The 115,343-nt window shown below is 58.2% G+C and carries 103 protein-coding genes (1 of these 103 running past the window's edge); 54 read left to right on the top strand and 49 right to left on the bottom strand.

Going from position 1 to position 115,343, the window contains the following annotated elements:
- The 11 genes from secD to OHL21_RS09310 form a co-directional block, all read left to right on the top strand.
- Positions 1–584, top strand: partial view of a protein translocase subunit SecD gene (gene secD, locus OHL21_RS09360; RefSeq protein ID WP_263416997.1) — the end only. It extends 1,030 nt beyond the left edge of the window; only the last 584 of its 1,614 coding nucleotides appear in the window; its start codon lies beyond the left edge, outside the window; its stop codon occupies positions 582–584.
- A gap of 24 nt (positions 585–608) precedes the next feature.
- Complete coding sequence (gene secF, locus OHL21_RS09355) at positions 609–1,553, top strand: protein translocase subunit SecF (RefSeq protein WP_263416996.1); 945 nt, start codon at positions 609–611, stop codon at positions 1,551–1,553.
- Between the two features lie 138 nt (positions 1,554–1,691).
- Positions 1,692–2,429 (top strand): energy transducer TonB, encoded by a 738-nt coding sequence (locus OHL21_RS09350; protein ID WP_263416995.1) that lies wholly within the window; start codon positions 1,692–1,694, stop codon positions 2,427–2,429.
- A gap of 123 nt (positions 2,430–2,552) precedes the next feature.
- The gene (locus OHL21_RS09345; RefSeq protein WP_263416994.1) at positions 2,553–3,287 is read left to right on the top strand and encodes a MotA/TolQ/ExbB proton channel family protein; all 735 of its coding nucleotides are present in this window, start codon (positions 2,553–2,555) and stop codon (positions 3,285–3,287) included.
- A gap of 116 nt (positions 3,288–3,403) precedes the next feature.
- Positions 3,404–3,829 (top strand): ExbD/TolR family protein, encoded by a 426-nt coding sequence (locus OHL21_RS09340; RefSeq protein WP_263416993.1) that lies wholly within the window; start codon positions 3,404–3,406, stop codon positions 3,827–3,829.
- A 53-nt stretch (positions 3,830–3,882) separates the two neighbouring features.
- On the top strand, positions 3,883–4,320 hold the full coding sequence (locus OHL21_RS09335) for an ExbD/TolR family protein (RefSeq protein ID WP_263416992.1): 438 nt from the start codon (positions 3,883–3,885) through the stop codon (positions 4,318–4,320).
- 175 nt (positions 4,321–4,495) lie between these two features.
- Positions 4,496–4,930 carry a biopolymer transporter ExbD gene (locus OHL21_RS09330; RefSeq protein WP_263416991.1) on the top strand — a complete coding sequence of 145 codons (435 nt, stop codon included), beginning with the start codon at positions 4,496–4,498 and terminating at the stop codon, positions 4,928–4,930.
- A 186-nt stretch (positions 4,931–5,116) separates the two neighbouring features.
- Complete coding sequence (locus OHL21_RS09325; protein WP_263416990.1) at positions 5,117–5,935, top strand: tetratricopeptide repeat protein; 819 nt, start codon at positions 5,117–5,119, stop codon at positions 5,933–5,935.
- Between the two features lie 524 nt (positions 5,936–6,459).
- Positions 6,460–7,287, top strand: a complete 828-nt coding sequence (locus OHL21_RS09320; RefSeq protein ID WP_263416989.1) for a PGN_0703 family putative restriction endonuclease — start codon at positions 6,460–6,462, stop codon at positions 7,285–7,287.
- A 168-nt stretch (positions 7,288–7,455) separates the two neighbouring features.
- Positions 7,456–8,022, top strand: coding sequence for an HIT family protein (locus OHL21_RS09315; protein WP_263416988.1), 567 nt, complete (start codon positions 7,456–7,458; stop codon positions 8,020–8,022).
- A gap of 262 nt (positions 8,023–8,284) precedes the next feature.
- On the top strand, positions 8,285–8,485 hold the full coding sequence (locus OHL21_RS09310) for a hypothetical protein (RefSeq protein WP_263416987.1): 201 nt from the start codon (positions 8,285–8,287) through the stop codon (positions 8,483–8,485).
- A gap of 113 nt (positions 8,486–8,598) precedes the next feature.
- On the opposite strand, the gene OHL21_RS09305 is transcribed toward OHL21_RS09310, so the two are convergent.
- From OHL21_RS09305 to OHL21_RS09285, 5 genes are all read right to left on the bottom strand, one after another.
- Positions 8,599–9,144: a nuclear transport factor 2 family protein gene (locus OHL21_RS09305; RefSeq protein ID WP_263416986.1), complete on the bottom strand. Its 546-nt coding sequence runs from the start codon at positions 9,142–9,144 to the stop codon at positions 8,599–8,601.
- Positions 9,145–9,748: 604 nt separating this feature from the next.
- A complete protein-coding gene (locus OHL21_RS09300) occupies positions 9,749–11,062 on the bottom strand; it encodes an adenylosuccinate synthase (RefSeq protein WP_263416985.1) in 1,314 nt (437 codons plus the stop codon).
- A gap of 118 nt (positions 11,063–11,180) precedes the next feature.
- Positions 11,181–12,029 (bottom strand): PEGA domain-containing protein, encoded by an 849-nt coding sequence (locus tag OHL21_RS09295; RefSeq protein ID WP_263416984.1) that lies wholly within the window; start codon positions 12,027–12,029, stop codon positions 11,181–11,183.
- Positions 12,030–12,117: 88 nt separating this feature from the next.
- Positions 12,118–12,432: a hypothetical protein gene (locus tag OHL21_RS09290; RefSeq protein WP_263416983.1), complete on the bottom strand. Its 315-nt coding sequence runs from the start codon at positions 12,430–12,432 to the stop codon at positions 12,118–12,120.
- Positions 12,417–12,764 carry a hypothetical protein gene (locus OHL21_RS09285; protein ID WP_263416982.1) on the bottom strand — a complete coding sequence of 116 codons (348 nt, stop codon included), beginning with the start codon at positions 12,762–12,764 and terminating at the stop codon, positions 12,417–12,419. Before OHL21_RS09285 ends, OHL21_RS09290 begins: the two co-directional genes overlap by 16 nt.
- A gap of 525 nt (positions 12,765–13,289) precedes the next feature.
- On the opposite strand from OHL21_RS09285, the gene OHL21_RS09280 reads away from it, so the two are divergent.
- Positions 13,290–13,838, top strand: a complete 549-nt coding sequence (locus OHL21_RS09280; RefSeq protein WP_263416981.1) for a glutathione peroxidase — start codon at positions 13,290–13,292, stop codon at positions 13,836–13,838.
- A 329-nt stretch (positions 13,839–14,167) separates the two neighbouring features.
- Entirely contained in the window at positions 14,168–15,346 is a 1,179-nt protein-coding gene (gene dnaN / locus OHL21_RS09275) for a DNA polymerase III subunit beta (RefSeq protein WP_263416980.1), read from the top strand.
- Between the two features lie 173 nt (positions 15,347–15,519).
- Here dnaN and OHL21_RS09270 read toward each other — a convergent pair whose 3' ends face one another.
- A complete protein-coding gene (locus tag OHL21_RS09270) occupies positions 15,520–16,011 on the bottom strand; it encodes a hypothetical protein (RefSeq protein WP_263416979.1) in 492 nt (163 codons plus the stop codon).
- Between the two features lie 93 nt (positions 16,012–16,104).
- Here OHL21_RS09270 and OHL21_RS09265 point away from each other — a divergent pair, with 93 nt between their 5' ends.
- Positions 16,105–16,239 (top strand): hypothetical protein, encoded by a 135-nt coding sequence (locus OHL21_RS09265; protein ID WP_263416978.1) that lies wholly within the window; start codon positions 16,105–16,107, stop codon positions 16,237–16,239.
- A 249-nt stretch (positions 16,240–16,488) separates the two neighbouring features.
- Here OHL21_RS09265 and OHL21_RS09260 read toward each other — a convergent pair whose 3' ends face one another.
- The 10 genes from OHL21_RS09260 to mnmG all read right to left on the bottom strand — a co-directional run bounded on the left by OHL21_RS09260 (position 16,489) and on the right by mnmG (position 28,026).
- Positions 16,489–17,475: an SPFH domain-containing protein gene (locus tag OHL21_RS09260; protein ID WP_263416977.1), complete on the bottom strand. Its 987-nt coding sequence runs from the start codon at positions 17,473–17,475 to the stop codon at positions 16,489–16,491.
- The gene (locus OHL21_RS09255) at positions 17,472–17,639 is read right to left on the bottom strand and encodes a hypothetical protein (RefSeq protein WP_263416976.1); all 168 of its coding nucleotides are present in this window, start codon (positions 17,637–17,639) and stop codon (positions 17,472–17,474) included. Before OHL21_RS09255 ends, OHL21_RS09260 begins: the two co-directional genes overlap by 4 nt.
- 422 nt (positions 17,640–18,061) lie before the next feature.
- Positions 18,062–19,336: a serine hydroxymethyltransferase gene (locus tag OHL21_RS09250; protein WP_263416975.1), complete on the bottom strand. Its 1,275-nt coding sequence runs from the start codon at positions 19,334–19,336 to the stop codon at positions 18,062–18,064.
- 739 nt (positions 19,337–20,075) lie between these two features.
- A complete protein-coding gene (locus OHL21_RS09245) occupies positions 20,076–21,242 on the bottom strand; it encodes an alpha/beta hydrolase family protein (protein WP_263416974.1) in 1,167 nt (388 codons plus the stop codon).
- Between the two features lie 137 nt (positions 21,243–21,379).
- Positions 21,380–22,549, bottom strand: a complete 1,170-nt coding sequence (gene alr, locus OHL21_RS09240; RefSeq protein ID WP_263416973.1) for an alanine racemase — start codon at positions 22,547–22,549, stop codon at positions 21,380–21,382.
- Positions 22,550–22,616: 67 nt separating this feature from the next.
- Positions 22,617–23,315, bottom strand: a complete 699-nt coding sequence (locus tag OHL21_RS09235; protein ID WP_147646209.1) for a helix-turn-helix transcriptional regulator — start codon at positions 23,313–23,315, stop codon at positions 22,617–22,619.
- 32 nt (positions 23,316–23,347) lie between these two features.
- Positions 23,348–23,725 carry a VOC family protein gene (locus tag OHL21_RS09230; protein ID WP_263416972.1) on the bottom strand — a complete coding sequence of 126 codons (378 nt, stop codon included), beginning with the start codon at positions 23,723–23,725 and terminating at the stop codon, positions 23,348–23,350.
- A gap of 281 nt (positions 23,726–24,006) precedes the next feature.
- Positions 24,007–24,330 (bottom strand): DpnI domain-containing protein, encoded by a 324-nt coding sequence (locus OHL21_RS24470; protein WP_399257876.1) that lies wholly within the window; start codon positions 24,328–24,330, stop codon positions 24,007–24,009.
- 314 nt (positions 24,331–24,644) lie between these two features.
- Complete coding sequence (dnaB, locus tag OHL21_RS09220) at positions 24,645–26,030, bottom strand: replicative DNA helicase (protein WP_263416970.1); 1,386 nt, start codon at positions 26,028–26,030, stop codon at positions 24,645–24,647.
- Between the two features lie 82 nt (positions 26,031–26,112).
- Positions 26,113–28,026, bottom strand: coding sequence for a tRNA uridine-5-carboxymethylaminomethyl(34) synthesis enzyme MnmG (gene mnmG / locus OHL21_RS09215; RefSeq protein ID WP_263416969.1), 1,914 nt, complete (start codon positions 28,024–28,026; stop codon positions 26,113–26,115).
- A 386-nt stretch (positions 28,027–28,412) separates the two neighbouring features.
- On the opposite strand from mnmG, the gene OHL21_RS09210 reads away from it, so the two are divergent.
- The 3 genes from OHL21_RS09210 to OHL21_RS09200 all read left to right on the top strand — a co-directional run bounded on the left by OHL21_RS09210 (position 28,413) and on the right by OHL21_RS09200 (position 33,244).
- Positions 28,413–29,546, top strand: coding sequence for a mechanosensitive ion channel family protein (locus OHL21_RS09210; protein WP_263416968.1), 1,134 nt, complete (start codon positions 28,413–28,415; stop codon positions 29,544–29,546).
- A gap of 13 nt (positions 29,547–29,559) precedes the next feature.
- Positions 29,560–30,750 carry an acetate/propionate family kinase gene (locus tag OHL21_RS09205; RefSeq protein WP_263416967.1) on the top strand — a complete coding sequence of 397 codons (1,191 nt, stop codon included), beginning with the start codon at positions 29,560–29,562 and terminating at the stop codon, positions 30,748–30,750.
- A gap of 139 nt (positions 30,751–30,889) precedes the next feature.
- Positions 30,890–33,244 carry a phosphoketolase family protein gene (locus OHL21_RS09200; RefSeq protein WP_263416966.1) on the top strand — a complete coding sequence of 785 codons (2,355 nt, stop codon included), beginning with the start codon at positions 30,890–30,892 and terminating at the stop codon, positions 33,242–33,244.
- An 84-nt stretch (positions 33,245–33,328) separates the two neighbouring features.
- Here the strand turns inward: OHL21_RS09200 and OHL21_RS09195 are convergent, their stop codons facing one another.
- Positions 33,329–34,168, bottom strand: coding sequence for an alpha/beta fold hydrolase (locus OHL21_RS09195; protein WP_263416965.1), 840 nt, complete (start codon positions 34,166–34,168; stop codon positions 33,329–33,331).
- 166 nt (positions 34,169–34,334) lie between these two features.
- Between OHL21_RS09195 and OHL21_RS09190 the strand changes: the two genes are divergently transcribed.
- Positions 34,335–34,616 carry a DUF2164 domain-containing protein gene (locus tag OHL21_RS09190; RefSeq protein ID WP_263416964.1) on the top strand — a complete coding sequence of 94 codons (282 nt, stop codon included), beginning with the start codon at positions 34,335–34,337 and terminating at the stop codon, positions 34,614–34,616.
- Between the two features lie 184 nt (positions 34,617–34,800).
- On the opposite strand, the gene OHL21_RS09185 is transcribed toward OHL21_RS09190, so the two are convergent.
- A complete protein-coding gene (locus tag OHL21_RS09185) occupies positions 34,801–35,631 on the bottom strand; it encodes a hypothetical protein (protein ID WP_263416963.1) in 831 nt (276 codons plus the stop codon).
- An 87-nt stretch (positions 35,632–35,718) separates the two neighbouring features.
- Complete coding sequence (locus tag OHL21_RS09180) at positions 35,719–36,156, bottom strand: winged helix-turn-helix transcriptional regulator (RefSeq protein ID WP_263416962.1); 438 nt, start codon at positions 36,154–36,156, stop codon at positions 35,719–35,721.
- Between the two features lie 96 nt (positions 36,157–36,252).
- On the opposite strand from OHL21_RS09180, the gene OHL21_RS09175 reads away from it, so the two are divergent.
- From OHL21_RS09175 to OHL21_RS09160, 4 genes are all read left to right on the top strand, one after another.
- Positions 36,253–37,011: an SDR family oxidoreductase gene (locus OHL21_RS09175; protein WP_263416961.1), complete on the top strand. Its 759-nt coding sequence runs from the start codon at positions 36,253–36,255 to the stop codon at positions 37,009–37,011.
- 248 nt (positions 37,012–37,259) lie between these two features.
- On the top strand, positions 37,260–38,165 hold the full coding sequence (locus tag OHL21_RS09170; RefSeq protein ID WP_263416960.1) for a PLP-dependent cysteine synthase family protein: 906 nt from the start codon (positions 37,260–37,262) through the stop codon (positions 38,163–38,165).
- Positions 38,166–38,664: 499 nt separating this feature from the next.
- On the top strand, positions 38,665–39,036 hold the full coding sequence (locus OHL21_RS09165) for an ArsR/SmtB family transcription factor (RefSeq protein ID WP_263416959.1): 372 nt from the start codon (positions 38,665–38,667) through the stop codon (positions 39,034–39,036).
- Between the two features lie 42 nt (positions 39,037–39,078).
- The gene (locus tag OHL21_RS09160; RefSeq protein WP_263416958.1) at positions 39,079–40,017 is read left to right on the top strand and encodes an SRPBCC family protein; all 939 of its coding nucleotides are present in this window, start codon (positions 39,079–39,081) and stop codon (positions 40,015–40,017) included.
- A 77-nt stretch (positions 40,018–40,094) separates the two neighbouring features.
- Here the strand turns inward: OHL21_RS09160 and OHL21_RS09155 are convergent, their stop codons facing one another.
- The gene (locus OHL21_RS09155; protein ID WP_263416957.1) at positions 40,095–43,361 is read right to left on the bottom strand and encodes a TonB-dependent receptor; all 3,267 of its coding nucleotides are present in this window, start codon (positions 43,359–43,361) and stop codon (positions 40,095–40,097) included.
- A 202-nt stretch (positions 43,362–43,563) separates the two neighbouring features.
- Between OHL21_RS09155 and obgE the strand changes: the two genes are divergently transcribed.
- Complete coding sequence (gene obgE, locus OHL21_RS09150) at positions 43,564–44,658, top strand: GTPase ObgE (protein ID WP_263416956.1); 1,095 nt, start codon at positions 43,564–43,566, stop codon at positions 44,656–44,658.
- 95 nt (positions 44,659–44,753) lie between these two features.
- Here the strand turns inward: obgE and OHL21_RS09145 are convergent, their stop codons facing one another.
- The 3 genes from OHL21_RS09145 to OHL21_RS09135 form a co-directional block, all read right to left on the bottom strand.
- A complete protein-coding gene (locus OHL21_RS09145; protein WP_263416955.1) occupies positions 44,754–45,227 on the bottom strand; it encodes a cytochrome P460 family protein in 474 nt (157 codons plus the stop codon).
- Positions 45,224–46,159 carry a heme-binding domain-containing protein gene (locus tag OHL21_RS09140; RefSeq protein WP_263416954.1) on the bottom strand — a complete coding sequence of 312 codons (936 nt, stop codon included), beginning with the start codon at positions 46,157–46,159 and terminating at the stop codon, positions 45,224–45,226. Before OHL21_RS09140 ends, OHL21_RS09145 begins: the two co-directional genes overlap by 4 nt.
- 405 nt (positions 46,160–46,564) lie before the next feature.
- Positions 46,565–47,008 (bottom strand): 23S rRNA (pseudouridine(1915)-N(3))-methyltransferase RlmH, encoded by a 444-nt coding sequence (locus tag OHL21_RS09135; protein ID WP_263416953.1) that lies wholly within the window; start codon positions 47,006–47,008, stop codon positions 46,565–46,567.
- Positions 47,009–47,325: 317 nt separating this feature from the next.
- Here OHL21_RS09135 and OHL21_RS09130 point away from each other — a divergent pair, with 317 nt between their 5' ends.
- On the top strand, positions 47,326–50,859 hold the full coding sequence (locus OHL21_RS09130) for a TonB-dependent receptor (RefSeq protein WP_263416952.1): 3,534 nt from the start codon (positions 47,326–47,328) through the stop codon (positions 50,857–50,859).
- Between the two features lie 206 nt (positions 50,860–51,065).
- Here the strand turns inward: OHL21_RS09130 and rsfS are convergent, their stop codons facing one another.
- From rsfS to OHL21_RS09105, 5 genes are all read right to left on the bottom strand, one after another.
- Positions 51,066–51,614, bottom strand: a complete 549-nt coding sequence (gene rsfS, locus OHL21_RS09125; protein WP_263416951.1) for a ribosome silencing factor — start codon at positions 51,612–51,614, stop codon at positions 51,066–51,068.
- A 74-nt stretch (positions 51,615–51,688) separates the two neighbouring features.
- Complete coding sequence (locus tag OHL21_RS09120; protein WP_263416950.1) at positions 51,689–52,153, bottom strand: carboxymuconolactone decarboxylase family protein; 465 nt, start codon at positions 52,151–52,153, stop codon at positions 51,689–51,691.
- Positions 52,154–52,165: 12 nt separating this feature from the next.
- Entirely contained in the window at positions 52,166–53,209 is a 1,044-nt protein-coding gene (locus tag OHL21_RS09115; RefSeq protein ID WP_263416949.1) for a metallophosphoesterase family protein, read from the bottom strand.
- A gap of 127 nt (positions 53,210–53,336) precedes the next feature.
- Entirely contained in the window at positions 53,337–53,936 is a 600-nt protein-coding gene (nadD, locus tag OHL21_RS09110; RefSeq protein WP_263416948.1) for a nicotinate (nicotinamide) nucleotide adenylyltransferase, read from the bottom strand.
- Positions 53,937–54,010: 74 nt separating this feature from the next.
- On the bottom strand, positions 54,011–56,017 hold the full coding sequence (locus OHL21_RS09105) for a M13 family metallopeptidase (protein ID WP_263416947.1): 2,007 nt from the start codon (positions 56,015–56,017) through the stop codon (positions 54,011–54,013).
- Between the two features lie 185 nt (positions 56,018–56,202).
- On the opposite strand from OHL21_RS09105, the gene OHL21_RS09100 reads away from it, so the two are divergent.
- The 5 genes from OHL21_RS09100 to accD all read left to right on the top strand — a co-directional run bounded on the left by OHL21_RS09100 (position 56,203) and on the right by accD (position 60,129).
- Positions 56,203–57,180: a cytochrome D1 domain-containing protein gene (locus tag OHL21_RS09100; RefSeq protein WP_399257860.1), complete on the top strand. Its 978-nt coding sequence runs from the start codon at positions 56,203–56,205 to the stop codon at positions 57,178–57,180.
- Between the two features lie 26 nt (positions 57,181–57,206).
- Positions 57,207–57,887: a zinc ribbon domain-containing protein gene (locus OHL21_RS09095; protein ID WP_263416945.1), complete on the top strand. Its 681-nt coding sequence runs from the start codon at positions 57,207–57,209 to the stop codon at positions 57,885–57,887.
- 280 nt (positions 57,888–58,167) lie between these two features.
- Positions 58,168–58,509, top strand: coding sequence for a PadR family transcriptional regulator (locus OHL21_RS09090; protein ID WP_263416944.1), 342 nt, complete (start codon positions 58,168–58,170; stop codon positions 58,507–58,509).
- On the top strand, positions 58,506–59,258 hold the full coding sequence (locus OHL21_RS09085; RefSeq protein WP_263416943.1) for a hypothetical protein: 753 nt from the start codon (positions 58,506–58,508) through the stop codon (positions 59,256–59,258). The genes OHL21_RS09090 and OHL21_RS09085 overlap by 4 nt, the downstream gene beginning before the upstream one ends.
- A gap of 25 nt (positions 59,259–59,283) precedes the next feature.
- Positions 59,284–60,129 carry an acetyl-CoA carboxylase, carboxyltransferase subunit beta gene (gene accD, locus OHL21_RS09080; RefSeq protein ID WP_263416942.1) on the top strand — a complete coding sequence of 282 codons (846 nt, stop codon included), beginning with the start codon at positions 59,284–59,286 and terminating at the stop codon, positions 60,127–60,129.
- A 93-nt stretch (positions 60,130–60,222) separates the two neighbouring features.
- On the opposite strand, the gene OHL21_RS09075 is transcribed toward accD, so the two are convergent.
- The 3 genes from OHL21_RS09075 to OHL21_RS09065 are packed head-to-tail and all read right to left on the bottom strand — an operon-like array spanning position 60,223 to position 61,591.
- Positions 60,223–60,699: a DUF3147 family protein gene (locus OHL21_RS09075; protein ID WP_263416941.1), complete on the bottom strand. Its 477-nt coding sequence runs from the start codon at positions 60,697–60,699 to the stop codon at positions 60,223–60,225.
- A 2-nt stretch (positions 60,700–60,701) separates the two neighbouring features.
- Entirely contained in the window at positions 60,702–61,046 is a 345-nt protein-coding gene (locus OHL21_RS09070; RefSeq protein WP_263416940.1) for a DUF3147 family protein, read from the bottom strand.
- Between the two features lie 14 nt (positions 61,047–61,060).
- A complete protein-coding gene (locus OHL21_RS09065; RefSeq protein WP_263417069.1) occupies positions 61,061–61,591 on the bottom strand; it encodes an inorganic diphosphatase in 531 nt (176 codons plus the stop codon).
- A 511-nt stretch (positions 61,592–62,102) separates the two neighbouring features.
- Between OHL21_RS09065 and OHL21_RS09060 the strand changes: the two genes are divergently transcribed.
- Complete coding sequence (locus OHL21_RS09060) at positions 62,103–62,630, top strand: DUF2975 domain-containing protein (protein WP_263416939.1); 528 nt, start codon at positions 62,103–62,105, stop codon at positions 62,628–62,630.
- Positions 62,631–62,652: 22 nt separating this feature from the next.
- Positions 62,653–62,916: a helix-turn-helix domain-containing protein gene (locus tag OHL21_RS09055; protein ID WP_263416938.1), complete on the top strand. Its 264-nt coding sequence runs from the start codon at positions 62,653–62,655 to the stop codon at positions 62,914–62,916.
- A gap of 409 nt (positions 62,917–63,325) precedes the next feature.
- Here OHL21_RS09055 and OHL21_RS09050 read toward each other — a convergent pair whose 3' ends face one another.
- Positions 63,326–64,810: a serine hydrolase gene (locus OHL21_RS09050; protein WP_263416937.1), complete on the bottom strand. Its 1,485-nt coding sequence runs from the start codon at positions 64,808–64,810 to the stop codon at positions 63,326–63,328.
- A gap of 165 nt (positions 64,811–64,975) precedes the next feature.
- Between OHL21_RS09050 and OHL21_RS09045 the strand changes: the two genes are divergently transcribed.
- The 4 genes from OHL21_RS09045 to OHL21_RS09030 all read left to right on the top strand — a co-directional run bounded on the left by OHL21_RS09045 (position 64,976) and on the right by OHL21_RS09030 (position 69,694).
- A complete protein-coding gene (locus OHL21_RS09045) occupies positions 64,976–66,418 on the top strand; it encodes a serine hydrolase (RefSeq protein ID WP_263416936.1) in 1,443 nt (480 codons plus the stop codon).
- 256 nt (positions 66,419–66,674) lie between these two features.
- Complete coding sequence (locus OHL21_RS09040; RefSeq protein WP_263416935.1) at positions 66,675–67,655, top strand: hypothetical protein; 981 nt, start codon at positions 66,675–66,677, stop codon at positions 67,653–67,655.
- 292 nt (positions 67,656–67,947) lie between these two features.
- A complete protein-coding gene (trhO, locus tag OHL21_RS09035) occupies positions 67,948–68,670 on the top strand; it encodes an oxygen-dependent tRNA uridine(34) hydroxylase TrhO (RefSeq protein ID WP_263416934.1) in 723 nt (240 codons plus the stop codon).
- A gap of 61 nt (positions 68,671–68,731) precedes the next feature.
- On the top strand, positions 68,732–69,694 hold the full coding sequence (locus OHL21_RS09030) for a M20/M25/M40 family metallo-hydrolase (RefSeq protein WP_263416933.1): 963 nt from the start codon (positions 68,732–68,734) through the stop codon (positions 69,692–69,694).
- Positions 69,695–69,771: 77 nt separating this feature from the next.
- Here OHL21_RS09030 and OHL21_RS09025 read toward each other — a convergent pair whose 3' ends face one another.
- On the bottom strand, positions 69,772–70,899 hold the full coding sequence (locus OHL21_RS09025) for an alpha/beta hydrolase (protein ID WP_263416932.1): 1,128 nt from the start codon (positions 70,897–70,899) through the stop codon (positions 69,772–69,774).
- A gap of 307 nt (positions 70,900–71,206) precedes the next feature.
- Positions 71,207–72,523: a hypothetical protein gene (locus OHL21_RS09020; protein ID WP_263416931.1), complete on the bottom strand. Its 1,317-nt coding sequence runs from the start codon at positions 72,521–72,523 to the stop codon at positions 71,207–71,209.
- Between the two features lie 141 nt (positions 72,524–72,664).
- Between OHL21_RS09020 and OHL21_RS09015 the strand changes: the two genes are divergently transcribed.
- The 7 genes from OHL21_RS09015 (at position 72,665) to mctP (ending at position 87,141) form a co-directional block, all read left to right on the top strand.
- Positions 72,665–76,135, top strand: a complete 3,471-nt coding sequence (locus tag OHL21_RS09015) for a TonB-dependent receptor (RefSeq protein ID WP_263416930.1) — start codon at positions 72,665–72,667, stop codon at positions 76,133–76,135.
- A gap of 56 nt (positions 76,136–76,191) precedes the next feature.
- Positions 76,192–78,387 carry an FAD-dependent oxidoreductase gene (locus OHL21_RS09010; RefSeq protein WP_263416929.1) on the top strand — a complete coding sequence of 732 codons (2,196 nt, stop codon included), beginning with the start codon at positions 76,192–76,194 and terminating at the stop codon, positions 78,385–78,387.
- Positions 78,388–78,428: 41 nt separating this feature from the next.
- Positions 78,429–80,039, top strand: a complete 1,611-nt coding sequence (locus OHL21_RS09005; RefSeq protein WP_263416928.1) for an FAD-dependent oxidoreductase — start codon at positions 78,429–78,431, stop codon at positions 80,037–80,039.
- A 112-nt stretch (positions 80,040–80,151) separates the two neighbouring features.
- Positions 80,152–83,121 carry a hypothetical protein gene (locus tag OHL21_RS09000; protein WP_263416927.1) on the top strand — a complete coding sequence of 990 codons (2,970 nt, stop codon included), beginning with the start codon at positions 80,152–80,154 and terminating at the stop codon, positions 83,119–83,121.
- 24 nt (positions 83,122–83,145) lie between these two features.
- Positions 83,146–85,332 carry a hypothetical protein gene (locus OHL21_RS08995; RefSeq protein ID WP_263416926.1) on the top strand — a complete coding sequence of 729 codons (2,187 nt, stop codon included), beginning with the start codon at positions 83,146–83,148 and terminating at the stop codon, positions 85,330–85,332.
- A 48-nt stretch (positions 85,333–85,380) separates the two neighbouring features.
- Complete coding sequence (locus OHL21_RS08990) at positions 85,381–85,575, top strand: DUF3311 domain-containing protein (protein WP_263416925.1); 195 nt, start codon at positions 85,381–85,383, stop codon at positions 85,573–85,575.
- A complete protein-coding gene (gene mctP, locus OHL21_RS08985) occupies positions 85,576–87,141 on the top strand; it encodes a monocarboxylate uptake permease MctP (protein WP_263416924.1) in 1,566 nt (521 codons plus the stop codon). It abuts the gene before it with no gap.
- 26 nt (positions 87,142–87,167) lie between these two features.
- On the opposite strand, the gene OHL21_RS08980 is transcribed toward mctP, so the two are convergent.
- The 6 genes from OHL21_RS08980 to OHL21_RS08955 all read right to left on the bottom strand — a co-directional run bounded on the left by OHL21_RS08980 (position 87,168) and on the right by OHL21_RS08955 (position 92,030).
- Positions 87,168–88,406: an aspartyl protease family protein gene (locus OHL21_RS08980; RefSeq protein ID WP_263416923.1), complete on the bottom strand. Its 1,239-nt coding sequence runs from the start codon at positions 88,404–88,406 to the stop codon at positions 87,168–87,170.
- Positions 88,407–88,439: 33 nt separating this feature from the next.
- Entirely contained in the window at positions 88,440–89,090 is a 651-nt protein-coding gene (locus OHL21_RS08975) for a hypothetical protein (protein WP_263416922.1), read from the bottom strand.
- A gap of 379 nt (positions 89,091–89,469) precedes the next feature.
- Positions 89,470–89,946, bottom strand: a complete 477-nt coding sequence (locus tag OHL21_RS08970) for an SRPBCC family protein (RefSeq protein ID WP_263416921.1) — start codon at positions 89,944–89,946, stop codon at positions 89,470–89,472.
- A 42-nt stretch (positions 89,947–89,988) separates the two neighbouring features.
- Positions 89,989–90,399 carry a VOC family protein gene (locus OHL21_RS08965; protein WP_263416920.1) on the bottom strand — a complete coding sequence of 137 codons (411 nt, stop codon included), beginning with the start codon at positions 90,397–90,399 and terminating at the stop codon, positions 89,989–89,991.
- Positions 90,400–90,433: 34 nt separating this feature from the next.
- Positions 90,434–90,865: a DoxX family protein gene (locus OHL21_RS08960; RefSeq protein ID WP_263416919.1), complete on the bottom strand. Its 432-nt coding sequence runs from the start codon at positions 90,863–90,865 to the stop codon at positions 90,434–90,436.
- Between the two features lie 112 nt (positions 90,866–90,977).
- The gene (locus OHL21_RS08955; protein WP_263416918.1) at positions 90,978–92,030 is read right to left on the bottom strand and encodes a sigma-70 family RNA polymerase sigma factor; all 1,053 of its coding nucleotides are present in this window, start codon (positions 92,028–92,030) and stop codon (positions 90,978–90,980) included.
- Positions 92,031–92,177: 147 nt separating this feature from the next.
- Here OHL21_RS08955 and OHL21_RS08950 point away from each other — a divergent pair, with 147 nt between their 5' ends.
- The 4 genes from OHL21_RS08950 (at position 92,178) to OHL21_RS08935 (ending at position 95,271) form a co-directional block, all read left to right on the top strand.
- Complete coding sequence (locus OHL21_RS08950) at positions 92,178–92,726, top strand: cupin domain-containing protein (RefSeq protein WP_263416917.1); 549 nt, start codon at positions 92,178–92,180, stop codon at positions 92,724–92,726.
- A 51-nt stretch (positions 92,727–92,777) separates the two neighbouring features.
- On the top strand, positions 92,778–93,758 hold the full coding sequence (locus OHL21_RS08945) for a hypothetical protein (RefSeq protein ID WP_263416916.1): 981 nt from the start codon (positions 92,778–92,780) through the stop codon (positions 93,756–93,758).
- 121 nt (positions 93,759–93,879) lie between these two features.
- Positions 93,880–94,539, top strand: coding sequence for a carbonic anhydrase (locus tag OHL21_RS08940; RefSeq protein WP_263416915.1), 660 nt, complete (start codon positions 93,880–93,882; stop codon positions 94,537–94,539).
- Between the two features lie 90 nt (positions 94,540–94,629).
- On the top strand, positions 94,630–95,271 hold the full coding sequence (locus OHL21_RS08935; protein ID WP_263416914.1) for a hypothetical protein: 642 nt from the start codon (positions 94,630–94,632) through the stop codon (positions 95,269–95,271).
- A 288-nt stretch (positions 95,272–95,559) separates the two neighbouring features.
- Here the strand turns inward: OHL21_RS08935 and OHL21_RS08930 are convergent, their stop codons facing one another.
- The 5 genes from OHL21_RS08930 to OHL21_RS08910 form a co-directional block, all read right to left on the bottom strand.
- Positions 95,560–96,714 (bottom strand): lysozyme inhibitor LprI family protein, encoded by a 1,155-nt coding sequence (locus tag OHL21_RS08930; RefSeq protein WP_263416913.1) that lies wholly within the window; start codon positions 96,712–96,714, stop codon positions 95,560–95,562.
- A gap of 33 nt (positions 96,715–96,747) precedes the next feature.
- Positions 96,748–97,092: a nuclear transport factor 2 family protein gene (locus OHL21_RS08925; RefSeq protein WP_263416912.1), complete on the bottom strand. Its 345-nt coding sequence runs from the start codon at positions 97,090–97,092 to the stop codon at positions 96,748–96,750.
- Between the two features lie 222 nt (positions 97,093–97,314).
- On the bottom strand, positions 97,315–97,545 hold the full coding sequence (locus tag OHL21_RS08920; RefSeq protein WP_263416911.1) for a DUF4256 domain-containing protein: 231 nt from the start codon (positions 97,543–97,545) through the stop codon (positions 97,315–97,317).
- Between the two features lie 107 nt (positions 97,546–97,652).
- A complete protein-coding gene (locus OHL21_RS08915) occupies positions 97,653–100,076 on the bottom strand; it encodes an alkaline phosphatase family protein (RefSeq protein ID WP_263416910.1) in 2,424 nt (807 codons plus the stop codon).
- Positions 100,077–100,487: 411 nt separating this feature from the next.
- The gene (locus OHL21_RS08910; RefSeq protein ID WP_263416909.1) at positions 100,488–101,837 is read right to left on the bottom strand and encodes a PQQ-dependent sugar dehydrogenase; all 1,350 of its coding nucleotides are present in this window, start codon (positions 101,835–101,837) and stop codon (positions 100,488–100,490) included.
- Between the two features lie 348 nt (positions 101,838–102,185).
- Here OHL21_RS08910 and OHL21_RS08905 point away from each other — a divergent pair, with 348 nt between their 5' ends.
- From OHL21_RS08905 to OHL21_RS08885, 5 genes are all read left to right on the top strand, one after another.
- Positions 102,186–102,533 carry a PadR family transcriptional regulator gene (locus tag OHL21_RS08905; RefSeq protein WP_263416908.1) on the top strand — a complete coding sequence of 116 codons (348 nt, stop codon included), beginning with the start codon at positions 102,186–102,188 and terminating at the stop codon, positions 102,531–102,533.
- An 8-nt stretch (positions 102,534–102,541) separates the two neighbouring features.
- A complete protein-coding gene (locus OHL21_RS08900; protein WP_263416907.1) occupies positions 102,542–105,283 on the top strand; it encodes an ABC transporter permease in 2,742 nt (913 codons plus the stop codon).
- A 171-nt stretch (positions 105,284–105,454) separates the two neighbouring features.
- Complete coding sequence (locus tag OHL21_RS08895; RefSeq protein WP_263416906.1) at positions 105,455–105,604, top strand: hypothetical protein; 150 nt, start codon at positions 105,455–105,457, stop codon at positions 105,602–105,604.
- 405 nt (positions 105,605–106,009) lie between these two features.
- Complete coding sequence (locus tag OHL21_RS08890; protein WP_263416905.1) at positions 106,010–106,438, top strand: winged helix-turn-helix domain-containing protein; 429 nt, start codon at positions 106,010–106,012, stop codon at positions 106,436–106,438.
- Positions 106,439–106,633: 195 nt separating this feature from the next.
- Positions 106,634–107,941: a cytochrome P450 gene (locus OHL21_RS08885; protein ID WP_263416904.1), complete on the top strand. Its 1,308-nt coding sequence runs from the start codon at positions 106,634–106,636 to the stop codon at positions 107,939–107,941.
- Between the two features lie 39 nt (positions 107,942–107,980).
- On the opposite strand, the gene OHL21_RS08880 is transcribed toward OHL21_RS08885, so the two are convergent.
- From OHL21_RS08880 to OHL21_RS08870, 3 genes are all read right to left on the bottom strand, one after another.
- Positions 107,981–108,823: a hypothetical protein gene (locus OHL21_RS08880; protein WP_263416903.1), complete on the bottom strand. Its 843-nt coding sequence runs from the start codon at positions 108,821–108,823 to the stop codon at positions 107,981–107,983.
- A 284-nt stretch (positions 108,824–109,107) separates the two neighbouring features.
- Positions 109,108–109,770 (bottom strand): response regulator transcription factor, encoded by a 663-nt coding sequence (locus OHL21_RS08875; RefSeq protein WP_263416902.1) that lies wholly within the window; start codon positions 109,768–109,770, stop codon positions 109,108–109,110.
- Positions 109,770–111,242: an ATP-binding protein gene (locus OHL21_RS08870; protein WP_263416901.1), complete on the bottom strand. Its 1,473-nt coding sequence runs from the start codon at positions 111,240–111,242 to the stop codon at positions 109,770–109,772. Before OHL21_RS08870 ends, OHL21_RS08875 begins: the two co-directional genes overlap by 1 nt.
- Before the next feature lie 163 nt (positions 111,243–111,405).
- Here OHL21_RS08870 and OHL21_RS08865 point away from each other — a divergent pair, with 163 nt between their 5' ends.
- Positions 111,406–112,335 (top strand): bestrophin family protein, encoded by a 930-nt coding sequence (locus OHL21_RS08865; RefSeq protein WP_263416900.1) that lies wholly within the window; start codon positions 111,406–111,408, stop codon positions 112,333–112,335.
- 14 nt (positions 112,336–112,349) lie between these two features.
- On the top strand, positions 112,350–113,237 hold the full coding sequence (locus OHL21_RS08860; protein WP_263416899.1) for a universal stress protein: 888 nt from the start codon (positions 112,350–112,352) through the stop codon (positions 113,235–113,237).
- 233 nt (positions 113,238–113,470) lie between these two features.
- Here OHL21_RS08860 and OHL21_RS08855 read toward each other — a convergent pair whose 3' ends face one another.
- Positions 113,471–114,667, bottom strand: a complete 1,197-nt coding sequence (locus OHL21_RS08855) for a hypothetical protein (protein ID WP_263416898.1) — start codon at positions 114,665–114,667, stop codon at positions 113,471–113,473.
- 66 nt (positions 114,668–114,733) lie between these two features.
- Between OHL21_RS08855 and OHL21_RS08850 the strand changes: the two genes are divergently transcribed.
- Entirely contained in the window at positions 114,734–115,150 is a 417-nt protein-coding gene (locus OHL21_RS08850) for a DUF2251 domain-containing protein (protein WP_263416897.1), read from the top strand.
- Positions 115,151–115,343 lie beyond the last annotated feature (193 nt).

The raw sequence follows: 115,343 nt of genomic DNA, 5'->3' as shown, positions 1-115,343 counted from the left end.
TCATGCTCCGCACCGGTTCCCTGCCCGCCTCGATCTCGTATCTGGATACGCTGACCGTTGGCCCGTCGCTCGGAGCGGCTTCGATCCAGCACGGTGTCTATGCCGCCATCGCCGGCATGCTGGCGGTGATGTTCTTCATGCTCCTCTACTATCGCGGAGCCGGCATCAACGCCGACCTGGCGCTGGTTCTGAACCTGGTCATCCTGCTCGGCTTCATGGGGCTGACCGGATCGACGCTGACCCTGCCGGGTATCGCCGGTGTGATTCTGACCATCGGTATGGGCGTCGACTCCAACGTCCTGATCTTCGAGCGTATCCGTGAAGAGCTGCACCTGGGCCGTGCGCCCAGCGCCGCAGTACAGAACGGATTCGCGCACGCCTGGATCACGATCATCGATACCCACGTGACGACGATCGTCTCGGCGGCCATCCTCTTCCTCTTTGGCACCGGTCCGGTCCGTGGATTTGCCGTGACCCTGACCTTCGGTCTGTTGGCCAATATCTTTACCGCGGTCTTCGTCTCGCGCACCATCTTTGACGCGATCCTGAACCGCAAGCAGCGCGGCGAAGCGCTCTCGATCTAATACGGAATTCTCGGAGCAACAACAGTGGAACTGTTTCGCGATATCAATATCGACTGGCTGGGCAAAAAGTGGTACCTGCTCGCCTTCTCTCTTGTCTTTTCAGTGTCGGGCATCTTCAGCATGCTCTTCTGGCACAAGATTCCGTATGGCGTGGATTTCAAGGGCGGCACGCAGGTGCACGTCAGCTTCGACCGCACGCCGAGTGAAGATCACATCCGCGCCGCCTTCGATGCCGCTGGTATTAAGGATGCGAAGATTCAAGCCGTAAGGGGAGACCAGGCTGCCCGTCCCGAGGTCCTGATCTCGCTGCCGGAGAAGAGCGATGCTGTCGGTTTCGATGCCCGCGCCGCCGTGCTCAGCGCCCTGCAGGCGAACTATCACGATGGCGGCTTCAAGGTAGAGAGCTCCCAGACCATCGGACCGACGGCCGGCGAACAGCTCCGTCATCAGGCGCTGTTCGCGACGCTGTACTCGCTGATCGGCATGCTGGTCTATCTCTGGTTCCGTTTCGAGCTCATCTATGGTGTGGCGGCCGTGGTGGCTGTCTTCCATGACACCCTGATCACGATCGGCGCCTTCAGCCTCACCAACCAGGAGATTACGCTCACGGTTGTGGCGGCCATCCTGACGCTGGTCGGTTACTCCATGAACGATACGATCGTGGTCTTCGACCGTATCCGTGAGAACCTGGCGACGGCGCGCCGTGAGACGCTGGCAACCGTGGTGAACCGCAGCATTAATCAGACGTTGAGCCGGACGATCCTGACCTCGGGCCTGACCTTCCTCACGGTCCTCTCGCTGTATCTCTTCGGCGGAGAGGTGTTGCACGGCTTCAGCTTCGCGCTGGTGGTGGGCATTCTGATCGGCACCTATTCCTCGATCGCCGTTGCGGCTCCGATGCTGGTGGCCTATCAGGACTGGCGTATCGCGAAGGGTAAGACGGCATCGCTTCCCGGTAAGCGGGCGTAATTGGACTGGGTTGCACCGGATAAGGTGCAACCCAGAATTTTTTCAATATTTTCGGGAACATCTCCTCCATTCCGGGAACAAAAAAAGAATCCCCGGTGTCTGTAGCACGTAGCTCACCTCCAACTCGAGGGTTGCACTATGTTTGAAGATTCGTTGATGGAATCCGGCGGTAAGATCAAGTCCAAGTCCAAGTACTGGATGATCGCTACCTTCAGTTTCAACGGGGTCATTATTGGATTGATGATCCTGATTCCGCTGCTGTATCCCGAAGCGCTGCCTAAGACGGCGATGACGGCGATGCTCAGCGCGCCTCCGCCGCCTCCACCTCCGCCCCCTCCGCCGCCTCCGGCGCAGGTGGTGAAGCCGATCAAGGTCATCAGCGAGCTGGACCAGGGCCTGCACGCTCCGACGAAGATCCCCAAGGACATCAAGATGGTTAAGGAAGAGGCTGCGCCTCCGCCGCAGGTCGCCGGTGTTGCCGGTATGGCGGGCATGGGTGGCGGCTCCGGTTCCGGTATCGCTGGTGGCGTCCTTGGTGGTATCGGTACGGCTCCGGCTCCGGTGGTCAAGGTGGCTCCGCCCAAGGGACCGACCCGCGTTTCCGCCGGTGTGATGGCTGGACAGATTCTGGTGAAGACCAACCCGGTCTATCCTCCGATCGCCCGCGCCGCTCACGTCCAGGGTTCAGTTGTGCTGCATGCCGTGATCTCGAAGACCGGCACCATCCAGAACCTGACGGTGATCAGCGGACCTGAGATGCTGCGTAACTCGGCCGTCGAGGCTGTGCAGCAGTGGAAGTACAAGCCCTACCTGCTCAATGGTGAACCCACCGAAGTGGATACCACCATCACCGTAAACTTTACGATGGGAGGCTAAGTCTCAAGACTTAGCAGCAGGTTTCGATATTGCGGGGGCTGTGGCCCGGCTGGCACAGCTCAAACAATCAACGCTTTGCATCACACGTAGTACCGGAAGTCCTAATCAGGAGGAAAGAATCAAGTGATTCTCGCTCATCTCGCAACTTTCGCCCCCCACAGCATCGGCATGTTTCTGCAGGAGGGCCAGGTAAGCTTCTCGCTCATGGGTCTGTGGCAGAACATGGGCTGGCTGGCCCGTATCGTCGCCATCATCCTGTTCGTCATGTCGATCTGGTCGCTGGCTGTGATCATCGATCGCGCTCTGTATTTCTCGGCTGCCCGTAAGCAGTCCCGTGAGTTTGCTCCCAAGGTTGCCGGTGCTCTGAAGGACGGCCGTCTGGACGAGGCGATCAAGATCGCCGACCGTTCCAAGAAGTCGCACCTGGCCGAGGTTGTTACCGCCGGCCTGCAGGAGTTCCGTTCGTTCGGTTCCGGCGGTTCCATCACCGAGGACCAGATCGAGTCTGCCAAGCGCGCTCTGGAGCGCTCCGAAGCTATCGTTCACGCCAAGCTGAAGCGCGGCCTGGGCGGTCTGGCCACCATCGGTTCCACCGCTCCCTTTATCGGTCTGTTCGGTACGGTAGTCGGTATTCTTAACGCCTTCCAACAGATCGCAACCCAGAAGACCTCCGGTATCGGCGCTGTCGCCGGCGGTATCTCGGAAGCTCTGGTAACGACCGCGTTCGGTCTGCTCGTAGCTATCCCGGCCGTTATGTGCTTCAACTTCTTCACCGGTAAGGTTGAGGCCTTCGACGTGGAGATGGACAACAGCTCCTCGGAGCTGGTGGACTACTTCATCAAGCAGTCGCACCGCTAAACAGCCCAAGCGAGAATCTCCGCCTCGCACCCCGGTCAGCCGCCGCGAAACGGCATGACCGGGGTCCGGGCGGCCTGAAGCTCTCGCAGCACCAACAGATTCACTAAGGAGCAACGATGGCAATTGCATCTCGGAGCCTCGAGGGTGCGGTCAACTCCAACATCAACGTAACGCCGATGGTGGACGTGATGCTGGTGCTGCTGATCATCTTCATGGTGATCACGCCCATGCTGAACAACAAGGTGAACGTCGATCTTCCCAAGGCTAACGCCGCGGTGATCATGGAAGACGCCAATAAAGAAGACTCCGTGGTCGTAGCCGTGACCCGTGACGGAAAAGTCTTCCTGGGCGGTGACCAGGTAACCGTCGACGATATGGGCGCCAAGATCTCCGCCAAGCTGGAGAGCAAGACCGACAAGCACGTTTACCTCCGTGGCGACGCCCGCGCGAACTACGGTAAGGTGATGGACGCTGTCGACGGTATCCGTTCGGCCGGCGTCAGCCAGCTCGGTCTGCTGACCGAGAAGACTGAAGATCAGTAAGAAAGCAAGTTCAAGATTCGCCGCCTGAGCGCGGCAACCAAGGAGATTCAGTTATGGGAATGAGTGCCGGTGGTAGCGGTGGCGGCGTCTCTTCTGACATCAATGTGACGCCCATGATCGACATTCTGCTGGTGCTGCTGATCATCTTCATGGTCATCCAGCCCACGGCAGTTCATGGACTGGACACCCTGGTGCCTCAGCCGCCTAAGGACAAGAACCAGCAGGAGAATCCCAACGACCGCACGATTGTGGTCCAGGTGTTGTCCAACAATGGCCGTCCTGCGTACAAGATCAATGACACGGACTTCGCGAAGGATGGCCTGCTGCCCAAGCTGCAGGAGATCTATGCCACCCGCGCCGAGAAGGTCATGTTCGTCAAGGGTGACAAGGACCTCGACTTCCAGTACGTCGCTGAGGTGATCGACTTCGGCCATGCCGCAGGCGTGGACAACATCGGTCTGATTACACCTCGCGTCGAGGCTGGACAGTAAGCATACGGTGAGCTTCCGCCGCGCCTGGGCTCTCTGCTCATGCGCGCCCGGATGCGCACAAGGATACGCGTGCGGATGCACGCCGATCTATACCTTACGCGGGCGGTGGCACAGAGCTGCCGCCCGCGGTGTCTTTAATGCTGTGTTCGCTCACGACTTTCTTAACGAGGTCTTTATGGCATTCACAGCAACAACCCGCGGCATCGCCTCCGAGATCAACGTCACGCCGCTCATTGACGTTCTTCTGGTTCTGCTCATTATCTTTATGGTCATTGCTCCCGTATCCAGCCAGGGGATCGGCGCCGCCCTTCCGCAACCGGGGGCCCATACGGCTTCGGAACCGGTTTCTGCCCCGCTGGTAGTGCAGTTGTCCTATGGCGAGAGTGGGGTTCCGGCCTATGCTTTGAACCGTCAGGAGATGAATCTGGATGAGATGGGTAACCGCCTGGCAATGGCGATGAATCTCAGGCAGGACCGTACGGTTTTTCTTCAGGCGGATGGACGTTTTGACTTGCAGGAGGTCGTCGGCGCGGTCAATACTATCCGCCGCGCAGGAGCCTCGGAAATTGCTTTGTTAACCAGAAAAGACTGCAACCAGATGAACTGCTGAATCGTCTTCGGAGGAGGGTAACCACCTGAACGGTACCGTTCAGGTGGCCCGCTCTCCTTTTCACCTTCAACTACTGGCCATGCGTCATGCTATGCCTTTACAATCATCGTGCAAGACTGTCGCGCTTCTCGCACGCAATCCGGCAAAATCACTACATCGCGAATTCTCAAGGAGACCCTTCGTCCAATGAAATTCCAGCTACGTGTTCCGGCAATGGCCGCACTTCTCCTGGTTACGCTTCTCTCGGCCACCGGATGCAACCGTCTGAAGGCCCGCGACCAGCTCACGAAGGGCATCGCATCCTTCAAGGCCGCGAAGTACGAAGACGCTATCAATCATTTCCAGCAGGCTCTTGATTACGATCCGAGCTACGATGTGGCCCGTCTCTATCTCGCCACCACGCTGGCATCGCAGGTAGTGCCTAACCTTGAGACGCCTGAGAACATCAAAACGGCACAACGCGCGATGGATGGTTTTCAGCAGATTCTTTCGAAGGACCCGAAGGACAAGACTGCACTGCAGCAGATGGCTTCCATCAGCTTCAACCTGAAGAAGTTTGACGATGCGAAGAACTGGCAGAAGAAGGTGATCGAAGTCGATCCCGCTGCCGCTGAGGCTTATTACACCATCGGCGTTATCGACTGGATGCAGTCGTATAAGAATGCCACCACGATCCTCGCCGCTGACGGCTTGACCGACGCGGGCGACGGCAATCCCAAGAAGAGCAAAGACGCATGCGCCAAGCTGCAGGCCCAGAACACTAACCTGGTGAACGAAGGTCTGGAGTATCTGCAGAAAGCCGTCGATAACAACGCGACCTATGAGGAAGCCATGACCTACCTCAACCTCACCTATCGCCGTAAGGCGGACCTCGAGTGCGGCAACGACGCCGCCCGCAAGGCCGACCTGGACAAGGCGCAGGAGTGGAGCGACAAGGCCATGGGCGCACGTAAGGAAAACGAGCGCAAGAAGGAAGAGAAGAACAAGGGCGGCGTCACAATGTAGTCTTCGCCCATGCGACGAGAAGCGCAAAGGCCTCCGAAAGGAGGCCTTTTCTTTTGTGGTAAGTCGGATGTTGTGGTTTTTATGAGCGCCTGCGGCGGTCGTTGAAAGTTAAAAGTTGAAGACGTACGATCGTGGTGAGTCGAGATGTATGAGTAGCCCAAATACTGGGTATTCGCGCTCCGCGCGAAGCGTCTTTAAGAGCGCCCGCGGCGGTCGTTGAAAGTTAAAAGTTGAAAGTTGAAGACGTACTGCACCGGTACTCGGGGATGCATGAGTAGCCCAAACAGTGGGTGCCCCGGGGTCCTACGGGACCTGGGTATTCGCGCTCCGCGCGAACGTCTCTCGTCATTCGCAGAACGGATCGAGCTGCGCTCGATAGTCACCCAGCTTCGCGTTATGTGGGGTGCTCCACTTTCCCTACCGATGCAGTACGTCTTCAACTTTCAACTACCCTCCCTCTCGACACAGTAGCTCTTTAACTTTTAACTTTTAACTTGCAACGAGCGCCGCAGGCGCTCTCCCCGATGTCTCTCTCCTCCTCCCAGCTCCGCCGCGAACTCTCAGCCCGCGGACTCGCGCTTGAGCGCGAGCACGAAACGACCTACGGCCGCGACGACCTGCACACGCCATCGGTTTTATTCCGGGAAGACGAGCCAGGCCAACATGGCAACTTTCATCCATCGAGTTATCGCCGCATCCTCGCCAACCCCGCCTGGGCCGCGCGGCTCACCAAGGCATATACCGCGAGCAGCCGGGTGGCGTACGCCACAGCACGCCGCCGTAAGGAGCTCGACTGCGCCAACTCCTCCGATGCCCTGCTGATGAATATCATCTGTTATCCGGGCCTGCTCTCTCGCCCGCAGGTCTGTGCCCTGCTCGGCGTCCCCCCGGGTCTTACCCCCGAATTTGGTGTGCGCATGGAGGCTCCTCGGCACGGCACCCGCTCTGATCGTTCGGAGGTCGATCTCGTCCTCGGGCATCTACTGATCGAAGCCAAGCTCACCGAGACCGGCTTCCAGACCGCCCGCCCCGCACTGGTAGAGCGCTACCGCGATCTGGAAGAGGTCTTCTTCCGCGAAGACCTGCCCCGTAACACTCGCGGCGACTATCTCCACTACCAGCTCCTTCGTGGCGCCCTGGCAGCCCACCACACTGGTAAGACCTACCTGGTGTTATGTGATGCCCGCCGCTCCGACCTGCGGGAGGCCTGGTTCCAGATCATCCGCTGCGTCCGTACAGCCGAGCTCCGCAGCCGCCTGGCGCTGCTCACCTGGCAGGAGCTGGCCGCCACCGTGCCCAAGGGGCTGGCGGCGTTCCTGGAGAAGAAGTATGGAATTGTGGCCGCCCGGTAGCCGGCCAGTTGAATTGTTGAATAGTTGAATAGTTGAATGGTCTGGCGGGTTATGAATCGCCGGTTCCCCGCATCAGTAGTGTCAGTTGAAGTGAACCCATAATGTGTTTCCCGCAGGGACAAACCATTCAACTATTCAACCAATCCACCATTCAACTAGCATTTACCCATGGATCGCCTCTGGACTCCCTGGCGTTACGCGTATATCACCAAGTCAGGCCCCTCACAGCGTAAAGGCATCCCTGAGCCTTTGAATGCCTACCCTGACGACCAGGGATGCGTCTTCTGCAATCTCATCGCTTCGGTCGATTACGCCATCGAGCATGGCATGCCGGTCGACGAAGCCGAGCGCTACGGCCACATCGTCACACGCGGGAAATTTCATTACATCGCACTGAATGCATTTCCCTATACCAGTGGTCATGTAATGGTGGTACCGTATGTGCACACGGACTCGCTCGCAAAGCTTGATGTGGAATCAGCGCATGAGTTGATCGTCATGGCCCAGCAGACCGAGCGGGCTATTCGTGCAACCTACCAGCCGGACGGGTTGAACTTTGGCCTGAACCTTGGAGAAGCTGCCGGGGCCGGCGTTGCGGCACACCTGCATCTTCATGGGCTGCCGCGATGGGTGGGCGATAACAACTTCATGCCTGTGCTGGCAGAGACGCGCATTCTGCCGGAAGATCTGAATGTCACCTGGCAGCGCCTGCGGCAAGCTTTCCAGTCGCTATAGAGCCGAACGCACCACCCTCGAATCGGAACGTAGCACCAAATCGGGAATTGCAGTCGAAAATGTGACAGGAATCATAGTCACCGTCGCAAAACTGGTTCATATTAGGTGCAATATGTCGCAGTCGCTGTGAGCAACAGGGCCTGTATCAGTTGCATCTATCCCATCAGTAACGAACAGCTAGTACTTGTACGAATCCAAACTCCATTTGGACGTTCCGCGCCTTTTCTCGCTCGGAATGTCTCCCGGCCCCCGGAGGTGTACGATGCAAAGCTCGCTCAAGGTACTACCCATCACCCCGACCGTCGCAGCTGCCTCATTGATTGAACCTGAGGATGCGCGCATTACCGGCCAGACGCGGTCACTGCCGCGCCGGCTGCTTGCCTTGAACATGCCCCTGAACAATGTCCGTAAACCGGCCCTGAGTAGTACTCCCGCGTTGACGCCGCAGGCGCGCATTGCCTAGGGGAACATCCCCAAATTAGCAAGGCCCAGAGAATCTCTCCGGGCCTTTCGTGTTTAACGTTATCGATTACCTGATCAGCAATGACAAGCTGGACGACTTGCGCCTGGCGCTGACTACTTGTTATCGGCAATCTTGTCAGGTTCGGGCCGCATACGGGTCGCCTCAAAGTTCACGACCTTCCACCCTCCGCCCTGCTGGCGGGCATAAACCCGCGTGTAGAGATACTTCCCGTGCAGCGGGCGCCCATCCATCACGCCATCAACGTCCACCTGCGAGGTCACGATGGCAGTGCTTCCGTTGATGATCTTTACCTTCAGCTCATCGACATCCATACGGGTGATGTTGATCTTGCGGTTCATCACACGCTCGACCATCTGCTGCTTGGTCTGCACCATGCCATTAGCGGAGATGCCGATGTAGTCATCGGCCATCATCTTCGACATCGTGTCGGCATCGGACTTCAACTGCGCCTGCCGCCACTGCTGCTCCAACGCCTCAATCTGCCGGTGTGAAGCGGTTTTGTTGCCTGCCGCACCTGCCGCAATCTTTCGCACGCCATTCACCGGGGCCATGCCCACCTGGCGAAAAACCTGCGCGTGAATGGCGATTGGAGCCACCAAAGCCAGGGCCAGCACAGCGAATTTGAATGCGTACTTCATCGGTAAGGTGTACGGAGTGTAGCCCTGTTTTCTCCGCAAAGTCAAAATAACTTTTAGTAACCAACTACCACTTTTGCTGCACACTCTGATGCCGCAAATCAGTAACGGGAAGCCCGCGCAGAAGTGTGCTTTCGGACGGATTTGCCCATCACAAACAGCCATCCTCCGGGCCGTTAAACGTAGGAAGTTGAAAGTTGAAAGTTGAAGACGTGCGGCATGGGTGGGGCATGTTTTGCTGCATCCCATGGAGCACCGTGGATCGAGGGGCCCGAAGTCAGACATGGCGCTACCGCCTATTGTTTAGAACGCTGGGCAGAGGGGGAAGGTTATCCAGCGCAAGCCGCCAATCATCTCCGGTCTGTCATTTCACAGCGGCCGGGGTCCCCGGCCAGCTTGCTGGTTGGGGTGGATCGACCGAAGAGAGCGGAGAAATCTGCTTCTGTGCCGCGAGCTTTGCAGCCGCCTTCGAACGTTAGATAGCTCACCAACTTCCACTCGCCCACGCGGTACGTCTTCAACCTTCAACTTGCAACTTTCAACCTGCCGGCCCCGAAAGCAAAAGGCCCACACCAATCGGCGCGGGCCTTTACCCATCCCAAACTTCCTACCCAATAATGCTGGCAGCAAACTCCGGCAGAACAATGGTCTGTTCGCGATCGGGCCCGGTCGAGACCATACCGATCTTCGCGCCGGTCTCCTTCTCCAGGAACCTCAGATACTCCTGCGCCTTCTTCGGCAGCTTGTCGAACTCCGTGATGCCCTCGGTCGACTCCGCCCAGCCCGGCAGCGTGGTATAGACCGGCTCCAGAGCCTCGAGGCCGCGAACATCGGCGGGGATGTGCTCCGTCACCTTGCCGTCCAGCTTGTACGCGGTGCAGACCGGAATCTCCCTCAGCGAGTCCAGGACGTCCATCTTGGTCACAACCAGCCACTCTGTGCCGTTGATCATGTTGCTGTAGCGCAGGATCGGCAGGTCCATCCAGCCGCAGCGGCGCGGGCGTCCGGTGGAGGCGCCGTACTCATTGCCGCGCTTGCGCAGCTCCTCGCCCATCTCGCCGTGAATCTCGGTCGGGAACGGGCCCTCGCCCACGCGGGTGACATAAGCCTTGGTCACGCCGATGACAGTGCCGATGGCGGTCGGGCCGACGCCGGTGCCGATCACGGCTCCGCCGGCCGTAGCCGAGGAGCTGGTGACGAAGGGATAGGTGCCGTGGTCGATGTCCAGCAGCGCACCCTGTGCGCCCTCGAACATGATGCGCTTGCCTGCCTTCAGGCTGTCGTTCATCAGGGTGGCGGTGTCGGTCACGTACGGAGCTACCTGCTCGGCGTAGCGAGCGTACTCCTCATAGATCTTGGCCGGGTTCAGCGGCTCGGTGCCCCACAACGCGTGCGCGATGGAGTTCTTCTCATGGCAGGCGTTGGTGATGTGGGTGCGCAGCAGCGCCGAATTCAGCAGATCGATCACCCGCAGGCCGTTACGGTGCATCTTGTCTTCGTATGCAGGCCCGATGCCGCGGCTGGTGGTGCCGATCTTTGTGCGTCCGGGGGCGTTCTCGGCGGCCAGCTCGATCATGCGGTGGTATGGCAGAATCACCTGGGCGCGGTCGCTGACAAAGAGCTGCCCGTCGACCGGCAGACCGGCCTCCTTCAGCATCTTCACCTCGGTCAGGAAGGCGGCAGGATCCATGACGACGCCATTGCCGATCACGCTGAGGCAGTCCGGCCGCAGCACGCCGCAGGGAATCAGATGAAGGACGTACTTCTGCCCCTTGATGATGACGGTGTGCCCGGCATTGTGCCCGCCGGCATACCGCGCCACCACCTGAAACTTCTCTGAGAGGACATCGACAATCTTGCCCTTGCCCTCATCGCCCCACTGTGCGCCCAGTACTACCGCCGATTGCTTGAGAGATGCCACGGGTACTCCAAAAAAGGAATCGGGCGATTGGGTCGCCCGATTCCTAATTTTATATCTCCGCAACGAAGTTCTGCCGGATATTGCGATACACCGCTATAGCGGAAGGCTGGGAGAAAGGTTATTTCTGCTGCTCAAGCTCCGCGCTCACGCGGGCGCCAGACCCGCTGACATTCATCTTTCTCGTCCAGTCGGCATACCCTTTTTTCTTGATAACGATGGTGTGACTACCCGATTTTACCGAGATGGCGGAAGGAGTATTCCCCACGAATTCACCGTCGATCTCGATGTCTGCGCCCGAAACAGATGCGTCCACGTTTAAACTCGCTACGGTGGGTGCTATTGGACTTGCAGATGGCGCACTCGCTGGATTGAGCTTTGCCATATCCAGCTTCATATCTCCCTGGACGAATGCACTGATTTCGGTACCTTTTGGGATAGTGATGTCTTTACCGTGCATGAAAAGGAACAATGGCGCAGCCGGGAAGAACACAATGCCTGTCGCGACCATTGCACCTGTCATCGCGCCAACGTGACCGCCTCCCTTTGTGTTTTTGACGGCGCGAAGCTGTACCTTTTCTCCCGTCACTAGTCTCGTGCTATCTATGTTGACATCGAGTTTGCCGCCTCTGCCCATCCTCTTCTTCGGTTCTGCGGTGGTGACCGTTGCCAGTGCGGCAGAACCTTTCGGTATCACTGTCACACCCTGTACAGAAACATCTTCTGTCACCTCGAATGGCACGGTTTGTCCGACGTGAGCATCTGCAGATGAAATGGTTTCGGCTAGACGAAGCTTGATCTCTGCTCCATCCATGAGGGTATTTGGGATGGCGGGACGTGGCGTTTCTTCCTGCGTGGCCGGTGCAGCAGCGGTTTGTGGAGTTTGTGGAGTGGGTGTTTGTTGAGCGTAAAGCGAGTCACCAAGCGAAAGAGCGCATACAAGGGCTCCAGCAGAAAGAGAACGAATCATCTCTACAGTCCTACGTCTTATCAATGTGGGGAGTACGAGAAGAGTACCTGCGTTTGTTTAGCAGAAGCAAGCGATCATGTGGAGGGGCTCACTCCTTCGCGAATCGCACGTTCTCTTTTGCTCGCTCCATCAATTCTTTTTCAATCTCCGGCCATCGCGCACTCCCACGTCCACCGGGCATCAAATCTTCCGCGATAAATCCGGTCTCCTTCAGATCCTCGGCGTAGATCACCATCAGCTCTCGCCGTTTCGTCTCGTCGGTCAGATGCACCAGGCGGACGTTCATCATGCCTGCGGGTTCGCTGTATCCGTGGGCGTGCAGCATGGACTGTACCTTGGCAGCATCGCTGCCCTCTTTTGCCGGTTGTGATCGACCGAAGCGCGATCTTACGTCGAAGCGCATACCCCCAGCTCCAGCGTGCGCTCGAACTTGTAGCCGTAGACCGCGCCGGGAGTGCTCGGCAGATAGCCCTCGAACTGGATCCAGTACAGCCGCTTGACCACCCGCTGCGCATCGGCCTCGACGAAGATGTGAATCTCGCAGTCGGCAATGCTGTGGAGTACGAAGCGTTCTGCGCCGAGATAGACCGCCTCTTTCGGCAGTGCGATCCGCACCGCCGGGTCGTGCTGTGAGACGACTACGTTACCGATGACAGTTCGCTCAGGTGGCGGGGTTTGGGCCGCTGCGATTCCGCAGAGTGTCGTCAGCGCTGCAAGGATGAGGAGCCGTTTCAAGATGTCCTCCATGCGGTGGATTACGAAGAGCGGCGCGCGAGGGTTCCTTGCTGGTAAGGAGTATGCGAAATCAGCCGCGAAGCCTGTTGCGCCAAAAGCGTTGCCCTCAGCGGCTGAAGCCGCTCTGAGCCTCACCTCGTACGGCACGGCTGGAAGCCGTGCCCTTAAGCAAAACCGCCTAAGAAACTACTTGGCCGCCGTCGAAAAATGAGCGTCAAAACCGACTTCTTTATTGCGCGCCCGCGCGCAACAGTTCGCACCGTCGGTGCGAATGCCCTGCTTAAGGGGACGGCTTTCAGCCGTCCCACACCGCACCCGAGAAGAAAGCGGCTTCAGCCGCTGAGGGTAGCTTTTTGCCTGTGCCCCGGCTCTAGCAATCCCCCTCAGCGCTCAGCTTTTCGCAGAACCTCGCCCATCTGTCCCTATTTTGGCAAGCAGCGCTCCCGGAGTAGGATCCCCCTCAACTGGCGAGGCTTCAACTTTTAACTTGCAACTTCTAACTCCTCCCCAGAGCATCCAAATCACATGGCAAATCTGCAGACCATTCCGCTGGAGACCATCACGAACCAGCCCACCACCCTGGCCGAGTACGTCGGCAAGGTATTGCTGATCGTCAACGTCGCCTCTAAATGCGGTTTGACGCCGCAATACTCCGGGCTGGAATCGCTGTATGAGCGCTTTCACGATCGCGGGCTGGTGGTTCTCGGCTTCCCCGCCAACGACTTCGGCGGGCAGGAGCCCGGCACCAACCAGGAGATTGCCAAGTTCTGCTCGCTGACTTACGACGTCAGCTTCCCCATGTTTGCCAAGATCGGCGTCACCGGTCCAGGGAAACACCCGCTCTATCAGGAACTTACAAAGGCGTTGCCGCAGGCAATCTCGACCACCGGGTTCGATTTTGCCGCCGACCTGCGGAATTACGGCACCGAGCCGAACGAGCCGCCGGAGCTGCTCTGGAACTTCGAAAAGTTCCTCATCAGCCGTACCGGGGAGCCGGTAGCCCGGTTCGCTCCGGATACAACGCCCGACGATCCGGCCCTGATCGCCGCGATTGAGGCAGAGCTGGAGAAATAGAGCGCGAGAAGCCATCGTTTTGTTGGGAATTTGTGTCCCCGAACACCCTAGCGTTGCGAGGGTGCGGCACCCGGCGGTCTAAGCATCGAAGGCCCGGAACCTAGAGGGTGCACCCGGGTGGGAGACGAAACGGGTCAGAGGAGCCTCCCGGCGCAAAGGCCACGATTCAACCATTCAACTATCCAACCATTCAACATTTACTCCCTTTTTGCACAACTCCTCTCCGCGCACAATCCTCGCTACAATCAAGCTGTTCCACGTGTGTTGACGAACTGGTACATTGTTGCCAAACGCACGTGAAGGTTTCACCATCGGGAGACTCTTCTGCCATGACGACCACCGCAACTCCGCTTCAGGCTGCAGCATCCGCGGCTCCCTCCGGCAATCTCGAAATTTCTATCTCTCGCGGCGATCTGCTGCGTGAGCTGACGGCCGCACAGTCGGTGGTGGAACGTAAGACGACGATCCCCATTCTGTCGAATTTCCTCTTCGAGGCTGACGACGACCGCCTTACCATTACCGCCACCGATCTCGATCAGTCGCTGCGCACCTCCACCACCGCCAAGGTGAAGAAGCCCGGCGCCTGCACCGTGCCCGCGCGCAAGCTGTACGACTACATCAAGCTGCTGCCCGAGGGCGAGATCAGCATCAAGCTGATGGATAACCACTGGGTGCAGATCCGCGCCGGCCGCTCCAATACCAAGATGGTTGGCATGGCCCGCGCCAACTTCCCCGCAGTTCCTGAGTTTCCCGAGACCGGCGCCCTGAAGATCAATGTCGCTGCCCTGCGCAGCATGATCTCCAAGACCATCTTCGCCATCTCCAACGAGGAGTCACGCTACACCCTCAACGGCGCGCTGCTGGTCCTGAAGGCCGAGTCCATGGCGATGGTCGCCACCGACGGTCACCGCCTGGCGCACATCGAGCGCTTCGGCGAGACCATCTCCGGCGTCTCCGGCGAGAAGAAGACCCTCATTCCGCGCAAGTGCCTGGGCGAACTCTCCTCGCTGCTGGCAAATACCGAAGACGATACCCTCGAGTTCGCCGACGACGACCAGACCCTCTACTTCCGGATCGGCGGCCGCGTGCTGACCAGCCGCAAGCTGACCGGCCAGTTCCCCAACTACGAGGCCGTTCTGCCGCGCGACAACAACAAGTTCGTTATCGTCCGCAGCGAAGACCTGATGGGAGCCATCCAGCGTGTCGCCCAGTTCGCCGACGAGCGCTCCGGCGCCATCAAGATTCGCATGGAGCAGAACGAGCTGAAGATCTCCTCCTCCTCCACCGACTCCGGCGAATCGGAAGACACGATCGAGACTCCCTACAGCTACGATCCGCTGGTCGTCGGCTTTAACTCCGCCTACCTGCTGGACTTCCTCAAGGCCATCGGCAACACCGGCGAGGTTCGCCTCGAGTTCAAGGACGCCCAGTCCGCCGGCCAAATGCGCCCCGAAGACTCCAGCGAAGACTCCAAGTACCGCTACATCCTCATGCCCATGCGCATCTGAGGACTCGCCGTCCAGGCAAAGGCGCTTCGCGCGAAGGCCCGGCATCAGCCGGGCCTTTGTCGTTCCCTTTGCAGCCACAGAACCGGGTGCCCCGGGTCCCTTGGGGACCTGGGCATTCGCGCTACGCGCGAACCGCTTTTTTGTTATCCCGAAAGGGATCTGCTTTAGTCCTGTCAGAGACGGGATTGAGCTTCGCTCGATAAATCGCTAGTCAGGAACAAGTTCCTCAACTCTTCAATCTGAGCAGTGCTCAGCAGTGCCGACAGACTCAGATAGCGCCTGCGCTTCATCAGGACTACCCATCCATCCTCGGCACGCATCTCGATCTCCCGCGGCATCGACCAGATGACTCCGGTGGCGGCATCGTGCCGCGCCGCCATCAACGTGAGATCCCGCCGTTGCTTCCCAAAGCCAATTTCGACATCCATAACGATGACGTAGCTATGGCCCTGTCGCCAGAAGATGCAGTGGCGGCCATGTCCCCAGTTCAGGTCATCGGTCATGGAGAAGGGGAAGTCCTGCGGAATCTCTTCGTCGGGAAAGTCGCCGCCGGTCTGTTGTGCGTACTGCTGCATCTGGCTGCGCCTGCGGCTGTGGGCATAGGCCTGTGGCTGCATCAGCGTCACCAGCAACAGCACTGAAACCAGGACAAAAAAAGCAAGCATTCCGCTGTGATTGTCGCACCAAGAGAGTCAATGGGGGCATCCGGAACGATACTTCCAGCCGCGAGCAGGCTTGGCTAAGCTGCCAGCATGGTAATGAATCCACAATCCGTAGTTGCTGCCGTAGTGGAAGCGCACGACGCCTGGTTTGACGCCAACGTCCTCGCCGCCCTCGAAGACAGCAGCCCCGCGGAACCCGTCCGCGAAGAAGAACTGGTCGAGACGTACTAGGTCTTTTGGACCGCACGAGCGAGTCGTAGTGTGCAAGAGGACTCGTGTGCAGGGGCCTTGGTTGAATCCTTGAATCGTTGAATCGTTGAATGGTGAGCTACGGCTTACATTCCATCCTTGCCCCTCATAGGACTCCGCCCGCTGCTTCGAGCGAAAAAGACAAAAGGGGCGCGCATCGCATAAGCGAAACCCACCCCCTTCTAATCAAGTAAGAAAACTATTCAACCATTCAACAATTCAACCAATCAACTATCTCGCCCAGGGCAGCTCCATCAGCATCTGGCCATTGCCGGTCTGCACGCTGGGCAGTTGGCCGTTCCAGCGTTCAATCAGGGCGCGCTGGTTTTCCAGCTTGCGAAGTTCCAGCAGCTGCGGCGTGATTGAGGTCTGGCGGATGCGGTTGGCCTCCGCTTCGCCCTGGGCACGCGTCACGCTTGACTTTGCTTCACCTTCGGCTGCGGCGATCTGCTTGGCGGCCTCGGCCTGCGTCTCCGCAAGCTCGTTACGCGCACGCTCGGCGCTCTGGATGGCCTGCGCCTTCGCGGTGATGGCCGAAGCAATCACGCTGGGGACAGGCGGAGCACCGATGAAGCCGAACTGCTGAATGCCGACGCCGACAGGGTCCATCTTCTGCTGAATGAGTTCCTGCACCTTGTGTAGAAACTCGGCTTTGCGTTCGCCATAGATCTCCTCCACCGTGTAGGTGCTGGCAACTTCGTTCAACGAGTTACGCACCACATCGCGCAGAATGCCGTGTGTGAAGCGCGTCAGGTCGTTGACCCGGTACTTCACATAGAAGTCAGGCACGCGCGGCGGATCGATGGCGTAGCTCAGCGAGACGTCCGCATAGATCTCCATTCCCTCTTTCGAGTTGAAGCTCATCTGTTCGTTGGTCGCCGAGCCCTCATGGGCATCCTGCGTCCACTTCACCGTCTGCACAAAAGTCGGGAACTCCACGATCTGCGATTTCAGCGGGCTGTAGAAGACCCATCCAGTACGGATTGGAATCTCCTGCGCTCCTCGCTGCGAACCGGAAAGCGAGATCTCCACGCCCTCATAGCCGGCGCCGATACGCGTAACGCTGACGATGTAGCTGAAGAACAGGTTCAGCACGATGATCGCGATGACGATAACAACACCCCACTTCATGGCAAAACGCAGCATGCGTTTGCCTGGGTCGTCGTCGCTACTGTTACTGCGACCGGTGGTTTGAAGCAAATTGCCAAACATAGTCATAAACGCCTCCAGAGAAACCAGGTTGCACAGAACACCACCACCGCATCGCAGACGAGCAGCACCATGCCGCCGTAAACGGCCTTATCGCTCGGTAGGTTGAGGAGGTGGAACGCGGTGGTCATCAACTCAAAGCCGAGGACGGCCACCAGAAAGAAAAGCAGCAAACGGATTGTTATTCGTCGCACATGTCGCCCGGCCCCTTATCCTTACGGGCCATCCAGCGATTAAGAATCGTAGAGCGGAAATGCGTCGGCGAACATTGGACGGAAGTGCTATTGCTGTTTAGTTCGTACTTGATACAATATCCGTAGAGCCTCTACTTTTGGGGAAGCTGTGGTCGGTTGTTGGCTCTGGGTTTCCGGTGGCTTTCTTGGTAGCACTCTGTTGAATGGTGGAATCGTTGAATAGTTGAATGGTGTGGCTGGGCAGCTGCTTTGCCTCAACTATTTGTCGTTGACCATGGCGAAGTATCTTGTGAGCGCAGCTCTAAATGCGAAAAGGGTGAGCCTCGCCTAAGCGAAACGCACCCTCTCTGAACAAGCAAGAAACTATTCAACCATTCAACAATTCCACCATTCAACGGTTCTTACGCGAGCGCCTGCTCGCGTAAGAACCCATACAGCGGATACTTCTCTGCCAGCTCCCCGACCTGGCCTTTGATCTTTGCCAGCTTATCTGCATCGTTGCGGTATTCGAGAGCTTCGCCGATCCACTTGGCGATGATGCGCATGTCGTCTTCCTTCATGCCGCGGGTCGTCAGTGCCGGTGTGCCAACGCGGATGCCCGAGGGTTTCAGCGGAGGATTGGTGTCGTACGGAATCGCGTTCTTGTTCACCGTGATGCCGGCCGCGCCCAAGGCGTTCTCGGCTTCGCTGCCCAGGATGCCCTTAGCGAAGACGTCGACCAGCATCAAGTGCGTGTCGGTGCCGCCGGAGATGATGCGGAAACCTTCACCCTGCAGCGCCTCGGCCAACGCTTTAGCGTTGGCCACGATCTGCGCAGCGTAGAGCTTGAACTCAGGCTGCAGTGCTTCCTTGAATGCTACTGCCTTGGCCGCGACGATATGCACCAGCGGCCCGCCCTGCTGGCCGGGGAAGACGGAGCGGTCAAGGCCTTGTGCGAACTCTTGCGTGCACAGCACCATGCCGCCGCGCGGTCCACGCAGCGTCTTGTGGGTGGTGGTCGTGACGAAGTGCGCGTGCGGTACCGGCGAAGGATGCACGCCGCCGGCAACCAGGCCGGCGAAGTGGGCCATGTCGACCATGAAGTAGGCGCCGACCTTATCGGCGATCGCGCGCATGCGGGCGAAGTCGAAGATGCGCGGATATGCCGATCCGCCGCCGACGATGACCTTCGGCTTCTCACGCAGCGCGGTGGCCTCGAGCTCGTCGTAGTCCAGGGTTTCGGTGTCTTTACGTACCTGGTAGCCGACCACGCGATACAGCTTGCCGGAGAAGTTCAGCTTGTGACCGTGGGTGAGGTGGCCGCCGTGTGCCAGGTCCAAGCCCAGGATAGTGTCGCCCGGCTGCAGGATGGTCATGTAAGCCGAGGCATTGGCCTGCGAGCCGGAATGCGGCTGCACATTGGCGTGATCGGCGCCGAAGATCTGCCTGGCGCGGTCGCGCGCAAGATTCTCGACAACGTCAGCGAACTCACAGCCACCGTAGTAACGCTTCGCCGGATACCCCTCGGCATACTTATTGGTGAAGACCGTTCCGGCGGCCTCCAGCACAGCGCGCGAGACGAAGTTCTCACTGGCGATCATCTCCAGCCCTTCGTGCTGGCGGATGACCTCCTTTTCGACCATCGTTGCGATTTCGGGGTCAGAGGCGGCGAGTGATGCGTTGAAGTCGATCGGCATAGGAATATTCTATGCCGCGCCGCTAGATACCCGGCTCAGACCCCAGACCTAGGCCGATCTAGCCTATGCACCCGGTGCCCCAAGTCCGGGTCCCCGCGCGAACTTGTTCGATGGGGTGATAGGTCCCTCTAGGACCTGGACCCGGCCTTTATTCAACCAAGCGTCAAACTTGGATTCCAGGCAAACCTCTCTTGGCTACTGAACGAAAACGGTCGCGCGAAGCGCGATACCCAGGTCCCCGAGGGACCCGGGGCACCCGCTGTATGGGCGAGCCCGCAGTTGATTAGTAGCTTGATTCAATTTTTCAATCAGCACCGTTCGCGCCGGCAAAGGCGAGCTGCCACCAAAGTCACACCGCGCTCCCCCACACAGGCGATACCGTCCGATTCTGAAGCGCGCGCTCCTCCCAAAAGAGGAAGCGAATCCAACTTCGGAGGGGTCATCAAAATTCATGATTTCCTTCTAGCCCTGTGTTGCGTCACTATGGTGTTGGCGCCGTACTATGTATCGTTTTCGGACACCGAGATAGACGTGGTCGAAGAAGAATGCATCACAAAATTTACCCATTGCGCTAAAGCAATGGGGGATGGACGCCGATGGATACGTTGACCGATATGATGGACCTTATCTTAGGTTGCAGTTTGGTTGCTGTTGTTGTGCTCCCTTGCCTGTTTGCTTCGCACTTCGGCAGGGCGCACCGCCACACCAACAAGACTGCCTGAACAATTCGCTTCCCGGGTTAACCCGCTGCACGTAGACGCTTGAAAGCTCGATGGACGAACGTGCCGAGATACCAGCCATCCAGCCATGCGTATGGTTTCTCACCCACTACGTAGTGTCCGCAAGGCAACACCTTAGGCGTGTGCGGAATCCCGAGCTGCTCAAAACTGCGCAGCACCTCCAGTGAAAACTCCAGGGGAAAAGTCAGATCGTAGGTCGCATAGACGACCAGCGTCTGCCGGTCTTTCACGCGTGCAAACTGCTCCATGTAGTTCTTCGGACTAATCGCCTCAAAGCAGGCTCGGACATCCTCGCGCGACATGCCGGCTTCTTCAAAGGCAGCGCGAATATGACGCGTACTCTGGCCCTGCCACACGACATCTCCGAAGCTGGTCGACGCGTGGTTGAAGGCGCAGACCTTCAACCGCTCATCGAAGGCGGCGGAGAGAAATGCATACTCCGACCCCAGGCTCGTTCCCAATACGCCAAAGTGCGTGTATCCCTGCGACTGCAGCCAGTCGATGCAGCTCCGCACATCCACGACAGCCTGCCGCACCGCCTCGATCGTGCGGCCGATGTTCGAGCTTACGGCGTAGTCTGAGCGTTCCAGCTCTGCCGGCCTGCGAATGTCGTGATACGGCTTTGAGAGCCGCAGCGCGGACACGCCGAACTTATTGAACAGATCGCAGAGAACGTTGTGACTGAAGGCGTCGGCGTTCCACTGTGGCATGACGATGATCGCCTGCTTCGGCCGTTTCGGATCCTGATGCTCCGGCGCCGGATACCACCGCGCGTTCACCTGGTCGTTCTCCGGATACTTGGTGCGCACGGCAGAGGTAAAGCGCAGGAACTCGGCCTCTTCGATCAGGCCCTCTTCGGCATTGGCCTTCCACAATGCATCCTTCGCCAGCGTCTCCGGACGCACGTTGGTGGGAAAGAGCTGAGGATAGCGCTTCTCCAGACGAAAGTCGGTTGGCGTCTGATAGCTGAAGAACTCTTCGGCGTTGGCGACGATGTGACCGTTGATGGCCTTCATCGATCCAAGCGGATCTTCCTCCACGTGGGTTCCCCATTCGGCCAGCCAGTCAAAGCCCCATTCGAGTGGCCGCACAATGCGGTTGGTGTCTGCCGTGGTGAGCCGCGTCTCCCACGCGTACATCCAGTCTGCGTACAGCTTTCTAAACATTCCCCTCTAGTTTACTGGGTAGAAATTGAATGATTGAAGAATGGAATGATTGAATGATGGGTTTTCGCGGACAGCAGCGAAACAGCCTATGAAGTGGGATTATTCAATCATTCGATCATTCAATTATTCATTTCGGGTCACACCAGGATCCTCATGACCCGTTCACTAATGCCGCACAGGATCTCGTACGGAATCGTGCCTGCGATCGCGGCTTGTTCTTCGACTGGAACTCCATCGCCGATCAGTGTGACTTCATCGCCAATGGCAGCATCGGGGATGTGGGTAACGTCGATCACGGTCAGGTCCATAGAGACGCGCCCGACGATCGGCGCATGTGCCTCGCGCAGCAGCACGCGGCCGCAATTGGAGAGCTCGCGTCGCAGTCCATCCGCATATCCAACGGGGATCAATGCCAACCGCATTGGCGCCGGCGCGGTGAAGGTGGCGTTGTAGCCCACGGTTGCTCCCGCGGGAACATCGCGCAGGCTCAGAATGCGTGTCTTCCAGGCCATCACCGGTTGCAGTATCTGCCGTACATGCGGTGCGGCCCCGGTCAGTTCCAGAGCGTAGCCATAGAGGGCGAGGCCGGAGCGTGCCATCGGCTGTGCGCCGCAGGCGGCAGCGATCTCTTTGATCTGAGCGAGAATCTGTCCGGCGTCGACACCCGAGGTATTGCCGGCATGAATCCACTCCAGCCGGAGGCTGCTCGCTTTTACCTGCGCGGCAAAACGATCCATCTGCTCCCGGTTCAACGGAGAGCCGGCCTCTTCGGTCGAGCCCAGATGTGTCATTGCACTCTCAATCCGCAGGGGAGAATCTTCGGCGATCAGTGCAGCGAAGGCTGCCAGATTGGTGACACCCTGGCGCGCCATGCCGGTATCGACTTCGACATGAACGGGAAAGCTTTTTGGCGCCAGGCCGCGCGCGCGGGCAGCATCTTCCAGCAGGCGGAGCTGGTATTCCTCCCAGATCACCGGCGTAAGCCGATGTTCGACAGCGACGGCGGCTTCGCCATTCCACACGCCGCACATGATGAGGATACGCGGTTGCAGGAAGCTCGGCAGCATGCCCAGCGATGCCTTGACGCGCACTCCCTCTTCCACCGAGGTCACACCCAGCCACGCCGCGCCTGCTCCGGCCAGGACAGGGGCGCACAGCTCCGCTCCGTGGCCGTAGCCATCTGCTTTGATGACGGCGAGCAGCTCCATCCCCGCAGCTCCGCGGGTGTGACGGTAATTGGTGGCCAGCCGCGAGGCTGAGATCTCGGCCCACACGGGCCGTACGTGATTGGGTTCAACAGCGCGCATCTACTTCTTCCACCTTCTATGCTAGAGGCGGCTGCGGTGGAATCTTCGAGATGAGGAACCTTAGCGGCTACCCATTCGCATTTTTCGGCTTCTCGAACTGGCGCAGATAGTCTTCGAGGCGCTGGCCCTTCTTCAGGGTGAAGGGCTCGTCCAGAAGCTCGAACTTTTCCATGCGGTCCAGGCGGAAGAGGCGGAAGTCGTTGCGTAGCTCACACCAGGTGGCGGCCGTCCAGGCGCCACCCCAGAAGTAAAGCGCCAGCGGCCGAGCGCGACGGTTATGACTCCACTGCCCGTCTTCGCGGCAGTAATCGAAGCGGATGATGCGCTGCTCCACGCAAGCCGTGTGGATGCGATCGATCAGTGTGCGCACGGTCTTCTGCAGCCGGTACCCGGGCGCATACATCATCACGGAATCGATCTGCTGCCGCATCTCCGGCGGCAGGACCGCTTCGATCTTACGCAGAGCATCGGCTGCTCCGGCGACAGCCTCATCGCCGCCCCAGGCTTTCACCAGCCGGGCCCCGAGGACAAGCGCGCTCAATTCGTTGGCATTGAACATCAGCGGGGGAAGATCCATGTCGCGGCGTAGCGTGTAACCTACGCCTGCCTCGCCGAGAATCGGCATACCTGAGAGCTGAAGGTCGCGTACGTCACGATAGACAGTGCGTTCGCTCACCTCCAGCTTGCGGGCGAGATCGCGCGCCGTCAGCAAACGGCCGGCGCGCAGGACTTGAACGATACGGAAGAGCCGGTCGGCACGGCGCATGGCAGCAATAGTATCCCGTCGTGAGGGCGTGGTTACTCAGTGGAGTGCAGGCCGACGGTGTTGCCCTCGGTATCGCGGATACAGGCGAAGAAGCCAAAGCCGCCGGTAATCTCGGTCTTCGGAATCAGAATGGAGCCGCCCTTGGCCTTCACCCGCTCCAGAACCGGAGCAAGATCGCCCTTGCAGCTCAGATAGACGACCGTGCCGGAATCGCACGGCTTCTGGAACTCGCGCTGCACCAGCGCACCGCCGGTACCGGCAGGATCCTTGGGAAAGACCACCATCGGGTTCTCATCGGGGAACGATTGCATGTTCATCTCCAGCACCTGCTCATAAAAGGCCTGTGCACGTTCAATGGAAAGGGTGGGAATCTCAAACCACGTGGCAGCGGACTGCGGTCGTTCACTCATACGCTCGGTCTCCTTGTCGATTACAAGAGACAGCGTACTGACGTGCTACTGACAGCATCCTGTCAGTAGGTTTTCAGGATTTTGTTGATGATCTGGTTTTATGGCGGCCTGACAGACTTTCCCGACGATCGTCTTATGGAGAAATCAACTCAATTACGTGCGGCGGCCATAAAGGAGAGGGAAGACGCCGCGCGGCATACGAGAAATCCTGATCGTCCAATTGACGAGATAGCCCAATTGAGGCTTGACCCTGATTCATCATTCCTTAATTACGAAGGATGTCATCCAACAACGCTTCTGACGCTCCATGGTAGCGAGTATTCCATGAGGAGAAAACTCGCAATGCTTCCGCTCTGGATGCGCCGCATCATAGATGCGTATGCACCATCGACTACCCGTTTACCGAAGGGTTTAGATGAACTCTTTAACTCATATGCATGCCCACAAAAAGAACATTCGAAATCCCGAGCTTGAGTGTTGGCCTTGGTGGCAATGAGATGGTCGTTGTCGCAAGCGAGACAAAACTGATTCGTGGCGATCCATGATTCAGTCGTAACGCGCGCAATCTGTGATTTGTTAATGTAGATTTTTTGCGTCGGATTCACGGAATCCAAAGTCTACTGAAAGGCTTGTGCGAGATAAAGCTCGTTTTCTCGTGCCCTACGGATAATCTAATACCGCAAAGCAGCCACGGCACTCGTTGCCCACCCCTTTGCGTAGCGAAGGGGTGGTGTATCACACTTCGCGCGACCGTCTTTATGAAGATGTATCTGTAGAGAAGCAGATTTCTCCGCTCTCGTAGGTCGCTACGAAATGACAAATAAGAAAGACGATTTCGCTTCGCTCGATACCCACCCTTCGTTTTCAACGAAGAATGGGGCAACGGTGTAGCGCCTCATCTCGACTGAGACTGGAGTCTCTAGTACTCCGCTCCACCCGAGTGTGCGGTCTCCAGATTCTCGAAGCGTGTGTAGTCGCTGAGATACGCCATATGCACGCTGCCCGTCGGGCCGTTACGCTGCTTGGCGATGATGATCTCGGCCTTGCCCTTCAGGTCTTCGTTCTCGCGGTCGTAGTACTCTTCGCGGTGAATGAAGCAGACGACATCGGCGTCCTGCTCGATCGATCCCGACTCACGCAGATCGCTCAGCATCGGCTTCTTCTCGCCGCCGCGCTGTTCACTGGCACGTGAGAGCTGCGAGAGTGCGATCACCGGCACCTTCATCTCTTTCGCGAGGGCTTTGAGACCACGCGAGATCGACGAGACCTCCTGCGTACGGCTCTCGAAGCCCTTCTTGCCCGGTCCGGCAGAGCCTGTCATGAGCTGCAGGTAGTCAATCACAATCAAATCCAGCGCGCCTTCCTGCTGCTTCAGACGGCGAGCCTTCGCGCGCATCTCGGCGAGCGTGATGCCGGGAGTGTCATCCACATAGAGCTTCGATGACATCAAACGATCCAGCGCGCTCACGAGCTTCTGCTTGTCTTCACGAGGAAGAAAGCCGGTCTGAATCTTCTTCGAGTTGACCAGCGCTTCGCTGGCCAACATACGGCGAAGCAGTGACTCCTTGCTCATTTCGAGCGAGAAGACCGCGACCACCTTGCCGTCGCGCACCGCCGAGTTCTGTGCGATGTTGATGGCCCAGGCTGTCTTACCCATCGAGGGACGGGCGGCGATAATCGTAAGCTCCGAATGCTGCAGGCCGCTGGTCATGCGGTCGAACTCGGCATAGTGCGTGCGCAGGCCGGTAATCTCACGGCCCTGTTCGTACAGAGCATCGATGGTGCCGAAGCTCTCGGCCACGATCTCGCCGATCGAAGAGAAGCTCTTCTGGATGGCTCCTTCGGCGATCTCCAGAATGCGGCCTTCCACACGTGACAGCACATCGATGGCAAGCTCGGACTGATCCGCCGAGGCCAGCAGGCCGTCGTTGCACACGCTCATCAGCTGGCGCAGCAGGCTCTTGTCCTTGACGATCCGAACGTAATCCTCAATGTTCGGGTTCCGCGGAATGCCCTCGGTCAGGAACGAGAGATACGGAATGCCGCCGATCCCCTCCAGCTCCTTCTTGCGAGCCAGGTTGTCGGAGACGGTAACGATGTCGATGGCATGACCGGCTTCGATCATCTCCAGCATCGCGCCATAGATACGGCGATGCGAGTCCAGCGAGAAGTCATCGATCTTCAGCCTCGCCGTGGCATCGGTAATTGCCAGCGAGTCCGTGAGCATGGCGCCAAGGATCGTATTTTCCGCATGCAGCGCTGCGGGTGCGCCTTGCTGCTCAAGAATCTGAAGATAGGAGGCCATCTAAGTTCCTTAACTCTACCCCCGCTTTTGGGCGTGGATGTGCGTGGAAATTCGGGAGTAATCGCGGATATTCCCGAATTTTCTAGACCGCCTGCTGGCGGCCCTGTATCTCGATGTAAATATTGATCAGGCTCACCGCGGCCGGGGTTACTCCCGGAATCCGGCTGGCCTGGCCGATGGTCGCCGGGCGTACACGGCTCAGCTTCTCCTTCATCTCGCGCGAGAGGCCGCTGATCTGGGTGTAGTCGAACCATTCGGGGATCGACCGCTCCTCCGCCTTCTTCAGCTTCTCGATATTGCGGCGCTGCTGGTCGAGATAGCCCGAGAACTTGATCTCCGTCTCCACTGACTTCAGCTCGTTGCGCACCCACGACGGTAGGGTCTCGCCCTGCAGGCCGGCGGTCATCTCCGCGAAGCGGGCATCCTCCCGTAGCTTGTCCTGAAAGAGCGCTAGAAGCTGATCGATGGTGACCTCAGGCCGCTTCAGAAGCTGCGCCAGTGTCTGTCTCTTGTTCTCGCCTTCGCGGAGACGTTCGGTTGCCAGCAGCTTTTCCAGGGCGACCATGCGTGCCTGCTTGGCCTCGTAGTCGGTCCAGGCCGCGTCGCTGATCAGGCCCAGGGTGCGTCCCTTGGGGGTGAGGCGGCGGTCAGCGTTGTCGATGCGCAGGTGCAGCCGGAACTCCGCCCGCGAGGTGAACATACGGTAGGGCTCATTGGTGCCCTTCGAGATCAAGTCGTCGATCAGGATACCGGTATATCCGTCGGCGCGATCCAGCCAGAACGGTGCTTCGCCTTTCACGCTGAGCGCAGCGTTGATGCCGGCCATCAGGCCCTGGCAGGCAGCCTCCTCGTACCCCGAGGTGCCGTTGATCTGGCCGGCAAGATACAGACCGTCAATCGACTTCACCTTCAGCGAACGGTCCAGCTCGGTCGGGTCGATGGCGTCGTACTCGATGGCATAGCCCGGCCGCAGCATCTCGGCCCTCTCCAGCCCCGGTATGGAGTGGACCATCGCGGCCTGCACTTCCATGGGCAGGCTGGTGCTCATGCCGTTGATGTAGACCTCGTGCGTATTCAGGCCCTCGGGCTCCAGGAAGAACTGGTGCTGTGTCTTGTCTGGGAACTTGACGATCTTGTCCTCGATCGACGGGCAGTAGCGTGGCCCAATGCCTTCGATCTGGCCGGAGTACATCGCCGACCGATGCACGTTCCGGCGGATGATCTCCAGCGTCTCCGGCGTGGTGTAGGCGATATGGCAGCTTACCTGGCGGAGCTGCGGCACGGTTTTGGTGCGGAAGCTGAACGGTGTCGGGTCCGCATCGCCGGGCTGCTCTTCAAAGCGTGACCAGTCGATGGTGCGTCCGTCCAGGCGCGGAGGTGTACCCGTCTTCAGGCGGCACTCACGCAGGCCCAGGCGCTTCAGCGACTCGCCCAGCAAAACGGAGGCAGGTTCGCCGGAGCGGCCGGCGGTGTAACGCTCTTCGCCACAGTGGATCAGCCCGTTCAGGAAGGTTCCAGTGGTGATCACGACCGCGCCGGCATGCACAACGCGGCTGTCGCGCAGCCGGATGCCGGTGATGCGGCGGGAGCCGTCGGCGGTATCTTCCAGCACAACGTCGACCACCTCAGCCTGCTTAATGAACAGGTTCGGCTGGCCTTCCAGCACCTCGCGCATCTTCACGCGATATAGCGCCTTGTCGCACTGAGCCCGCGGCGACCACACGGCCGGGCCACGCGAGGTATTCAGCAGGCGGAACTGGATGCCGACGGCATCGGCAACCTCCCCCATGACGCCGCCCAGGGCGTCAACCTCGCGGACGAGATGTCCTTTGGCGATGCCGCCGATGGCTGGGTTGCAGCTCATCTGTGCAACCAGGTCGAGGTTCAGCGTGAACAGGGCGGTGCGCAGGCCCATACGTGCGGCAGCCATCGCGGCTTCGCAGCCGGCGTGCCCTGCCCCCACCACCAGTACATCGAACTGTTCTGTGAACGCCATTGATCTGCCGGAATCTCTCTCTCTTCTATTTTAAGGGGATTCGCGAGAATAATGTGGCCCAAGACCCGGGTGCGCGCGAACTGCCTTTTCTGTTTGTCATTTCGTAGCGACCAACGGGAGCGGAGAATCTGCTTTTCCACCCACTTTTCGGTCCCCAATCCCGGGTGCCCCATATCTACGCCGCGGGGTCCCCGACGAACTACGTTCGTTTGGGGTGCAAGCAGATGTGGGCATTCGCGCCGTGCGCGAACCGGTTGACAATACAAACTCATTAAAAAACGTCTCGTAGAAACGCTCTCCCACACCCTTGCAACCTCCCTCTCGCGCTCCGTCATCTCACCAAGACGGCCACCGGCCACCGCCAACCTGGGAGACCACTTTTCGGCATGTTCACCAAAATCCTCCATGTCTGGCATGGCTGGTTCTTTGCCCTCTTTCTCTTCTGCGCAGCTCTGGTCTTCTCCAACATCTTTCACTGGATCATCTTCCGCGTTCTCCGTCGCAAGCAGGACAAGGACGGAACCCCTGAGAGCAGGGGGCTGGGATTTGGCCTGCAGCGCTACCTTGCACGTCCCGCGCGGGCCATCTTCGTTCTTACCTGCTTCTTTCTGGTTGAGCCGGGTCTGCCGATTCCTGCCCGTTACCACAACGATGTGCGCCAGGCACTGGCCATCCTCTTCGTCCTTTCTCTCGGATGGTTCGCCACCGGTGTCGTTTATGTGGTGCAGAACATCTTTCTTCGCCGCTACGACCTCTCCTCGACAGACAACATCCAGGCGCGGCGCGTTCATACCCAATTCAGCCTCTTTCGCCGCTTCGTCATCTCGATGATCGTCATCGTCACGGTTGCAGGTTGCCTGTGGACCTTCCACGATGATCGCCTCTGGAAGGCGGGTACCGGCCTTCTCGCCTCTGCCGGTGTCGCGTCTCTCATCCTTGCCACGGCGGCTAAATCCACTGCCTCCAACTTCCTCGCCGGCCTGCAGATCGCACTGACTGAACCCATCCGCATCGACGATGTTGTTATTGTTCAGGGCGAGTGGGGAAAAATCGAAGAGATCACCTCGTCCTACGTCGTCGTCAGAATCTGGGATCTCCGCCGCCTGATCGTGCCGCTGAGTTACTTCATTGAGAACAGTTTCCAGAATTGGACGCGCCAGTCTTCCGACATCCTCGGTACAGCGTTCCTCTACGTCGACTACGCCATTCCTGTAGAGCCGCTCCGCAAAAAACTACTGGAGATCTGCCAGGCCTCACCGCTGTGGGATGGCAAGGTCTGCGGCTTACAGGTCACCGACATCAAGGAACACACCATGGAGATTCGCTGCCTGGTCAGCAACCGCAATGCAGGTGACAACTTCGATCTCCGCTGCATCATCCGCGAAAAGATGATGGAATTCATCCGCGAAAGCTACCCGCAATATTTCCCCCGCACACGCTTCGCCTCCCTGCCCGATCCAGACCGCTCACAGAGCGAAACCGTCGAGAAATTTACAACACCGATCCAGAAAGCCTCGTAAGCTTGAAGTCGCCATGCCCCTCGTCCTGTGTTTCAACCCGGGCAGCAACTCGCTGAAGTTCGATCTCATCGAGACCACCGCGAATCAGCCGCGCGCCTCCGCAGGCAAGCGTCTGCTCACTGGCGACATCGACAACGTCGGTAAAGACACCACGCTCGAGATCACGCAGGGCGATCAGGCACTGCACTCTGAGCCTTTGCCTGCGGGCGACTTTGACGCCATGACCACAGCGTCGCTCAATGCCCTGGACAAGCTCGATCTCCCGAAACCTGATCTCGCGGGTGTCCGCGTCGTACACGGTGGCAACGACTTCAACGCCGCTGTGGGCGTCGACGATGAGGTGATCCGCAAGATCGAGGCACGCTCCGAGCTCGCTCCGCTGCACAATCCCAAGTCGGTCAAAGTGATTCGTGCGCTGCAGCAGCATGGCAGCGCGTTGCCCATTGCCTGCACCTTCGATACAGCTTTTCATCACACTCTGCCCGAGATCGCATGGCGTTACGCGATCGATTACGATGTCGCCAATCGCCACGGCATCCGCAAGTATGGCTTTCACGGCCTCTCCCATCGCTATCAGTTGGAGCAGTTCTGCTTGTTGAGTAATACGCCGGTCAAGCAGGCAAACATCGTGACCAGTCATCTTGAGAGCGGTTCGTCGATCTGCGCTATCCGCGAGGGGAAGTCGGTCGAGACTTCGATGGGCTTTACGCCGTTAGAAGGCCTGATGATGGGTACACGGTCCGGCTCCATCGATCCTGCAATCCTGCCCTATCTCATGCAGCACGAAAACCTTTCTGCACAGGATGCGTTGCAAATGCTGGAGAAGAAGTCGGGTCTGCTCGCCATCTCCGGCCAGTCGCTCGACACCCGCATCCTGCGCAAGAAGACAGACGACCGTTCGCTGCTGGCCATGGCAATGTACGGGTACCGCGTCCGCGCCACCATGGGCGCCTATCTTGCCGTGCTGGGCGATGCCCGCGCCATCGTATTCGGCGGAGGCATCGGGGAGAATACTCCTGAAATACGAGGCCCCATTCTTGAAGGTCTCCGAGGCTGGGGCGTCGACGTCGACCATGCCCGCAATACAAATGTCATGGCGGGCGACACTTTGCTCTCCTCGCCGGCATCAAAACTCGCCGTATGGGTGATTCACGCAGACGAAGGCCTGCAGCTTGCACACGAGTGCACACAGGCCCTCCAGTAGGAGCATTTTCCCTGTTGCTGGGTTCCCGGAGGAGGAGTGCAGCGGCGTTTTCATTGCGGAAACGCCCATAGATGCCGAAACCCGACGCTACACCTCCAGGAAAAACGCTGTAGCCAACCCTTAACCACGGAGACACGCGATGCCGCTCACCGTTGAGGAAATCGCCGGTATTCATGCATACTGGCGCGCTGCGAACTATCTTTCCGTCGGACAGATCTATCTACGCGACAATCCTCTGTTGCGCCGTCCGCTCACGGTCGACGACATCAAGCCGCGTCTGCTTGGCCACTTCGGCACGACACCCGGCCTCAACTTCATCTACGTGCACCTCAATCGCATCATCAAGGCGCGCCGGCTCAGCACGCTGCTGATTACGGGTCCAGGTCATGGAGCTCCCGGCATTCTTGCCAACACTTTCCTTGAAGGCAGCTACTCGGAGACCTATCCCAACATCCAGCAGGATGCCGACGGACTCAAACTCTTCTTCAAGCAGTTCTCATGGCCCTACGGGATTCCCAGCCACTGCGCCGCCAATGTTCCAGGCTCCATCAATGAGGGCGGCGAACTTGGCTACTCGCTGGTGCATGCCTATGGCGCCGCCTTCGACAATCCCAAGCTCATCGTTTCCTGCATCGTCGGTGACGGCGAGGCAGAGACGGGTACGCTCGCGACCTCGTGGCACTCGAATAAGTTCCTGAATCCTGTCACGGACGGCACCGTGCTGCCGATCCTGCACCTCAACGGCTACAAGATCGCCAATCCCACGCTGCTGGCGCGCATTCCGCAGGAGGAGCTGGAACAGCTCTTCCGTGGCTACGGCTACACGCCCTATACGGTCGAAGGCGATGATCCTGAAGTGATGCACCAGCAGATGGCCGAGACACTCGATCGCATCTTCGATGACATCGCCACAATCCGCGCCGAGGCCGCAGGACAGAATCCGCCGCACCGGCCCGCGTGGCCGATGCTCATTCTCCGCTCGCCCAAGGGCTGGACGTCGCCGCATATGGTGGATGGCAAACAGGTGGAAGGCACGTGGCGTTCACATCAGGTACCACTCGACGAGGTACGCTCCAATCCCGAGCATCTCAAGCTGCTGGAGGAATGGCTGCGCAGCTATAAGCCGGAAGAGCTCTTCGACGATCACGGCTGCCCGGTAGCATCGCTGCTCGATCTTGCTCCCAAGGGTGACCTGCGTATGTCGGTGAATCCCAGCGCCAACGGCGGCGAGCTATTGAAACCGCTGGTGTTGCCGGACTTCCGCGATTACGCCGTCAAGTGCAGTGTGCCTTGCGATGCGGAAGAGGTCTCGGCCACCAAGATCTTCGGCGACTACCTCCGCGACGTTATCCGCTACAACGCCGGCAATCGTAACTTCCGCATCTTCGGCCCCGACGAGACGGCCTCCAATCGCCTGCAGGACATCTACCAGGCCACACCCAAGCAGTGGGAGGGCGAGGTGCTTCCCGTCGATGAGAACCTCGCAGCCGATGGCCGCGTGCTCGAAGTGCTGTCAGAGAACCTCTGCCAGGGCTGGCTCGAAGGCTATCTGCTGACCGGCCGCCACGGCTTCTTCTCCTGCTACGAGGCCTTCATTCACATCATCGACTCGATGTTCAACCAGCATGCCAAGTGGCTGAAGGCCTGCAAAGAACTGCCCTGGCGTAAGCCCATCGCTTCGCTGACCTATCTGCTTAGTTCGCATGTCTGGCGGCAGGACCACAACGGCTTCTCACACCAGGATCCCGGCTTTATCGACCACGTGGCCAACAAGCAGAGCGAGGTGACGCGCATCTACTTCCCACCCGATGCCAACTGCCTGCTCTCTGTCGGAGACCATTGCCTGCGCTCGCGCAACTACATCAACCTCATCATCGCGGGCAAGCAGCCGGCACACACCTATCTCAGTATGGACGATGCAGTGCGCCACTGCACCGAAGGCCTGGGTATCTGGGCGTGGGCGTCTACCTGCGCGCCGCAGGACAAGCCCGACGTTACTCTCGCCTGCGCCGGCGATGTTCCTACCATGGAGGCCCTGGCCGCGGTGACGGTGCTGCGGCAGTGGGCGCCGGGGCTAAAGATCCGGTTTGTCAACATCGTCGATCTCTTCACGCTGGAGACCCCAGGAGAGCATCCGCACGGCATCGACGACGAGAACTTCGAACGGATCTTCGATCAGGAAAGCCCGGTCGTCATGGCCTTCCACGGCTATCCAACCGTGGTGCACAAGCTCACTTACAAGCGCCGTAACCACGCCAGCTTCCACGTGCACGGCTTCCGCGGCGAAGGCACGACGACAACACCGTTCGACATGACAGTGCTCAACCAGATCGACCGCTTCTCACTTGCGCTCGACTGCGTACGGTACGCGTTACCGGCTGAGTACGATCGCGTCCGCCAGCTCCACAGCGAAAAGATGCAGGAGCATAAACTCTACGTCGCGGAACACGGCGAGGACATGCCGGAGGTGAGGGACTGGAAGTGGAGCAATTAGTTGAATGGTTGAAAGGTTGAATAGTTGAATCGTGGCGGAGATGGCACCGGCAGTATTTGCCGCACCATTCAACTATTCAACAAATCAACTATTCAACCACCGCGCGATAGCGCGGTTGCAGACCTCGGGCTGTTCCTCGAAGGGAAGATGACCTACGCCGGGAAGTACCAGCAGTTCGGCGTGGTGCATCTCTTTTGCCAGGAGCCGTGCCGAAGGCAGGCTCACGGCGCGGTCGCGATCGCCCCAGATCAACAGTGCCGGAACGTCGGCCAGGCGGTTCAGGACTTTCTTCAGACGGCGCATGTCGCTGCCCCAGGAACGCACAATCGCCAGCAGGTGATCCATCGTGCCGGGAATGCTCAGGTGCTCGGTGTAGCAGGCCAGCGTTCCATCGATGATTCGCGAGGGCTCGCCGTACATCCGGCGTAGCGCCGCACGGTGCAGCAGTCCGGGCCACTGTGGAACACGGCGTCCCAGCCAGGCTCCCAGCGGCGTGGCAAAGAACCGTGCGTTGCGCGCGCCATGTCCGCAGAATGGATTCGCCGGGGCGAAGAGCACCAGCTTGCCGACACGATGTGTGTGCCGCGCCGCCAGCATCATGGCCAGCGCTCCGCCGTGCGAGTGCCCGGCGACATCGGCTTCGTCCAGTCCAAGGGCATCCATCAGGCGCGCAATCCGGTCGGCGGTAGCTTCCAGACTTGCATCCAGGCCGGCGACACGCTGGCTCTTTCCCATGTTGAAGAGATCCACGGCGTAGACCGTAGAGTGGCGCGCCAAATCCTTCAGGTTCCGGCGCCAGGTCTGTCCGTCGGCCAGCAACCCGTGCAGCAGCAACAGCGGACGCCCCGTTCCGGCAACGCGGTAGTGCACCGCGATGCCGTCGACGACGACCTCTTCTTCACGGATGTGGAGTGCTGCGGACAAGGCCTTCTGCGCGTCCCTTCGTTCAAAACTGCGGGTCTTTCCCTGGCACAGACGGCACGGAAGTCCCAACTCTCTATGTTACAGGATTGTTACTGAGAGATGAAGGTTGTATTGCGGGGATTTAATCTCAAGAGTGTTCCCTCAGGCGGGAACGGAGGGAACAGGAGTGCCAACCGAGAAGCTCACTGAACTTTCAGCCCAGGACCGCCAGCAGGCCATCGCCTCCCTGCAGACCTACGCCGAGCAAAATCTGGCCGAACCGCTTAACGCGCTGGCGGCGGGTCTACTGCTGGACTTTTTCCTAGAGGAGATTGGTCCTCTGGTCTACAACCGCGGCGTTGCCGACGCCCAGCAGCGCATGCAGCACAAATTGATGGACCTTGAAGGCGAGTTGCAGGCCGATGCCTTTCAGTACTGGCCTTCGCGCGCAGCCCGCAAACGCCGATAGTGGCGATTAAAAGCGAATACCCCATCACCCGCGGAGGTGGTATGGGGTATTCGAGTGCAGCTTTGACGGTTTTTGCTCTCCGTTACGTTTCGGGAAAAGCGGGGCATCGGAAAAATCTCCAATTGCCCCCAAGCAGATAATGCAACAACCTCACATACAACAATGCAGCGATTCAACCGTTCTACTACTGCAACAACAGGTCCACCGCCTGGGTGATCGTCGTTCCTTCCGGCAGGGCCTTGAACTCAACATGCTCCGACTGCTGCTGGCGATTGATGGTTTTGAAGAAGATCGCTCGTCCATCAAAGCGGGTCTGCATCTTCGCGACCTTCCAGATGGTGGGAGCTACCTCCTCGCGTATGGTGCTGAAGCTACTGCCGCTATGAAGGGTGGCCAGCAGACCCATGCCGAAGCTCACGTCTTTCTCCAGGCGGCCTTCGAGCTGGTGCAGGCGGAACTCGCGTTCGTCCACCAATACCGTGCCATGCATCGCGTGCATGACACGCTCTTCGAAGCTCTTTGGGATGTACTCGGGATTCGGACGGTAGGCGATGCGGGTATACCGTCCCTCCTGTCCTACGCGCTCAAACAGAAACGCCCTGGGCAGCAGGTCCAACATGCGCTGCGCACGCTGGGAGTCCTCCTGCTGCGCCTGGAAATCTTTTTGCAACGCCCCGGGATCGCCGGCAACCTGCTTTATCCGCTCGCGCTCGGCACGCTGTCGGCACGCATCGAGAGGTCTGCCATCCTCTTCCATTAGCAGACGAATGCGTCCTTTCGGCAGGTCGGCGACCCGCTCCTTCCACAATCTTCCGTTCGTGCGGTTTGAGCGTTCGTAGGAGGTGTACAGATAAGCCGGCCGTGCTTTGGAGGCGGCGCTCTCCTTCGCGATGAGCCCGACGATAATCTCCACCGGCGTTGTCTGTACCCGCACCATCTGGTCCGCGGCATGAGCGGTGCAGAGCGAGATCGACAACGCGAGACAACCCGAGAATTTTACGAACCAAGACTTCATGGCAGCACCTTTGCTTCGACTGTCATTGTTATCCCGGTTAACTTCCGTGCGTCCGTTTTCCAGATGACAAAGTGAAGTTCGTGTTCCTTATCGGGAAATCCGGGGGCGTTCGCGATATGCCACTCGTGCCTTCTCAATCGCTTTGTAGTTCTTTTCCGCCCATGTCCACACGCTGCAGAAGGCCTCTCCCAGGCTGCGGCCCAGCGCCGTCAGCGTGTACTCCACCTTTGGTGGGATCACGGGATGCACTGTTCGTGTGACAAATCCGTCCGCCTCCATCTGCCGCAGCGTCTGCGTCAGCATCTTCTGGCTCACGCCGTCGACCAGCTCTGCCAGTTGCGTGAAGCGAAGCGTACCATGCTGGTCCAGGGCTTCGAGCGTCAGCAGTGTCCACTTGTCGGCGACACGGGCGATGGTCTGCTGCACCAATGTATCCAGGTCAGGGTGTGGAGAAGACTTCCCGTCGGGCGATTGGAAGACCAGCGGGGCTTTCGATTTCTTCTTTGCGGATTTAGCAGGAGCCATGCTACTTACCTCGTAGTAACTGACATACCAAAAAGTGCCTACTTCCCAAAAGAGAGTGACACTCTTACAGTAACTCAAGAAGGGAGCAAGACATCCATGAAGGTCACAGGAAACACGATTCTGATTACAGGCGGCGGCTCTGGTCTTGGCCGCGGTCTAGCCGAAGCCTTTCACAAGCGTGGCAATACAGTCATCATCGCCGGCCGCCGTAAAGAGGTGCTGGACCAGGTTGCTGCTGCGAACCCCGGCATCATTGCTGTGCAGCTCGACGTCCAGAGCGAGGCTTCCATCAACGCCTTCGCTGAAGAGTTGACGGCAAAGTATCCCGCGCTGAATGTGCTGATCAACATGGCCGGCATCATGAAGACCGAGCAGATCATCGATCCCAAGGCGGCGGAGGAGACCATCAACACCAACCTCCTCGCGCCCATCCGGCTGACGGCCGCGCTTCTGCCAACGCTCCAGAAGCAGCCCGGTTCTACGATCATGAATGTCAGCTCCGGGCTGGCATTCACCCCGCTTGCGCTGACGCCAACCTATTCGGCCACCAAGGCCGCGATCCACTCCTGGTCGCAGTCCCTGCGTTATCAGTTGAAGGGCACGAGCGTCGAGGTCCTGGAACTGGCTCCGCCGTATGTCCAGACCGAGCTGCTCGGGCCGCACCAGAAGAGCGATCCTCGCGCCATGCCGCTGGACGCCTTCATCGACGAGACCATGCAGATTCTTGAAACGCAGCCGCACGCGAAGGAGATCCTGGTGAAGAACGTCCATCCACTGCGCTTCGCCGGTGAGTTCAACGCTGAAAAGTTCGATGCATGGTTTGAGCAGTTCAACACCATGCTTGCTGGCCACTAGGGAGTAGCACGCCGATTAGTTCGGAGCCGATGCTCCGGGTGCCCCATCCATCGCATCGCGATGGGTGGGACATTCGAGCGAAGCTCAACTCGTTTTTCTATGAGTGGGGAGAAGATATCGATCGAGAAGCAGATTTCTCCGCTTACGCTACGAAATGACAAACAAAACGGCATCGAGCAGGATCCGCCATTATTCAATGATTCATTTATCCAATCATTCAATTCTCTTCTCTCAGTAGACTGATACTCATGTACCCCGGCAGATCGCTCATCACTCCGCTCGTTCCTATCACCCTGGATGATCATCCGCCTATCTGGTGCAAGCTTGAGTTTTTGAATCCGTCGGGATCGACCAAAGATCGTATCGCCCGCTTCATCCTGGAGAAGGCATATCGCGAAGGCCGCATCAAAGAGGGCGATCTCATCGCCGAGGCCAGCTCCGGCTCTACTTCGATCGCCATGGCGCTGGTCTCCGCACAGATGGGTTTTCGTTTCATCGCCGTTATGCCAGAGGGAATCTCAGCTGAGCGCGCGATGATGATCCGCGGCTACGGCGGACAGATCATCCTCACTCCGAAGGAAGAGGGCATCTTCGGCGCCTTGCGCGAGGTGCAGCGCCTCGGCCGCGAGGAAGGCGCCTTCCTTCCCTTGCAGTTCGAAAACGAAGATAACGCCCGTGCTCACCGTGTAGGCACCGCCCATGAGGTCATCAACCAGATTCCCGGTGGATCGGTGGCTGCGGTGGTCAGCGGTGTCGGGACCGGCGGAACGCTTGTCGGTCTCTATGAAGGGCTTTGCGACTCCGGATGTAACGTCGTTCCTGTGGTTGCACGGCCTGTCAATCGCACCAGCTTCGGTGACGTGGAATGCTGCAGCTTCTCGGCCCGTATTCCTGGTGTCGTCGATCGCCTTAGCAAGATCTTCCGTGAAGACCGGCTTCCCGGCCTTCTCACCATCGAGATCGAGGACGACGAAGCCATCGCCGCCACCCGCAAGATTATCGCTAAGGGATTCCCCGTAGGCCCCAGCTCAGGCTTGAACTTCTGCGCCGCCATTGAAGCCGCGAAGCGGATCAACGGCCCCATCGTCACTGTCTTTCCAGACCGCATGGAGCGCTACTTCACGACCGAGCTCTTCTCCACCTACCGTTCGTAGATCTGCTTTCGGCCACCGGCTCTCTTAAGTGCTGTCATCCTGAGCCGCAGGCGAAGGACCAGTTTTTGTCGCAGCACTCCGTGCAGCCAATTCGCACCTATGGTGCGAATGCCTCGCTTACCGGACACGGCTTAGACGTGTTCGTAAAACGCATCCCAGGACGGCGGCTTTTAAAGCCCTATTTTTATAGGGCATGAAAGGTGTGTTGAGCGCCTTCGGCGCTTGATTCTTCCCTACTAATACCCACGGATCGCTTATAGGGCATTCTGACGCGATCGGTTTTGCGCTTTTTGAAAATCGCCTTTTTCCCCGGCCTCTTTAGTTGCTGAGGTCGACCTTTGTACGCCCGATACGAGCTGGCCAGCAGGGGTAAAAGCCCCAATTTCAGAGGCTCCTCGGGTCACACGGCTAAGCCGTCTCCCTAGTGACGATGCTCTCTTGACAAGCTCTTCTCACCTATTGTAATTAACCAATCAGCTAAATAACCAAGTGGTGAAATATGAATGACCATCTCAGCACCACCTTCGCCGCGCTGGCTGACCCCACTCGGCGAGCCATTCTGGCAAAGCTGGCAAGCGGCGAGGCTTCGGTCTCCGAGCTCGCCGAACCCTTCTCCATCTCCATGCCTGCAATCACCAAACACCTGAAGGTGCTGGAGAACGCCGGGCTGATCTCCCGTACGCGCTCGGCGCAGTTCCGCCCCTGCAAGCTGGAGGCTGCTCCACTCAAAGAGGTTGCCGGCTGGGTGGAGGAGTATCGCCGTTTCTGGTCCGAGAGCTTCGACCGCCTTGAAGCCTACCTGGCCCAGGTTCAGGCCGAAGAACACACCGGCAAGAAGAAAAAGAAGCATAAGAAGAAGCACAAGCACTAGTTCTGCGAACCAACTAGTCCCAAACAAAGGAGAGTTGCAGCTATGCCCCCTGTCGCCCAAGAAAACCAGATTATCGAGAGCCGTGTTCTGCGTGCCCCACGCGAGCTTGTCTTCCGCATGTTCACCGAAGCTGAGCACGTGAGTCATTGGTGGGGTCCGCGCGGCTTCCGTACTCACACCACGCTGATGGACGTCCGTCCCGGAGGTCTTTGGACGCACACCATGATCGGGCCCGACGGAACTGAGTATCCGAACGAGGTCCGCTACGAGATCGTCGATGCCCCGGAAAGGCTTGTCTATGAACACATCAATGACCCGCTCTTTCGCGCCACCATCACCTTTAGCGAAAAGAGCGCGCAGGAGACAGAGGTCCTCTTCGTCATGGACTTCCTCGATGTCCGCCTGCGGAACGCCGTCGCCGAGCGCGGCGCTGTGGAAGGATTGCAGGACACACTGGCCCGCTTCGAAGAAGTGCTCTCCACCTATACCGGCGAAGAGTTTGTTCTCACCCGCGAACTCAAGGCTCCGCGGGAGCTGGTCTATCGCTCCTGGACCGAGCCCGATCGTCTGCAGAAGTGGTTCGGCCCCGTCGGCACAAAGCTCATCATCAAACGCGCCGACATCCGCGAGGGCGGCCACTTCGTCTACGGCATGCAGCTTCCCGACGGCAATACCATGTGGGGCCGCTGGACCTTCCGCGACCTCACACCCTTTTCACGCATTGTCCTGGTAACATCGTTCGTCGATGAGAATGAGCAGCCCATCGCTCCTCCGATGGCGAAAGACTTCCCTGTCGAGATGCTCTCCACGACAACCTTTGAGGAGCGCGACGGAAAAACTCTCGTGACCCTCCGTTCGCGCGCCATGTATGCCAGCCCGGTACAGCAGCAGACCTTCGCCGGCTTCTTCCAGAGCATGGAGCAGGGCTGGGGTGGAACCTTTGGGCAGCTTATCGCTTATCTCGCGCGGGAGCAGGCATAGCATCCCGATTTGCCTTTTGTCCAAAAGCAAAAGGGCGGTGGCCGAAGCCACCGCCCTTCTGCTTTGGTTAGGTTCGCTTAGAACATGATGCGTCCAGAGAACTGGAACTGGCGTACCTGGTAAGCGTAGTTGCCGTTGACACCTGAGGTGGACGGTGTACCGAAGTTGTTCGTTGCAGTCAGCGTGCTGCCCGAGAGTGAGAACGCGCCGCTGTTGACGCCCGTGATGTTGCGGTGGTTTGCCAGGTTGAAGGCCTCCGCCATCAGTTGGAAGCTCATACCCTCGCGGATACGGAAGTCCTTCTGCAGACGGGTGTCGATGACGATGTTCCGCGGCCCGAAGAGTTGATTACGGCCGAAGAACGGGATGTACGAGCTGACGCCGGTGCCGGCAACGCCGGAGGAGTAGGGCTGCAAGCAGTCCGTGCAACCGGTCTGGTTTGGCGGCGAACCGGAGCTGGTGCCCACCGAGTACGGCAGACCCTTTTGAATTTGGACCAACGGCTTGATGGACCAGCCGTTGGTTAGATAACCGAGGCCAGTATCCCCTCCCTTACGGCCGGGGATGTTGAAGTTGGCCCAGCCGACGAGGCGGTGGGGAACGTTAATGTTGGAGTTTCCGTAGTTCGCGCGAGCGTTGTACGGATCGATCCAGTTGTTGCCCGGGCTGAAGCTCGTCGACGAGCTCGGACCGTAGTCCAGAGCATGCGCCCAGGTGTAGTTCACGTCGTACGAGATCAACCTCGACTGGCGGTTGGTGATATCGACCGTCATGGCGTGGTAGCTCGCGTTGACGTTGCTGATGAGCGGGGTGATCTGGTTGAACGCCTTATTCAGCGTGTTCGATCCGCTTACCGTGGAGCGCGACGAGTAAACCTTCTGGGTGAAGGTCGTTCCGCAGGCCGCCACCAGGCAGTTTCCACCCGCCCCCGCCAGCGTGTAGGTCACGTTGTAGGTCTTGGTCGGGTCGAGGTTGAGGTTCAGATAGTTCGGCAGCTCGCGGCTGAGCGATCCGATATAGGAGACCGACAGCACATTGCGCCATCCGAGATCCTGCTGAATCGTCAGGTCAAACTGGTGGGTGTACGGGTTCTGCAAGTTCTTGTCCAGGTAAAGGACACCGAAGTTGCCGCCCGTAGGACGGGCGCTGAGGGTTTGCGGGAATTTGATGTACTGCGGCGCCGCGGTTGTACCGAGATTGGTCCCGTTGTACGCCGTTAGCTGTAGCTGGCCACCCGCGCCACCGGTGGTGGTATAGGCGCTCATCAGAGAAGCGTTGATGATGCGGCCATAGTAGATACCGTATCCACCGCGGATCACCGATTTGCCCTTGCCGAATGGATCCCACGCGAAACCGATACGTGGGGAGATATTGTTCTTGTCTGAAGGATAGTTCGCTTCCTGCGGAACAGCCGAGTTCACCGCGGAAGCAAACGGGCCAGGATAAGACTGATAGTCATAACGTGCGCCGATGTTCACTGTCAGGCTCGGCGTGAGCTTCCAGTCGTCCTGCACGAAGTAGGCCGAGTCCAGCGTGGCGAGATCGAAGACCTGAGGACCGAAGCCCTGGGTCAGGCCGCTGTGGCAGCCGTATCCACCCGCCGTGGTCAAGCTGGGAGTACCGGATGCGGTGAGCGCGCCGCAGGCGCCCGACGGCTTCAGGATGTCCGCCAGGTACAGGCCGACGCTCGCGTAGCTATAGGAGCCATTGCTCTGGAAGAGGTTGTTCTGGATGTCGTAGTTGTGGACGAAGTCCACACCGAAACGCAGACTATGTTTGCCGAACTGATAGGAAGCCGTATCACCGATCTGCCACTTGCGCTCGTCAGGATAAGCTACGCGGTAGCTATAGTAGGGCGAACCCAGGTTGAAGCCGCCGGTCGCGGTAGCGATGGAGGCATACGTGGTGACGCCATTCGTTCCCACCAGATGAGCCTTGGAGTAGTCGGTGTACGGCTGCTGGCCTTCCCAATTCAGCTCGCGGGCGTACTGGTAACGCAGCTCGTTAGTCATGCGGCTGTTGATCAGCGAGCTCAGACGGGCGATTCCGTAATCCAGCTTCACGAAGTCCGTACCGAACGAATCGCGAGCATAGGAGAGAGCGGCCTGCGTCTGCACGCCGCCGGGCGAGTCCCAGCGCAGACGGTGGTAGTAGACATCCAGGGTGTGTTTGGGCGAGATCACCCACGACAGCTTCGGCGTGTTGATCATCTGGTGGCCATAGCGTGCCACCTGACCCAGATCGGTGTTGAGATCATTCAGGGCGGCGTAGCACTGTGCCAGGCTGGCGCCAGTTGCCGTCAGCAGGCCCGACGTCTGGCAAGGACCTGCCGTCTGCGAATAGAAGGTTCCGGGATTACCCGAGACTGCGATGCCGGGGAAGTTCCGGTGGAAGATGTCGAAGGCATAGAACCAGAAGAGCTTGTCCTTGATCAGCGGTCCGCCGACTCCGAAGCCATACTGGTTGCGCTTGTCCTTCGGACGAATGACCTGCGGCGTGTAGGTGTTGGTAGCAGGGTTCAACGTCGTGAGCAGCGTCTTCTCGTTCTTCGAGCTGGTCATGTCGTTGCGGTGATAGAAGTAGACCTCACCATGCAGGTTGTTTGTGCCGGACTTGGTAACCGAGTTCACCACGCCACCGACGGCGCGGCCGTACTCAGCCGAGTACACGCCGGTGTTCACCTGGAACTCACGAACGGAGATCTGTGAGATCGAGTAACCGGCGCGCGTACGTCCACGCTCTTCGGAGAAGAAGGCCTGGTTGTCATCGGTACCGTCGATCTGAACATTGTTCAGAACCGAGGGAATGCCGCGGAAGCTCAACAAACCGAAGCCGGATGCATCGTTGGTAACGCCGGGTGTCGTCAGCGCAAGGGACGACCAGCGGCGGTTATTGATCGGAATGTTTTCGATTTCGGTATTGCTGAGGTGGCCGCCGTAGGTGGCCGAAGCAAAATCGATGGCCGGAATATCTGCTGTTACTTCGACGGTCTGCTCGGTCTTGCCGGCGCTCAGGTGAGGATTCAGTGTGGTGACCTGGCCGACCTGGACAACGACCTGCGTTGTCTTGGAGCTTGCAAAACCGGCCACATCAACGGTTACGGTATAGGTTCCAGGGGGCAGGAGCGGAGCTTTGTACTCGCCGCTCGATGCACTGGTCAGGACAACGTCCTGGTTGGTTCCGTCGTTATGGATCGTAATCTTCGCGTTGCTGACGACCGCGTCCGTCGTATCGAACACGGTGCCGGCGATCGCACCTTGTGTGGTGGACTGCGCCACTGCATTCAGACTCACACCAAGGATGGCCATACCGGCCAAGTTAAGAAAGCCTCTTAATCTACTCATGCTTGCCTCCGAAAAACATCAAAACGCCAACCATTGATCCGGTTGGAGGGCCACTTACACGACTTTCAGGAAAAGGGCACTACTTTAACCATGGCACACCACCATGAATGGGTTGTAAACAGTAATTTCTAAGCGTTTTTCATTGACGTGAACCTTCGATACACTAAGTAGGTTGAGGAAGCTGAGGAAAAGCACGTCCTAAATGTTCATTGATGAGGCAAAAATCCGGGTAAAAGCAGGCGATGGAGGCAATGGCTGCATGGCCTTCCGCCGCGAGAAGTTCGTCCCCCGGGGAGGCCCGTCAGGCGGCGACGGCGGTCATGGCGGCGATGTCTATATGACCAGCTCTGCCAGCCACAATACGCTGGTGCACTTCCGCTTCAATCCGGAGTACAAAGCCGGCCGCGGCACCCACGGTGAAGGCTCCAACTGCTCCGGCGCCGCCGGTAAGCCAATCACCCTCGAGGTTCCCATTGGAACGCAGGTCTACGACCAGGAGACGGGCGAGCTAATCCACGACTTCACCCATGTGAATGAGACCATCTGCATCGCCCGCGGCGGTCGCGGTGGACGCGGTAATCAGCATTTCGCTACCTCGACTCACCAGGCTCCGCGTGAGCATGAACTTGGCCGTCCCGGAGAAGAACGCCATTACCGCCTGGAGCTGAAGCTGCTCGCGGATGCCGGCCTTGTCGGTTATCCCAATGTTGGCAAATCCACGCTGATCTCACGTCTCAGCGCCGCCAGGCCCAAGATCGCGAACTATCCCTTTACGACGCTCGAACCCAACCTGGGTGTGGTAAAGATCGGTGAGTATCCTCATACGTCGTCGTTCACCATTGCCGATGTTCCCGGCCTGATTGAAGGCGCATCGCAGGGCGCGGGGCTCGGCATTCAGTTCCTGCGTCACATTGAACGCACCTCGGTACTGGTCCACCTGGTGGATGTCTCTGACGGCAGCGGCCGCGAGAACCCGGTTGAGGACTTCAAAACCATCACCAAAGAGTTGGCAGAGTTCGGCCACGGCCTCGACTCTAAGCCGACGATCATCGTCGCCACCAAGATGGATGCCGCCAATCCGGAGAAGCTCAAGAAGCTGCAGGCTTACGCTAAGCGCCGCAAGCTTCCCTTCTATGCCATCTCGGCAGTCACCGGCGAAGGCCTGGATCCGCTGAAGTACGCCATCGCCAAGCTGGTGGACGAGCACCGTCCCGACCCGGCCAGCGAAGCCGATTACGTCCCTCCGGCACTGCCCAAACCCTTCCCGCCGCCACCGCCTAGCGCCCGCAGCCGCTAGGCGATGGAATGATTGAAAAATTGAATGATTGAATAAGGTCCTGGCCTGCAAGTAGAACCTTATTCAATCGTCACGTTATTCCATTATTCAATTCTTCATGGCATCACTGCCGCTCTTTGGTGTAGTAGGAACTGCGCCCGCTGCGTATCGTCTCCGGGTACTGCCGTCAGTGGTGAACCTTCATATCTCGCGTACGATCCACCGGCGGTAACGATCTCGACGCTCGCCACCTGAGCAGGAATCCTTCCACCGAACCAGCGCGCATCTTCCTGCTGCTTCCAGGTCACAGCGCCCAGCTTTGCTCCTGCGGGATAGGCCCCATCGGCGTGGGAACGTGCATAGTTGACGGCCGCGTCGTCGCCGTAGAGCGTTGTCATGGTTCCTCCGGGATTGACCCACGAGGTAATCACACGCCCCGATCTTGGGTTCCAGGACGATCTTTGGTTCCAGGACAGCAACCCGCTGGTCTCCGCCTCGCGGTTGAGCCGCGGATATACCGTTTTGGGCGGCTTCGGTGAGCAGCCGGAGAGAAGCAAAACAACCGACATTGCCGCGAGTAGCTGTTTCATTGCGCGCCTCCAATCGGCATTGTGTAGACATGGTCGCTATGGGCCACCGGTTCATGGCAGCTGATGCACTCGTTCTGAAATGCCGCGTCTTTTCCGTAAGGCTTCAGATCATCACCGCGCCAGCGGCCCCATCCCCAGCCTTCGGTCGAAGCATACTTTTTGCTGTCTTTGATCATGAGTTCTACCTGCTGGAAGGCTCCGGTAGTGATGCCGCCTTTGCCATCCGGCTGCTGCAGCCAGGCCACCTTGGCGAAGACCGTCCCATCGGGCCAGTTGTCGATCTTTCCGTCTGCGATCGCCTCGAGTGCGATGTCGTTGCCGAAGATCTGGCGCATGGTGTGGTTGTCCCACCGTTCCGTGCTGCTGACCGGCTTCCAGTTCTTGTACTCCGGCAGGAATGGTACGCCGTTCCACTCAGGCTGCACTTGTATGGGCGTGCCATTGCTCGCAATCCAGTGCTGGAACTGCGTCTCCGCAGCGGCGGCAGGTGCGGGTGCGGCAGGCTGTACCGGCGGTGTTTCAAGATAGTGCCGCAGAGTTACGAGCTCGTCCGGCGTGACTCCGGCATCGCGATGAACCGCCAGATATCGTGGCAGCGGCATAGAGCCAAGCTGAATCAGATTCACGCTTTCAAACAGCGTCCCGCGCTGGACGGCCGCGGGTTTCGCTCCAATGGTGGAGAAGTTCACATGTTCGCGCCCTTCCCGCACATCGCTTCGTACGATCCAATATGCCGGAGCAAGGTTGTCATACCACGGCAGTTTGGTTTCGTTCGAGTGGCAGCTATAGCACCGTTGCCGCAGGATCTGTTTCACCTCATCCGGAACCTGGATCTCGGCCGTCACGGGCGGAGATTCCAATTTCGGATGATAGGCCTGCATCGCACCGCCAATCAGTAGAAGAGCGATGCCAGTCCCTGTCAGAAGGCGCATTCGAGTCATCTCGTACCTCAATCCCTCGGATGTCCGTCAATGCCAACAGGTGTCAGGTTTCTCACACCTTTCATCTGCCCGAGCCTAACCCCACTCTGGGTGCCCCATCCATCGCAGCGCGATGGGTGGGAAATTCGAGCGCAGCTCGAATCGTCTCTTTTGTTTCTCATTTCGTAGCGACAAGGGAGCGGAGAAATCTGCTTTTCTACCCATATTGTTTCTTGCTATGCCCAACAAGAGGAGCAAAGCGGTCTCGCTTCGCGAGATATCCTTCTCACCCCACGAACCAGTTCGTGGGCGACCCGATTGCGGTGGATGGGGAACCAGTTCCAAGGCACGTTTCAATTCCCCGCCGGGCCAGGATGCCCTTCTATAGGCATGCCTCCAGGGACTTCCATCATGCAGTTAGTGCCCGCTGTGGTAAGGGTGCCCGGCAAGGATGGTGAAGGCGCGATAGATCTGTTCGGCCAGCACCAGTCGGGCCAGTTGATGCGGCAGGGTCATCCGGCCCAGAGACAAGGTCATATCTGCAAGCTTCAACGTCTCCGGTGACCAGCCATCCGGAGGTCCGATCGCCAGAAGAGCGCGGCGTTTGCCGCCGTCCCGCGCTCCGCCCAGGGCGGCGGCGAACTCTTCTGAGGTCAGCAGCTTTCCCCGGCTGTCGAGCAGTACCAGAAGTACGGCGCCTTCTTTCCGTTCACGCTCCACCCGCTCCAGAAACTCCCGTTCCGTCTTCAGAGGAAGCTCATCCAGCGGAGCATAACGGCAGATCCGCTTCAGGTACTCGCCAGCCAGATTGTCGATCGCACGATCAGAACCGGCCGCGACCGTTATCAGGGTAAGTTTCACAGAAAAGCTCCTTGCAACTTGAGTGTGGCGGGGCCGGTATTATGGGCGCCCTCTCCAGCATCCGCTTGAATTTCATCCAAAATTCAATAGATTGTCACCGCAAAATTCCAAAAGCCATAGACTTCTCATCGATCAAACGCTCTATCTATCACAAAAGTACTGTTAAATCAGTTACTTTGTACGTTACGGAGATTGGCACCGATCTTGCTACACCGACGCTCAACCAAAATCTGGCGGGTGGATTCAAGCAGAGTTTTCCTGAACTCCATACACGAATAAAGGTTTCCCAAAACCCCAAGGGAGATGCACAAACAAACATGAAGAAGATATTTGCTGTTGTTGTATTCCTGTTTGGCCTTGTCTGCACAGTATCTCTGACAGCTCAAACATCGGCCGGTCTCGGCACGATTACAGGCACAGTTACTGATCAGTCCAAGGCGGCCGTTCCGGGCGCAACCGTTACACTGAGCAACGCCCTCACGGGCGAGACCCATACCGTCACCACGAACTCGCAGGGTGGCTATCAGTTCCTTAATCTCCGCGTTATCGGCGGTTACTCCATCAAGGTCGAAGCCAAGGGATTCTCGACCCGTGAAGTCAAAGACATCAAGACCTCTGTAGGTACCGCCACCAACGCTGACGTGACTCTGGCCGTCGGTTCCGAGGCGGTTGTCATCTCGGTTGAAGGCGGCAGCTCCGAGCAGGTCCAGACCGAAACCTCCTCTCTTTCGGAGCTGGTGGACTCCTCTATCTGGAAGAGCTCCCCACTTGAGTCACGTACCCAGAATCAATTTGTTCAGCTTGTTGCCGGTGCGGCCCCCGACAGCGGCAGTACTCTTCGTGGTTTCGCTATCAATGGCGCTCGAACTGGTACCGGAAACTTCCTGGTCGAAGGTTTTGACAACAATGATCAGGGCCAGGGTGGTGCAGGCTTCACCTTTGGTGTGGGCGGTGCAGTCACCTCCATCTCGCCCGATGCCATCCAGGAGTACCGTGTTCTGACCCATGTGCCTCCCGCCGAATATGGCCGCGCCGGTGGCTTCTCGACCGATACCGTTCTGAAGTCCGGCGCAAACCAGTGGCACGGTTCGCTGTTCGAGTACAACCGTATCCAGACGCTTGCCGCGAATAGCTGGTTCTCGAACAATAGCGGCCTACGCGATCACCGTGTTCGTAACCAGTTCGGTGGATCGATCGGTGGTCCGATACGTCGCGATAAGACCTTCTTCTTCGCAACCCTGGAAATCCACCGCTATCGCGAGGGCACTCCCTCGACCGTTACGGCTACAACTCAGCAGTTCCTGGACTTCGTGAGCAGCGGCGCATATCGCAACTTCATGGAAGGTACGACCCAGCAGAACACTGCAGTGACCACGGATTCTTCCGGTAACCACTATGCGCAGGTGGGCGCCTGCCCGCTCAATCAGGGATCCCTGGTTGGTGGTAATTGGGTAGGTGGCCAGTGCCCTGGTGCACTCTCCCGCTCCGGTTCTTTGGGTAGCGTATTCAAGACTCTCTATGCAAAGTACCCGAGCTCGTTCCCTCTGGCGACCTCGGGCTTCAGCAATATCGCTCAGGGATCGCTCTCATCTGGCGGTTGCTACAACGCGGCATGCGACCAAACCATCACAACCCTCTTCCCGGTTCCCGTATACGGCCTTGCGAGCATCATCTCAACGACCGCGACGAATCAGAACCGCGGCAGCATGAAGATCGACCACAAGCTTACGGACAAGGACCAGCTAGCCTTCACGTACATCGTTGATCTTTATACAAGTTCTTTTAATAATGGCGGTGGTGACTCCACACCTGGACCGGCTTACAACAACGTTGGTGGATCGCAGATCTTCGGTACATCGTGGACTCGTACCTGGACTCCGACCTTGATCACCCAGGCAAAGGCCAGTTACCTGCGCCACGTCTCTAACTTTGAGGTTCCCGGAACAGCCGGTATTGCCTCTATCTTTTCTGCAGATTCGCTGTCGACTGGTTTTGGCGCTAGCGCTGGCCTGCCGCAGTACTTCACAGACAACCAATTTGCTTATGAGGGTTCGGTCACCAAGACTATCGGCACTCATACCGCGAAGGGTGGTTTCCGCTACGTTCGTACCCGGAACGGCTCCTCCTTCTACAACGATGTCAACGGGACTCTGGTTCCTTGGTCGGTAGAAGGTCTGGTCACGGATGGCATTGCTGACGAGGATCAAGAAATCGCGATCTGTGGCGGCACCTGTGGCCTTGGCAGCCTTTACGAGGCCACTGCGTCACTGGACCCGACGACCAACACCGCCCCTGATCCATATCGCGGGTATCGTGCAAATGAGTTCGCGGCCTACCTCCAGGATGACTGGAAGGCTACGCAGCGCCTGACCCTGAATTACGGCGTGCGCTGGGAGTACTTCGGTCCTCCGCATAACTTCAAGGCTGGCTACGACTCCAATGTCTATTTCGGCACTTTCGGCACTCCCACAGCGACCGGAAACCCGAATCTTCCCAACATTCCACTCCTGGCTGCTGTTCAGGGAGCCAAGTTTATCCAGAAGAATAGCGATATCTGGAACAAGGACATGAACAACTTTGCCCCACGCCTTGGCTTTGCCTATGACACGATGGGCAATGGAAAGCTTGTCCTGCGTGGTGGCTTTGGTATTGGTTACGACCGTCTCTACAACAACGTCTACGAGAACATTCGCTTCAACTACCCGCATTTCGTCGACAACAGCTACGGTTACGGTGCCGGATCCGGCGTCGTAGGTGCCAGCCTGCGCAGCCAGGTCTACCAGGCTCCATTTACCGGGAATGCAGCCCTTGCTGTGGCCGGCGCCAAGCCTGTGCCTCGTCACATCGACGAACGCCTGACCACTGCGTATTATGAGCAGGCGCACTTTGGTATCCAGAGCGGCTTCAAGGGTTACGTTCTGGAAGCAACCTACGTCGGCACCTTCGGCCGCAAGCTCGTCGGTCTGATGAACATCAACACCTTCGAGGGCCGTACTGCCTGCTTGTCCTCGTCGAGTCCGGCACAGAAGGCGCTCTGCGCTGCGCAGGGATATACCACCTACAGCTCGGCTCGCCCGACCAGCCTCTTCAATAACGATAACTTCCGCACCAACGCTTTTGGCTCCAACTACAACGGCGGCCAAGTCAGCGTGCGGAAGAGCTTTGCGAAGGGTGTTCAGATGCTGGCCAACTACACCTACTCGAAGGCGATGGACAACACCTCAGACGTCTTCAAGGTAAAGAGCGGTGGCACCGGTATCGCCTCTCCCTACAACCCTCGCTACGAGTACGGCGCGGCCGACTTCGATCTTCGTCATAACTTGGTTGTGACCTCGAATATCGAATCACAGTGGAAGAAGAACAACCTGTTCCTCGGTGGATGGGCGCTTGCGCCAATCTTCTCGTGGCACAGCGGTACACCGATCTACATCCATGACGGCGCCAGCACTTATGATCCCAATAAGGACGGAACCCCTGGAATCGATCGTGCTGTTTATCTGGGAACCGGGAATCCGCGCAACTCGATTAATCATGATGTAAGCCCGACCAAGGGCTTCATTAGAGCCAAGACGTGGGGTGCCTACTCTTGCCCGACCGTGTGGTGCGATCCTCCAGTCCAGCGTAATAGCATCTATGGTCCGCGTTTCATCAACCTCGATCTGGGAGCGATCAAGCGTTTCGCCATCACGGAGCGGCAGACGGTCACCTTCCAGACCAGCTTCTTCAACATGTTCAACCACCCCAACTTTGCCAATCCGATCGGCGACACCAACAATGCCAACTTCGGTAAGTCGATCGACGTGAACGGCAATGCTCGTATTACGCAGATGAGCCTGCGGTACGACTTCTAACTTGAAGTAGGACTCAACAAAGAAGGCCACCCTATGGGTGGCCTTCTTCTATTTGGGAACTAGTATGTGCGATCGTTCCTTCGACTTCCATGGCAGTAACGACTAAATGTCACCAAGGTGAATCAATTAATTGAACCCCCAAACTGAGTGCCCCACCCATCGCATCGCGATCGGTGGGATATTGAAAGTTCGATGCTCCGGAAGAACTATCGTTTCTTACTTACAGCCTTCTTGACAGCTTTCGTCGCAGGCGATTTCTTTGCAGCTGTCTTTTTTACAGTCGCTTTTACAGCCGTCTTCTTTTCGGCCGTTCTTGCAGTTTTCTTCGCGGCCTTCTTCGCGGGAACCTTCTTCTCGCGTACAGCCTTCGATTTAGCCGCGATCTCCTGATGCATCTCTGCCACTGAGATAGTCGTTGCGGACTTGCGCAGGCGCTCCAGACCGTAGAACTCACGCTTCTCCGGAGAGAAGATATGGACGATGAAGTCCACATAGTCCATCAGGATCCACTCGGCCTGCTTGCGGCCCTCGACGGAGTTCGCATAGACACCAAACTGCTTCTTCAACTGCAGTTCAATCTCATCGGAGATCGCGTCGTTCTGGCGTTCGTTGGTGCCATTGCAGATCAGGAAGTAGTCGCACAACCCGCTCTCGGACGGGTCCAGCTGCAGGATACGGATGTCCTCGGCCTTCTTACTGTCGGCCGCTTCTGCGGCGGCCAGAACCAACTGCTTGCTCTCGTTCGTTGCCATCATCCTCCTTCAATACATTCCCAAGGATAGGACATCCTACCCAATCGCGCCGGTTGGCTGCCAGCGTAAATAGCAGCCTAGCCCCGTTTTGCAGGCTGATAATCACCTACCGCCGGACGAAACGCAATCGCGATCCTGTTCCAGCTATTGATCTGTGTGATCGCAAAGGTGAGTCGCACGATCTCCTCCTCGCTGAACTGCGCCTTCACCTGCGCGAACACGGCATCCGGAGCATGTCCCTGCTGAATGTTGGTAATCGCCTCAGTCCATGCCAATGCTGCCTGCTCGCGCGGGGTAAAGAACGTCGTCTCGCGCCAGGCACCCAGCGCGAACAGGCGCTGTGCGGTCTCTCCGGCGGCCATGGCATCTTTGCTATGCATGTCCAGGCAGTAGGCACATCCATTCAACTGCGAAGACCGCATCTTCACCAGTTCCAGCAGGCTGTGTTCCAGGCCGCTGTTATCCACGATGCGTCCAAGCTGCTGCAATGCCTTCACGCCTTCCGGAAAGGCTGTTCCATATCGAATCCGCTCTTCGTGCATTCTGTATCTCCTTCACTGTGCCGGCGGGACAACCGCATGCATGTCGTACCACGTGGGTTCTACACTCTGGATGCCTGCCGTGCTCACCACGACACGCAAAAATCCCCGTGCCTGTTCCGCTTCACCCACCTGGTTCTTCTCGCTCAACGGGGGCGCCACCCGCGTCTTTGCCGCAACACAGGGATTCACTGCAAGCGAGCTGTCCGCAGCCGCATAGCTGCTCTTCGCCTCGTCATGGAAATGGCCGGCAAAGATGCCCAGGACCTTCGGCCCGCATGCGGTCTTCTCCCAGTCCTTCCGTAAAGCCTCATCAATCTCCCACACGGGATGTTTGCGGAATGGATCCATCAGGTCCGGTTCATGTGTGAAGATCACGAGCGGCTGCGGGGAATCGTCCGCCAGATCGCCGATGAGCGCGATCTGTTCCTTCGGGCAGTTCACCGGCTCCGGTTCAATCGCACAGGGCGCCGCATAATTTTCCTTCGACTTAAAGCTGACCGTATCCATGCCGGCGAAGCGAAGTCCGCGGATCACAAATGCATTCTTCGTCAGCAGTGGATACACGTCGGGCCCATGCTTCGCCTTCATGCGCTCCTGCAGCAGGGCCATAAAGCATGGAAACCGTCCTGAGTCGGCGATGCGCTCATGAATCACGTCGTTGTTGCCCGCTACGAAGTAAATTCGCTGCACCTTCAGCGGAGCCAGCAGGTCAGCTACCTCTTCCACGGCCGCGTCCAGACGGAAGGGCGGCAGACCCGTAGAGGAGAGAGGTACCGGCGTCGCTGCACACCGTGACTGCGAGAAGTCCACGTTCAGCAGTCCCAGATCGCCGGTAAAGACCGCAAAGTCCGCCTGAAAGCCGCTGGCATTCATCGCTCCAATCGCCCAGCGGAAGCTGCGGCGATCCTCCGCGGCAACCTTGAACGCCTCTTCCCGCGAAAGCTTATCCCCGTCATCGAACAGATGCGCGTCGGTGAACTGGAAGAAACGCACAGGCTCCTGGGCATAGAGGGCGGCAGAGCAGAGTGCTATCAGCAACGTGGTTAGGAGACGCATCACATTCGACAGTCTAGAGAATTTCTCCTGTTGCTGGGTAGTCGAGAGCAGGGGCGCAGCGGCGTTTTCATTGAGGAAAACGCCCATAGATGCACAAGCCCCGCACTACACCTACAGGAAAAATGCTCTACCGGTACAGCCCATGTTCTTCGATGTAGCGAAGTACCGGCGGAGGCACCGCTGCCGGATGCTCACCGCGTTTCAGTGCGTCCCGCAGGTCTGTTGCCGAGATCGGTTCCTCGATATCCGTCAACAGGTGCACACGCGATTGCTGAGCCGAGGTCAGACCCATGGCGTCAATCCGCGAAAGGTCGAAACCCGGGCGCGAGACGACAATCCATTGGGCAAAGTTCAAAAGCTGGTCGGGGTATTTCCAGCGGGGGAGATCAAGAAAGCTGTCCGCGCCGACGATATTCCACCAACTGCAACCGGGATTTTCCCCGTGCAGCGTCTGCAGCAGGTCAATGGTGAAGTTCGGTTGTCCGTCGCCGCGCGGAGCGTCAGCGCCGCTGGCGACGAAGCGGTAGTCCGCCTCGCATACCATGCGCACCATTGCCAGCCGCTGGGAATAAAACGCCTGAGGAGGCGTTGTCTTCAATGGCTGGCGTCCAACCGGAGTCCACCAAACCTCAGAAAGAGCAAAGCTGTCCGCTGCTGCTTTTGCTACATCAATATGGCCCGAATGTGGAGGATCGAAGGTGCCTCCGAAGATACCGATACGTCGCATGAATATTCCTGATTAGGGGGTGGCATCAAACTCCCGATGTTGACTGGGAGGAGTTTGATGTCATGCCCTTAGGTCTACCAGACCTTGCACGTCTCTGCGCGCACCATCGGGTCACCTTTCTTGCACCCCCACGCCTTCTCGAACTCCGGCATGTTTGATAACGGGCCCAGCACGCGCCATTTTCCCAGCGGATGCGGGTCCACCTGCACCTGGCTGCGTGCTGCCTCGGGTCTTACCAGGGCCCCGCGCCATTGCGCCTCCGCCAGGAAGAACTGCTGTTCCGGAGTCATCCCATCGACGGTCGGCTCCGGCCCCTTGCCCTCGCGTGACTTCTCATACGCCCGGAAGGCCAGGTTTACGCCTCCCAGGTCACCTAATGCTTCGCCTGTTACCAGCTTTCCGTTGTGATGGATGCCGGGCTCGATGAAGTAGTTGTCGTACTGCTGCGTCGTGCACGCCGTCTTGGCCTTGAACTTGTCAAAGTCTTCCGGTGTCCACCACATTGTCAGAGATCCATCGGCGGCGAACTGCGCACCTTCATCGTCGACGCCGTGGCTGATCTCGTGACCAATCGTTACTCCAATTGCACCGTAGTTGATGGCGTCCAGACCCTTCGGATTGAAGCCGGGCGGTTGCAGGTATCCCGCCGGTACAACCACCTCATTCATCTGCGGGTTGTAATAGGCGTTCATCGTGGGCGGAGTCATATCCCAGCGGCCCCGGTCCAATGGCTTGCCGATCCGGCCCAGGTCATCCCGTACCGCGAAGGCCTGCGTCGACATCACATTCGATAGAAACTCGCTACGCGTAACCTTCACGCTCGAGTAATCCTTCCACTTGTCCGGATATCCGACCTTGATATTCAGCGCGGCCACCTTCTCCAGAGCTTTGGCCTTGGTTGCCTGCGTCATCCAGTCATTGCCGATAATGCTCAGCTTCAATTGCTCGGCGATATTGACGGCCATCTCGCGCGCGCGAGCCTTCGCTTCGGGTGAGAAGTACACCTCGACGTACTTCTTTCCCAGGGCTTCGCCGAGTTGAGAATCCACCAGACGCGAACAACGTTGCCACCGCGGCCGCTGCTCCTTCACGCCCGTCATCACCGTCCCGAAGAAGCGAAAGTTCTCATCCACGAAAGTTGTGGGCAGGTAGGCAGCATCGGCGTGCAGCACCATCCAGCGCAGATAGGCCTTCCACTCGCCAACAGGTGCCTGTTGCAACTCGGTGAGGAAAGCTGTGGTCAGCTTCGGTTGGCTGAGGTTCAGCTTGCCAGGAGGGATATTCAGCGACTTGTAGGTGGCTGCCCAGTTGAAGCCAGGGTACTGCTTCGTTAGCTCGCTGAACTGCATTGGATGGTCGGTGTTCTTCGGCTCACGCAGCTCCACGCGCGACAGCCGCGCCTCGGCCAGCTTTGTCTCGATCTTCAGCACGGCATCGGTCGCTTCCTTTGCCTGGACCTCGCTGTAGCCCGCGAGCTTGAACATCGCCTCTACATGTGCGGTGTACTTCTCGCGAATCTCCTTGTAGCGAGGTTCGTTGCGCAGATAATAGTCCCGGTCAGGCAGGCCCAGGCCGCGGATCGAGATCTCGGCGATGGTATCCAGAGGAGCATGTGCATCCTGCGACGAGCTGATATCGAGCGGAGCCCGGATGCCGATCTTCATCAGGTCGACGATCATCGCCTGGACACTGCGAGCATCCTTAATAGCGTCAATGCGGGCCAGTGTTGCCTGCAGCGGCTTCAGGCCCGCGGCATTGACAGCGGCCTCGTCCATGCACGCACCATAGAAGTCGCCGATCAGTTGCTCGGTGCTGCCCGCCGCCTGCTTCTTCGAGGAGGCCTCATCCAGCAGGCCGCGCAGCTTCGCTGTCGTCTCCTCCTGGGTTACGGTCCGCAGTGCCCAGGACGTCTGGATTGCGGGCATCGAGTTCTGCTTCCGCCACTGCCCGTTGGCATAGTCATCGAAGTCACTGCACGGTGAGAGCGACTTGTCGATGTCCTGAACCCGTGCGCCCTGCTGGGCGGCGGTGGAAAATGGCAGCAGAGTACAACCCAGCGCGGCCGCGGCAAACCATTTCATGGCAAATTCCTCAATGGCCTCACTATACCGGTTCATAGCATTTTCCCTGTTGCTGGATATCCCGGAAGAGGAGTGCTGCGGCCGCTCCATTGCGGAAAGCGCCCATGGATGCGGAAGCCACACAACCCCTACAGGGAAAATGCTCTACGGCAAATGCTCCGGTTTTCCTGCTATCCTTGCCTGCCATGAAAATCGCACTTGCCGCTACTCTCTTCGCTACCTCTGCCCTGGCCCAGTCCACCCTCCTGGTCACCAATCAGACGGACCGGAGCCTCACCTACATCGATACGGTGGCCGGCAAGGTTGTCGACACGATTCCCGAGAACGGTGTCACCGGACACGAGATCACCACGACGCCCGACGGCAAAATCGCCTTCGTTCCCATGTATGGCAATGCCGGTGTCGGCAGGCCGGGAACGGACGGCGCAGAGATCCAGGTCGTCGATGTGGCCAGCCACAAGATCATCCACACCATCAATCTTGGTCACGGCGTCCGTCCGCACAAGCCTGTCTATGACACGCATCGCAATGTTCTGTGGGTGACGACTGAGCTCGATCAAAGCATCACCGCCATCGATCCCAAGACCTACAAGGTGCTCTACTCCATCCCGACCGGCCAGGCTGAGTCGCACATGCTGGTGCTCTCTCCGGATGGCCACCGCGCCTACACGGCGAATGTTGGCCCCGGTACTGTCTCGGTGCTCGATCTGGATGCGAAGAAGCTCGTCACCATTATCCCGATCTCGAAGAACACGCAGCGCATCACCATCACCAATGACGGCAAGTATGTCTTCACCTCAGATCAGGTGGAGCCGCGTCTCGCGGTCATCGATACCGCCACCAATAAAGTAAAGAACTACGTCCCGCTGCCGGCCGCCGGCTACGGCGGCGCCATTACGCCCGACGGCAAGACCCTGATCCTTTGCCTGGTCCATGCCAACCAGGTCGCTTTCCTCGACCTGGCGACGATGAAGGTCACGAAGGTCATTCCGGCAGGCGAATACCCGCAGGCAGTCGTGATCACGAAAGACGGCAAGCGCGCCTTTGTCTCCAGCCTGCACTCCGGAACGATCGATGAGCTGGATGTGGCCAAGCAGGAGAAGGTCAGGAGCATCTTCTCGGGCAAAGGCGCCGACGGCATGGTGCTGGTCTCCGCGAAATAACGTTCGTCTGCTAGCCTTTTAGCAGCATGGAAGCAACCTGCCATCGGTGTCATCAGTTTTTCCCAGCGGACTCCGCCTTCTGCCCTCATTGCGGAGCGGCGCAGCTCTATGTCACCGCAGAGCAGATGGAGGATGAAGCTGCCGCCGGCAGCCTGCCTCCGTTACAGCGTGTCTCGCGCATCGACTGGCACCGGGCTCTGATCTCGTCGCTGGTCGTTGCCGCTGCTGCCGCCGTGCTCTCTGCCCTGGCCGTTTTGGTGCCGGTACTCTCCATCGCCCGTTTTCTCTGGATTCTCACGGCATCCACCACGACGCTCTGGTTCTATCTCAAACCGGCGCCCAACCGTCCTATGGACGGCGGCATCGGCGCGCGTCTTGGGACCGTAACCGGCCTCGCCATCTCATTCCTCACGACCTTCTCTACCGCGCTGCTGATGGTTATCCAGCGCTATGTCCTGCATCGCGGAGCAGAGATAGACGCAGTCTTCACTGCCGGTATGACAACCGTGACGGATCTGTATCAAAAGATGGGCCTCGATGCGAAACAGCAGCAGATCTACTTAGCGCTGATGAATACGCCTGAGATGCGCGCCGGACAGATGCTCTCGGGGTTCGCCATGCGCGCCGTCCTCATCACGGCCTTTCTCGCCCTCGTCGGCGCCATCTCGGGTATGGTCCGTAAGAGCAGTCGCCGGATCGCCAGCTAGCTATATAGCATTTTCCCTGTAGCTGTAGAGTAGGGCTTCTGCATCTATGGGCGTTTTCCGCAATGAAAACGCCGCTGCACGCCCCTTCCGGAATACCCAGCAACAGGGAAAATGCGATTAGAGCATTTTCCCTGTAGGTGTAGAGTAGGGTTTCGGCATCTGTGGGCGTTTTCCGCAATGAAAACGCCGCTGCACGCCCCTTCCGGAATACCCAGCAACAGGGAAAATATTCCAATATATCCGTTGCAGATATATCCGTTTCTGATGTAAAGTGCCTTCCATGAGCACCGCCAGGACCTCGCCCGAAGACCATCTTCCGCTGACGCCGGCAGTCTTTGCCATCCTTCTTGCCCTCGCCGATGGCGAAAAGCACGGCTATGCCATCATGCAGGAGGCTCGAGAGCACGTCTCCATGGGACCGGGCACTCTGTATGGAACGCTCGACCGCCTGCTGGCCGCCGGCCTGGTCGTGGAGACGAGGCTTTCTGAAGATGAGCGCCGCCGCTACTATCGCGTGACCCCGCTCGGAAAGCGGGTGCTTACAGCAGAGACGGCGCGGCTGCAGCGTTCGGTCTCCATGGCTCATGAAAAAGGCATACGCCCCATCGAGGTGAAGGCATGAAGCTCGATCGTTTTCTCCGCATCTACGCTCTTTCCCTGCATCTCTATCCAAAGACATTTCGCGAGCGGTATCGCGAGCAGCTTCTCGATGCCGCGCGTCAGGCCTATGGCGAACGGGAATTTGGACACGGCCGGCTCCTCCTCGCCTATCTGCGCGATAGCCTGGGTTCCGGGCTGTGGGAGCGGGTATCGACACCGTTACGGCCGTTGCACGCCATCCTGCTCACTGGAGCTGCCACGTTCGTATTGCTGGCGATGGCGGTTGGCGCACAGCAGATTGTGCGACGTCAGGCCGATATCAAGCCGCGTCAGGCTGTAGCGAGCATTGCCGTCACGTTGGAAGCGGGAGGGGACGAACATATTCTCGAGCCGCGCGAAGAGATCAGCGATCTCGACTGGCTGCGCTCGGACCATACTTTTGCAGCCATCTACAACCCTGCCGGCGAACCGATTGCTGCCAGCGCCACGCTGCATGGAGCCTTTCCGCATCCGCCCAGCGTGATCTTTCCCCGTATCCGGCGGACTGGCCGCACAGTCATCACCTGGCAGCCGGAGAATCGTGTCCGTCTCGCGCTCACCGTTCGTCCACTTCCCAACGGCAATTACATCGTTGCCGGCCAAAGCCTGCTTCCCTTTGAGCGCCGGGAAAGTGCGTTGCGCCTCTCCTTTGCCATCGCCTGGGGCCTTGTTCTTTGCGCCGCGGGCGGCCTCTTCTTCCGCCGTTCTGCACCGTACGCTCCGCTCCGGTAAAATAACCAGGGCGGTTACGAACAGGATGTCCTGGTTTAAGCGCGAAGACAACGAGATCATCAACGACGACACCGAGAAGACAGTCCGCACGGAAGGTCTGTGGATCAAGTGCGAAGGTTGCCGGCAGATCATCTGGAAGGCCGATCTCGAAGCGAACCTGCAGGTCTGCCCCAAGTGCGGCAAGCACTTCCGCCTCGATGCCCGCTCGCGCATCAATCTGCTGCTTGAGCCCGGCTATCAGCTGGTCGACCTCGATCTGCGCTCCACCGACCCGCTGAACTTCACCGATCTTAAGAGCTACAGCAGCCGCTTGCAGGCAGCTCGGCGTAAGACCAACCTGAACGATGCCATTATCAATGCCATCGGTCAGATGGGGCCGCACCGTGTCGTCCTTTCCGTAATGGAATATGGCTTCATCGGCGGCTCCATGGGCTCGGTCGTGGGTGAGACCATCGCTCGCGCTGTGGACCGCGCTTACGAGATGAAGACGCCGCTCATCATCATCTCGGCCTCCGGCGGAGCGCGCATGATGGAAGGCATCGCCTCCCTGATGCAGCTTGCCAAGGTCTCAACGGCTCTTACGCGTCTCGACGCCGAGAAGATCCCGTTCATCTCCCTGATGACCGATCCCACCACCGGCGGCGTTACTGCCAGCTTCGCCATGCTCGGCGATCTCAATATCTCCGAGCCCGGAGCCCTGATCGGCTTCGCCGGCCCCCGCGTCATTGAGCAGACCATTCGCCAGAAACTCCCCGAAGGCTTCCAGCGCGCGGAGTTCCTGCTGGAGCACGGCTTCCTCGATGCCGTTGTTCCTCGCCGCGAGCTGAAGGACTACCTCATCCGCGCTCTAAGCTTCATGCAGCCGGCCTGAATCGTTAGAAAAGCAGGTTGAAAGTTAAACGTTGAAAGTTGAAGACGTCCTGTATGGGCAGGTGAGAACCTTGCTCACACGACACGTCTTCAATCATTCCGACCTTTGATAATTCGTATTCCGCTCTTTCATACTTCGTCTAGACCTTCCGAAGAACCGGCGCTTACGCACCTCCCATAGCAGCAGGGTAGTTGCCAGCCAGACACAGCAGGCAAGCGCAATGACAAGCACGGCATTGAGATGCGGCAGCAGCTTCCAGACAACCACGGCAAACAGCACGAGACCGGCGCATCCCAGGGCTGCTCCGGCGGCATCGATGGCCGCGGCCATCCGTCCTCGCTGTGTGCCATCGAATCCAATCTCGCGTTTGCGGGCACGTTCGTGCGACTCCACCAGGCTCACACTTGCCGGAAAGATCGCCGGAAAGGCTAGAAACAGTCCGCCGATCACGGGTCCGTAACGATGGGCGATGAATCCGGCGAGTGCTGTACAGGCTCCCCCGAAGCCGAATCGGAGGAGGAACTCACGAAGCTTCGCATCTTTGAGGGCTCGTAGTCTTACCTCGACCATGATCACGAACCTCCGAAGAGAGCAACCAGAGAGAACGCAGCAAGGAACCACAAAGGCATCAGACACACCGTCGACATCAAGGCGCTTATACGGAAGCGGCGCATGATCCAACTGACCGCGGCTGCATAGACAAGAAAAGCGATCGCTCCCAGAATCATCGATCGCCCTTCAATGGAAGCCACCTGCGGTCCCTTATGTCTGATCGTCAGACCCAGAGTGGCGAGCGCGATCGAGGGAGCCGCTCCGAACAGGCCGGCAAAACTCTTTGGCCGCAGAACGTCCCCAATCATTGCAAATGCGGTGACAACGGCTCCTCCAATCACAAATCGGATCAGGTACTCGCTCATACGACGTACCTCAACTATTTGGCCTGGGAAGAGGTGACCAGGCGCTTCGCTGTCTTCGGCCCCTTGCATCCGAGCAGCCGGTACTCCTTGCCCTCAAGCTTGTGGTAATTCACGAAGAACATCCCGACCTCCCGCAGCCACTTTTTTGGCAGGTCGTCGACGCTCTGAATGCTCGCATAGGACTGCGACGCTATCGCGACAGCCACCAGCCGATCATTGCGGATCTTCTTCTTGCCATCGAGCTGTTCGCCCTCAATGACACCCAGTATGCGAGCCTTTACCGCAACTCCTGGATGTGCCGGTTCATCCATCAGCAGAAGAACGTCCACCGGGTCGCCATCGTCACCCTTTGTCTTCGGTACAAAGCCGAAGTCATAGGGAAACACCATGCCCGCCGGCAAAGTCTTCTTCAGCGAGAAGATTCCCTGCTCGGGATCGAAAGCAAACTTATTGCGGCTTTTTGCTGGCGTCTCGATAATCACCTGCAGTACATCGTCGTCTCCATTCGTCGGAGATAGCGCACTGGGATCAGCCAATACCTTCATCACGCAGCTCCTCCTGGTGAGTCAAAAAAATGACGCGAATGAGTCCCCTCATCCGCGTCCCAGGACACACCTTAGAACTTCTTCAAGGACCCTTCCTTCCTCTTTCGAGGCAGGAAAATTCGATTCATGAGATTGCGGAACTATCTCGCAAGGTTGTACTTACGCAGGGGCATGGATCATTCGAGAAAGCGCGGGAGAAGAGATCGGCGCATTCTATGAACAAATCCTCCGCTCTGCTCTCAACGTGTGAAAGTCTTGTGTCCCTGACAGCTTAGATAAAACCCCGTCTCACTGCCGAAGCGTACAGATTCGGGATTTGCGATACGAGATCGTCCCACAACTCGCTCTCCACAAGTGACCGTTCCTCTCTCCTAAGTCCCGTCGAGTGTCCTGCTCATCCTCTCGTAGTGAACAATTATCGAAAAACGATAAAAATATATTGACAAAGCATACACCTGCTCCTATCGTTGCTTCTGTAGCGATGATTTGGTCGGCCAGGGAGGGATTGGGTATGCGTCCGGAACTCGAGAAAAAGCTGCATAGAATTCAGTCGTTCAGCCAAGTCCTCAGGCGAATCTGCCAGGCAGCGTTGCTGGTCATGTTCCTGTTGACGCTGGTCTGTATCGCCGGCATCTGCATTGGAAAGGGCAACATCGTCCGGGCATTCGATATCTCGATTCCCTTAGGCACACTTGGGGCGTATCAACGCATCCTTATGGCTCTGGTCGCGGTGCTCGCAATTGCTGTCCCTATCAAGGGGCTGTACCACCTGGAGCGGTTGTTCCGAAACTATGCAGAAGGCAAGATCTTTACCGTCGCATCCGCAAGCGAGATCCGGCAATTGGGTGTCACTGCTCTCCTGTGGGCAGCGGCCAATCTCGTATGGATCGCCGCCGCATTTACCTTGACCGAGCGGCATCTTCCCCATTCGTTCTACTTCCGCATGGACTCCATCGCCATTGGCGCGACGGTCATTGTCATCTCGTGGCTGATGGAGATGGCTGCGGCGATGCGAGAAGAAAACGAACTGACCATCTGACCTGACTGAAGGAGCGTTCGCGGTGCCTATTGTTGTGAATGTCGATGTCATGCTCGCCCGCCGCAAGATGAAGCTGAACACCCTGGCCGAACGGGTCGGCATCACGCCACAAAATCTGTCAGTTTTGAAAACCGGCCGCGCGAAAGCGATCCGGTTCAGCACGCTGGAACTGCTCTGCGAAGCTCTCGATTGCCAGCCGGGCGACCTGCTCGCGTTTGAAAAGCCATCTCCGGGAAGTCAGTTAGACCGCTCGTCTGAAGAAGAAGAGGAACTTGCAGAGCCATAGGGCGTATCGACAAATTCCAGATAGCCATACTATGGGTGCCCTATCCAACGCAACTCAGCCCACCGAACGAAGTTCGTCGGGGACCCGATACGCGATGGGTGGGATGTTCGAGCGAAGCTCGAATGGGTGGGAGCCGTGGGCTTTCAGCCCACGGTCTATCGGCTCAATATAGAAATGGGCTTTAGCCCTGGGCTTTTCACTTATAAACAGAGGAGGCCCAGGGCTAAAGCCCGTCTACTTTTACGCCTTTATCAGCGGGGCTGAAGCCCGCTGCTCCCACCAGTCCCTCATGCTTTATCAGATCAATTGAATTTGTCGATACACCCTGGTTCAGGAGTTCCCATTCATCTTGCGGCAAGCTGTTCAATAACCACCGTCTTAACGCTTCAACTTTCAAACCCTGCCAGAACTATCTACCTCCTCCCCGAGTAAACACAAACGGCTTCACCGTCCGCTCCAAAGGAATCGCAAGCTCTGTCACCTTACCCTGAGCGTCAAGACGAAAGCTCGCAACCAGTCGCCCCGTTAGCGGATCCGTCGCGGCGAAGGTGTCGTAGTTGTAATGATGGAAGTGCAGTGTGAGCGCGTCGAAGTGAAGATCGAGTACCTCTCCCTCCACCGTCATAGACACCTTGCCGAACGCAGGATGGAACCACTCTCCCGCATATGCGGAAAGCGGCAGCGTCGCGGGTGCGTGAGGCAGGCGTCCTGCTTCGAACGCCGCATCGGCAGCGGCGCTCTTTTGCCGTGCCGCATCGTTGCGCTGCTTGACGGCATCGATCTGATCGTGAAATGGGAGGTTGAGATAGCGACTGAGAAAGTTCTCCGTCACTGCTTTGGGCAGCGCTGTTTCGGCGTTATTCAACACCACGATGGCGGTGTGCTTTTCTGGAATCAGAGCCACCATCGTCGTAAATCCATTAATAGAGCCGTCGTGTAGCAGCAGACGATATCCGGCGCGGTGTTCGATGATCCAGCCCATCGCATAGCTGAGGTCGCCGTCGGCAGAGATGGCCCGGTGAATCTGCGCAAACTGCTTTGGCGAAAGCACCACCTTGCCGTCCACCGTACCGTCGCCCATGTGGAAGGCAAGGTACTTCAACATATCGCTGATCGACGAGTTCACGGCTCCGTTTGGACCGATGCCGAAGGCTTGATAGTCGTAGAACGGAATCGGTGCGGCTACATCTTTCGTGATCTCATGCGGCGCGGCGAAGTCCGGACTCTGCTGTATCTCGCGTGCTGAAGTATTGGAGTGCATCATGCCCAGAGGCACAAAGATGCGGTCGTGAAAGAGCTGTTCCCAACTCGTACCGTTCGCATAGCCGGCAAGGTCGCCCGCCACGACATACATCAGGTTGTTGTACTGGAAGGTCTCGCGAAAAGTATGGTTCGGTTCCAGGTAGCGCAAACGCTGGATAAGCTCATCGGGCGTGAGATGAGTGCTGTAGCGGATGAAGTCGTAGCGTGAAAGTCCGGACCGATGTCCCAGAAGATCCCGCGGCGTAATCAACTGCGTCGCAATCGGATCGTAGAGGCGAAAGCCGGGTAGATATTGAACTACGGGCGTATCAAAATCCAGCTTCCCGTCATCGACCATCGCCGCTACGGCCATTCCGGTAAACGACTTCGTGACCGAACCGATATCGAACAGCGTGTCGGCACCAACCGCCTCCGGCGAGCCCACGCGGCGGACTCCATAGCCTTTTGCCAGCACAACCTTGCCGTCGACAAGAATGCCAACAGCCACACCGGGAGCATGAAACACCCGCATCGCGTGCGCAACATCTGCATCAACGGTAGAAACATCGAATGCGGGTGCGGAAACCTGGCCAGTCAGAAAGGCAGAGCAAACGGCAAGCAGCCAAAGAGCGAATATGCGAGGAAGTTTCATAAGTGCATCTACGCATTAATTCGTAGGTTGGTTCCGTTCAGCAGCCCTATGAGCAGCGCAGGGTGGAAAAGCTCTGCTCACTTCTCGGCGAACTTAGAGATGTACGAATCTATTCGTTGATTTCTACGTAAATCTTCGTATATCCTCCTTCCATCGGAGGCTTCGATGAAGAAGCTAGCGGTCCTCTTACTGCTGCTGTCGCCCGTCTTCCTCTTTCCGCAAGCCAAGGATCCAGCTATCCCGCAACTGGAACAAGGGATTCCGCAGTGGATGCAGGCGGCCGGTATTCCCGGTGTCTCCATCGCGCTGGTGCGACACGGCAAGACCGAGTGGCTTCACAGCTTCGGCATGGCTGACGTGGCTTCGGGCCGTCCGGTCACACAGCAGACTATCTTCAATGTCGGCTCGCTCAGTAAAGTCGTCTTCTCGTACGCGGTGTTGCGTCTGGTCGACCAGGGCAAGCTCGATCTCGACACACCGCTCACGCACTATCTTCCGAAGCCCTATATTCCCAACGAGCCGCGCCTGGAAAAGATCACCGCCCGCATTGTGCTCAGCCATCGCACCGGTTTTCCTAACTGGAGGCCGGATAAGGACGGCCCATTGGTTATTCACTTCACGCCGGGAGAACGATTCAGCTACTCCGGTGAAGGCATGGTCTATCTGCAGGCAGCGATCGAAGCCATTACGCACAAGCAGATGGAAGACGTCATGCGGGAAGAGGTCTTCCAGTACCTGGGCATGAAGCACTCCAGCTATGTCTGGCATGAAGAGTGGGCGCCGTTGGTTGCCACTGGATATGAGAGTGGAGGTGCGCCTTATCCCATCTTCCATGCGAAGGTCGCGGGAGTCGCCGGCAGTCTTATCACCACACCGCAGGACTATGCGGGTTTCCTTGAGGCCATTCTCCGCGGCAAGGGGCTGAAGCCGGCCACGCTCCGCGAGATGGAGACACCGCAGATTGCCGTCGATCCCACATGCTTCATCTGTACCGATCAAGCGCCCGGCAGGCTCTCCGACAAGCTCTTCTGGGGGTTGGGTTGGGCGATCGAGAAAAACTCCTCCGGTACTTATCTCTGGCACTACGGTGACAACGGCGTCTTCAAGGCCTACGTTTCGGTTGACCTCAAGCGACGGGATGCCGTTGTGTACTTCGCCAACAGCCGCGACGGTCTCGCGATGGCTCCTGTTATTACCCAGACGGCTCTTGGTGGAGAACATACCTCGTTCTCATGGGTGAAGTATGACACCTATGACTCACCGGCGATGCGTTTCATGCAGTATTCCCTGCACCACTCCGTCACAGATACCCTGCAGACCTTCACTATGTCGCTTGAGGATGGAAGCATTACGGAAGGCAGTATGAACGCCTATGGTTACCGTCTCCTCACCGCGAAAGACTTCGATGGAGCCATTGCCGTCTTCCAGCGCAACGTCGCGCTTCACCCCCAATCCAGCAACTGCTATGACAGCCTGGGCGAAGCTTACATGGATGCGGGCAATAATCCCCTTGCAATCGCGAACTACGAAAAGGCCATCCAGCTCGATGCCCATGCCGATAATGCCCGGCAGATGCTGAACAAACTTGGGCAGACATCCAGCCACTAGCTCGTCATCCGCCATCGCTAGAGCATTTCTCCTAACTGTATAGAGCGGAGCTTTGCTCGGGAATCAGGATGGCGGCCCCATTGTCCGTGATGACGATGCGAAGTTCGCCCTGCTCACTGGATGGATCGAAGCTTGGGGGTGCCCCGCCCTTGCAACGTAAGTGGGTGGGAGTGGCAATAATTCCCAACAAAGCTGTCCGTGGTACCGATCAATACGGTAGCCTCGGTCTTTAGAAGTACAGGAGAGTCGGTTCCCGATGATATCGGCTGCACCTATATCTGCCCAAAGCGTGAAGCTTTCGCTTCGTCTGCGGACCGCTCCCGGCCTTCTTGGTCTGTTCTATCCGGTTCTGGTCTGGACCATCGCGGCGTGGTCGCCTTTCGCTCTGCTGCTGACGCTGCTTGCGCCGGCAGCGTGTTTCTACCTCGCATCGCGGCTGGCGCAGACAAACACTTACCGCCGCGCGACGAAGGTTGCTTATTTCGCCATCGGCGCACCGGCGCTCTACAGCTTTCTTGGCGGCTGGCTCGATTCGCAGCGATGGATTCCCTATCGCGCCAATGGCGTGTGGGTCCTGCTCTGGTGCGTTCTCCTGCTACTGGTTCTGATCGAACGGCCGGCGGCTGCTGACGATGCGGATGGACGCCCAGCAAAGCTGGCGGTTGCGCACGGAATCTCCGCGGCGCTGATCACCGTCTTCGCCATCGCTCACCTCGCCAACCATCTGACCGGGGTTCTCGGTGGATCAACACATATCGCTGTTATGCGCCATCTGCGTGTGGTCTACCGCGCACCAGTGGTAGAGAGCGTGTTGCTGGCCTGCGTTCTCTTTCAGGTTGCAACCGGCTGGGTGCTTCTCGCCTACAGGATGCGCAGGCCATTCTCCGGCTGGATCGGCACGGTACAGAACGCCTCCGGAATGTACCTCCTGCTCTTCTTCGCATCACACGTCAGTGCAGTGATGCGGGCCAGATATCTCCGCCATATCGATACCAACTGGGTCTGGCTGACGGCCGATAACCTGCTTAAGGACCCATGGAGTGTTCGCCTGGTGCCGTATTACTTCCTCGGTGTTCTGGCGCTCGCGGTGCATGGAGCTTGTGGCGTACGCCACGTCCTCGTTGAGCATGACCGGCCTCGCCTCGCGAATCGAGCGTTTGCAGCGATTGCCGCAGGAGGCGGAGTAATTGCCGTCGTCATTATTGTTGCGCTTGTGGCGGGGTCTCTGTCGCATTGAGGCCTACGCCTGCCGAAGACCCCAGGTGTGTCGCGACTTAGGAATAGCCCATACCCCGGGTGCCCGACATACGCGAAGGTTATGTGGGCATTCGAGCGAAGCTCGAACGGGCGGAGCCGTAGGCTTTAGCCCTGGGCCTTCTCTAAATAGCGAGCGGAGGCCCAGGGCTAAAGCCCGACGTTTTATAACTTGAATCAGCGGGCGGAAGCCCGCTGCTCCCACCCGGCTGTGACGGCCCCGCGACTAGCCGGCGCATCTTCTGTTTTTCCTGCCCTTGGACAAACCACCACTTATGATTAACAGAAGCGTGAAATACACCATCGCAGCTTTCTACCGCTTCCTGTCGATCGCAGAGCCCCAGGCTCTCGCGGCAGAGTTACGTAACCTTTTCCAGGACTCGGACCTGCGCGGCACGTCATTGATCGCCACAGAGGGCATCAATGGCACAATGGCCGGCTCTGCCGAAACCATCGATCGGCTTTTGGCGATCTTCACCGAGAAGGTCGGTCTCGACCGCGCCGAGGTGAAATTCACCACTTCGGAAACAGAGCCCTTCCGCAAACTGCGTTTTGCCGTCAAGCGCGAGATCATCACCTTCCGTCAGGACGTTGATCCAAACCAGCCCGGTACCTACGTCAGGCCTGAAGACTGGAATGAACTGATCGCGCAACACGACGTGTTGGTCCTCGACACCCGCAACAGTTACGAGACAGAGGTCGGTACCTTTGAAGGAGCCGTATTGCCGCAGACGGCCAGCTTCTCCGAGTTCGCGACGTATGTCCGCCAGAACCTCGATCCGGCAAAGCATCGCAAGGTGGCGATGTTCTGCACCGGCGGTATCCGTTGCGAGAAGGCCTCCGCCTTCATGCTCCAGGAAGGCTTTGAAGAGGTCTATCACCTGCGTGGCGGCATCCTGCGTTACCTGGAACAGGTGCCGGAGGAGCAGAGCAAGTGGCAGGGGCAGTGCTACATCTTCGATAAGCGCATGACGGTCGGCCGGGAAGACTTTCAATAAAAGGGCAAGACAGGTTCACTTTTTCAATGGGATCGGCGAATACTCCATGTAGATTTGGGCAATGACGATGCGCCGATCTCTATGCATCTTGCTCTGCACATTCGCAGCGAATCCGGTCTTTTCACAAAACAACACCGATGCGGCTGCACGGTTGAAGCAGACCATTGAGACCCTGAGCGCACCGTCGATGCAGGGTCGCGGTGTCGGTACCGAAGGCCTTCAGCGTTCGGCAGAATTGATCCGCAATGCGTTCCGCTCTGCCGGGCTTAAGAGCGGCGCGGCAGACGGCAGCTTCTTCCAGAAATTCCCTTACACGCCTGACAAATCAACAGGGAAAGAGATCTCGCTGCAGAACGTTGTCGGCGTCCTGCAACCTGCAGACTCGTCCGTGCGGGAGACCATCGTCATCGGAGCGCACTACGATCATCTCGGCTCGGGGCCGGCCTTCTCGCTTGCAAAAGGGGAGCAGAAACATGCTCTGCATCCCGGTGCGGACGATAATGCGTCGGGTGTCGCCCTGCTGCTGGAGCTCGCACGGCACTTCGCGGCTTCCGGTGCTGGTGTTCATAAGCGCATCGTCTTTATCGCCTTCTCAGGAGAAGAGGAAGGCGAGCTTGGCAGTAAGTACTACGTTGCGCATCCTTTCGCGACGCTGGCGGATACCGCGACAATGATCAATCTCGATATGGTCGGCCGGGTGCGCGAGAACATCATCGGGATAGCGGGCAACAAATCCGGGGACACATTCGACGCCATCCTCGATCAGGCAGCGACAGCCTCGCACCTGAGTATGATGCGCGGCGGCGATGACTATCCCGACGATAGCGATCATGGGCCGTTCGCCGCCGCGGGGGTGCCGTTTCTCTATATCTGTAGCGGATCGCATGACGATCGTCATACGCCCGGCGATACCGCCGACAAGATCAATGCACCAGGAATGGTTGAGGTCGCAAATCTGATGGAAAGCGTGATCGGAAAGCTGCTTACCTCATCGCGTCCCAGATTCGTTACCCGCCTTAAGTGACTGCAGCGTAAGGAGGGCAATGTTTCTCGATCTAACCCATGCATTAACGCTTTAACTTACAACTTTTAACTTTTAACTCAGTACTTATACTCCTTCCACAGATACTCCAGCGCCTCCGGCAACGTCTGCTGTTTCACAGTCCGATCCGTATGGCCGGCGTTCCGTGCGAAGACGAATTGATAGTGGTATCCCTTCGCCTTCAACACTCGGGCCATATTCTCATTGGCTACGACCCAGTCGTGCATGTTGTCGCGCATGACATTCGGATTCAAAAGGTCACGGTCGCCTACTTCCATCCATAGACGTATCGGCTTCCGCGCAGACTGCGGAATCAGATGTTCATGGAACTCCCACGCTCCATGCGCGGTCTTTGGATCACTCGGCCACTGCTGGTTCACGTAAGTGCCGGAGTAGGTCAGTACGCGATGGTAGAGCTCCGGGTGATACCAGGCCATGATCAACGCGCATGAGCCACCGGAGCTTCCACCCATGGTGGCGCGGCCCTCGGGGTCGCGCGTCAGCTTTACATGGAACTGTGACTCCACCTTTGGCAGGACCTCCTGCTCAACGAACTCCGCATAGCGTCCCGACATGGTGTCGTACTCAAGGCCACGTTCGCTTCCCTGAGCATCTCCGCTGCCGTTCGAGATGGAGATGGCAATCATCGGCGGCACCTTATGCGCCGCGATGAGTGAATCGAGCACGGTGAAGAGCAACGTGTCAGGCCCATCCGCGCCGACGATGAAGGGTGCAACTGTTCCCGCAACATACTGCTTCGGCACATAGACCGTGACCTTGCGCGTATAGGGCGCCGGATGGCTGGTGGTGACGATCAGCTTTGCCGGATCGTTCTGATCAGGAGTTCCGAAGGTGTTCGGTTCGCGCGCGATGCCCGGATAGATCTTGCTGTCGGCAGAGCTCAGTACAAACTCGCCGACGTCGCCATGCGGTATTCCTTCGTGAGCGACGGCTTCCGGAGCCGGCTGATGTGTCGGTCCGAGAATGAAGTTGCCATCCTGGTCCGCAGGAGGAAGCTGTCCGTCGGGCAAATCTTTTGCCTCGACGTAGCCAGGGGTGCGCGGATCGCGTGTCGGCGCCGGCTGCCGGGCAGGTGTCGTGGCCGGCGCCGCAGTCTGTGCAGGCGCTCCCGCATAGGTTGCCAGCAGAAGGACTACACAGGAGAGACGGTAGAGAGACAGACGCATCGCAGCTTTCACCTCGCCGCGAAGTATATCCCGCTAGCATGTATCGATAAATTCGATGCTAGGCCTGCTGAAAGCATGGTAATTCCTACTGCAAGGATGCTTTGGCAGGAGAGCGCTGAAGGCGCGTTCTATACCAGCCTGGGGCAACGCCCCAGGTCTCAGGCACATTGAAAGCCAAAGGGCTGAAGGCCCGCTCTATAACTCTGCAGGTATTTGGTGCATCCCTCAATGACCTGACGAGCAATCTGAGATAAGTTCAAGAAGCGAGTAATGATCGAGTGCGATCGCCGTTCATCGGAACGGCGCGCTATCGAGGCTCTTTAGCCAACGGCCTGAGGGCTGCAACCCAGCTTCGCAGCGGTGTGGTTCCGTTCACCTCAGAGAGCACCACCGCATCGAAGAACTCCGGATTGCCATGCGCAGCCCGAGCCTTCTGCAGGTCGGCGAGGCCGTTAACCGAGGTCAGGTACGAGATCAGCGCGTTCGTGTGATACCCGGCGAGCACCAGGACGAAGCTATCGGAGGAGTGGCCCGGCAGCAGAGCAACGATTCCCGGAGCCACGATCCTCGTCGGTGACTCACGCACCGTCTCGAAGTGCACCGGCGCCTTCAGACCGGGCGTCGCGTCTTCAATGAACTGCTTATGCTCCGGAATCCGGAAGTGGAGCTTGTCCAGATACGCCTGATACGGGGCCAGCGTTCCCACGGTACCCAGCAGGATCAGGTTGGCGCTATCAGCCGACTCCGGTGAGAGCTCAGTACTGCTCGACGGGCTGATCTTTGTCCCCAGCGGCTGCAGATACTGAGCCAACCGAAAGACAGCCCGTGTGTCCGACGCGACCGTGTAGTCCTGCGCCAGGATTGGCTTCCCACGCTGTCCTTCCAGCCCAGACAACGAGGGTGACCGTTCGAGATCGTGATACGAGTTCACCGCCGGGTCGCGCACCACCAGCGTGTCGCCGTTCTTGTCGACCCAGGTAAAGAAGACCGGGTTCGGAAAGACGATCTGTGTTGGCCGTCCACCCTTCAGTAGATTTGCCCAGAAGGGGGAGACCGCCGCAGAAGAGGACTCCGCCGCCAGGTTCTGACTTCGGCGTTCCCACCGTGAACCAAGCAGCCATCCAAGCGCGAGCGTTCCCAGAGCCGCAACACAGAACCAGAGGTATCGAGTCGCTGGCGGTTTTGCGACCGCGGGCTCCGGAACTATCGCGGGCACAACCGGAGCAGCGAGCGGCGGCGGGTTCACCTGCACCAGAAGATCAGGTGCCACACCATCTTTGGAGACGGGTTCCGCCTGCAGCTGGTAAGAGCCCAGAGGAATGGAGAGCCGCCACGGGTCCTGGGCGCCTTCGTCGTCGTAGAACCCTTTCAGCTTCTGGCGGAGGCGCGCTATCTGCACCCGGACCGCCGCGTCCGTTCGTGGATCGAAGTCCGATCTGCGGTCCAGTGCCTCAGTGGCGATGGCGTATTCGTTCAGCTCTTCTGTCCGGTGCTCCCACAGATAGACCAGCAGGCGCTTCATCGCCGGGGACTTCTCCAGCAGGCGGCTGGCCAGAGGTCCGCGAAGCTCTACAGCACCCTCAGCGCTCTCCGCTGCACCCGAAAGAAGAGACGATGTCGTCATGCCGCGCGCCTTCCGCGAAACCTACAAATCCTTGTAGGTTATTGAAAAAAGGACGTTACATCGTAACATAACCCCTCGCAACTCGACAATTTGCAGCCTCGGGATCGAACCTTGCCGACGTCTCAACGGAGGGCCTGCAACTTGTTCGTCCATACACAGTTTTCAAAAAAATTCGTTTTCCCGGTCTCCTGGTCTCTGTCCGCAACCGGTCGTTCTCTCATCTTCCTGCTCGCCTTGCTGACGGTCTTCATCCTCATGCCGAAGACAGCCGAGGCGCAGAGCTACACCTCCCAGGTCACCGGCCTGGTGAAGGACACCGCCGGAGCCATCGTTCCCAACGCCGTCCTGGTGGCGACCGATACGGCTCGGGGAACTTCGATCAGCTCCAAGTCCGACGAACAGGGTGTCTACCGGTTCCCGTCGCTCCAGCCATCCACCTACCGCATCTCGTGCACCATGCCCGGCTTCCGCGCCTTCCAACAGGAGAACGTCACCCTTCTGGTCGACCAGGTACTGCAGCTCGACATCACGCTGGAGGTGGGCGAGGTGAAGGAGATCGTCACCGTCACCAGCATGTCGACTGGTGTCGAGACCGCCAACGCATCGCTCGGCCAGGTCGTGACTCAGCGCGAGATCGAGGAGCTTCCGCTCAACCTGCGCGATTCGCTCGGGCTTATCGCACTGACACCCGGCACCGTGCTCGGATCGAACTTCAGTGACGGTGGCGGCGGCAACATCGGCCGTAACTACTTCCGCTCCGACTTCAACGTCGGCGGAGGCCGCAGCGGCTCGCAGGCCATCATGCTCGACGGAGCGCCCAACACCACCGGCGACGTCAGCCGTGCCGTCATCAGCCCGCCGGTCGACGCCGTGCAGGAGTTCAAGGTTCAGGCCACCAGCTATGACGCACAGTTCGGCCGCACCTCAGGCGGCATCGTCAACGTGCTTACCAAATCCGGAACGAATGACATCCATGGCAGTGTCTATGACTTCGAGCGCGACAGCTCGATGGACGCCAGCAACTACTTCGCAACCGGCAATGTGCCCAACTATCATCGCCGTCAGACCGGCGGCGTGGTCGGCTTTCCCATCCTTCGCGACCGCTGGTTCATCTTCGGCGACTTCGAGGCCCTGCGGCAGCAGCTTCCGGTCAGCACTCTCTCCAGCGTGCCAACACAGGCACAGCGCTCCGGCGACTTCTCCTCGACCTACTACCAGGCTTCGGCTGCGAGTGCTCCGGTGCAGGTAACCATCTATGACCCGGCAACTTATAACGCCACTACTGGACGACGCACGGCGTTCAAGGGGAACATCATTCCCTCCAACCGCATCAATCCGTTGGCACTGAACATCCTGAAGTCGTACCCGCTGCCGAACCAGGCGGGCAATGCCGTCACCAACGTCAACAACTTCATCTACACCGACAACTCGGTCACCAATACCAACAAGTACGACCTCCGGACGGATCTGCATCCCGGAGAGAAGACAACGGTCTTTGGCCGCTTCTCACGGCAGACCGATGCGCGCATCGTCCCCGGAGCCATGCCGCCTGCCATCGCCGGCACCGTAACCGACGATCACTATGCGCAGATCGTCGTCGGCCTCTCTCGCGTCATCACGCAGAATCTTTTCGCCAATATCCAGACCTCATTCACCCGCGGCCTGGCGAATCAGGCAGGCGGTCTGCCTACGGTTGATCTTGCCGGTCTGGGCTTTTCCTCTACCTTTGCCTCTACCGCTGCCCCGCAGCTTCCGATCATCTCGATGACGGATTACCGTGCGCTCACGCAGAAGAGCTCCGTGGGCCAGCAGCATCAGCCCAGAAACAACTACGTCACCACCGGCCTGCTGACTTATACACGCGGACGCCACTCCTGGAAGTTCGGCGCGGAGTACTGGATCCTCAACTTCAACGAGTATCAGAACGCGAACTCCTCCGGCACCCTGAAGTTCGATCACACTTTCACGCAGCAGAACCCAACCGCAGCTACCAGTAAGACGCAGGGTAATGATCTGGCCAGCTTCCTGCTTGGCATTCCGTCGGGTGTGAGTTCGACAACCGGCGCCGCTGGAAGCTACATCCGCAAGGTCGCGGCCATCTCCACGGGAGGCCTGTACTCCGCTCTCTTCGTGCAGGATGACTTTCGCGCGACGTCACACCTTACGCTGAACTTCGGTCTGCGCTGGGACCTCAGCCGCGGCAACCGCGAGAAGTACAACCGCGTTGCATGGTTTGATCCCACAGCTCCCAGTCCTCTCGCCGGTCCCGCTCATCTGCCAAACCTCACCGGTGTCGCCGTATGGGCAGGCAGCGGTCACTCGAAAGATCAGCAGGAGACCAAGTGGACCAACTTCAATCCGCGCTTTGGCTTCGCCTATCAGTTGCCGCATCAGGCAGTGCTGCGCGGAGGCTACGGCATCTTCTTCCTGCCTAAGTCCGTGCAGGCCAGCGGTGCAGGAGCCATTGGCACAACTGTCGATACATTGATGCCGATCGACAGTGTGATCCCAACAAACTCACTGACTGATCCCTTCCCGCAGGGAGCGACGCTGCCCAGCAATAACCGCGATCCAAATACCGGCGCAGGCTCCACCATCAGCATCCCGCTCTATCACTACACCTCCGGCTACGTGCAGATGTTCAGTCTCGACTTCCAGAAGCAGCTTCCCTTCGGATTCGTGCTCGACACGCACTACTGGGGAAACCTGGGGACGCACATCGCCACCTCGAAGAACCTGAACCAGCTGCCGAACCAATATCTGAGCCTCGGTTCGAAGCTCACGACAACTACGGTACCCAATCCGTTCTATGGCGTGCTCGCCAACCAGTCGGCGCCCGGGCAGAAGACCATCACCCTCCGCCAGTCGCTGCTGCCCTATCCGCAGTATGTCGGTGACGGTGGAGTGGTGCAGGTCTACGAGCCCGCAGGAAAGACCAACTACAACGCGGGAACGGTGCAGGTGACCAAGCGTTTCTCGAAGGCGCTCAGCGTGAATGCTGCCTACACCTATGCGAAATCGATGGATAACCTCGGTGTTCCGCTGGACTCCTACAACCGCGCCGGAGAGTATGCACTCTCCGACCAGGATGCTACGCATCAGGCCATCATCAGCTTCCTCGGGCAGCTTCCCTTCGGTCGTGGAAGACGCTTTGCCCACGGCATGAATCGCCTGATGGAGACCGCGCTTGGCGGCTGGGATGCCAACACCATCATCCGTCTGCAGTCCGGCTTCCCGGTGAACATCGCCCGTCCGGCGGTGCTTGCTCCGGGAGCTAATCCGCACCTCGACAATCCGACGCCACAGCAGTGGTTCGATACCAGCGTCATCACCAGTGCAGGCTCTTATTCCTTCGGAAATATGGGCCGGCAGATTCCGCACGTGCGTAGCGACATGCTGCAGAACGTTGACTTCGTCCTGGTAAAGAACATCGCCGCAAGCTGGCATGACCACACCATTACGACGCAGTTGCGTGCGGAGTCCTACAACTTCCTCAACCATCCGCAGATGTCAGCTCCGAACGGAACGCCTACGTCGGCCAACTTCGGTACCGTGACCACGCAGGCAAACCGCCCGCGCGCCTTCCAGTTCGCCGTGAAGGTGAAGTTCTGATCCTCGCTCCAACAGCAACCACGAACCCATTGACTTCAAAAACAAGCAGAGGACTGATGAGATTCAAGCGTATCCGGATAGGCATGTTGAGCTGTGCGATCGCGACCTTCGCCATGCAGCAGGTGAGCATCGCACAACCCTCACAGACGGATGTAGTGATCTATGGCGCCACTCCGGCCGGCATTACTGCTGCGGTGGCAGCCGCACGCGAAGGCAGGCATGTCGTTCTTGTCGAGCCATCGGCGCACATCGGAGGTATCGTCGCCGGAGGCCTGACCAAGACCGACATCGGAAGGCGGGAGACCATCGGTGGCTTGCCCGCTGAGTTCTTCTCCAGGGTGCTGGCTAACTATGAGCACGCCTTCGGCAAAGACTCCGAACAGGCTCGCGCTACCAAGGGCGGCATCTTCTTTGAGCCCCATGTCGCCGAACAGGTCTTCGCAGAGATGCTCTCTGAGGCAAAGGTCACGGTCCTCAAAGACCGGCAGCTCACTTCGGCATCCCTCGGCCCAAACCATCTGCAGTCGATCACGGTGCAGGCACCGGACAAGAGCACGCAGCAGATTGCCGGCAAGGTCTTCATCGATACCTCGTATGAGGGCGATCTGATGGCGGCGGCACATGTGCCCTATCGTGTGGGGCGTGAGGGCGCGGCGGAGTATAACGAATCGTTGGCGGGTATGAACCGGGGTCCGCGCGAGCTACTCGGGAAAGGCGACCAACGTCTGCAGGCCTACAGCATTCGTTCCACGATTACGAATCGCCCTGATCTGCGGATTCCGTTTCCGAAGCCGCAGCACTACACACCGGAGGCGTTTGCGGACTTTCTCGCACACATCCACCAGAAGAACATTCACACCTTCCAGCAGCTCTTCCCTGACGTTCCCGAGTGGGGACCAGTGAATGGAAAGTCCGATCCGAACAAGGCAGACGATGTCGATGGAAATCTCAACTATGTCGAGGCAGACTGGGTAACGCGCCGTGCCGTATACGAGCACACCCGCGATCTCTGGCTGACCTTCTGGTACATGCTGCAGAACGATCCATCGCTGAGCGATGAGTTCAAGCAGACAGCGCGAGAATGGGGCCTGCCAAGAGACGAGTTCACCGATACGGGTAACGTCTCGTCGCAGCTCTATGTGCGGGAAGCCAGGCGGATGATCGGCCGCTACCTGATGACGCAGAACGATGTGCAGCACGATCGCATCAAGCCCGACGGTATCGCCATCGGCAGCTACGTCATCGACTCGCATCCGGTGCAAACCATCCTTACGGACAAAGGCCTTATCCAGGAGGGCGGCAACATCGCCGGATGGACCGATCCCTACAGCATCCCTTATCGCTCCATTACGCCGATCAGTCCCGACAATCTTCTCGTTCCCGTCGATCTCTCTGCAACGCATATCGCGTATTGCACCATCCGCATGGAGCCGGTCTTCATGGAGCTTGGCCAGGCAGCGGGGCTGGCGGCATCCATGGCGATCGAGAAGAATCTTGCAGTCCAGGCAATCTCGACCGACGAGTTACGCAGGCGGCTCGGTGAGCAGAAGGTCCCGCTCGAGCCCATGTTCCGTCCGCGTGTCGCCATTGAAGCTGACGGTCCGGCCGCGCCGGGAGCAGCAGTCCAGTTCCATGTAAAGACATTGGAAGTGCGATCACCACTTACGCAGTACTTTTGGAACTTCGACGGATCTGGCAGTGTGCAGAGCACAAATGCCTCGCCGAAGTGGACCTTCACCTCGAGCAAGCCGTGTACGGTCAGCCTCACCGTGGTGGATTCCGACGGAAACTCTTCGCTCATTGCCAAGCGCACCATTGGAACAGCGGCGGACGGAACACCTGATGTCACCTTGAGCTACGAGCAGGCGCAGGAACATGGCCTCTGGGATAAGACTGCCATCGCTGGTCTGGATGAACGGGATCTCGTTGCCTGGCACGATCTAAACAACGACAAGGGCAAGAAGTCAGTTCGATTTGAAACCAGGCTGTCCCGGCCTGGAACCTATCGCCTCGCGATTGCTTATCCCAAGAGCATCCGCCGAGCGACGAATGTTCCGATTACGGTGACCACAAATCAAGGGACACGTACGCTCCACCTCAACGAGAAGGTAAAGGACACCCCATTCGCCTTCGTTCCTCTCGCCGACTTCCACATCGCTCCTGGGGAATCGCCCTCCGTGACCGTTGGCAACGCCGGCACTGACGGCGACGTCGCTATCGAAGCAATCCGCTGGCTATGGATCGGTGAATAACCCAGCGAATGAGATCCACTCGATTACTGCAAAAGGAAACTATGCGACCCACTCGAATTCTCTTGTTGCTGCTTCTCTCTCTGCTGTTGACTCCGCGTCCCCTAATGGCTGCGGAGAAGGATGTGTACGACGTTGTGGTCTATGGCGGCTCTGCCTCCGGCATCATCGCCGCGGTCAGCGCCTCACGCAACGGAGCGTCAAAGGTTGCGCTGGTCTCGGCCAATCCTCATCTCGGCGGCATGGTGACGAACGGGCTCTTCCGTACCGACGTCGGTCGCCCCAGCGTCATCGGCGGCATTCCGTATGAGTTCTGGCAACGTGGCGACGCCTACTACCAGCAGCACCATCTCACCCATGCCAGCATGTGGAATACTGAGCCGCACATCGCCGAGCAGATCTTCAACGACATGCTCAAAGAAGCGAAGATCGTTGTCGCAGCCGGCTGCAGGCTGAAAGAACACGGCGGCGTCAGGAAAGAAGGCAAGCAGATCGTTGCCATCAATACTGAAGATGGCAAGACCTTTCGCGGCAAGGTCTTCATCGATGCCACCTATGAGGGCGACCTCATGGCCTTTGCCGGAGCCTCCTACATTGTCGGCCGCGAGTCGCAGAAGCAGTACGGCGAATACTCCGCTGGTGTGCGTGATGCTCACTCCGAACACATCAAGGCGTACGACGCCGGAGGTAAGCTGCTCGCAGGTGTGATGCCTCACCGCGAAGGCAACGTCGGCGACGGTGATAACAAGACACAGGCCTACAACTTCCGCGTCGTTCTCTCTCACGACAAAAAGAACCAGCTCCCCTATCCCAAGCCAACCCATTACAACCCGCATCTCTACGATGTACTGCTGAATCGCATGCTGCTTGCGACAAGCCATGATTCCGATGAGCGGCTAGTTAAAGGCTTCTGGCCTGCCCTCGCGATCGCCAGCGACAAGGCCGACCTGAACTACGCCGACTTCGTCGCCGGAAGCTGGAACTATCCCGACGCGAACTATGCCGAGCGTGAACGCATATGGCAGCAGCACTTTGACTTTGTCGCGGGCATGCTGTGGTTCATGGCGAACGATCCTCGCGTGCCAAAGGCAATTCAGAACGCGGTGAATGAGTGGGGGCTGGCGAAAGACGAGTTTGTCGACCATAATAACTGGCCGTATGAGGTCTATGTGCGGGAGGCTCGCCGCCTGATCGGCGATTACGTGATGCGGCAGCAGGATGTTGTAGACAATCTCACCAAGCCAGACTCGGTCGGACTGGGCAGCTATGGCCTGGATGTGCATCCGGTACAGATGTTCGCGGATGAGAAAGGTGAGGTCGCTACCGAAGGTGTTCCGCAGCGCACGGAACAGGTACGGATGAAGCACGTCCCCTACCAGATGCCGTATCGCATTCTGCTTCCCAAAGCGTCGGAGCTCACCAATCTGCTGGTCACGGTTTGTCCGTCTACCAGCCACGCCGCATACTCCACGCTGCGCATGGAGCCGCAGTACATGATTCTGGGTCAGGCTGCCGGTGCCGGTGCTGCGCTCGCCGTGAAGAATAAGGTTGCCGTGCAGGCTGTCGATATCAAGGCATTGCAGGAGAGCCTGCGCTCCGGTAACGCCATCCTCGAGGTTGATCTCACACAGTTCAAAGACGTGTTGAACCAGTAGTGCCTCAAAGGAGATCGCCATCCTGGCGGTCTCCTTCCTTTTCCCATGGCTGGTTGTATCACCCGCTTTGCCGTTCATCTCGCGACAGATCGGTGTTCCTGAAAGGAGCTCCATGTCTCAAAACGTGCGTTTTCTATCTGGTATCGCAGCTCTCACGCTTCTGGCAGCCCCACTGGCGGTTGGCCAGACCATACCCTCGGCAGCGCTTCTGAAGCATCAACCCTCCGGAACCACGAACTACGTCTTCAACTCTTCGGTTATGCTCACTCCGCCTGCGGCTCCCGCTGACGCTTCCGCCACCATCCAGGCGGCGATCAACACCATGGCCTCCGCCTCGTTGTCTAAGGGCGGTGTCATTCTGCTTGCGCCAGGGACCTACTATCTTGCCCACACGCTGAAGCTCGAAGGCAGCGGTGTCACCCTGGTCGGCGTCAGAGCCGTTACCTCCACCGGCCAGAATGGAAGCTATCCCACGCTGACCTACGATGACTCGCTTGTTGATGATGATTACGACAACCGCAGCGCCATCGAGACGACGCTCGGCGTGGATGTTTCACTCATCGATACGCCGGCCGCGATCCGTTTCAATGGCAATGCTGATTATTCCGGGACCCGCACCTTTAATTATGGCGGCCTGATTGGGATCAATCTGGCCTTTACCGGAACGGCAGGCTCAGGCAGCGAAGGAGATACAGCCACCGGTGTGGCCATGAATCTGCCGCATCAGACGCTCGTCCGTGATCTCACCATTACGAATGCGTACAACGGCCTCGACGTCGGTGACAGCACCAGCCCTTACTTCTTGAATATCAACATCTCCGGTGTACGCGGAACCTTCGGTGCGCGGTTGGGGACGTTCAATACGGATGCAATCAAGATGCATGCGCTCACCGTCTCCGCCAGTACCGGAAATACCAGTACGACACTGGCGATTATTCCCGCGAACATGGAGCTGATCGGCGGCAATCTCTCCGGAGGCGGTGTAGGACTTCACATCACCGGCGCGGACTCCACCACCTTCGCCAACGATGTCTATCTCCGCTCCCTGCTGATTCAGCACACCAATGCGCAGGGAATTCTGGTGGACTTCGCGAAACAGGTCTACGTCAGCGACACCACCATCAACTACGCCGGTGCGGAAGCCATTAAGGTGACGCCGAATTTCTATGGCGGTCTGGCCTTCACCAACCTGCGGACCTCCTACACCGGTCTCAGCGCCATCCGTGTACAGCGGGGCATGAACATCAACCTGGTGAATGCGGTGTTGTTGAACAGCGGTCAGCGCAAATCGAGCGCCAGTTCTGATGACCTGCCCATCGCCGATCTCTCCGTCGACTCCAGTGTTACTTCTCTGAATGTCGTCGGCGGACGTTTCGGCTCGGCCAACGGAACGACGGTTCACGAGGACTGGGGAATGTACGTCAGCACCACCAGCCCGCTCTATACGCCATGGCACACGCCGACGATCATTGCCTCGAATATCGACTTTCTCAATATTCCCACAGCGCAGCGCAGCTCCGGCATTACTATTACCAACCCCAGCGGATACTACACGCTCTATAACGCCGGCTACTTCAATCCACCGGCAGAGGACACGTGGTCGCTTCAGAACCTGCCGACCGATCCGGTCGGAACCGGCGTGATGGCTGTGGTCAAAGGCTTCAATCTCTATGACCTGCCTGAGATCCGCGATCGTCAGTGGATCGACCTCACCTCGTCCGCGCTCAGTACGCATCCTGTGGTGGACAGCTCCGGCAACATCAATGCGGCGAACTTCACCTATTGGGAAGGCATCGCAGCCACCCAATTCCCGGAGGGCGCTGTGTTGTATCTTCCTGCCGGGCACTTCAACAGCAGCTTCAGCTCGTACACGCGGAAGATCTATAACGTATCTGATCCGCTCGTGATCAACCACGCGGCCATTCAGGTTCTCGGGGACGGCCGCAACGTTACCCAGATCACGGACTCGGTTGCTGTTCCCACACAGAATGCATTTCAGGTCGTATCAGGTTCAACCGGCAGCGGCCTCTTCGGTCTGACCGTCTTCTACTCGAAGACGGCTGCATTGACAGCACCGGCGAATACGCCGGTCACATATGCTCCTCCTTTCCTGATCACCAATACCTCGCAGATCCGGCTCGCCAACATCGGCGCACGTTACGGCATGGGTGGAGGCGTCTCCATCGTCGATACGATCAACTCTGAGCTCTTCGACGTCGACATGTCGAGTATGGGCGTGAACAACACGCAGCCAACGGTTCCGCTGGGCGCGTATACCCTCACGGCAACGACGAATGAGGCAACCGCTGACATCCGCTTCTATCAGGTCTACGGCGAGTTCCTGCGAAATATCTGGATGCCGTCGTCCTCCTCGTTCTGCAATACCTCGACCGCTTGTACACTTCCGCCCGATCAGATTCCTGACCTCGAGTGGATCCGTCTCGTCGGTGGCGTGACACGCTTCCGTACCGACTCAGGAACCCTGATCGAAGGCAGGGTGGGATACCAGACCGTCGCCAACGATCAGGGAACACCGCACAATCTTTCGTCGTTCAAGTTCGCGATCGATCATGCTTACGTCTACGGAGCCGACCTGCAGCAGGCGACAGACATCGACTTCGATGAGCCTTGGGTCAACACCCGTAACATCGCCTTCTTCGCCGAGAGCGGTGTCAGCGGAAACCTGAGGGTCCTGACCTCCGGAAGCCGCGGAGCAGCCTTCGAGGCCTTCCTCCTGCAGGGTGGAACCACGGTCTCGCTCATCAACTGCCAGATCGGCAACAATGCCAACCTGTGGACGCCGTATAACACCATGCAGACACGGCCGCTCTCCGGTGTGTATGTTGGATCGTCGGTGGGCAGCGCGATCTTTGTCGGCGGCATGAATGGCTGGATCGCCAACTCTAGCTATGCCAATGCTTCCATCAACGCCAACCTGCAGGACTATGGAATCATTCTCGGGACAGGCGCTTCGATCTCGGCCTACACCATCTACGGGACTGACCTCTACGGCAACAACGCCGCGAAGGTCGGGCAACAGTCCGGCGGTGGCACAGGCGCAACCGTATTGATTCCTAACTGAGCACCAGGAGGCAGGCGAGCAATCATGCCGGTCGATACAAGACCATCAGGATGGAAGCACTTCCTCACCATGGGAGCGGTCGTCATTGCGATGACCGCTCCCGGGCGCAGTCAGGCCCAGGTGCAGGATGCAGATGCCATTAACTTTCAGACCCATGCCCTTTGGTCACCACGGCTGAACATTGAGGCCGGAACGGCCATCGTCTACGGCATCGATGCCACCCTTCCCCAGCGGGTTGAAAGCTGGCGCAGTCACGGGTATCACGTTGCTCTCATGACCGGCGTCTCCTGGGGAGAGTACAGCGACTACCTCGACGGCCGCTTCGATGGCAAGCAGCATTGGGATGAAGCGCAGATGGACCGTGATGGAAAGATGGTCTTGCACGGCAGCAATCCACGCATCCCTTACATTGCTCCTTCGGCCTCGTATGGAAAGTTCCTGGCGGCCGGCGTGCTCCGCGCTCTCGATGCCGGTGTGGAAGCTGTTTTCCTGGAGGAGCCCGAGTTCTGGGCGAAGTCCGGTTGGAGCGAAAGCTTCAAACGTGAGTGGCAGGCCTTCTATGGAACTCCGTGGCAGGCGCCCGACAGCTCGCCCGACGCGCAGTATCGGGCATCGAAGCTCAAGTACTTTCTCTATCGCCGTGCTCTCGCGGATGTCTTCGCCGCGGTGAAGCAGTATGGCCAGACGCATCACAAGAAGATTCCCTGCTATGTCGCCACTCATTCACTGGTGAACTACGCGCAATGGCGCATCGTCAGTCCGGAGTCATCCCTCATCGATGTGGGTGCCGATGGATACATCGCACAGGTCTGGACCGGAACGGCACGCACCCCCAATGCTCTCGAAGGCAAGGTGCAGGAGCGTACCTTCGAAGCCGCATTCCTGGAGTATGGCGCGATGCAGAACCTCGTACGCGCCTCTGGTCGCAAGGTCTGGTATCTGAATGATCCCATCGAAGACAATCCCAACCACACCTGGGAAGACTATCGCTTCAACTGGGAGAGCACGCTGACAGCCTCTCTCTTCCAACCGGAGGTCAGCAACTATGAGGTGGTGCCGTGGCCCGAACGCATCTTTGGCCCGCGAGGCATCTATCCTTCGGAAGCCGATCCGGGAAAGCGTGTTCCGATTGCGGCTGCCTATGAATCCGAGCTTCAGACCGTCTTCCATGCTCTTGGCCAGATGAAGAAGAGCGCAGGCCATGCACAATGGCTCGCTGCCGGTTCGCAGGGAATCGGCGTTCTGGTTTCGGATACGCTGATGTTTCAACGCACCGCGCCTTCTGCTTCCGACGAGCGCTTGAGCTCCTTCTTCGGCCTGTCGCTGCCATTGCTGGCTCATGGTATTCCGGTAGAGCCGGTGCAGATCGAAAGCTTCCACCAGGCGAAGATTGCAGACCGCTATCGCTGCCTCCTGCTTACCTATGAAGGACAGAAGCCGCCGTCGATCGCCTTCCATCATGCACTCGTCCACTGGGTAAAGGCAGGTGGAGTTCTCGTTGTGATCGATGACGGAAAAGATCCGTATCAGTCGGTCTCAGACTGGTGGAATACCGCACCGCGTCACTATGCCCGCCCGATGGATGAGCTCTTTGAAGAGCTTGGTATTGCAAACACTCAGACTGGCGTCGTAGGTGTTGGCGAAGGGATAGTGCTCCATGAGGCCGCATCACCCGCGGCTCTGGCGATGCAGGCTAATGGGTCGCAGCATCTCCTCAGTAATATCAAGACCGCACTCGCAGCAAAGTCGATGAGATTAGAAGAGAGCGATCGCCTCATCCTGCGCCGTGGACCATACATCATTGCGAAGGGACTCTCGGAAGCAGCGACACCCTCTGCCGGAAGAACATCGGGATACTACCTCGATCTCTTCAGTGCCAACATGGATGTGTTGCATACCTACGAACCCAAAGGAAAAGCACACCTTTTCCTTCTCGATGTTGCAGCCGTTAACGCGGCAGCGCCAACCGTTATCGCATCTGCAGGGCGCATCAGCAACGAGCACGATGAGCGAAAGTTGCTGACCTTCTCTGCCGACGGCATAGAAGGCTCCACGGCGATAGTCCGCATCAAGGCAGCATCCGCCATCACCGGGGTTCGTGTGAACGGCATGACCCTCGACGCCACCGCCTTCGGCTCAGACGGCATTACTGCATGGCTGCGTTTCCCGCAACATGCATCACCGCAAACCGTCGAAGTGCATTTCCAATAGTCCCGCCTCGATCACGGCTGAAATCATGCATCATTTTGGGAGTCATACATGAAGCTCACACAAAATAATAAAAGCCGATGGATGTGGCTGCTCATCCTTCCCTATGGCGGTCTTCTTCTGCCGTTTCTTTACGCGCGGCGCACACCAGAGATCTTTGGGGTGCCATTCTTCTACTGGTACCAGTTCGTCTGGGTCTTTCTCACCGCGGCACTGACCGGCATTGTCTACTGGAGGACGCGCTAGATGCAGCTCCTGCACTCCTCAGCCTTTCTTGTCTTTCTCGCGATTCTTGCCGCAGTCTCTGTGCTTGGCTTTCTCGGAGCCCGCTGGAAGCGTGGCGATCTCGACCAGCTCGATGAATGGGGCCTCGGAGGCCGCCAGTTCGGCACGCTGATCACGTGGTTCCTGGTAGGAGGCGACTTCTACACCGCCTACACCATCATTGCAGTACCGGCGCTGGTCTTCGGCACCGGCGCGATGGGGTTCTTCGCACTGCCCTACACCATCATCGTCTATCCGTTCGTCTTTCTCGCCATGCCGCGTCTATGGTCCGTCGCGCGCAAGCATGGCTACATCACACCGGCTGACTTCGTGCAAGGCCGCTATGGCAGCCGCACCCTGGCGACACTGGTAGCCATCACAGGTATCACGGCGACGATGCCCTACATCGCGCTGCAGCTCGCCGGAATGGGAGCGGTGCTGGCACAGCTTGGCCTCACCGGCAACTCCTGGGTGCAGCAGGATCTGCCACTTGTGATCGCCTTTCTTGTCCTCGCGCTCTACACCTACTCCAGCGGACTGCGAGCCCCTGCCATTATCGCCATCGTCAAAGACATTCTCATCTACGTTGTCGTCATTGCCGCAATCGTCATCATCCCAGCCAAGGCCGGTGGATACAGCCATATCTTCTCCGCGGCAGATGCTGTCTGGAGCCGCCATAGTACGGCCTCGCTCATTCTGCTTCCTAAGGACTACACCGCCTATGCATCGCTTGCGCTGGGTTCCGCCCTGGCAGCGTTCATGTATCCGCACACCGTTACCACCATGCTGGCCTCAAGCAGTGGCCAGGTTATTCGCCGCAACGCGGTGCTGCTGCCCGCATATACCTTCCTGTTGGGGCTCATCGCTCTCTTCGGTGTGGTTGCTGTCGCTGCCGGAATTCACCCCGCTACCTCCAGCGGAGTCGTGCCGGAGCTGATGACCCGTTTCTTCTCGCCATGGTTCACCGGCCTTGCCTTCGCAGCCATTGCCCTGGCGGCGATGGTGCCGGCGGCGATCATGTCGATCGGAGCCGCCAACCTCTTCACCCGCAGCATCTACCGCGCCTGGTTCCGGCCCCAAGCCACCGCACAGCAGGAGTCGCGCGTCGCCAAGAACGTCTCTTTCGGTGTTAAATTTGGAGCCCTGCTCTTTGTCTTTACCTCATCGCACGACTTCGTCATCAACCTGCAACTGCTTGGCGGCATTTGGATTCTGCAAACCTTCCCCGCTATCACCTTCGGCCTCTGGAGGAGGATCTTCCATCACCAGGCGCTCATCGCCGGCTGGGCGGTCGGCATGGTCACCGGAACATCCATGGCTGCGGCGCTGCGCCTGCACTCTTCCGTCTTTGCGATCAACATTGGCGGCACAAGCGTCAGGCTCTATGCCGGCATCTGGGCGCTGATGGCGAACATTGTCGTCGTGTGGCTGACATCCATGCTTCTTGACCGCGCCGGCATCCAACGCAACCACGACGAGACTGCACATGCTGACTATCAGGAGCAGGACGCCGTCTCTGAACTCCCCGTCAAAACAATGGCATCTTGATATTGGTCCTGGGCGGAGCTCCAGGTCTACTTCAACATCAATCTCATTGCGTGGAGATCCAGTACAAAGGCCGATGTTTGCATGTACAGATCTTTTCCAACGTTGGCAAAGATCCAGTCGCGATGGTCCTGGTGTTTCGTCATGATATGGGCGGGGCGGAGCGTAAGGTCCTTCCCGTCTATCTGCAATGAGAGCTCCGGGACATCAATCGAATCGTGGCTCTCTGCACCACCAAGTCCAATAATCTGATTCTGTCCAGCGTTGCCATGTTGTTGCAGATAGTCAGAGAACCGGCGTGCAAACGGCGCATAGACATCAGTTGTGGTCGCGCCGGAGTCTAATGACATCCATATAGGCTCTCCCTGAAACTTCGCCTGCAATACGATATGGTCCCCTGCATCGAAGATGAGGTTCGAACGCTCCGGTACAAATTCCTGAGGTTCCTCCCCGATAACGAGTGTGCCGTTCGCATCCCAGCGGAAGGTCCCAATCGCGACCATGAGAGGCAAGCCGATGATCCCGCGATGGCCCAGAGGCACAAGAGACATCGGTGGCTGATCATCTGGAAACACAGCAAAGGAGACGTTCCGGAAACGCATCTTGCCGATGGTGACCTGCTTTGCTGTCGCCATGCGGAATCCGACGCTCTGTGTCATGGTCCCCAGAACGCCCGCAGACTTTGAAAAAGCCAGTCCAAGCCGCCTTGCCTCATCCTCCGAGATGCACGAGAGATCGGCTCCATTGTCGAAGAAAAATTCGACATGCTTCCCATTGATCGTCGCGGGAGCAGGAAGTGAATGGCCGTCATGGTGCAATCTGGATGTGGCACGCGGGCCATTTTCCTGGTCAGGAAGGCCCATGAAAGGTGCGTCTTCCTGCTTTTGCGAGGCAATCTCTTTTCTGTCAGGAAATGATCTCCACTGTGCCTGGCGGATGACGGCCAGGCTATGGTATCGGCCAGACTTCTGATAGAGGTTCGCCAACCAGTTGTAGGCTTCGTAGGCATGTTCTGAGGCGGGCGCATCCTGAATCACCTGCTTGAACAATGACTCCGCTTCGGGCACGTTATAGACAGCAGCCGCTACGGCGCGGTAGAAGCCTGCATTGCTATCCCGGGAGGCTGCTGCCCGTAGTTCGCTCCACTGCCGCTGACGGACAAGCTCATCAAGCGGCTCGTCACGCGTCAGGGATGAGACCTGAGCTCGCATCACCGACGATGCGATGTCCAGCAGAATTAAGAGGTAGATGACACGACCGCGCTTCATGATTGGCAGGCCAGGTTTATGCAAATTCTTCCATCATTGAATCAGCTTCTTTTGCCTTACGACATTCCACCCAATCGTCTGAATCACGACCGCCGCAATGCTGAGGCAGGCAAAGACAATCACCCACGGAATCTTACGTTTCTCGATCAATTGGTACGCAATCCCATGCGCGATCGTCAGTCCGAATGTAATGTATGCCCACCGTTGAATGGATTTCCAACGGCCCACACCGAAACTACGTAGTGAAAGATCATTGGAGATCACCAGCAGCACCAGGAACAGCAACGCGGCGCCCAGTCCGACAAAGTTGGCAAAGCCGAACTTCGTGTTCTGGATCGCCAACGGATGCAGGCGCTTGAAGAAGTACATCCACATCCTTCCTCGCAGATGCACCGTCAGTCCCACGGCCGTATGGATGAGCGCAAGCACTCCGGCCCAGATGCCGATATCCCGGCGCAGGTCAAAACTCACGGGGTTCGGCCTGCGGCGAAGAATATTCCAAGGACCAAGCCATAGCGAAGCCACAAAGAAGGCCAGGCTGGCATATGCCGTCGCCATGCTGAATCGATGTCTGAAGTCTGGAGGAGGAGTCGCAAGATAAGCAGCGGCGGTGATGACGATCGCGGTTATCGCAAGCAAGCTGTGCCGCTTGGTGCGGTTGATCCAATACGCTGTACTACCCATGGTGCATCTCTCTTTTAGGCCCGGATTGCGGATGTTCTCCGTCTCAGCTATCCACCCATCCTTGGTATCATTCTGAAACTACACTCGTGAAGTGGGCCGAACCAATCCAGGAAATAATTGTCTTGTCGGTCGCTTCGTCGGATGCGTTCGGTGCGGCACTATAAGCGCTGTAGGCGCGCTCTATATCAGCCTGGGGCAACGCCCCAGGTTTCCATGCCTACTGAAGACTAAGGGCTGAAGGCCCGCTCTATAACTCCCAATGCCAAGCGAGTCCGAAAACACCGGCAAGCGTTACATTCGTGCTGTTGAAGAATTCTGGCGGTATAAAAACGGACCCATGTCCCTATGGGACATGGGTTCTCTCGAGATACGGTGTGCCTTACAGTCCACCAACCAGCTTCGCAAGCTGCTCGGTGCAGATCTTCCAACCCTCATGGAAGCCCATCTTCTCGTGAGCTTCGCGATCGGCTTCCGTCCAATGACGTGCCACCGCGGTGTACTTCGTCTTCCCCTCGTATGGTTCAAAGGTAAGGGTGACGGTCATGAAGGGTTTCTCTGACGGCTCCCAGGCGCCGGTATAGGCATCGGTAAAGACCAGACGCTCATTCGGCACAACCTCCAGGTAAACGCCACGGCAGGGGAACTCCGTTCCGTCCGGGCCGCGCATTACGAACAATGTTGCTCCGCCGGCACGAAGGTCGGTCTCTGCATGCGGTGTGGTGAATGGCAGCGGAGCGATCCACTGTTTCATCAGCTCCGGTTCTGTCCATGCGCGGAACAGTTTCTCCGGTGCGGCGTCAATCACGCTGGTAAGAATCAGGTCACGGCCTTTGGCTTCTGTTGTCGTGTTGCTCATACAATCCATTGCTCCTTTTGCGGTGAAGATGTGAAATCGTCGTTACTGATTGAGGGCGCAGTTGAAGAACCACTGGATTCCGAACTTGTCGGTCAGCATGCCGAAACGCGCACCCCACGGCATATCGCTCAGCGGCAGGCGAATCACCCCACCGTCTGCAAATGCCGAGAAGAATCGGTTCAGATCCGTCAGCGATTCGCAGTCTACCGAGACAGTAAAGTTGTTCCCGGCGTGGACCTTGCCGCCTGGCGCAGAGTCTGAGGCCATCAGAATGGGCTGTCCCTTATAGTTCAACTGGCTGTGCATGACCATGGCATCGGCATCGCTCGAAGGTTGACCCTCGGCATTGGGATACGGCGTGAGCTGCAGCTCCGTGCCAAGACATTGTTGATAGAAATGCATCGCCTGACGGCAGTTACCTTCAAAGTGCAGAAATGCAAGTACGCTCTTCATCGTGATCTCCTGGTGTTTGGTTTTAGGGGATACTTCAGCGGGCGAGGAAAGTCTTCAACCGCCAGTCACGCAGATAAAGGCCGGCCCAGGCAATCGCGCCAAAGACAACCGGAAACAGAATGTTGAACCAACCGGCGCTGACGCGGACATGCGTTGCCACCGCTCCGCCCAGATAACCGGTCAGCAGCACCGCGCCCAGAATGGCGGTGCGGGGAATCAGGTAGAGAAGTGTGCTCAGCAGCAGCACTATTCCAAGGCCAATAATGCAGCTCTCGGGATAGCCGAGCTGCACGGTAGCTTGCACCACAAAGGGTGGTTTCACCAGCTTCATTCCGGCATCCATCAGGAAGAAAGCCGCGGCCAGCCAGCTCAACACGCGCCCGGTCCAGAGGCTTGTCCGGGAGATAGTGTTCCGAGCCGGATGGGTTGAAAAGGTCTCAGAGTTCGCAATGGTCTGTGCAGTCATGGTTCGTGTTCTCCTTACGAACGCATTGACTTTCCCGGCGGCCAAAACTCATCGGTCTGCCCAAAATTTATTTATCAGGTCCAACCAGCAACCAGGAACCAGCAACTAGCAACTAGACGGTCATCCCAAACCCAAACCGGGGAAACAGGCGTTCCGTATCCAGAAACGTGGTTACGCCGGCGATGCGGTCGCCCTCCAGCTCCAGCACGATCAGGCCCCAGGCCTTATGTCCGCCCTCAGGGTTCGGCCGGTACTGTACAAATGCCGGCCAGCCGGAGGCAGAAGTCGGGAATAGCCGCGACCCGCGGCAGCCGGAACCCAGGCCCAGCATCCAGGTCTGAATCTCCTCTGGTCCACGCAACCACAGCTCATACGGAGGCATGCATAGCGTGACATCCTCGCGCATCAGCGCGGTAAGCCCGGCGACGTCGTACTGTTCGAAGGCAGTGACATAACGCCGCAGCATTCCCTGCTGTGCTGCTGTCAGCGAGACCGGCTGCTCCTCACTGCGTTTCGCCAGCGTTGCTCGCGCGCGCTGTAATGCGCTGTTTACGGATGGCACGGAGGTCTCCAGTGTCTCCGCCACTTCGGCAGCAGAGCATCCCAGAACCTCTGTCATCAGCAACGCGGCGCGCTGCCGTGGAGCAAGATTCTGCAGTGCAGCTATAAAGGCAAGCCGCACGCTCTGCCGTTGTACGACCTGTTCCGCCGGGCTAGCATCATTCGATACCACCTGCGTATCTAAGATCGGCTCGATCCAGTACTCCTGCGGCTGCTGCGTCAATGATTCCAACGGAGGCGCACCCGAAGAAGCAGCTCCCTCGTCGACCGGTCTGGCGCGCCGGCCACGCTTCTTCAGCTCATCGAGGCACACGTTCGTAGCGATGCGGTACAACCAGGTCTTCAAGGTGGAGCGGCCGTCAAAGCTTTCAAGGCTCTTCCATGCGCGAATCATCGTCTCCTGCACGGCATCGTCCGCATCGAAGACAGACCCCAGCATGCGGTAACAATGGCCCGTCAGAGCAGGCCGATACATCTCGATCTGGCTGATATCCACGGTCACAGAAGCGAAGTCGATTGTAGCGGTTCTCGTGGGCAGATGTCTGCCGGAGCTGCGATCATCGGCTCTTGTTACGGATGAATTTTCATCCTTCCAGTAATTCAATCCGTAGAGCTTTTCCCTGAGGTGTAGAGTAGGGCTTCTGCATAGATTGGCGTTTTCCGCAATGAAACGCGCTGCACTCCTCTTCCGAGACACCCAGCAACAAGGAAAATGCTCTAGAATCCGATGCGACGCTTGGAGGGAACCCGGATGGATGCATTCGACCCACAACGCCGTTCATTCTCCGTGGACGCCGACAGCCTTGGCCTCACACAGCTCCCACCATCCGCTTCCGCTCAGATGAACACAACGCATCAAGGCTATGTGCTCGCAGCCGCCGAAGGCGAAACCCTCATCCACTTTCGCGACCGTGGCGCCATCGTCATCAAGGCCAGTCCGGCAACAGGCTCCGATCAGCTCGCGCTCGGCACACAACAAATAATGCGCGGTTCAGGCATTCCCATTCACCGCCACCTTCACATGGACGAAGCCTTCTATGTCCTGGAAGGCAGCGGCAGATTCCTTTTGAACGACGTTCCCCATACCTTCGAAAAGGGCGCAACCATCTTCATTCCGCGCAATGCGTGGCACGGTTTCCAGAACCCCACTCACGAACTGCTCCTGCTCTGGATCGTCCCGCCTCCTGGACTGGAAGCCTTCTTCCGCGAGACCTGTACCGCTCCCGGAACACCATCAAAGCAACTCACCCGCGAACAGATTCACGAGATCGCGCTCAAATACGGAACCGAGTTTCGATAAATTCCAAACATTCAACCAGGAACCAGCAACTAGCAATCAGCAACTGGAAACATGACCGCACTCGACTGGCTACTCGAATCCGATCCTGCCATCTGCTGGCAGGCAATGCGTGATCTCACGGAATCACCTCCAATGCCGGCCGCAGTAGAAACCATTCAACAATCCAACAATTCAACCATTCAACCAGCTTTCGCCAATCGCGCCCGCATCCCGCACGAAGGTCTGGGAGCAAAAATCCTCTCCAGCCAGCAACCGAATGGCTCATGGCTTCGGACCGACCAGCCCCGATGGGCATCAACGCTTGTAACCATGCTTCTGCTGCGGTCCATGGGAATCGATCCTGCCGATGCTACCGTCGATGCGGCCGTCGTCCGGCTCGAGACCAGCCTCTGCTGGGACGACCATCCCGGCTTCTGGGATCTGCGGCCTCCCACTCCAGGCGGTAATCCGTTCTTCGAGGGGGAAGAAGAGCCCTGTATCAATGGCGGCGTGCTCGCACTCGGCGGCTACTTCGGCCGTCCGTCCTCATCCCTCGCACAGCGTCTTCTCTCACAACAGCTTGAAGATGGCGGCTGGAACTGTGAGGCTCCGACGAGCAGCCGTTCGTCCTTTCACACCACCATCTGCGTTCTCGAAGGCCTGCTCGAGTACGAACGCGCAGCGGGACCGGCAACAGAGATTGCCGCAGCCAGAGCTCGCGGTGAGGAATACCTGCTGCAGCGCAGCCTCTTCCGCCGGCTCTCGACCGGCGAAGTTGCAAACGCTGAGTTCCTGGAACTCGCCTTCCCGCCGCGCTATCACTACGACATCCTCCGCGCGCTTGACTACTTCCGAGCCGCCAACCGCATTGACCCTCGGCTCAGCGAAGTAATCGGTATCTTGGAGAGCCGTCGCCAGCCAGATGGCCGCTGGTTGCTCGATCGCGCTTACGACGAGGCGCTCCCGTTCCCTGTGGCAGAAACAGTGGGCAAACCCAGCCGGTGGAATACGCTCCGCGCCCTGCGCGTGCTGCGCTGGTATGGACGGCAATAGCTTGCCCCATCACCGGCGGAATTCTCGAATTCGCTGCCAGAATGCGTGACGACGCAGCAGGAGAGGGGTATAGTCGAGGGGCAAAATACCGCGCCATTCCATGCCACTCCGGGAGACACCGATGAGCACACCCTGGTCACGCCGTACCTTCCTCTTGACTGCTGCTTCAGCCTCTTTCGCGCCTTCCCTTTCCTTGGCCGCACAGGAAGCCCTGCCTGCCTCTCCTGATGAAGCGCTTCAGAGGCTCATGGAAGGCAACCGTCGCTTTGTGGCAGATCAACACACGAGCATCGCTCAGGACCTCAAGGTCCTGAAGGAACATACGGTCGACAAGCAGGAACCCTTCGCGGCCGTACTCTCCTGCGCTGACTCCCGCGTTCCCGTGGAGTTGGTCTTCGACCAGACGATCGGCCACATCTTTGTCAGCCGCGTCGCCGGCAACATCATCAACTCTGAGATCATCGGCAGCCTTGAATACGGAGCCGCCGTTCTGGGCGTAAAGGTCCTTCTGGTGATGGGCCATGCCAACTGTGGCGCGGTCAAGGCGGCCATCGCGAAAAAACCCGTTCCCGGTCAGATTGCCTCGCTCTATCCGCATCTGCAGCCTGCTGTCGAGGCCGCAGGAGGAGACCTGGTGGGCGCCATCAAGAAAAATGCGCAGATCCAGGCAGACCTGCTCGCCCAGACCTCTACTGTGCTGCGGCCCTTGGTCAATGAGCGCAAGCTGAAGATTCAGGCCGCCTTCTATGACGTTGCCACCGGAGTGGTCACGCTGCTGTAGCGGTGCAAAGCTGGTTTCTCTCCTCCCGATAGCCGAAAGAATGACGATGCCCGTGACAACTGTAAACCGGCGCCCGGCAACTAAGGTTGCATGAACCGGAGAGTAAAAGAAGCGTTGCAGATAGCTGCGTTCTCGGTGAGTGCGGTGGTCTTTGTCATGACGGCATGCAAGAGGACCGCCACCGTCGCTCCTAACTATGCCGGCGCGATCGATACGTATTACGCCGCGCATCCTCTCTGTGTATGGCCTATGCCGCGGCAGTTTCCTGTCCAGGTGGCGCATTCTGACGAGGACAAGACGCGCCAGTACGACGCTCTGGTCGATCAGGGACTGCTGACCCGCACCTCGGCCGAGAAGAAGATCATCATCGTCTCCAAACAGATGAACAACTATGACATCAGCGAAAAGGGACGTTCCGCCTGGACAGCAGACCCATCCCAGCCCGGCTACGGCAACTTCTGCTACGGCCATCGTAAGGTTGCATCGATTGACAGCAACACGCCTACCTCCGATCAGCCAGGCGCTACCACGACGGTGAACTATCACTACACCGTCAGCGATGTCCCTGACTGGGCCCAGGCCCCCGAAACCCAAATGGCCTTCCCCGCAATACAGTTCGCCCTCAGCGGACCCAAGCCGACGACTGCGCTGCTGACCAATACTCCGCAGGGCTGGCAACTCACCAAGCCCGGTAACAGCAGCACCGGCAACGACTCAGGCGTCGTGCAGTAGCTGCGTCGAGCCCTCATCCAAATAGAAGAGCTCACCCGAACTATTGTCATGCCATGTCTTACTGAGTTCCGGCCAGCTTTGCTGGCTGGGACGGTGCAACGAAGGACTCGCTTTTATAGCGCTGAAGGCGCGTTCTATACCAGCCTGGGGCAACGCCCCAGGTTAGCGGCATTAAGAAACCCAAGGGCTGAAGGCCCGCTCCATAGAAATGCAGTCTTTGGCAACCAACGTTGTTTTTGTTCAGCGACAAGCTGTTTGCGCTGTCATCCTGAAGTCAAAAGAAATCCGTTACGAGATCGTCTTCACCAACCGATATCGATCCAGCGTGATCTGCGCACGGATAGCATCAACAGCACCTGGATAACGCACTCGCGCAAACGCAACCCAGGCATCGCGATAAGCCTCCCACGCCTTCTCCGCGTTGGAAAGACCGTCGATCGTGACAGAGCCTTCATAGATCTCGTCCTTTGTCTGCGTCCGCAAGCTCTGAACCTTTTTCGCGTACTCACGCTGCAGCAGCCCATCCGAGGTAGCAATCTGATTCGCAGAAAGCGCAGGCCACTGCTTACGCTCGTAGCGAGTCAACTCCGCCTGAAAAAGATGACTGAGAATCTCCTGTGAACGTAGCGCTCGTAGATTGCGACTGCTGCCTTCCTGATTCACCTCATAGGCATGTGCATTGAGGTATGCATCACGGGCGGCAAGTAGTTTTGTAAATGCTGCCTGCTGCTCAGCAACCATTGAAGACTTTAGCGCGTTCTCATATCGCCCTCTGCGCTCATCCTTGATTTCGGAGGCATAGTCACTACAGAAGGTCGCGCTCAAAGTCGTCGCAGCATAATCGCAGAACTCGAACGGTTCATGGCTGCCGGAGGTGGGCTTCTCAACCTCCGGCATCGCACTCATCGCCATCGATTCCTCAGCTTCGCAGGCCAACCGCATTGCCAAGGGAACGTTACGCGGCACTCCAGCGCCATTGACATAGAGATCGGCAAGAATCAGCGAACCGCCAACCACCCAGCTCGTAGGTTGATCCGGGTTTTGCCCAAGCTTAGCTTTCTGCGCAAGCCGCTCCTGCCAGGCACAGGCGCGCGCATCTGCGTAGTTCACCGCGCGCCCAATCCCGCGATAGGAACGATACGACGCGCACGCCGGAAATACCTTCGGCCCAGTAGCCTTCTCCGCCTCTGCGGGCAGCGGAACGGAGGCATAGGCGGCACAGTCTCCCGGCTGGCCGGCAGGGACGGTCTGCCCCAACGCAGCAAACGCACAGTTCGCCATAAGCGTGGCTGTCGCGAGACCAAAGAACTTTTTCCAGCAGGAGTGCGCGCAGGTCATGTGAGCGCCAGTATAGGTCGAATCGAGCCCGCTCGCGCTTCTTTTGAAGCGGCTTTTGCTCGTTTTGGGAGAACTATTCGAGCCGGCCAGGCGGTCACGCGCCATTCAACTATTCAACTATTCAACCATTCAACTGCTTTACTGATAATGCCCGGCGGAACGAAAACACTTGCCCTCTTGATTAAAGAAGAGCAACTCGCCACAGCGACGGCCTGCCTGGTTGGTGTAGCAGATCACAATCGAGTTCGCTCCGGTGTAAACCGTCTCCAACGTGAAATGCAAACCCGGAAACAGGCCCATAGCCTTCTCCCAGTAAGCACGAACGGCAGGCTTACCATGCAGCGTACCGGAAGGTTCTCCCATAATGTTCACGATATGCGGAGACGACATCTCAAAGTCATCCGTATAGAACGCAAGCACGCGATCCAGATCATGCGAGTTCCAGGCCGCAATCCAGTCGGAAGCAATATTCGATGGCACCATGCCCCATTTTGGCAGAGATCGCTCTCTGGCGCCTCAGCAGCAACGCGCCATCCTTGGCGAGCCATTAGTTCATCTTGTCTCCCGCCCGGTTCGCCCTGTTCGCGCGTAGCGCGAATGTATTGCTTAAGGGGACGGCTTTTAGCCGTCCCGTACGAAGACTGAAGTACAAGCGGCTTCAGCCGCTGAGGTCAGCTTTCATTCGCTATGCCGTTGAAGGTCCGCTCAAATCCTAAACATCCCGCGAAAACTCCTACCGCGATAAAAGCACGGCGCGGTATTGTGATACACAAACACCCGCCCGTAGCGCCGATCACCAAAGAGAGCGCCACCCAGCTTGGTAATCTCATCCGGAGTCTTCAGCCAGCTCTGCGTCTTGGTATCAAAACTCCCAAGCTTCTGCAGCTCTCGATACTGCTCCTCGTCCAAAGGCTCAATCCCGATCTCCGCCGCCACACGCTAAGTCCCGGCGAACGAGTTCGCCGGGGACCCCACCCTTCGCGATAAAACTGCGAAGAATGGGGCAACGAAGTGTCCACCCGCTTCCGAATTTGGCGATTCGCCTAATACATCTTTGTAGGCGTACACGGATCGTACCCAAGCGACTGCGCACTCACCGGTACCGGAGGTGTCGGTGGCGTGGACCACGGAACTGCATTGAAGTCGAAGAACTCCAGCAGATTGGGCTGCGCCGCATCGCGTGCGGTCAGATGCGCGGAGGATCCCAGGAAACGGTTCTCCACGAACTTGATCACCGCCGTGTGATCCATCGGCGTATGCGAGACGAAGTGCTTGCGCGTAAAGGGCGAGATGATGATGTTCGGGACGCGGAAGCCGAGCTGGGCGGCGAAGCCCTGTTTCGCCGGAGCATCGGCCGCGTTGGCTCCGGGATCGTTCGAGTTCAGGTCGCAGTGTGTCGTCGGCACTCCACCGCTGGGAACGCAGGGCTTATAGGAGTCGGCGTTCACGGAGATCTGCGCGATATCCGGAATGGAGCCGAGTGCCGCATCAGTATTGGCGTTCGATGCACCGGGCACCGGAGGCACGTGATCATAGGGGCCGCCACCCTCGTCATAGCTGAGGAAGAAGACCGAGTCCTTCCACTCCGGGCTGGCCATGAACGCGTTGACGACCTTAGCGACCTGCGCCTGTCCGACAATATTCGATCCGCCCGAGCCCGGATGTTCGTCGTTTTGACCATAGCCGGCTTCGATGAAGGCGAAGCTCGGCAGCGTGCCGTTCGTCAGATCCGTGTAGTAGGCCGAGAGTGGGGCTACATGGTTGGGATCGATGCAGAAGGAGTTAGAAGCATCGCCGACCACACTGGACTTCTGCGTCGGAGCCACACATGTTGCGCCCGACGGGTTCTGGTAGAGATATTTGTTTGCCCACCCGAAGTAGCTGAGGACAGTAGCCGGGAACTGCGCGGCCGCGCCTCCCGTGCAGTCATCCGCGGAGAGGCAGGAACCCTGCGTGACCGTGTAGTAAACCTTCCAGCTCACACTTGATTGATCCAGCTCCTGGAAGATAGTCGTCAAACCAAGCTGCGGCAGATGATCGTTGGAACCCGGATCGAAGACCAGGCCCTGCGTGGTTCCTCCGGTAAAGGTCGCGATGCGATTGGGAATGCTCTTGCTCGATAGCGGCGAGAACCAGCGATCAGAGACGGCGAACTGCGACGCCATGTAATAGTAGTAGTTCAGGAATCCCTGGTCGTAGTACCCCATCACACGCTGACCGTTGGTATCGCTGTAATTGCCGGAGCATACGCCGGACTGCAGGCACGACTTCGCAAAGCCTTCGGCAGTATGCACAAAGCCATCAAGATTGATGCCACGTAGTGTCGTGAAGTCATAGCGGCTTACATCGCCATAGCTTTCGAGCCATGAAGAGCTGGCGTCGTCGATGCAACTGCTCTTCAGCTTGAAGAGCTGATAGGAGACACCCTCATCATTCTGGTTGCTGATGCTGGCCAGCTTATCGTCGATGCCGTCGACGTCGTAGGTCTTACCGTCCTGGCCGATGTTCCAGCCGTTGCTCAATCGATACGGGTTCAGCATGCCGAAGTAGCTGTCGAAGCTGCGATTCTCCTGCAGCAGGAAAACGACGTGATTGATCTTCTGAAGATCGGCTGCGGGCACAACCGTAACCGTAGCAACGACTGAGGTATTGCCATCGGCATTCGTCGCTGTCGCCGTGTAATTGGTGGTCGCCGTCGGAGTAACAACCTGCGTTCCACCCGTCGAGGCGAGCGTGTAATGGGAGCCGTCGTTTCCGCTAATGACCACGCTGGTGGCATCACTGGCGACCACCTTCAGCGTGGAGGAGGCGCCCGCCGTAATGGTAGAAGAGGTCGCAGTGAAGTTGACCGTGGGCGGCGCCTGGTTTCGGACCGTAATGTTCACCGGCGTGTAGAGCGCTCCGCCGCAGTTATCCCACTCCTGTACGACGGTGTTATACGAGCCTGGATTGAGAGTCAGCTTGGTGTTAAGCGATGCGCCATTCACGTGGTAGGCAAGCGTGTTATTCACGTAAATACCCATTGCCGCCACACCCGCCGCGCAGGTCGTGGTTCCTGCCGTTGCGGTATAGGTCACAGGCGAGGTATCAGTGCTATTGTTCGCGGGCGAACTGACGGTAACACCGTTCTGCGTGCTGCCGCCGGGAATCGTAATGCTCACCGGAGTTGTTGAAGCACCGCCGCAGTTATCCCACTCCTGCACCACGGTGTAGTACGAGCCCGGGCTCATCGTGAGCTTGGTATTCAACGATGCGCCATTCACCTGATAGACGAGTGAATTATTAACGTAGATGCCCATCGCGGCAACGCCGCTGGCACAGGTCGAGGCCGTAGCCGTGGCAACATAACTGACCGGGGAGCTTACCGTCGAGCCGTTCTGCGGACTGGAAACGGTGACGGTAGCAAATACGGGAGCAGCCAGAAGAAAGAAGACAGAAGCAAGAAAGACACACAGCTTGCGGTTCATATTGTTTTGCCCTGTACGAATCGTCAGAGGGATCGACCGGCGTCGGTCTTACCTGCACAACCGGACGAAGATGTGATGCCAACCCGTTGCGTAGCGATGGCCTGTTGTCAGCAGATTTTTGTTAGCAGCTATCGAACGTTCGTTTTGTGCTCTGCTGGAAATTTTGGGTAATCCCTACCCACCCCAGCGTTGCGAGGGCGGGGCACCCGGGCGAAGGAAATAAAAGCGGATTTCTCCCCTTCGCTGCGAAATGTCAAACAAGGTGCCATGGCTCTGAGCGCTGAAGGCGCGCTCTATACCAGCCTGGGGCAACGCCCCAGGTTTCGGGCCTTCAGCCCTTGATCGCAATGGGCTCAGACACCTGGGGCGTTGCCCCAGGCTGAGATAGAACGCGCTTTCAGCGCTTGATCTCTAACCGTCTGTCCACGTCACACGCCACACCGAATTAGATCCGTCATCGGAAAAGTAGAGCACCCCATCGGCCCCGGTGGTAATACCAACCGGACGTCCCCAGACCGTGCCATCGCTGTTCACAAAACCGGTGATGAAATCTTCAAAGTATCCAGAGGGCTGTCCGTTCACCAGAATGACACGCAGAATCTCATACCCACCGCGAACCGATTTATTCCACGATCCATGAGAAGCGACGAAGAGATCACCCTGGTAGATCGACGGAAATACCGTCCCGCTATAGAAGCCGATCTGCAGGGGAGCGAAATGTGCCTGCAACAGAACATCGGGCACGATGGTCTTACCTGCGAGCTCGGGATGGCTGGCAGGTAATCGCGGGTCTGGATTGGAACCGATGTAATACCAGGGCCATCCATAGAAGCCGTCTTCACGGATGCGGGAAACATAGTCAGGTGGGAGGTTTTCGCCCAGACCGTCACGCTCGTTGACCGAGGCCCAGATGTTACCCGCGGTGTCGGTGGTGAGCCCGACGGCGTTTCGCAAGCCCGTAGCATACTGCTTCAGGAACGTGCCATCCGGGGTATACGCCAGCACGTCCGCGCGGTTCACTTCGTTCTTGTCGATGTCCGTATTGGCCAGATTGCTGCTTGAGCCAACAGAGACAAGCAGGCGATTGTCTCTGGTGAATGTCAGCGTGCGGGTGCCGTGACCTCCCGTAGGCAACGACGGGACGATCACCTGTGCTGCTCCACGAGCCGTCGCATCGCCGCTCTGATACGGGAAGCGAACCACGGAGTCGGTATTGGCAACATAGACATACTGCGGGTTGGAACCTGCTGGATAAAAAGCGATGCCAAAGGGATAGTTAAGCCCGGAGGCAAAGGTTGTTACGGTCTGCGCCGTTCCATCGGAGTTCACGCCGTGAAGCACACGTACAGCGTCACCGTCGGAGTCCGCAAGAAAGATATCGCCATTCGGCGCTGTGGCGAGCAGGCGGGCATTGCTGAAACCCTTCGCGTAAAGCTGGACGTTGAAGCCCGCCGGCGCCGCAGGCATCTGGTCACTTTTTCGGGGCACGGCGGTGGGTTCGTTGGTAACAGAAGACGCTGTATTGGGTGCAGGCATGTCGGCTGCAGTGATCAGATGGCACACACCAGGAGACTGCTTTGTGTAATCAGTAAAGGCGGAGCTCCCCGTCAAGGTAGACGTGCAGCCCGACGTAGCTGTCTTCGTGTCCGTGGCCGGCGGCGTCGCTGGGGGCGTTGTATCGCCGGAGCCGGCAGGCTTGCTCGTACAGGACAAGAAGAACAGTGTCGTCCCCAGCAGCATGGACAGTGAGACAGGACGCATGGGGGGAGTTGCCTCCTTCGAATGTCAGATGCCTCTCTTCACACTTTGGAAATCCACCGTCTTTGTCAAAGCTAGGCTGCCCCACCCTCGGGGTCCCCGATGAACTTTGTTCGTTGGGGGCGCTCGCAACGCTAGGGGTGAGTTAGGAAATCCCGATTTTCGGCCTCGCCTTTTTTGTCATTTCGTAGCGACGAACGGGAGCGAAGAAATCTGCTTCTCTACCCATCCCTTTGGAGCTGCTAAACCACCCTCAAAAACCCCATTCGAGATTTTTGCAAGACAAGCCTTGCTTGTTCCAAGACCGGGGTGTAGATTGTCTACATCATTGATGTAGGCGATCTACACCCTATGGCGACAAAGACGAAATATCAGAACCGGATTGAGCTTCTGCAGGGCACGTTGGACATGTTGATCCTGAAGACGCTTCAGTGGGGCGAACAGCATGGCTATGGAATCAGCCAGGCAATCCGTGCGAGCTCCGGCGAGGTGCTTCAGGTGGAGACCGGCTCGCTTTACCCCGCGCTGCACAGGCTGGAACACCAGGGATGGGTCGAAGCCGAGTGGAGAAAGAGCGAGAGCAATCAGCGGGCGAAATATTACCGGATTACAAAACTGGGCAAGGAACAACTGGCTTCCGACTACGAACGCTGGGGCAGGATGGTTGCCACCATTGAGGCAATCATGACCGCGAAGTGAGGTGGTACATGAGACTATTTCGATTTCTACGGCGTAAATCCGATCTGACGGAAGAGCTCGAAACTCATCTCAAGATGGCGATCACCGAGCGGGTGGCACGCGGACAATCGCCGGAAGACGCACGGAAGGCTGCACTGCATGAGTTCGGCAACGTGCCGATGATTGCGGATGCGACCCGAAGTCAATGGGGATGGTTGCGCCTGGAGCAGTGGCTTCAGGACGTCCGTTACGCGCTGCGGCAACTGCGCAAAGAGCCTGCTTTCACGCTCACCGTTGTTCTCACCCTTGCGCTTGGCATCGGTGCCAATACCGCAATCTTCACGTTGGTGCAGGGCATTCTGTTGCGCTCCCTGCCGGTGACTGATCCTTCGCGCCTCTATCGCATTGGGGACAAGAACGATTGCTGCTACTACAACAACTATCAAAACGATAATGGCGACTTCGATCTCTTCTCCTACGATCTCTATCTCCACCTTAAGCAGACGGCGCCGGAGTTCGAGCAGTTGGCTGCGGTCGAAGCAGGTGGCAACGGATTCAGCGTCCGCAAAGGTGCTGAGCCGGCCCGGCCAATGCGAAGCGAATATGTTTCCGGGAACTATTTCGCAACCCTCGGTGTAGGCGCGTATGCGGGACGAGTTCTTAATGAAAACGATGACACAGCCGGAGCCGCACCGACACTGGTGCTGAGCTACAAGACGTGGCAGGCCGACTTCGCCGCGGATCCCGCCATTGTCGGGTCCACTATCTATGTGCAGCTGCATCCCTTTGTTGTAGCGGGCATCGCGCCTCCGGGATTCTTCGGCGATCGCATCATCTCCAATCCGCCTGATTTCTGGATGCCCCTTGCCAGTGAGCCCGTACTCGAAGGCGCCAACTCCGCACTGAAGAACACCGATGAGCTTTGGCTCTATCCGCTGGGTAGAGTACGTCCCGCTACCAATATCCAGGCCCTGCAGGCGAAGTTGTCCGTAGCGTTGCAGCAATGGCTCACCACTCGTCCGACGTATGCCGATCATGGCGGCGTGGCGCTGATTCCAAGGCAGCATGTCGTTCTGGCGCCCGCCGGTGGCGGCATTCAGAGACTGCAACAGCAGACGGGCACAGGTCTGCGCATGATGATGATTCTTTCTACAGTGGTCCTTCTCATCGCCTGCGCCAATGTCGCTAATCTGCTCCTGGCTCGTTGCACCGCGCGCCGTGCGGATGTAGCGGTACGAATCGCGCTCGGTGCATCGCGGTTCAGAGTTATCCGGGAGATTCTCACCGAGAGCGTCTTGTTGAGCCTGATGGGTGGCGCGGCAGGGTTGGCTGTTGCCTACGCCGGCTCGTACATGATGCTGACCCTCGCATTTCCCAGTGCGAAGAACATGCCCGTTCAGGCACTTCCTTCAACCGCCGTCCTGGCGTTCACGTTTGTCGTGTCTGTGCTTACCGGCATTGTCTTTGGAACCGTGCCCGCATGGCTGGCGTCGTATGCACACCCCGCCGATGCTCTTCGCGGAGTGAATCGGTCCACCGCCGATCGTTCGTCCTTGCCGCAACGTATTCTGATCGTCTTTCAGGTAGCGCTGTCGATGGTTTTGCTGGCAGGCGCATTGCTGATGACAAAGTCACTTCATCATCTGGAGCACCAGAACTTCGGCATTGCCACCAGAAACCGTTATGTAGTTTCTATTGACCCAAAAGGTGTGGGGTATACGGTCGATCGTCTTCCCGCGCTCTACCAGCAGATAGAGGACCGGTTCGCGGCGTTGCCGGGAATGGCCAACGTCAGCCTTGTCCGTTATATCCCCCTCGGCGGCAATATGTGGGGCTCCTGCGTCATTCCTCAAGGCCATACTGCACCCGGCCCGAAGGACCCCTGTTTCGCCGCCTGGGATCGCGCCAGTACCCGCTTTTTCGAATCGATTGGAGTGCCGATTGTGCGCGGCCGCAACTTCTCCGCCCAGGATACGGCGACTTCGCAGCAGGTCGTTCTGGTCAATCAGGCCTTCGCCAGACACTTCTTTCCCAACCAGGATCCGATCGGCAAACACTTTGGCGTAGGGTCGATCCAGTACTCCGGCGCCTTTGAAATTGCAGGAGTCTTTGCAGACTTCAAGATGACCGATCCGCGCGGCGAGGTGCGGCCACTCTTCTTCCGCCCGTCATCGCAGCTGTTTCCTGGCTACAAAGAACCTGACGTCGACGCCGCGGAAAAGAGCTCCATGTATCTCAACTTCATCATTCTCGACTTTGTGCAGGCGCCGCCGGATGTTGAGACTCTGACGCGCAGAACACTTGCCGCCATCGATCCCAATCTCCCCGTCATGCACTTCAGTCCCTATGATGCGGAGGTCGCAGGCAACTTCAACCAGGACAGACTGTTGGCGCGACTCACCAGCGGGTTCGGAGCCCTGGCTCTCATCCTGGCTTCGGTGGGACTGTACGGAGTAATGTCCTACTTCGTTGTCAGACGGACAAGCGAGATCGGCATCCGCATGGCATTGGGTGCGGCGCGCTCCGGTGTGGTGGCAATGATGCTGCGCGGCGCACTTTGGCAGATCCTGATTGGCCTGGCGATTGGCATCCCCGCGGCGCTCCTTGCGGGTCACTTCATGGCAAGCCTTCTCTATGGAGTGAAGCCGTATGATCCCCTGGCGTTCTTCGGCGCGATGGCGATGCTGACCATCTGTGCCGCCGTGGCTGGATTCATTCCCTCACGCCGGGCGGCTTCCATTGATCCAATGAAGGCCCTCAGAGCAGATTGAGGCCTGTAAAGAGAGACAATACCCCGCCAACGCGACGGCGGCCGTTGGCGTCCTAGATTCTCGAAGGAGGAAGACGATGGCGAACGCACAACTCCTCAAGATCAAACGAAGCAAAACGCCGGCACGGCGGGAAATGATGAACGGGAGCAGCAACGCGCAGAGGCGGCCGAGATGAGAGAGCGCGGCACCCTCACACCGGAGAGCAAAAAGCAGGGAGTCACTTCTCATCTCCCCGCCGAAGAGACCGAATACATGTATCGCACAGAAGATGAACGTGACGACGCAACCACGGATAACGAAGATCTTCGCAAGAGCGCCTGAATGTATCGATTTTTCCCCATATAACCCATGCACCGGGTGCCTGGGCCGTTTGGAATTCACTTAGTTCGAGCTTCGCCCGAACCCCCGTTACCTGTCATTTGGCTCTTGTCAAGAGCCTTCGGCCAGCTCTGTTGGCTGATGGAGATAGAATGAAGACTTCACAAGTGGTTACCTGGTACTTAGCGGAGAAAAAACGATTTTTTTCCTTGTAAAGCTAATTTCTGTGAAAGAAAGAAAGGCTTTTCACCGATCGGATCCACGTACGATTGGCCGCGAGGTAACCTCGAAAGGATAACCAAAGAGTTCGCTATAAAACTCATTGTTTCTTGTCATTCACCCCACATATCCGCCAGCATCTCTAGCACCGTTGGATGAAGAACGGACGCCGTAGCGGAGAGGGGTAGTATGCAGTTCCTCGGACAATACACATTAGAACGGAATCCGCTGAGCCTCACAAGAGGCCTGGTTGTTGTAAATGCGACAAAACGGCAGCTACAAGCGCTGTCAGTCCTGCTCGATGCCCAAGGTGAAGTTGTTAGCCGCGAAGACCTGCTCAACAAGGTCTGGTTTGATGTGGCGGTTGAAGATCACAATATCACTCAGACCATTTTCATGTTGCGGCGTATTCTTGGCCGCTTGCCAAATGGGGCGGACTACATCGAAACCATTCCTAAGCGCGGATATCGTGTCTCTCGTGCTGCGCTCCAACCTGTATGGGCGAGCGATCCATCGCTGCCTCTGCTTCCCCTGGAAAAGAAGAAGCCAATGCGAGCGAAGGTTGCCAATGTGTTTCGAGACATCTTTCATCTACATCGACATGTCCACGCCAGCTAGGATATTTGGCTCTGAGCCTTCGAGGACGGCCGCAGAAGGAGACGCGCTTCCGGCGCGAATGGAAGCGCGCGTCAGGTTCTGACATACGCTTAGAGCATTTTCCCCGTTGCTGCCGGATGCCGTGTTTCGCATGTGTGTCGCCATCCGGGCGACTCGATCCGGCGACATCGGATAAGCTGTCATTCCGAGAGGAATATGAGCTATCAGGTGGAGCATGCTGAAGGACTTCTGTCGTTCCTACGTTTCGGACGTAACCGGCTTCACTTCGTCGCCGGGATGGCGCGACGCGGGATCGATGTCAGCGCCCTGCGGATGGGATCGAAACGGATCTATGTGATTAACCATCCTGACCTGATCCGCGACGTGCTTGTAACCCATGAGAGCAGCTTCACGAAGGGTGCTGGATTAGAGGCGATGAAGCCCATCTTCGGCGAAGGCTTGCTGACAAGCGAAGGCGAACTTCACGGGAGCCAGCGCCGCCTGGTGCAGCCGGTGTTCCAGCACGGGCGTATCGCGCGCTTTGGGGCCACCATGGTGCAATGCGCGGAAGCCCATCAGCAAAGATGGGCCGACGGCCAACAGGTCGCCATGGATCTGGAGATGATGCAACTTAGTCTGCGTGTTCTCGGGCTTACGCTCCTTGGGGCGGACAGCGACGGCGCCGACAAGAACGTGTCGCAGGCGCTCATACTTGCCTACAGCCTGTTTACGGGCTTCAACCCAATGGTTGCTTTGTTTGCCCCTGCGAGGAAGCGGTTCGAACGCAGGGCCGCCTTCGTGCGAAGCCAGGTGGATCGGGTGCTCACCAAGGTGATCGACGAGCATCGCCGAAATCCCGAAGCGTATAGCGACGTTCTCTCCATGTTGCTGGAATCGTTTGGAGATTCCATGCCCGAACATCAATTGCGCGACGAGGTTCTGACTCTCTTTTTGGCAGGGTATGGCACGAGCTCCATCGCTCTTACCTGGGCCTGGTTCCTGCTCGCCCTGCATCCTGATGTGGGACGCAGAATGCAAGCTGAGCTGGATGCCGTTCTCGGCAAGAGCCTTCCCACCTTCGAGCATCTCCCGCAGCTGGAATATACGGGATGGGTCTTCCGCGAGGTATTGCGGCTTTATCCTCCGGCGTGGATGATCGCCCGTGAACCCATTGCGCCATACATGCTGGGAGAGATCGCGGTTCCCGCAGGCTCCATGATCACGATGAGCAGTTACGCAACCCAGCGGGACTCGCGCTTCTGGCAGAAGCCGGAAGACTTTGATCCGGAGCGATGGCAGCCTGTCGGGCAGCGGAGCCGTCCGCAATTCGCTTACTTCCCTTTTGGCGCCGCATCGCGGTCGTGCATGGGAGAACACTTCGCCATCATGCAGGGTGTTCTTGTGCTTGCGACACTGGCGCAGCAATGGAGTCCAGCGCTGCTGGATGGTCAGCAGGTTGAGCTTCGACCGCAGATCACCCTTCGCCCTAAAGAATCGATACACTTCAGCCTGAAGCGTAGGTGATCGACCACATCTGCGTAGGCCTGCTTCACAATGCACAAGTTACGGTACGGCTCTTTCGTGCTCATGAACAATACGGGAAGTGACCTGTAGCTGATGGTAGTTGCGATAGGTGGCGTGGAAGGACCAGACGGTCTTATGGAAGCTTCCGGCGCCCTGGGTAACTTGCAGGTCGATCATAGAGGGCAGCCAGAAAGCCTGACCATTGAGCGCCACAGGTTCGTAGTCGATGGTAATGACACGCTGCCCCACAACAGCCGATTGATAGAAGTATCCCGGTTGAATCACGTGACGTGGTGTTCGGATCTCGAGGTGCGTGATCTCCATTGAGTCAGGATCGATGACGGCGATCCCGTTGCTCTTCTCCGAGAGGAGACATCTGGGGGAGTCCTGAGATGTGAGAACGGTAGCGAAACGGATGGTGTAGGGCTCCCTCGGTCGCTTCTTATTGGCTCGCTGCAAGGTGTAGTTAACACACGCTGCCTGATTGACTGAAACGACGGCGAGCCCGCCTTCGAATGCTCCGTCAAGCAACGTGGGACTCTCCGCGTTCTGTCGCGCTGCCGTCTTTCCATTCACGCCCCTAATCTCGCGCGATTCGACAAGAGAGGTCGTGCCGTCAGAATTAGAAGTTCGCTTTAGGCGAAAGATGGCGTCGGTTACGGTGTTCTGGCTGGGAAGACCAGGTTCCACCTTCGAGACCACCTCTTCATCGCAGAAGAGGCTGGGGAGGCGAGTATCGTAGCGTTTCAAATTTACTTCCAGCCGCTGCAGGATCTCTGCCAGAGTCGGCGTCTTCTGCGCCTGTGCATACAGCCATGGCGACATCCCAAGGGATGCGGTCAGCACGATGGTCGTACACGATGCCTTGAATCTCTCCCGCAATTCGCATCCCTCATCTCATCGATCGTCAGAGAAAGCCTTTACGATTGTTTCGACCTTATTGACGACCGACGCCGGACAAGGTCACCACATCTCAGGATTATCTGCTCGGCGAATATCGTAATCGACAGTTAGGGAGCCGTTGCACATAGCGCAACTGTTTCACACCATAGGTGCGAATGTCTTGCGGGGTTCCCGACGAACTCCGTTCGTTGGGGTGATTTGCGATGGAGGAGGCGCCCAGAGTATGGGCTATCTTGAATTGTCGATACACCTAGCAACCAGTTCTACAACTGTGCCCGATACCGCTCGATCGCCAACAGCACCAGCTGCGATCGTGTCCTTACACCCGTCTTCGAAAACAATTGCTGCAACGTCGCTTTCACCGCACTCTCTGAGATGTTCAGCTCCGCGGCAATCTCTTTGTTCGCTAAACCCTGCAGCAGGTAACGCAGTGTCGTCCGTTCTCTGTCAGTAAATCGTGGAGCATCCTGGGGCGTGTTCGCGGCGACGATGGTCTGCAGGTACTGCTGATCGATCAGCACACGCCCCTGCGAGACCTCGAAGATCGCGCGCTGCAGCGACTCCGGCGAGTCCTGCTTATGGAAGATTCCCGAGATGCCCAGGCGGATCAGTGTCAGCGCATCGTTATCCGGAAGCCCGGCAGTTACCAGCAGTACACGGCCCTCGAACTTCTCGCGCTGCAGCGCCCGCATGAACTCGAGCGCCGTCTGGCTGCCGAGGTCGTAGTCCAGGATCAGCACATCCGGCTTCGCCGCGATAATCTGCGGCAGCGCCGTCGACGGCGTGCCGCTATGCCCTGTGATCTCAAACCTGGGATCGCTTTCCAGCAGCCGCAACAGGCCCTCACGGAAGAGAGCGTGATCGTCCAGGACAAACAGGCGGACTGTCTTTGTAACCGTGCTCGAACTTGCACCTGGACTGCTCACTACGCTTCTACCTCCGCTTCATCGTGTTCGATGCTACCTGAAGCGGCAAAGCGTAGCGTCAGTTCGAAGGTTGCGCCTGTCGCTGTCGGTACATGATGCAGCTCGCCGCCGAAGTTCTTCACCATCGCGCGCGCCACATACAGGCCCAAACCTGTGCCGTTAGTCGAGGCCGTGCGGAAGGGCTGAAACAACGCGGACGGGTTGGCAATGGCCGGCCCGTTGTTGGTGATCCGCAGTACCGCACGTCCATTGCGGTCCAGAGCGTGGATCGTCAGCCGCGGCTCATCAGTCTCTTCGGCGGCTCGTAGAGCGTTCTGCGAGAGATTCAGCAATACCTGAAGCAGGCCATCGCGCTCGGCCTGTACCGGAGGAAAGCTTGCCGGCACATGCCACTCCAGCTTGCCGCCGATCTCCTCCCAGTCCTGCCCGATGATCACGCGCAGCTCATCTGCCAGCGAGGCTAGTCGTACGGGGGGATGCTGCATCCGCGCCTGGTTCCGCAGATCGAACGATGCCATATTGCTCAACCCGGAGACCAGGTTCTTCAACGCCTCGAAGTCCGGATCCTTCGAGAGATGCCCGTGCCGCTCAAGATTGGATGACACCACCGCAATCGCCGAACACAGGTTGCGGATCTCATGCGACACCGCACCCGCCAGCACGCGGTTATGCTGCGTCAACTGCTCGAAGTGCGCATGCTCGCGTTCGCGTACATCGTTGGAGGTATCCACCAGGATCGCTGCCAGTCGCCGCTGCTCTCCATCGCCATAGATCGAGAACCACGCGCTCGCCGGAAAGTGGGTTCCATCCGCGCGGCTTGCCCAGGTGCTTGTGCTGGTGCGGATGCGTCCCAGGTCCGCCGGCAGACGCAGGGCATCATCGAAGAAGGTCACAAAGTCGCGGATCGGCCGCTGCAGCAGCGATTGCTCCTCGCGCAGTTCGAACATCGTATGTGCCGCCCGGTTTGCCGCCAGAATGCGTCCATCGGCGGAGATCGTAAGAATCGCCGCCGGTGAGCTTTCGGCCATCAACCGCAGTTGTTCCTCGGCCCTGCGCCGTAACTTTTGCTCAAACCGTACGCGTGCGTAGTGCAGCAGCACCACGCGGCGGGAGTCGTTGATCTGATAAATCAACAGACCGCAGCCGGTATATGCAATCGTCGCCATGGCGAAGCGCAACATATGCTCGAGCTGGGTCTCATCGGCGGTGAACAAGCCGCGCGTGTAGGCACAGAAGATAGCCGCGGCCACAATCTGCCATCGTGTCAGGACGGTGGAGGCAACCACCACTGGAAAGATATAGAGGATGCCCAGTGAGAAGTCGAAGTTGTAAATCCATTCCAGCAGTGCCAGCACCGCGACCATTGCCCCGGCCAGCGTCAGCATGTGCTTCCGGCTCGACGCGAAGCGGCGCACCCGGTTATTGATCCGGATACGGCGGCGTCTGCGGCGTCGTGCGGCGGCGGTAGGCATCTCCTTTATTAGACGCCACCATATCCGTCGATGCATCTGGCTTTGTCCAAAAGATAGTCTCGTCACCATCCGCCGGCAGCGGCGAAAGACCCATGGAACGATAGGCCGGGATAGCCCTCGATCTCACGTCCAATCGAATGCAAAGAGAGGAACGCATCCTTCCATGATTGTCCGTGACCGACTTCCACTGAAACGTATCTGGCCACAGGCCTGGCGCCGTCTGCTTATCCTGCTGTTTTTCGATTGCACCGTCGCCGTCATCTACACCGTCTTCAAACATCACTGGATCTCGCTGAACGGTCTGCCCGTTGCACCCCTGGCCTCGGCGCTGACCATCTTTCTCGCCTTCCGCACCAACGCTGCCTATGGCCGATGGTGGGAGGCGCGCTCACTCTGGGGACAGCTCGTCAACTACTCACGCGCCCTGGCGCGGCAGTTCCTCACCATGCTTGATGACGAGCTTGAGCCGAAGGACCGCATCCCGCTGAGCAAGCAGCTCGTGCTGCACCAGATCGCCTTCCCGCATGTGCTGCGTTGCCACCTGCGCAAACAGACGCCGTTTTCCGAAATCCAGTCCATTCTCGGCAAAGACATTGCCGACGAGATGCGCCGGTACAAGAACGTTCCCGCCGCGCTGCTCGTCCGTATGGGCGGACTCTTGAAGCAGGCTCGTAACGAAGGCATGATCGACAGCTTCCGCTGGACCGCCATCGATGAGAATCTCACCATGCTCGCCAACATTCAGGGCGCCTGCGAGCGTATCAAGAACACGCCCCTGCCACGCCAGTTCGACTATCTGCCACGCATTCTCGTCGATGCCTTCTGCTGGTTGCTCCCGCTCGCGCTGGTTGAGGATCTTGGCCTGATGACACCGATCGCCAGTACGCTGATCAGTTTTACCTTCATCGCTGCGGACCTGATGAGCCGCGAGATCTCCAACCCATTCGACAACACCATCCACGACACGCCCATGACCGCGCTTTCCCGCACCATTGAGCTCAATCTGCGCGAAGAGATGGGCGACGAAGGTCTGCCTCGTGAGTTCCGCAAGCAGCTCGCCGAGCTACAGCCCGTCGACGGATTCGTCTTCTAAAAGGAGCAACACAGATGCTGCAGCACACACGTCACATCATCTTCGCCACCAACTTTTCAGATGCCTGCCACGCTGCAATTCCAGCCGTTGCTCGCTGGGTGGACATGCTCCAGTGCAAGCTCACCCTGCTGCATGTCTACAACGCCGACCGCCTTCTCTATCGCGACGCTAACGCGTTGCTGCAATCGTTTTTCGCCGAGGCCGATAACTATCCTCAATGCCAGCGTGTGTTGATGAGCGGTGATCCGGCGGAGGGCATCTCGGAGTTTTGCCAGAGACACCGCGATGCCCTACTTGTCTTACCTCCCAGCGACCAGACCGGACTTCCGCGTCCGTGGCACCGCTCGCTGCGTGCCCGCATGATTCAGACGCTGCCTATTCCGATATGGACGCTTGGCCGCACGCTCGTCGGCTCGGCTCTGGCCGCCAACAGCGATCGTCACCTCGGTGTCTGGCTCAGCAGCCCGGAGGAAGGTCTCGCACACGTCCGTCAGGCGGCGCAATATGCCACGCAAACCGGATCGACGCTGCATCTGCTACACGTCGTACCTGATGTGAATGAAGGCTCGTTGACACACACCTTGCGTACGCAGGCGCCACTGGGCGAGGAGTACGCGGAAGAATGGTTGACCCAGGTGGCCGCCAGCCTGGACAGCGCACAGCGCGTGGAGATTCACGTCGGTCAGGGCAAGGCTCGCCGTGTGCTACCCAAGCTCATCCGGAGCAGTGGAGCGGAACTGCTCATGGTCAGCCAGAACTCAGCCATCGAACGCGGTCTCTTCCGTTCTGAAGTCAGCTCCATCTTCCGCGAGTGCTGCTCGGGCATTGTCAGCGTGCCACTGGCCGCCCACAGCAGCCTGACGATCAGCTCTCCTCCAGCGGTGCTGGAAGAGGTTGCGTAAAAGCTCCCCTGTTGGACCCTTCTCACCCCCGTTCCCCCATCGTCTTGGGAGCGGGGGATTTTTTTGATGGTTGAATGGTGGAATTGTTGAATAGTTGAATGGTTTGAGGTGTCACCGATCTTTGGGTATCACCCTGAGTGTCAACGAAGATTCGTCCATACCCCGGGTGCCCCACCCTCACGGAGTGAGGGTGGGCAAGGAAGCCACAAGCTTCAACCCAGGTAAGAAACCATTCAACTAACCAACCACGTAGCAGCAACCAGCAACTGCGTCAGCAGCAGTGCCCCGCTCAGCGCAAGGAACAACTTCCGATACTTCGTCTCCAGCGCATCCGCAAAGACTCCACCCGCGAAGGCAAACAGGAAGGGCAATGCCCATATCCACGGAGCCGACCGTACGCTCGTCGAGACCATCGGCAGCAGCAACAAGGCAACCAGTAGCGGCACCGTGTTGCCGAAGTAGCGTGAGCGGCGCACCGTGAACCAGAGGAAGAGAGACACCAGCAAGGCGATCTCAATCGCCGCATTCTCCATCCAGTTGGCAAAGAAGAGGCCTGCACCATTCAGCGAAAACCAGAAGCGGGCTGCGCCTGCCGTAAAGACATAGCTGAAAGGCCCGATGCGGAATGAGAAGAAGGCGAAGACAATCGCCATGGCGCCCACAGCCGCCAGCACCATCGCCTGCATCACCGGCCCGCGCCGTCGTTCCGCGAGATAGATCATCAGGACGAAGGCCACGATGTAGCCGATCACCGCTGCCAGAATATGCGCGGCCGCTGTGAGTCCCAGGGCCAGCGTCAGCAGCAGGATGCGCGGCTTCCATTTGCGACGCGGTCCCTGCATGGCATGCGCCACGCCAATGCCGGTATAGATCAGGCCAAAGATGCCCCAGGCCGCCAGGATCTCGTTGTTGGGCATGGTTGAGATTCGCAGGACTTCGGGGCAAAAACTGTACAGCCCCAGCGCGAAGAAGCCGCCTTCATTGCCGAAGAGCCGCCGCGCCACCCACCACAGCGCTCCGCCCAGCCATACGCCGAAGCAGAGGAAGGGCAACCGCAGCAGCCAGTTCACATACGACAACTGGTGGCGCGCCTCCCAGGTGGAGCCGTTCAGCGTGTCACCGGGATAGAGCCTGTTCTCCGGCTTGCGGAAGTGGTCGGCTGCCAGCAACGTCCAGCGCTGCATGCTGAGTGGCAGACCGGCGACGCGATAGGCGAAGGTGCCATCGCCCTGCATGTTGCCGCAGGAAGTGAAGTACCCCAGCAGCGGAGAAGGGCTCTCCCACATCTCGCGTCCGCAGCGGGCGTAACGATAGTCGGTCTCGGTCAGCGGAGCATGAGCAATGCGGTAAAGCCCAAGCAGAGAGAAAAGGAGGAGCAACAGCGCAGCCAGTTGCTGCGGGCGGCCAAACTGAATGCGTGGAAGGGTCATTGCCAGCGAAGCGCTCTTCCGCGCACCTCGCGGGTCAGAGTCCCCTTTGAGTGTATCGTGAGGGGTATGGATTCCGTCTCATTCCGGCCCGGTAAAGCCTACCTCTCGTCCCTCTCTCCGGCTGTGCCATGGGCGGTCATCTTTGAAGATGAGGGCGATACAGCATATTTTTACGCCATCGATACACGCCGCGGAGACTCCGACGACCGCATCCTGGACGCTGTGCTCATCTACAACGTCAAGCACATCCCCGACGCTGAGCGTGAACACCTCGCCTCGATCGTCTGGTCACCAGACGGTCTGAAGGCGGTGCTCTATCTGAACGGATACGCCCACGCCATCTTCGACTTCCAGAAGCGCTGCGGCTATTGCCGCACCAACTTCCCCAACTTCATGGAAGACCAGCTCAGCACCTGGCGGACCTCCAGCCACGCCTGGAGTGACGAGGTTCTGCAGGAGTTCGAAGGAGCGCTTTACAGCTAACGCTTCACGGGTTGGTTGGTTGAATAGTTGAATGGTTGAATGGTTCCCAACACCATCATTCTGAGGTGTCATCCTTGTATCTCTGAGGTAGCGGCAGTTTGTAAGAGACTGTTGTGGTGGGGGAGACGAGGCATCGTCTCCCCCGCGGGCGGACGGCACCCGTTCATCCTGCGGTCACAGCGACCGACGCTCA

Origin of the sequence: Terriglobus albidus (assembly GCF_025685425.1) — a bacterium.
GTDB classification, from domain to species: Bacteria; Acidobacteriota; Terriglobia; order Terriglobales; family Acidobacteriaceae; genus Terriglobus; species Terriglobus albidus.
Note: the sequence above shows the minus strand (reverse complement) of the source record. Positions and strands in the feature narration are given on the sequence as shown.

Bases quoted from the DNA above. Each gene is read 5' to 3' on its own strand.
- OHL21_RS09270 (WP_263416979.1), bottom strand. From the start codon at position 16,011: ATGCTTGCTTTTTTTGTCCTGGTTTCAGTGCTGTTGCTGGTGACGCTG.
- OHL21_RS09180 (WP_263416962.1), bottom strand. From the start codon at position 36,156: ATGGCTCCTGCTAAATCCGCAAAGAAGAAATCGAAAGCCCCGCTGGTC.
- OHL21_RS08890 (WP_263416905.1), top strand. From the start codon at position 106,010: ATGCAGTTCCTCGGACAATACACATTAGAACGGAATCCGCTGAGCCTC.
- OHL21_RS09230 (WP_263416972.1), bottom strand. From the start codon at position 23,725: ATGAGTGAACGACCGCAGTCCGCTGCCACGTGGTTTGAGATTCCCACC.
- OHL21_RS09000 (WP_263416927.1), top strand. From the start codon at position 80,152: ATGTCTCAAAACGTGCGTTTTCTATCTGGTATCGCAGCTCTCACGCTT.
- OHL21_RS08950 (WP_263416917.1), top strand. From the start codon at position 92,178: ATGGATGCATTCGACCCACAACGCCGTTCATTCTCCGTGGACGCCGAC.
- OHL21_RS09330 (WP_263416991.1), top strand. From the start codon at position 4,496: ATGGCATTCACAGCAACAACCCGCGGCATCGCCTCCGAGATCAACGTC.
- OHL21_RS09095 (WP_263416945.1), top strand. From the start codon at position 57,207: ATGGAAGCAACCTGCCATCGGTGTCATCAGTTTTTCCCAGCGGACTCC.
- OHL21_RS09105 (WP_263416947.1), bottom strand. From the start codon at position 56,017: ATGAAATGGTTTGCCGCGGCCGCGCTGGGTTGTACTCTGCTGCCATTT.
- OHL21_RS09140 (WP_263416954.1), bottom strand. From the start codon at position 46,159: ATGCGCCTTCTGACAGGGACTGGCATCGCTCTTCTACTGATTGGCGGT.
- OHL21_RS09235 (WP_147646209.1), bottom strand. From the start codon at position 23,315: ATGCGCCGTGCCGACCGGCTCTTCCGTATCGTTCAAGTCCTGCGCGCC.
- OHL21_RS08940 (WP_263416915.1), top strand. From the start codon at position 93,880: ATGAGCACACCCTGGTCACGCCGTACCTTCCTCTTGACTGCTGCTTCA.
- OHL21_RS08980 (WP_263416923.1), bottom strand. From the start codon at position 88,406: ATGAAGCGCGGTCGTGTCATCTACCTCTTAATTCTGCTGGACATCGCA.
- OHL21_RS09130 (WP_263416952.1), top strand. From the start codon at position 47,326: ATGAAGAAGATATTTGCTGTTGTTGTATTCCTGTTTGGCCTTGTCTGC.
- OHL21_RS09030 (WP_263416933.1), top strand. From the start codon at position 68,732: ATGACGATGCGCCGATCTCTATGCATCTTGCTCTGCACATTCGCAGCG.
- OHL21_RS09325 (WP_263416990.1), top strand. From the start codon at position 5,117: ATGAAATTCCAGCTACGTGTTCCGGCAATGGCCGCACTTCTCCTGGTT.
- OHL21_RS08865 (WP_263416900.1), top strand. From the start codon at position 111,406: ATGATTGTCCGTGACCGACTTCCACTGAAACGTATCTGGCCACAGGCC.
- OHL21_RS09005 (WP_263416928.1), top strand. From the start codon at position 78,429: ATGCGACCCACTCGAATTCTCTTGTTGCTGCTTCTCTCTCTGCTGTTG.
- OHL21_RS09050 (WP_263416937.1), bottom strand. From the start codon at position 64,810: ATGAAACTTCCTCGCATATTCGCTCTTTGGCTGCTTGCCGTTTGCTCT.
- trhO (WP_263416934.1), top strand. From the start codon at position 67,948: ATGATTAACAGAAGCGTGAAATACACCATCGCAGCTTTCTACCGCTTC.
- OHL21_RS09200 (WP_263416966.1), top strand. From the start codon at position 30,890: ATGCCGCTCACCGTTGAGGAAATCGCCGGTATTCATGCATACTGGCGC.
- mnmG (WP_263416969.1), bottom strand. From the start codon at position 28,026: ATGGCGTTCACAGAACAGTTCGATGTACTGGTGGTGGGGGCAGGGCAC.
- OHL21_RS09340 (WP_263416993.1), top strand. From the start codon at position 3,404: ATGGCAATTGCATCTCGGAGCCTCGAGGGTGCGGTCAACTCCAACATC.
- OHL21_RS09320 (WP_263416989.1), top strand. From the start codon at position 6,460: ATGTCTCTCTCCTCCTCCCAGCTCCGCCGCGAACTCTCAGCCCGCGGA.
- OHL21_RS09075 (WP_263416941.1), bottom strand. From the start codon at position 60,699: ATGGTCGAGGTAAGACTACGAGCCCTCAAAGATGCGAAGCTTCGTGAG.
- OHL21_RS09305 (WP_263416986.1), bottom strand. From the start codon at position 9,144: ATGAAGTACGCATTCAAATTCGCTGTGCTGGCCCTGGCTTTGGTGGCT.
- OHL21_RS09120 (WP_263416950.1), bottom strand. From the start codon at position 52,153: ATGCACGAAGAGCGGATTCGATATGGAACAGCCTTTCCGGAAGGCGTG.
- OHL21_RS09335 (WP_263416992.1), top strand. From the start codon at position 3,883: ATGGGAATGAGTGCCGGTGGTAGCGGTGGCGGCGTCTCTTCTGACATC.
- OHL21_RS08855 (WP_263416898.1), bottom strand. From the start codon at position 114,667: ATGACCCTTCCACGCATTCAGTTTGGCCGCCCGCAGCAACTGGCTGCG.
- OHL21_RS08925 (WP_263416912.1), bottom strand. From the start codon at position 97,092: ATGGTGCCATCGAATATTGCTTCCGACTGGATTGCGGCCTGGAACTCG.
- OHL21_RS09090 (WP_263416944.1), top strand. From the start codon at position 58,168: ATGAGCACCGCCAGGACCTCGCCCGAAGACCATCTTCCGCTGACGCCG.
- OHL21_RS09010 (WP_263416929.1), top strand. From the start codon at position 76,192: ATGAGATTCAAGCGTATCCGGATAGGCATGTTGAGCTGTGCGATCGCG.
- OHL21_RS08860 (WP_263416899.1), top strand. From the start codon at position 112,350: ATGCTGCAGCACACACGTCACATCATCTTCGCCACCAACTTTTCAGAT.
- OHL21_RS08990 (WP_263416925.1), top strand. From the start codon at position 85,381: ATGAAGCTCACACAAAATAATAAAAGCCGATGGATGTGGCTGCTCATC.
- dnaB (WP_263416970.1), bottom strand. From the start codon at position 26,030: ATGGCCTCCTATCTTCAGATTCTTGAGCAGCAAGGCGCACCCGCAGCG.
- OHL21_RS09170 (WP_263416960.1), top strand. From the start codon at position 37,260: ATGTACCCCGGCAGATCGCTCATCACTCCGCTCGTTCCTATCACCCTG.
- OHL21_RS09260 (WP_263416977.1), bottom strand. From the start codon at position 17,475: ATGACTATGTTTGGCAATTTGCTTCAAACCACCGGTCGCAGTAACAGT.
- OHL21_RS09310 (WP_263416987.1), top strand. From the start codon at position 8,285: ATGCAAAGCTCGCTCAAGGTACTACCCATCACCCCGACCGTCGCAGCT.
- accD (WP_263416942.1), top strand. From the start codon at position 59,284: ATGTCCTGGTTTAAGCGCGAAGACAACGAGATCATCAACGACGACACC.
- OHL21_RS08915 (WP_263416910.1), bottom strand. From the start codon at position 100,076: ATGAACCGCAAGCTGTGTGTCTTTCTTGCTTCTGTCTTCTTTCTTCTG.
- OHL21_RS09060 (WP_263416939.1), top strand. From the start codon at position 62,103: ATGCGTCCGGAACTCGAGAAAAAGCTGCATAGAATTCAGTCGTTCAGC.
- OHL21_RS08900 (WP_263416907.1), top strand. From the start codon at position 102,542: ATGAGACTATTTCGATTTCTACGGCGTAAATCCGATCTGACGGAAGAG.
- OHL21_RS08895 (WP_263416906.1), top strand. From the start codon at position 105,455: ATGAGAGAGCGCGGCACCCTCACACCGGAGAGCAAAAAGCAGGGAGTC.
- OHL21_RS09290 (WP_263416983.1), bottom strand. From the start codon at position 12,432: ATGCGCTTCGACGTAAGATCGCGCTTCGGTCGATCACAACCGGCAAAA.
- OHL21_RS08975 (WP_263416922.1), bottom strand. From the start codon at position 89,090: ATGGGTAGTACAGCGTATTGGATCAACCGCACCAAGCGGCACAGCTTG.
- OHL21_RS09160 (WP_263416958.1), top strand. From the start codon at position 39,079: ATGCCCCCTGTCGCCCAAGAAAACCAGATTATCGAGAGCCGTGTTCTG.
- OHL21_RS09100 (WP_399257860.1), top strand. From the start codon at position 56,203: ATGAAAATCGCACTTGCCGCTACTCTCTTCGCTACCTCTGCCCTGGCC.
- OHL21_RS09020 (WP_263416931.1), bottom strand. From the start codon at position 72,523: ATGACGACATCGTCTCTTCTTTCGGGTGCAGCGGAGAGCGCTGAGGGT.
- OHL21_RS09315 (WP_263416988.1), top strand. From the start codon at position 7,456: ATGGATCGCCTCTGGACTCCCTGGCGTTACGCGTATATCACCAAGTCA.
- OHL21_RS09025 (WP_263416932.1), bottom strand. From the start codon at position 70,899: ATGCGTCTGTCTCTCTACCGTCTCTCCTGTGTAGTCCTTCTGCTGGCA.
- nadD (WP_263416948.1), bottom strand. From the start codon at position 53,936: ATGCGACGTATCGGTATCTTCGGAGGCACCTTCGATCCTCCACATTCG.
- OHL21_RS09265 (WP_263416978.1), top strand. From the start codon at position 16,105: ATGAATCCACAATCCGTAGTTGCTGCCGTAGTGGAAGCGCACGACGCC.
- OHL21_RS09185 (WP_263416963.1), bottom strand. From the start codon at position 35,631: ATGAAGTCTTGGTTCGTAAAATTCTCGGGTTGTCTCGCGTTGTCGATC.
- OHL21_RS09210 (WP_263416968.1), top strand. From the start codon at position 28,413: ATGTTCACCAAAATCCTCCATGTCTGGCATGGCTGGTTCTTTGCCCTC.
- OHL21_RS09175 (WP_263416961.1), top strand. From the start codon at position 36,253: ATGAAGGTCACAGGAAACACGATTCTGATTACAGGCGGCGGCTCTGGT.
- OHL21_RS08965 (WP_263416920.1), bottom strand. From the start codon at position 90,399: ATGAAGAGCGTACTTGCATTTCTGCACTTTGAAGGTAACTGCCGTCAG.
- rsfS (WP_263416951.1), bottom strand. From the start codon at position 51,614: ATGATGGCAACGAACGAGAGCAAGCAGTTGGTTCTGGCCGCCGCAGAA.
- OHL21_RS08870 (WP_263416901.1), bottom strand. From the start codon at position 111,242: ATGCCTACCGCCGCCGCACGACGCCGCAGACGCCGCCGTATCCGGATC.
- dnaN (WP_263416980.1), top strand. From the start codon at position 14,168: ATGACGACCACCGCAACTCCGCTTCAGGCTGCAGCATCCGCGGCTCCC.
- OHL21_RS09145 (WP_263416955.1), bottom strand. From the start codon at position 45,227: ATGAAACAGCTACTCGCGGCAATGTCGGTTGTTTTGCTTCTCTCCGGC.
- OHL21_RS08930 (WP_263416913.1), bottom strand. From the start codon at position 96,714: ATGGCGCGTGACCGCCTGGCCGGCTCGAATAGTTCTCCCAAAACGAGC.
- OHL21_RS08995 (WP_263416926.1), top strand. From the start codon at position 83,146: ATGCCGGTCGATACAAGACCATCAGGATGGAAGCACTTCCTCACCATG.
- OHL21_RS09040 (WP_263416935.1), top strand. From the start codon at position 66,675: ATGATATCGGCTGCACCTATATCTGCCCAAAGCGTGAAGCTTTCGCTT.
- OHL21_RS08850 (WP_263416897.1), top strand. From the start codon at position 114,734: ATGGATTCCGTCTCATTCCGGCCCGGTAAAGCCTACCTCTCGTCCCTC.
- OHL21_RS08885 (WP_263416904.1), top strand. From the start codon at position 106,634: ATGAGCTATCAGGTGGAGCATGCTGAAGGACTTCTGTCGTTCCTACGT.
- OHL21_RS08910 (WP_263416909.1), bottom strand. From the start codon at position 101,837: ATGCGTCCTGTCTCACTGTCCATGCTGCTGGGGACGACACTGTTCTTC.
- OHL21_RS09245 (WP_263416974.1), bottom strand. From the start codon at position 21,242: ATGTTTAGAAAGCTGTACGCAGACTGGATGTACGCGTGGGAGACGCGG.
- OHL21_RS09045 (WP_263416936.1), top strand. From the start codon at position 64,976: ATGAAGAAGCTAGCGGTCCTCTTACTGCTGCTGTCGCCCGTCTTCCTC.
- OHL21_RS09085 (WP_263416943.1), top strand. From the start codon at position 58,506: ATGAAGCTCGATCGTTTTCTCCGCATCTACGCTCTTTCCCTGCATCTC.
- OHL21_RS09205 (WP_263416967.1), top strand. From the start codon at position 29,560: ATGCCCCTCGTCCTGTGTTTCAACCCGGGCAGCAACTCGCTGAAGTTC.
- alr (WP_263416973.1), bottom strand. From the start codon at position 22,549: ATGCGCGCTGTTGAACCCAATCACGTACGGCCCGTGTGGGCCGAGATC.
- OHL21_RS09065 (WP_263417069.1), bottom strand. From the start codon at position 61,591: ATGAAGGTATTGGCTGATCCCAGTGCGCTATCTCCGACGAATGGAGAC.
- OHL21_RS08905 (WP_263416908.1), top strand. From the start codon at position 102,186: ATGGCGACAAAGACGAAATATCAGAACCGGATTGAGCTTCTGCAGGGC.
- mctP (WP_263416924.1), top strand. From the start codon at position 85,576: ATGCAGCTCCTGCACTCCTCAGCCTTTCTTGTCTTTCTCGCGATTCTT.
- OHL21_RS08970 (WP_263416921.1), bottom strand. From the start codon at position 89,946: ATGAGCAACACGACAACAGAAGCCAAAGGCCGTGACCTGATTCTTACC.
- OHL21_RS09295 (WP_263416984.1), bottom strand. From the start codon at position 12,029: ATGATTCGTTCTCTTTCTGCTGGAGCCCTTGTATGCGCTCTTTCGCTT.
- OHL21_RS09280 (WP_263416981.1), top strand. From the start codon at position 13,290: ATGGCAAATCTGCAGACCATTCCGCTGGAGACCATCACGAACCAGCCC.
- OHL21_RS09155 (WP_263416957.1), bottom strand. From the start codon at position 43,361: ATGAGTAGATTAAGAGGCTTTCTTAACTTGGCCGGTATGGCCATCCTT.
- OHL21_RS08945 (WP_263416916.1), top strand. From the start codon at position 92,778: ATGACCGCACTCGACTGGCTACTCGAATCCGATCCTGCCATCTGCTGG.
- OHL21_RS09350 (WP_263416995.1), top strand. From the start codon at position 1,692: ATGTTTGAAGATTCGTTGATGGAATCCGGCGGTAAGATCAAGTCCAAG.
- OHL21_RS08960 (WP_263416919.1), bottom strand. From the start codon at position 90,865: ATGACTGCACAGACCATTGCGAACTCTGAGACCTTTTCAACCCATCCG.
- OHL21_RS09250 (WP_263416975.1), bottom strand. From the start codon at position 19,336: ATGCCGATCGACTTCAACGCATCACTCGCCGCCTCTGACCCCGAAATC.
- OHL21_RS09070 (WP_263416940.1), bottom strand. From the start codon at position 61,046: ATGAGCGAGTACCTGATCCGATTTGTGATTGGAGGAGCCGTTGTCACC.
- OHL21_RS09165 (WP_263416959.1), top strand. From the start codon at position 38,665: ATGAATGACCATCTCAGCACCACCTTCGCCGCGCTGGCTGACCCCACT.
- OHL21_RS09115 (WP_263416949.1), bottom strand. From the start codon at position 53,209: ATGCGTCTCCTAACCACGTTGCTGATAGCACTCTGCTCTGCCGCCCTC.
- obgE (WP_263416956.1), top strand. From the start codon at position 43,564: ATGTTCATTGATGAGGCAAAAATCCGGGTAAAAGCAGGCGATGGAGGC.
- OHL21_RS08935 (WP_263416914.1), top strand. From the start codon at position 94,630: ATGAACCGGAGAGTAAAAGAAGCGTTGCAGATAGCTGCGTTCTCGGTG.